Genomic DNA, 115,343 nt, shown 5'->3' with positions numbered 1-115,343 from the left:
TGACGAGCCGCTTCTTGAACAGCACCAAAGATACTTACATACATATGATCTTGCAATACATGGATCCCTTCAATCACGCTTGCATTTCCAACTGCAAACGCGATACGCCAGCCTGCCATATTATACGTTTTGGAGAATGTATAAATTTCAATTCCAACATCTTTTGCGCCCGGTGTTTGTAAGAAGCTAAGAGGTTTTTTACCTTCAAATCCAATTGCACCATATGCAAAATCATGACAAACCAAAATATCATGTTGTTCCGCAAATGCAACGGTTTCATCAAAGAATGCTGATGTTGCAATTGCGCCTGTAGGATTATTAGGATAGTTTAAAAACATCATTTTAGCTCGTTTTGCTACGTCTAGACTAATAGATGTGTAGTCAGGAAGAAATTGATTCTCCGGCAAGAGCGGCATCATTTCCATGTTTATACGTGCTAACGCTGCGCCGGACCAATAATCTGGATAACCTGGGTCTGGCACCAGAATACTATCACCGGGTTCTGTAAAGCAAATAGGTAGCTCTACAAGCCCGGCTTTACCTCCGAACAATATAGCAACTTCGGTTTCTGGATCTATTGTTACGCCATACTCTCTGGCATAAAAGTCAGCAACAGCTTGCTTCAAGGAAGATTGACCACGAAAAGGTGGATATTTATGATGAACAGGTTCTCCTACTGCCTGTTGTAATGCTTGAATAATATGATTTGGCGTTGGTCTATCAGGGTTTCCTTGTCCCAAATTAATTACATCATGACCCTGTGCTATCACTGCATTTACCTTCTGTACCAGCCCTGCAAAGAATTGCTTAGGTAGCGAAGTCAATGTCGTGGAGGGGTTGAAATGTTTCATGTATTTCACCTCTTCGGAAAATTGTTGCAATTCTAGTGAACAATCATATATTCTTGTTGGGAGTTTGTAAAGTAAAATGTAAACTATTCTTTCTATGTGGAGAAAAAGCAGTATGCATGAAGGAAGAGGAGTTTTAGAAGTATGGAAAGAAGTGTAGCTTGTGAAGATAACGAACTAGGGGGGAACTCGTGATGAAAGTAGCTTGTTTGCAAACCGATGTAATTTTTGGTGATGTTGAAAAAAATATAGAACTTGTAGAAGTGATGCTGAAGGAAGCAATGTTAGGTAAACCAGATGTAGTAGTGCTTCCAGAGTTGTGGACGACGGGCTATGATTTGCAGCGATTAGATGTATTAGCCGATGAGAATGGAAAAGCTGTGCAAGCCTTATTTCGTAAATGGGCAAGACAATTTGCTGTAACAATCGTCGGCGGATCGATTGCAAAGCGCATTGGAACTGATGTGACTAACACAATGTATGTCTATAATAAGCAAGGTGAATGCTTGATGGAGTACAGTAAAGCACACTTGTTCCAACTGATGGATGAACATAAATATTTAACAGCAGGGAGTACAACAGGGATGTTTTCTATTGAAGGCACGTTGTGTGCAGGTTTTATTTGTTATGATATCCGCTTTCCCGAATGGATGAGAACGCACACAGTGGCAGGTGCAGAAATTTTATTTGTTGTAGCTGAGTGGCCGCTACCTCGTTTAGCGCATTGGGAAACATTATTGCGTGCCCGTGCTATTGAAAATCAATGTTATGTGGTTGCTTGTAATCGGGCTGGCGCAGATCGAAATAATGTATTTGCTGGTAACAGTCTCATTATTGATCCGTGGGGAGAAGTTGTTGTACGATTGGGACAGGAAGAAGGAATTTTATATGGTGAACTTCATAGAGAGCTTGTGAAAGAAGTACGCAAAGGCATTCCGGTTTTTGCTGATCGCCGTAAAAATATTTATCAATAAGCTATTGACAAAATGGTTTTATTCTTGTTATGCTCGTTTTCGTAATCTTTAAACTTTCTAAAAACTAAAACTCTTATCTAGAGCAGGTGGAGGGACTTGGCCCAATGACACCCAGCAACCGACCGTAATACCATTGTGAAATGGGGCGATTTATTCGCCTGTAAGGCACGGTGCTAATTCCAGCAGAAAGAAAACTTTCTGACAGATAAGAGGGGAGAAGTTGCCTTCAAACCTCTTTCGTCGCGAAAGGGGTTTTTTTAAACCCCGCTATCATACATTTTGGGGGAATCTATATGACATATCAACCTTTGAACGAAGCACAAGCGGTTTCGTTAGCAAGGAAACTAGGATATTTTACAGATACTGAGACTATAACTTGTCGTGAAATCGGGGATGGAAATTTAAATCTGGTATTTCATATTATCGGAACGGATAAAAGTATTATTATTAAACAAGCGTTACCATATGCAAAGGTAGTTGGTGAAAGTTGGCCACTTTCCTTAAAACGAGCAACTATTGAGAGCCAAGCCTTGCAAATTCAGGCAAAATATGTACCTCACCTTGTTCCACAGGTGTATTATCACGATGAACAGTTAGCTGTTACAGTGATGGAAGATTTATCCCACCTAACGATTTCCAGAACAGGTTTCATTGAAGGTGAAACATACCCACTTTTATCTGAGCACATTGGCGAATTTTTAGCAAAGACCTTATTTTATACATCAGATTTTGGAATGGATACGCAGGAAAAACGAGTGCTGGATGGGAATTTTGTAAATCCGGACTTATGTAAAATTACCGAAGATCTCGTCTTTACAGATCCATTTGCCAATATTGATACAAATGCGTTTGAAGTTGCTTTACAACCGCGAGTGGAAGAGTTATGGGCAAACGAAGAATTGCGTTTACAAGTCGCGCAGGCTAAATATAAATTTTTAACCTGTAAAGAGGCTTTACTTCATGGCGATCTACATACGGGGAGCATTTTTGCTTCAAAGACGGAAACTAAAGTAATTGATCCAGAGTTTGCAACATATGGGCCAATGGGTTTTGATTTAGGGCAATTTTTTGCAAATTTATTACTAAATGCTATTTCTCGCCCGTATCATGAACGAACTATTTTATTTGAACATATAGAAAAAACATGGTTTGTTTTTGTTGAGACTTTTACAGATTTATGGAAACGGGAGGGGAAAGAAGCGTATACAACAAGTGAAAAGTGGCTGGAACACATTCTTCAAGGGGTTTTAAATGATACAGTTTTATTTGCAGGATGCGAAGTTATTCGCCGGACGATTGGATTGGCACATGTTGCAGACTTGGATGGTATAGAAAATGAGGTAAGCAGACTTCGTGCCAAGCAGCATGCACTTCGTTACGGAAGCGCGCTGTTATTGAGCAAATTTCCTGTACATATCGCCGTATTTAAAGAGGTGTTGCTACAAACAAGTGATGAGGTGACAGCATGACTGTAGGGTTAAATGTACCGCGCTCTGTTCAATGGACAGGGCAATCTATTATTTTATTAGATCAAACAAAGCTACCACTTGAGGTGTATTACAAAGAACTAAAAACAGTGACTGAGGTGTGGGATAGTATTGTAGCTTTAGAGGTTCGGGGAGCGCCGGCTATCGGTATTACAGCTGCATTCGGTCTGGTACTTGCCGCTCAAGCCACCAAAGCAGAGGAGATGGAAACATTTCTCCAAATCTTTGACTCGGCAAAATCTTATTTAGCTAGCTCAAGACCTACAGCAGTCAACTTATTTTGGGCACTGAACCGTGTAACTGCCGCAATTCAAGTGGCTTTATCAGTGGGCGAAGCAATCGCATTGGCAGAAGCTGAAGCAATTGCAATTCAGCAAGAAGATGAAGAAGTGTGCCGTGCAATTGGTGAGCATGCTTTAACACTTTTTAATGATGGAGATGCTGTACTAACAATTTGTAACGCTGGAAGTATTGCTACAGCTCGTTATGGAACGGCGTTGGCTCCTTTTTATGTGGCGAAGGAAAAGGGGTTGCATATAAAAGTCTATGCGAGTGAAACACGTCCAGTGTTGCAAGGGGCACGTTTAACCGCTTGGGAGTTGCAACAAGCAGATGTAGATGTAACTTTGATCACAGATAATATGGCCGCAAGTACAATTGCTAATAAGAGCATCGCAGCAATTATTGTCGGCGCAGATCGAATTGTCGCTAATGGTGATACTGCAAATAAAGTTGGTACTTTGGGTCTAGCTGTATTAGCCAAGTATTTTGAGATTCCGTTTTATGTAGCCGCTCCTTTATCTACATTTGATGTATCTTTGCAAACCGGTGCTGATATTGTCATTGAAGAGCGCTCAGCTGAAGAGGTCACACATATCCAAGGTATTCAAACAGCACCCGAAGGGGTTGCAGTATACAACCCGGCTTTTGATGTAACGCCTCATCATTTAATTACAGGCATTATTACAGAAAAGGGCATTATAAGAGGAGATTTTGAAACTGAAATAAAACATTTATTTTTATAATCAATTGCTTTTCCCTTTTTCTCTAGTAAAGAGTTATTTATATAGAGAAAGGAGGGAAAAGTCATGGAGGAATGGGTTCATTTAGTCGGCAATGTTGGCTTTCCAATTGTAGTTACTTTATACCTGCTTCATCGCGTTGAAACAAAGCTTGATGCAGTTGTGCTGGCAATTGAGAAGCTTCCTCAGCATATGCAAAGCATGAACAAAAGTTGAACTATAAGACAAAGGTTCTGTTAAAGTTCGTTGTTGATTTCCGTTACAGGGGTTGGCTTTTCGCGCCAGTCAGGGATCCTCCTCAGCGATATGCGCTTGCAGGGTCTTCCTTTGACTCGCTTTTCCTGCAGAAGTCTCACTCCCTTCACTCCAATCAACATGTGTCAATCAGCAACATCTGAATTCAACACAGCCAAGACAAAAAGGACCACTATCAGTCCTTTTTGTCTTATAGTATCACTTACGCAACAGAGGGCTATTAAGAGCGAGTTGAAGTTGGTTGGAGGTGAGTAGTGGCAACCTAGAACGTGTATGAAGAGGACCAGGAACAACCGCATGCATTAAATTAAAAGGATCTGGATGGTGAGGAGATCCGAGTGGGCAATCAGGGTCGGCATTTGTTAGACGTGCCTTTTCTTTACGTGTTAATAAAATATGCCCAATTTCATGGGGGAATGTATACATATTTGCGTATGATGCAGCTGCATTTGTTAAAATAACGAATCCTTTCCACGTATCATGGTAACGCTGTGAATAGGCGCAGCCAATGACGTGTGGCTCCATAAAGTAGTTTCCACCCACGTAGCAAATGTAAATCTCGGAATTTGGTGCGAGCTCCAGACAACTTTGGAGCATATTGTGAACTTTGGGTTGCTGAGCAAATGGCAATGTATAGCTAATTTCACGATCATGAAAAGTAAAGGGAAGGTGCTTCATCTCATCCAGTTGGAATGTAATTGGATGCCAAATGGAATTGGTTAGCATCACATCTCTTGCAAGTCGATTACTTCTTGTATAGGCGTGCTGAGTTGTGAAAATACTTATATTGATATAAGTCATATAACACCTCAAATATGTGATGTAACAATATATGTAGAAAGGGTGGATATGCCTGTATATTTGTCCTACTTTTGTATAAATAGAAGTGATTTGAAAAATATGAAAATGACGGGGGAAGCCGACATTTCATTATTTTAAATAAATTTTTTCAAAGTTTTTATATCGTTCATAGGTGTTTTTTGTGTACTATTAGATAAGAGAGGCGGAAGGGGCATATTCTCTTTGCCAAGTAATGCATTTAAATTGTTAAGCATATGCAAAAATTGTTCATCCGTAACCATTTTACTGGCATGTAAATAGCAAGCCATAGAATAGGCAATCGGACTTGTGTCTACGGTGACATTCATATTTACGTTAGAGTTTCCGCTGTTAGATACACTGGCGCGACTGCGCATGTCATCATCCTCCTTTAGTAAGAAGCAGACCACAACGAGTAGTCTGCTTTTTATAATCCAATTATAATGATTCGTTTTCTCTCACTAGTCTGTTTAGCAATGGTAACAGATTTGATAGCAATTCTTCGTTTGATACGCTATTTGTTGTTGGAGAAACAGCTGTCTGGCCGCCTTCCAAGTCCCCACGATTTTGAAGAGTAGACCCTAAATTTAAGTTAACATTGGAGTTACCACTCTCTTGTACATGAGCGTGCACGTGTGCTGTTTTTTGATTTTCAGCAGATCTTGTACCTGTGCCTAATACATCTTCTACCTCATCCGTAACACCTGCCACAAAATTTTGCCCTAAAATATTTGCCAAATTATTTCTGCTTCGTCTAGCCAAACTAACCTCTCCTTTATCTGTCGTTTCAATATGGTTACACCATACAATATGCGAATAGGGACAAATGGACCTGGACAAATGAACTAGTACAAACGTTGGTTTTTGTACTGGCATTTTTTTGTATAAAAGAGAAGCATCAACATATACATATTTTGGCGTTAGTGTATAGTCATGAAATAGCAGATAATAAACAAAAGGAGGCATTGTATGTTTATTGTTATTTGTATTACAGCTTGCTGTCTTTCTTTTTTGTTAACAAGTTTGTTTCACAACACAATCATTCCGTACATACCTTCCTTTGTATATGCGTTAGGAAGTATATATTTTTTATGGTTGCACTTTTATATAAGCGGTATAATAGGAAAAATGTTATGCGGCTGGGCGGTTTTATTTGGAATTACTGCGTTGCTCACTTTTTGTGTATCTGTATGGATAGAGGAAAGAAGAACGTATTGATTTAGTTTACAACTATAGAGTGACATGTTACCATGGGATTTGTAAATGATGGGAAAGGTGAATAGAAATGAAGCTTAAAATACACAAATCAACATTAACAATGACTCGCATCGGAGCAGCTGCAATAGATATGTTTTTAATTTCTTTTGTGTATGGAGTAATTGTAGCTATTGCAACAGGAAATTATAGTGCAGTAACTAATCGTTTTTATGTTAGTTTTGGAAATTACAAGTACGATCTAATATTCGCTTTAGTGTTGATGCTATTATATTTTGTATTTTTGCCATTGGTATGGAAGGGTCTTACGGTTGGGAAAAAAATTACACGTACACGTATTGTAATGGAAGATGGAGATCAAGTAGGATTAAACACATTACTTTTGCGTTTTATCACCATTGTTCTGCCTAACATTATTTTGCTTGGAATGCCCGCTATTGTGAATATATACATTATGCTGTTTCGAAAAGATAACAAAGGTTATCATGATATTGTAGCAAAAACAAAAATTGTATCCGTTTTGTAATAATTGATTTGTAAAAATAATTTAAATTTTGTGCAAAATTTTACAAAATTCGATATGGATAACAAGTATAATAGTTTTTATATAGGACTGGCATCTCCTATATAAGTACCCTCCATTGAGAGGCGCGCATCGATGAGCGTGCCCTTTTTTTGTGGGACAAATCGTTCAAAGGTTACTGTGGTCACATAATTGTTAGCGCTTTCATATCATGGTTAGTGTTATAACAAGATGTGATGGAGGTGACATAAATGGAGAATATGACAAAATTCTTCCTTGCAGCGTTTGTAGGATGGTTATGGACAATGGCTGCAGGAACAATCGATAGCTCTCTTACTTCTTTTTTCCACTTTTTTAATATCACTGCACTAGATGGGTTTATCGATTTTCTGAAATATATGGTGACTTTTATTGGTTGGTTTGCAGTTGCGTTCTTTGGATGGCGTGTACTCTTAGATGCGTGGAAACAAGACTAATCAATGCAAAAGAGAAGGAATTATTTCCTTCTCTTTTCTTGTTCTAAGAACATTTCTAATCGATCGCAACCTTCTTTTAACATTTCCATACTGTAAGCGTAGGAAAGACGAATGTAACCTTCACCGTATTCTGAAAAAGCACTGCCCGGTACAACTGCCAAACCAGCTTCTTTCACAAGACGCATTGCAAAGGAAAAGGAGGTTTCACCGAATTGACCAATATAAGGAAACAAATAAAAGGCGCCGCCAGGACGTTTAACATCAAGTCCCATTGCTGTTAAACGGTGGTATACATAATCGCGTCGTTTCTTATATTGATGGCGCATCATACGAGGCGCATCTTTTGCTACCGTCAAGGCTTCAATTGCTGCATACTGTGAAATAGAAGTAGCGCATGTTACGTTGTATTGATGAACCTTTAACATATGTTTGGCAATATAAGCAGGAGCAAACAAGAAGCCAATGCGCCAGCCTGTCATAGAATGAGACTTTGACAGACCGTTAATTACAATCGTTTTATTACGCATTGACGGAATTTGAGCGATAGAGTGATGTGATCCCTCGTATACCAGTTCGCTGTAAATTTCATCTGAAAGGACGAATATATCTTTATCTTGTAGAACGGATGCAATGTCTTGTAATTCCTCAAGTGTTAACGTAATCCCAGTTGGATTAGAAGGATAAGGGAGCACCACACAACGTGTTTTATCAGTAATAGCAGCTGCTAGTGTTTCAGCGGTTAAACGAAAACCCGTATCTCTTACATCTACAAAAACAGGAACTGCGCCGCATAAACGAATAATGGGTTCATAGCCAGGATAAATAGGTACGGGTAAAATAACCTCACAGCCCTCTTCTAAAATGGTACGAAATGCCGCATCAATGGCTTCGCTTGCGCCGACGGTTACAATCACCTCATCCGTTGGTTCATAGGTGAGAGAATACCTTTCCTTTAGAAAGTTAGATGCTGCTATGCGCAACTCAAGCATGCCGGCATTATGTGTATAACTGGTCACATTATCGGATATGGCACGTTTGCCTGCTTCTTTGACAAATGATGGTGTCGGAAAGTCAGGTTGTCCAATTGTTAAGGAGATAAGGTTATCATATTCTTGAATCATATTAAAAAAGCGCCGAATACCAGAAATCTCGATGTTTTGTACACGTGTATTTAATAAATGTTCCATGTTAAGCAATAGCCTCCGTCATTAAGGTCTTTTTATTGTAACACATTTTTTAGTTCGGTTATGTCTGAAATATTGTGTGTGTTATACTAAATTATTATGAATAGCGGGACTGGAGGTAGCATATGATTCAGGTTTTGGAGATATTGGAGGGTGGTTTTTCTTTCCAAAAAACAATCGAGGATGTAACTGGTTGTAACGGTACATGGTATTGGATTGATGTTTGTGCACCTACTAAAGAAGAATATGATACGATATTGGGGCAAAAATTTCAATTTCATAATAAAGCTATCAAGTCCTGTCAAATGGAAGGTCAAAGACCACAAGTCTTATTTTTTAAAGATTATCATTTCCTTGTGTTTAATGTCATAAATGAAGTTAATGATGAAGCTGTAGAAGTGAATGTATTTATAGGAAAGAATTATTTAGTTACAGTGCATAAGCATTCTAATGAGGTTATAGACCAAGTATGGCTTGAAGTCGTCAATGGTGTGGTAGAAGAGGAGGAAGAGATAGGGAAAGGACCATTGTACCTGCTGCATTACATATTAGATCAAATGGTAGGTTCGTATTTTCAACCAATCTATGATATCGAAGATACTCTAAATGAAATGGATGATTACATTAGCGTTAGTACCACAAAACATTCCTTAAAGGAGTTATTTCAAATTCGCTCCAAGTTGGCGAGGCTGCGTCGCTCTTTAGTACCAACAAGAGACGTATTATATCGATTAATTCATTCTCGGCGTTTTGAGCGATTTGAAAAAGAGGAGAACGATCGAGAAAAGCATTTTCAAGATATTTATGAACATGTCGAGAAACTGGTGGAAATGTTAGAAGCAAATCGAGAGCTTGTAGCAGATATAAGAGACAGCTATGTATCCATAACATCAGATTTCGCAAATGATATTATGAAAAAACTAACAATTATTTCAACAATTTTTATGCCCTTAACATTTATAGTAGGTGTCTATGGAATGAACTTTAAATTTATGCCTGAGCTTGAGTGGAAGCCTTCTTACTTTATTGTACTTGTTGTGATGGCCAATTTAGCATGGTGGATGTACATGTGGTTTAAGAAAAAAGGTTGGTTTGATAAATAAATACAATAGATATAGTATCTTTTCCCAAACGTTTTTCAAAAAAGTGAATATAATACCAAACCTATCATATGTATGTTGATAATCTTACGAAAACGGGTGGTGAAAGAATGCGGCAAACGTTTAAACAAGCATTCATATATGAGCCTTTGTATCGTTATGAAGTGACTGCACTTCCGCATGAACTCGAGCTATTTCAAAGCAAAACACTGAGAAGACTTAAATTTTTAACACATTATGGAACAGCTTCTCTTTTTTCATCTATAATGCATTCGAGGCTAGATCATACAGTCGGCGTATGGTCTATTATTTCTCGCTTTTTTCCACAAGAACAAGAGTTGCGATTAGCAGCACTTCTTCATGATATTGGACACTTACCGTTTTCACATGCAGTCGAGAAAACCTTGGGGTTTAATCATCATCAAAATACAGAAAAATTAATAGAAGAAGGAGAAATTGCAGGGATTTTAAGGAAGTATGGATTCAAACCAACAAATATCACCACGCTTTTAAATCAAGCTACACCTTTGACTAATACAACGTCATATTTGGGGGCAGATCATTTTGATAGTTTTTTAAGAGACGCATATTTTGAAGGTGGTGCGGTGCATAATCCATATGAGCTTGTAAATAAAATTCATTTTAATGGCAATATAATTGAAACAGATATAGAGACAGGATTGCACATTATGGACGCAATGGTTATTGATCATACTTCGTTTTTGAGTCCGTACGCATTAGCTATAGATGGATTATTGGCAAAAGCAATTGAGGCTTACAGTGAGTTTCATGGTATAAATACTTCATTTATTGAACCGTTGACTAATTATGAGCTGATATATCATCTGCAAACAAGTGAATCTCCGCTTGTTAAAGAATTGATGAATATTATATTATGGGAACCTTATCGTATTTCTGTTTCAGAGGAAATCGAAAAGGGAGCACTACAGGTGGAAGTAAAAAAAATTTACGATAAAGAAGTATTGGTAGATGGAAAACCGATTACGTTAATTTCTCAAGCAGCACGTGAGAAATTGCAACAAATTCGTGATCTACAAAAAACATACTATGTTACGTATGAAAAATAAAAGCTCTATATAGGCAGTGAGAAGAGTGTGTAGGGAAAAATATAAGGGTAGGTACTGTACCTTGCGCTTGACTAGATAAGTATAGAATACAAAAACACCCCGAGTCGGAGTGTTTTTAATAACCGTAATCCCAATCAATTTCATTTTCACACCATACCATTGTAGCATCAGATGGTATGGTGTAGGTTTCAAAAGTGTACTTCTCTACATCCTCTAGAATTGTAATACAATTATCTTGTAAAAAAACGGCTGTTCCCTTCATAAACCAATGTCCCCCTTTGATAGTACTACTAGTATAAATTGTATGTGAATGCATGAGTAGCAACTATAGGCAGGACAAGAGTGTCAAAAAGCTGTAACAACTTTTGTTTCATAATGTTCACTTTTTATTACGTCTTATGGGCGAGAAGGTGCTTTATCAGATTTAAAGCGTGTGAAAATATTACGAATGGATTTAAATACTGTTTGTTCCTTTGATGCGGCAATCATTCGTTTTGTTTCCTGCATTTCTCGAATGAGTTGCATAAGTTGTTCATCTCGTGTGGTTTCCTTTTTTTGCATGTGATTGAATAGCTTACCCATCTTTTCCTCTTGTTTGGCTTCTTTTTTATATAAGTGATTGAGCAAGTTGTTCAATTTTTCTTCTTGTTTATCTTCATTCTTGTGTACATGGTGTACCAAATCGTGAATCATTTCTTCTTGTTTAGATTCCTTTACATACACCTGTTGCATCAATTCATCTAACTTATCATCCTTTTGACGATTTTGCGAGATTAGCGTGGAGTTTTGATGAATGATGGCTTCATTGAGTTGCGCTAATGTATCAAGCTTACCCATGAACTCGTCAAATTTTTTATTTTGCCGTTGAATGGTAATACTTACATCTTCTACAGAAGTAATGGGCTTTACAGGAACAGATATCAATGTATCTTGATGTTTGTCTTGTAGTAATGAAACGACAGCACTATGTATATCTTCGTTGAGACCTTCAACCTTCTCATGTAAGGACTTAATCAAGTGCAAATCTTCATTTGTATATAAGCGTGTGTTGGAAACCGTATGAAACTCGAAGCCATATTGCTCCAAGATTTGACTGTATTTCCGTATCATGTTACCAGGAATGCCAATCTTATTGGAGGCATCCTTTGTTTTAAAAGTCCCGTTCATAAGCCAATTCCCCCTAAAAAATAATTCGTACTTACAAATTCCACCTCTTTATTTATTCTTCCTTTGAAAAAGAATGTCGGATGATTGTAAGTTTTCTACAAGACTCGCTTAAAAGAGTGAAAAGACGCCAAGAAAACAGAGAGAAATGTTGTAATTTGACATAGCATTAAAGCAGTATTGCTACATGAGGGGACAGAAGAGTGTAGCATGACATATTTTAAATGTTTACGAAGAAAGTGCAAGGGTTCCTACATATACATATTAAGTGAGGAAAATTCAAATCAATGTGGGTGGTGTCAGCATTGTGTTAGAAGTAGTTATTTTTGTACGCGGTGAAGAAGTGGGAGCTGCTTGGGGAAGCACAATAACGGTTAGGCCAGACCAACAAGTGCATGTTAAAATAGAAGTATGTAACAATGGCAGAGATGAAGTTAATCATTTTTCGTTAAGTCACATGCTTCGTGACAATATGGTCTTGATACCGGTTACGTTACACGCGCAAGAGGGTGAAGCGACGGTGCTTTTCCGCCTAATAAGATGGATTGTTCCATCTTTGCAGCCTGGACAATGTGCAATATTATATTTTGACGTAATGGTAGGAGATAATAATTCTCCCATTTTAACTGCGAGTTATACGTATCAGGTGTTAAATGTGCTAAAAGGTCCATATTTGGCTAAAAAAGCTGCATTTCAGAAAGATGGCATGTAATCATCCTATTAACCTCTTTTTAGATATATCTTACATTAAGATTATTTTAAAATAATGCTACAACGTTCTTTAAAAAATACCAAAATACGCATATAATGGATATTGTGTAGAATGGATGGTAAATTTAAATAGTTAGGAAATTACTGCAATAAAAGAACGGTCATAATGCACTTTGTTTACTCCTTTTTATTTAATTTAGACTAAATAGGCGATACTGTAGCTATCAAATAAACAACTATTATGCCTATGGAAGAGTTTTGTAGGCATTTGAGGTTAGCCTGATTTTTATACTTTATGCTATTTTATATCGAGATAGAATCCTAGTAAGCTAGTTTACAGGGAACGGAAAGGATCTGGTAACATGCTAACTGCCCTACATAAAAATAGAGGGTTATTTTTGACAGGATGTATCGCTATATTCATAATTATATTTTTGTCTGTAAAGTCTTTTTCAACTTTAGCAAATGCAGAGGAGCGTTATACCATACAGCTTGTAAGCGAACAGCCGACAGGAGATTTAAAAAGGGCAGAGCCTGAGAAATATAATGGAAAAATACGTAAAGTTGCTTATTTGACATTTGACGATGGCCCAAGTGTATATCAAAAGCCTATTTTAGATGTACTGGCTCAGCATGATATAAAAGCAACGTTCTTTTTGGTGGGACCTAATGTTGCCAATCATAAAGAGAGTATGAAGCGCCTTGTGAAAGAAGGACATTATCCGGGTTTGCATAGTATGACACATAACTACAAGAGGTTATATCAAGAAGGCCAAATCGCAGTTGAAATGAAACAGGTTCAAGCTATTATACAAGAAGTAACGGGCGTAAAAGCGCACTTGACACGTTGTCCTTATGGAAGTATGCCCGGGTTAACTAAGCCATTACGTGATCAACTGGTGGCAGATGGCTTTAAGGAATGGGATTGGACCATTGATTCATTAGATTGGAAATTCCCTGGAGATCCAAGTGCGGTCACACATGCAGTTCTTTCTAAAGTGTCGAAGAATGTGGAGGTAATTCTTCTACACGAAAAAGAGCAATCTCTACAAGCGTTACCAGCTATTATTGAAGGCTTACAAAACAAAGGATATGATTTTGAAGTATATAATGAGAATGCACATTTTTCATTAAACTTTTGGCATGATAATCGGATGTAAGGAACGGTGAACAGATTGTACAGATTAATCATCATGGTGACTATTATTACATTGTTAACTGGATGTGGGACGAAACCCGAAGACGAGCTGTATAAGGTGTTTGAGAGTGCAGCTAAGCAAGAAAAAAATATGTTTGAAACAACACAAAAATTACAGGCTCTTGAAGTAAAAAGCAAGCAATTGTATGAAGAAATTTTAATTACCGGTCAAGAGAATAGTGAACATGCAAAGGAATATCTTATAAGAGCAATAGAAAATACAAAAGAACGTGAGAAGATATTACAAGAAGAAAACAAAATGCTTGATACTGCTTATCAGCGTATGGAAGATGCAGCTAAAAGTATTCGAGATTTAGAAGAACCCCAATTAAAAAAGCAGGCTAAAGTTGTTTCAAAAGCCTATGCAGATCGTTATCAGGCGTTTCGTGCTATGCAAAATAGCTATCAGAAAATGTTAGAGGCTGAACTTGTTTTGTATGAAAAACTTCAAAGTAAAGATGAGAAGTTAAAACCGATTAATATACAAGTCAAGCATGTAAATGAACTGTATGTAGATGTGGAGACAAAAAAGGAATTCTTCAATACGTATACCAAACAATATAATGAAGCAAAAGCATCCTTTTATCGTATGGCTAAGTTTGAAATAGAGTCCAATGCATGAGCAGCGGACTCTATTTTTTTGTATATGCTCGCTTATACCAAGGTTCAGGTTCTAATAGCTTTTTTTCTTGTTCATATGCTTCAAGACCGATGTATTGTTGCAATATTTTTTTTGCTGTAGATAAGCCCATTTGCGCTTTAGGATTACGATATGTTTGATTGAGTGCACCAAGATGAGGAAGTGTACGGAAGTCTTCTTTAGAAGGTGGGATATGGAAATAGTAGTCACCTGCGTGTACCAATACATCAGATTGCTGTTGACTTAAGCGAGGATTACGTGAAAAATGCAATCCTTTTTTTACTGCCTTTCCTTCATGAATCAGTTTCTCAAGTGCACGTTTTTTAAGCCAATATAAGTATTTGGGATTTGTGGCGGCTTTAGCGTGGCGATTTACAACGAACACAGCCTGAGGAAGATGTGCAAATGATGCGGATGGGGTTTCGTTCATGCTTTTGCCTCCTAAGTGATGACATAAATTTTTGTTTTATCCATTTGTAAAATGAAATATGATAAGTACAAAGATATGGCATTTTTATGTATGCATACTACAGTTCACGAGATGTATATACATTATCATGGATTCCTATCCGTTTGCAATATCTGTTCTTTTTACTGTGCAATTGTTGGCTTCGCAAGCAATGCTCTTGTACAATAGTGAAAAGCTGCGATATAAGTACAATAAAATCTAGTTGTACTTATATCGTTATGATAAGAAAGGTGATACTGATTGATTGCAAAATATGGCATTATCGATATTGGATCAAATACAATCCGCTTAGTGATTTATGAAAAACAAAGTGAAGGAGTATATCGTGAAGTTGAGAATATAAAGGTAACAGCACGACTTCGGAAATACTTAGAAAGTGGCAAGTTAAGCACAGAAGGCATCGCGTTACTGTTGCATATCTTAAGACAATTTCAAGAAAGTACCCGCTTTCATCAGCTACAACATGTAATTTGTACTGCGACAGCCACAGTTCGACAAGCGAGTAATCAAGCTTACATACAAGCATTAGTTGAACAGCAAACAGATTTTACTTTAAAAGTCTTATCAGAATACGAAGAAGCATACTATGGATACTTGGCAGTTGTAAATACAACCTCGTATAAAGAGGGTATTACAGTTGATATTGGAGGAGGGAGCACCGAAGTTACTTATTTCCGAAACCGTGAACTGCTACATTATCATAGTTTTCCGTTCGGTGCGTTATCATTAAAGCAGCAATTTATTGCAGCGGATGTTCCAACATCAGCTGAATATATGCAATTGCAGCGGTTTTTGGCAGAGCAATTCCAAACCTTATCTTGGCTAAAACAAGATGTTCCTGTCATTGCAATTGGCGGAAGTGCACGAAACATGGTGAAGGTGTACCAAAACATAATTTCTTACCCTGTATATGGTCTTCATCAATTTGAAATGAGTCTGATAGACGTAGAAACAGTCTTGAATTATATGAGGGTCTTGTCAGTTCATGAATTGCAAAAGTTAGAGGGACTGGCAAAGGACAGGGCAGATACCATTCTTCCTGCTGTCACTGTATTTCAAAGTCTCTTAAAGTATACAGGAGCACCTTCATTCATATTAAGTAGAAATGGATTACGTGAAGGGCTGTTCTTTCAAGAGCTTACCGCACCTCTTGGTGTACCATATTATCCAAACGTTTTAGAAGAAAGCTTTTATTTGTTGGCTCGTGAATATGAAGTTGATATGGACCGAGTCTTAGAGCTTATGAAGCATGCAATCATGTTATGCGAAGAGTTACAAGCTTGTCACGCTGCTACGTTTTCTCAACAAGATTTGCAATATATGAGAATGGCGGTCAAAGTATATAATATTGGGAAATATATTGATGAAGAAGCGAGTAGTCAACATACGTTTTATTTACTTGCCAACAAAAGTATTAACGGTATGACACATAAAGATCGTGTGCGACTTGCTCTAACTGCATCCTATAAATCAAAGTTATCCTTTAAAACCTATATTCGTCCGTTTGAGACGTGGTTTACGAAAGAAGAGCAAAGAGCAATTCGACTTGCGGGGGCTATTTTACAACTTGCTGCTACGTTGCATGCGACGAAACGCCCGGTAGTACAGAGTCTAAAGGTTGAAGACCGTGGAGATTTGTGTCTCCACATTCAGTGTAGTCAAACAGTATTTGCGGAAAAAATTCAGGCTGAAAAGCAAAAAAAACAGTTGGAAAAAGTATTGAAGCGAAATATTGAACTACACTTTTATATGTAGATCGCACGAGTAATTTGTGTTGCCATATGAGTATGGTTTACAAAACTTTTACATTAGGTGTTACGATGATTTGCTATGATAACTATAGTAAAAAAGCTTAAAGGAAGTGCGTTTTTTATGGAAACTCTACATAATGATGCCATTAATCTTAATGATACTGCGTATTTTAATAATCGCGAACTTAGCTGGCTTGCGTTTAATGAACGGGTATTGGAAGAAGCGTTAGATGAACGAAATCCCTTATTGGAACGTTTGAAATTTACCAGTATTTTCAGCTCTAATCTAGATGAGTTTTTTATGGTTCGAGTCGCAGGCTTAAAAGATCAAGTGAAAGCGGGCTTTAACCAACCGGAGAATAAAGCAGGACTAACCCCTAAGCAACAGTTGAATGAAATTTCAAAGAAAACGCACTCTTTAGTAGAATTGCAATATGAAACCTATCAACATACTCTCTTGCCAGCACTAAAGCAAGAAGGGATTGAGCTGTTGTCATTTCAAAATTTAACAAAGGAACAACGCTTATTTATTGAAGAGCTTTTTGATGAACAGATCTTTCCTGTTTTAACACCTGTTGCTGTTGATGCATACAGGCCATTCCCTATGTTACTTAACAAAAGTTTGAATTTAGCTGTTATGCTATACGATGAAAAGCAAGCTATTGAGGAAAACAGAACGAAACTAGGAATTGTCCAAGTACCCTCTGTATTGGAGCGTTTTATTTTTGTACCTTGTAAGGAAGGAAAACAAAAATTTATTTTCCTAGAAGATGTAATCAGTAATTTTACTCATAAATTATTTACAGGCTACCGTGTGTTGTCTGTAACACATTTTCGTATTACAAGAAATGCAGATTTAACAATTCATGAAGAAGGCGCTCGTGACTTACTAAAGGTGATTGAAAAAGAGCTAAAAAGGCGTAAATGGGGTGCGGCAGTTCGACTGGAGATTGGGAAGCAAGGAATGGATGAGCGGGTATTATCTTTAATGCACGGTGTACTCGAGGTACATGATAAAGATTTATATATCATTGATGGTCCTCTTGATTTAACCTGTATGTTTTCGCTGTATCGAACACTTGCGCATACGTATGAGCATTTGATATACGAAGCGATGATACCGCAGGCGCCGCAAGATTTGGCGTCTCATGAGGATATATTTGAAAAAGCTTTAGAACAAGATATCTTATTGCATCATCCATTTGAATCCTTTCAGCCTGTAATTGATTTTGTACAAGAAGCCGCAGAAGATCCGGATGTATTGGCAATTAAACAAACATTATATCGTGTAAGCGGTGACTCAAAAGTAATTCAAGCATTGAAAACAGCTGCGGAAAACGGCAAGCAAGTAACCGTCCTAGTAGAATTGAAAGCAAGGTTTGATGAAGAAAATAATGTGCATTGGGCAAAAGAGCTGGAACAAGCAGGATGCCACGTTATTTACGGTGTGAGTCATTTAAAAACGCATAGTAAAATTACACTGGTTGTAAGAAGAAAACATGGCAAGGTTGAAAGGTTTGTTCATTTAGGGACAGGGAATTATAATGACGTTACAGCCAAGTTTTACACCGACATCGGATTTATTACCTCCCGAAAAGAATTTGGCATTGATGCAACTAATTTCTTTAACTATCTAAGTGGCTATACCATGAAACCGCAATTTCACAAAATTTCAGTAGCCCCTCTCGACATCAGAGATACATTTATTGAACATATTGAAGAGGAAATCCGTCTTCATCGACAATATGGGGATGGTTATATTATTGCAAAAATGAATTCCTTAACTGACAAAATGCTCATTCAAAAGCTGTATGAAGCATCAAGAGCAGGAGTGAAGGTAGATTTAATTGTTCGAGGTACATGCTGCTTGCGTCCTGGTATCCCGAAAGTAAGTGAGAACATTCGCGTCATTAGTATCGTGGGGCGCTATTTAGAGCATAGTCGTATATATTATTTCCGTCATCATGGTCAAGAGCAAGTATATTTATCATCTGCTGACTGGATGACAAGAAATATGGAAAAGCGTGTGGAAATTGCATTTCCAATCCTAGAAAGTGGTATGAAGCGTCGTGTTGTTGAGTTGTTGCTGCTACTACTTTCAGATAATGTAAAAGCTCGTGAACAAAACGTAGAAGGCGAATATCAGTATGTAAAACGAATGGATAAACAAGAAGTTGATAGTCAGCTCATTCTGTTTGAGATGGCCTATGATGAGACGGATGAAGAGTAAAAGACCACAATGGTGTGGTCTTTTATAATTTTTTGGTTTAATAAGGTCCGTATGGTACTGGAGCGCATGGATAAGGTCCGCATGGATAAGGTGCATAAGGATAAGGTGGATAGAAAGGTCTAGGTCCAGCCAACAAAGCTCCGCCCAGTAGTCCCCCCGCAATACCGGCTAAAAACGGAAACCCGAAAAATGGAACGAACCGTGCATCGCCCGGTGGAACGGGAGCAGAACGATAGGCAACCGGTTGATAGTGATATGGATACATCGTAATACCTCCTTCTTTAAGCTCTATGTATTGTATGGGAAATTGTCCTTTACGGAGCAAGTACAATCTATAAATAGGCAATTTATATCTTTATATTTATATGATTATAAGTAAAGAGTTTTAGACGAAAGAGAAGATAAAAAAGCCCACTTCTTTAGGGAGGACGTTCACAAATAGCAAAGCAGACTGCATCTAGTGTAACATGGTACGCTATTTCGCTAACCTTTTGATTGCGCCATCCTTTAAACAAAGAATTTTAACAAGTTTAATTTTTAGAAATTTTAAACAAAATCAACTATTTAGCTATAAGAAATGATAAAATGAATATGCATTCAGTTAAGGAGGTATAGGAGATGAAAGGAAAAGTAGCAATTGTTACAGGTGGGTCAAACGGAATGGGAAAAGCAATCGCCGCTCGTTTAGCAAAGGAAGGGGCATTTGTTGTCATTACCGGTCGTACACTTGAAAAGCTAACAGAAGCTAAGCAAGAAATAGAACAATTTGAAAACCAAGTATTGACTGTACAGATGGATGTTCGTCAGCCAGAGCATGTGGATCATATGGTTACAGAAACGCATAAAGCCTTTGGGCGCATTGATTACTTGGTAAATAACGCTGCCGGAAATTTTGTTTGTGCAGCAGAGGACTTGTCTGTGAACGGGTGGAATTCTGTAATCAATATCGTGTTAAATGGGACGTTTTACTGCAGTCGTGCAGTCGGAAGGTACTGGATTGAACATGGTATTAAAGGAAATATTATCAATATGATTGCGACGTATGCTTGGGATGCGGGGCCAGGCGTCATTCACTCTGCTTCTGCTAAAGCTGGTGTATTGGCAATGACACGTACGCTGGCGGTAGAATGGGGACGCAAATATGGAATACGTGCTAATGCGATTGCACCGGGACCAATTGAACGTACAGGAGGCGCAGAGAGGTTATGGATCTCGGAAGAAGCTGCAAAGCGTACGTTGACGAGCGTACCACTCGGCCGTTTAGGAACGCCAGAAGAAATTGCAGGTTTAGCTTATTATTTACTCAGTGATGAATCCGCTTACATAAATGGGGCGTGCATGACAATGGATGGTGGACAGCACCTTCACCAGTACCCATTCTAATTAATAAGAAAAGGGTGACCTTTAGGTCGCCCTTTTCTTATTTTGTTTTTGGTACAACAATTTCACCATTTATAATCTTTTGTTTATAAGCTTCAATTTGCATGAGTACCTCTTGCGTTAGATTATCAGTGCGTTCGGACAACTGAATGCCACCTTCTTTTAAGCCATATACAAGGTTTTGCCCATCGCTGTACGTTCCTTCTTTGGCTTGCTTAGCTACATCGTACACTGCGACATCCACTTTTTTTATCATAGACGTTAAGGTAACGTTTTCTGGCATACCTTCTTCATATTGGTCACGATCTACGCCAATTACCCAAACGAATTTTCCTTTCTTTTTAGCGTTTTTCGCTTCTGTAAATACGCCGCTGCCTGTGCCGCCGGCTGCTGTATAGATAATATCAACATTTTGTCCGTACATACTAGATGCTAATTGTGCTCCTTTTTCAGGGTTTTTAAAAGAACCCGCATAGCCTGTTATAATTTCAATATTGGGATTAACCGCTTTTACGCCAGCTTTAAACCCGTATTCAAATTTTTGAATTAAATCAATGTCCATGCCACCAATAAAACCTACTTTATTTGTTTTTGTACTAAGAGCGGCTGCTACACCTGCAAGGAATGAACCTTCTTCTTCCTTAAAGGTAACGCTTGTAACATTTTTTTGATTGACAACATTGTCGACGATAACAAAATGTTGATTAGGATACTGCTGTGCTGCACTGTTAATGGCTTTATCTAAAAAAGAACCAATTCCGAAAATAAGTGGATAATTTGCATCTGCAAACTTTGTTAAGTTTGGAACATAATCGCTATCAGAAGAAGATTGAATATACCGGTACCCATTATCTTTCATTAAATTCGCTTCTTTACCAAATTTAGACAAACCTTCCCAAGCAGACTGATTGAATGCTTTATCATCAATGCCGTTTAAATCAGTAACCATGCCCACTTTAAAGGAAGTATCGGCTGAATCTGTACTGTTGCATGCTGACAAGATTCCTGCAGAGAGGAGTGCTGAAGATAAAACGAATATTAGTTTTTTCATGTTGTTCTCTCCTTTACGTAATTGGAACCCCATAAAAAAAGTCATTGCTCCGGTTTCTTGAGAGAAGGAGAAATGACAAAAACAATCTCGTTCCCTCATAGTCCGACTGTTTACGGTAGTCGGGTAGAAACTTTTGGACCATATTACCAAATTTATATGAGGATCATATGAAATTGGTCTTATCGTATCAGTGATTTTAATTCCGGTCAATAAAAAGTATGATGTCTGACGACAAACCCTTTTGTATTTTTGACAAATTTGTGACTGTTTACACCTGTACGTTTACAAGAGTGGAAAAATACGTTACATTAAGAATCTCTTTTTTCTTCATAGTAGAAAATGCTAATTCCCCTTAGCATTTTACCCCTCTTTCTCTACACGTGGTGTAGGGATTTTTTTAATATAAGTATTTTTTTAAGTGTAGCAGTCAAACAAGAGCGCAAGACGTGTGCTATATTATATGTGATCTTACCTGAAGTGAGCTTTTCTTAGATAGGGAAGATAGCCCTTCAGCTCCTACCATTCTCTCCTGTTTAAAAAAGAGTGGTTGTTTGTTATCCGCATCTATTTATATGTGTTGCTCTTTTTATTCTCATGATATAATCGTTGAAAACGAGGAGGTGCTTGCGTGGATGCGTTAGACATTATGACGAACTTAGATAGCGTCTTGCCGCACTTTCAAGCGATTTTTAGTGCGGACGGACATACTGTTATTGGTTATGAAGTGATAGGAAGGGTTGAAACGCAGCAGAACATTGAGAGCTTGAGTTCGTTTTTTGGAGATGATTCTGTTCCTGATGAGTATAAAAGAGAAGTGGATGAAATTATCACGGCGAAAGCGTTGGATATGGCAACAAGCACAAATGAAGAATATTTGCTGTTTTTACATCGAGATGCCACGTTGCTATTACATGATGCTGATAACCAGTTCTTGTCCAGCTTGTTACATTATGAAGAACAAGGTTTAAAGCTGAGCAATATCGTATTAGAAATTACTGAGCATGATTTTAAAGGTGATCTTGATCAATTAAATCATTTGTTACTCTATTATCGTACATATGGTATTAAGCTTGCTCTTAACAAGGTGGGTGCTGGGAGAAGCAACTTAGAGCGAATTAGCTTATTGAATCCCGATATTTTAAAAATTAGTCTTAAGCAACTTGGGCAAAATTCACAATTTCAAGCACATCAAGACATCTTATACTCTTTATCGCTACTTGCAAGGCGCATTGGTGCCACTCTTTTATATGAAGATATTGATGCGTTTTATCAACTGCAATATGCGTGGCGGAACGGTGGACGCTATTATCAAGGCAATTATTTAAAGGAATCTCTTTCTCATTTTTTATCTGTTGATGTACTAAAAGACAGATTACGAAGAGAATGTCACGATTTCATTTTACATGAGAAACGTCACCTACAGCGTATATATGATGTGACGAATTACTTGCAAGCCTATATGGAGCAGATATTACTTAAGTATCCTCAAGGGAAAGATTTAAATAAATGGCTGCTTTATTGTGCTAACGAAATTGGAAATTACGGTTTTCGCCTTTACATTTGCGATGAAGATGGGTTTCAGCAGTGTGGTAACGTCATAAGAAAATCTGGAAAATGGAGTATATACCCAGAATATCACCAAAAAAATTGGAGCTGGCGACCATATTTTTTAGAAAATATCATGAAATTACGAACAGATAAAAAGGGAAGATTATCAGATGCTTATGCAGATATTGAAACAGGAGAAACTATTCGTACCTTCAGTTTTCCAATTGAAGATAATCGTTATCTGTTTGTCGATCTTACATATGAATTTCTATTTGAACAAGATATTATGAGATAAGGTGTGAACTATGGTTCGCACCTTTTTAAATTTTTTAGTCTACCCTCCAATAACTTGGAAATATTGATATATATCAACAATAAATGCTGTCTATTGCTGTAGTGATTTTGCGAATGAAAACAACGCAATCTATTAGAAGATATTGCTACAATATAGATATATAAAAGATTGTGCGTTGTAAAGGACAAGCTAAGGAGGTTGAAGAATGAGGAAATATGGTGCTTGGGTTGGTTTTTGTTTACTATTAGCGTTTATTATTGGACAAAGTGTAGCATCGGCAATCGGAAAGAATGAGCAAATTGATAAACAAGAAATTTACGAAACAATTGAAGCTGGTTATGCAGCACAGTACAAAATTCGTGGTAAACAGTGGGCACCAGAAAAAATGTACGATATATTAACACCATATTTCACAAATAATTTCTTGCAAGTGTTCACTGACGAAAATAGTGGTGATACAAAGGCAAGTGGTGGATACTTACTGGAGGAAAAAGCCCCTTTCTCTTTTGGGAGTACTACAAAGGTTACATATGATGATGAGCACAACCTGGTATATGTTTATGAAAAAATAGAAAAGAAGAAAGTATATGAAGTTGTAACGCTGGTAAAAGAACAGGGGAAGTGGAAAATAGGGGGATATAATGCATACGAAACTCTACCTAAGGAAATTGTCAAATAAGACGAGCCGCTTGTATAACGCAAGCGGCTTTTTGTGTGAGGATTTGTATGCTGCAGTTTCCTTGTTTATAAAGTCAGGAACTCTAGAATTAACAAACAATTGTATGAGAGACAAATGATGCTTCTGTGTAAGCTTCCAATGCTTTTTAATTATAATTGTAGTAGCTGTTCTAGACGCTCTATATTAAATCCAATAACAGCTTCTCCGTTAATAATAACGGTGGGTGTAGAATAAGCTTGATACTGTTCTGTAAGGCGTCTTGCAGCATCAGTGTCTACTTTAATATTATATTCTGTATAAGTTAATTGATGGTGCTGAAAAAATAACTTTACAATCTCACAAGGGGGACATTCTGGCTGTGTATATAATTCAATCTCTTTCATAGTATCTCCTATTTGTATAAGTTTGCTTCTAATTATAAAATAGTTTGGGGAAGAACGACAAGGATGAAGGTAGTTTTCACCATAGTAAAAAAGAGGTGAAAAAGTGAGGAATTACTGGTATGTGTTCTTAATTGCTTTTCGACTAGGTTGTACATCGTTTGGAGGGCCGGCAGCTCATATTGGTTACTTTCGTCAAGAGTATGTTGTAAAGCGAAAATGGTTAGATGAGCAGACATATGCAAGTTTAGTGGCTTTGGCAAATTTTTTACCAGGGCCGGCCAGCAGTCAGGTGGGAATTGCCATTGGTACGTTACGAGCAGGAATAGGGGGCGGCTTTTTTGCGTGGCTTGGATTTACACTTCCTTCTGTTTTCTTGTTAACAGTGTTTGCTTTTCTAATAAATCGGCACGGATTTGAACAAGCATCTTGGATTCAAAGTTTAAAATTAGTAGCAGTTGCGGTCGTGGCACAGGCTGTCTTTGACATGAGCAAAAAGCTAGCGCCTGATCGATTACGACAATCTATTGTATTAGCAGTTGCTGCATTCGTTCTTGTGTTGGAGCAGCCGTTCATACAAATAATTGCGTTGATAATCAGCGGTATGATTGGTTATTTTGCCTATCAAAAGGAGCACAATGATTTCGTGGCGGTTACATTTTCTCTTTCTAAAAGAACAGGAATCATCGCGTTCGGCTTATTTTTCATATTATTATTAATTTTACCTATTCTTAATGCAAGTACTTCATCAGAATTATTACATTTGTTTGATGGGATGTATCGAACAGGTTCATTGGTATTTGGAGGTGGCCATGTTGTCTTGCCGCTGCTTGAGCAAGAAGTAGCCATAAACAAAGATGTTTTTTTAGCAGGCTATGCACTTACGCAGGCTATGCCGGGACCTTTATTTACATTTGCAAGCTATGTTGGGACCGTGATGTATGGAATTGGAGGGGCGGTTATTGCTACCACTGGGATATTTTTACCTGCTTTTTTACTTATAATCGGCGGGTTGTCATTTTGGAATATTTTGCAACGTAAACATGCCGTTCGCATAGCATTGCTTGGTGTAAATGCAGGTGTGGTAGGAATATTACTTGCAGCATTATACGATCCTATTTTTACGGATACAATAAAAAGCGATGTAGATATCGTTTTGGTACTGTTTTACTTTATGTTATTTCAGGTCTGGAAGGTAGCACCGTGGAAGATTATATTATTAGCTTTGTTAATAGGGTTGTTTATTTTATAATTTTTTTCGACAAATTTATTGAGTTTCCTTGGGCAAACCGTTATTCTAGACATTGAGGCAATTTTTCTGTTACATACGGATAGAATCAATGCTAATGTAAAAGCTAGTTACAGGAAGAATATAGAAAGGAGAGATGGTTATGTCTCTACTCCAAGGAATTTTAACTCGCTTAATCAGTTTAAAAGAACAAGCTGCAAACGGTGAAGTGGCGCAGCGTTATTTTGAGGTTAACGGCGAACGTAAGTGCAGCGTGAAATATTTTGATAAAAGTGATACATATGAACTAGAAGTGTATCAACCAGGTGAGAAGCCACAAACATATCAATTTGATAACATTGATATGGTTGCTATTGAAATTTACGATATGATTTCATAAAAAAAGCAGTGTCCAATTTGGACACTGCTTTTTTTATGAAGGCTATGTGAAAGCTTGTTGTTAATTAGAGTCGAGGGGGCCTCTGACTAGGTGAATTCCTGCAGCGAACATTAACATGGACTTTAACAGAATATATACGAAAAGACATAGGGAGTTTTTTTCTATTAGAATATATATTCACTAAAAGTATGCAGGATTATAGTTTTTTTTCGTATAATGGTAAGCATGCCTGCATATATTGGAAAAAAGTCTGCCTCTAAAAAGGACGTGACATATATGCAAGGATATCGTTTTTATAATTTATCAGAACAAAGTATGGATTTTGATACGGTATTTTTACGTATATATGAATTCATGCGTGAAGACCCTCTTCATGTTTATCGTTTATCAATTGGCACAGACTCACAAACCCATCATGACAGTACAAGATTCATCACTGCAATTCATCTCCATCGAATAGGAAAGGGGGCATGGGGATGCTTACGTAATCAAACGGTACATAGAAAAATGGAAAGTCTACGAGAGAAAATTCATTTAGAAACTTATTTTAGTCAAGAGATAGCCTATCTATTTACCTCAGAGCATTTGGGACTATTAATGGAACTGTTACACCCCTATAAAGAAGCGAAATTTTCCATGGAGATTCATTTGGATATCGGGAACTATGGGTTAACAAAAGAGTTCATTTTAGACATGACAAATCGTGTGAAGGCGATGGGATTGGTTGCAAAAATTAAACCAGATGCTTACGCCGCATTCAGTTATGCAAATCGATATACAAAATAAAGCAAACTGTAGGACTACCAATATCGGTGGTCATTTTTTCTCTTGTTATGGTACAATAAAAGATGGAATTATATAATGTTCTTTTTAGATGAAAGGGAAGAATGATCGAGGTGCACCCAGGGGCAAGGCCTCAGAAATCTACGTGCTGAGTATACGGATAGAACGTGGCGTTCTTGTACTTTTGTTTTCTTGTAGCAAAGCTATTGGTACTTATATGAATAAGAATATACAATGTAGAATTTAAACGAAAAGAAATTAAAAGATGGGGGAACACAGCAATGAATAGTCTTCCTGCTGAAGGATTTAAAAACATATTTGTCAAGGATTTACTGATTTCCTCAGAGAAAGTGGCACATGTACAGATTGGGAATAGCTTAGAACATGCGCTTCTCCTACTGGTGAAATCCGGGTATTCCGCAATTCCTGTATTAGACCCCACCTATAAGTTAAAAGGCTTAATTAGTACAGCGATGATGCTCGACGGTATTATGGGGCTTGAGCGCATTGAATTTGAGAGATTAGAACATATGAAAGTAGAAGATGTTATGAACAGCGAAATTGTGAAGTTGCAGCTGGATGATACATTTACAGAGGCACTGCAAGCAGTTATTAATCATCCGTTTGTATGTGTGGAAAATGAAGAGGGTTATTTTGAAGGGATTTTAACCAGGCGGACCATCTTAAAACTTTTGAATAAACAAGTGCGTAAACAGAGTAAGTGACAGGCGTGCAGCTTCTATAAGGAGCTGCTCGTTTTCATGGAAAGGAGCTGTAGATTTGCAATTAGATGATTTTCGGATGATGGTTATACTAGCTGAAGAGCTAAATATGAGAAAAGCTGCTGAGCGGTTGTTTGTATCACAGCCTGCGTTAAGTCAAAGGTTGCAGTCCATGGAAAAACAGTGGAATATGAAATTTTTTATTCGTTCGCAAAAAGGGTTAACAATTACACCGGCTGGGGAAAAGGTAGCTACCTACGCAAAGGACATGCTTATGCAAGAGGAGAATATAAAAAACGAGTTGTCTTCTTTGCAAGAAAAAACGCACGGGACATTAAAAATTGCTGTTGCATCTATTATTGGTCAATATTGGCTACCGCGGGTATTGAAAAAGTTTGTAGAGGCATATCCGTATGTACAGATCTCTTTATTTACCGGATGGAGCAGTGAGGTGCAGAAGTACTTCTATGAAGGGGATGTACACCTTGCGATATTAAGAGGCTCTCAAGAGTTTCCAGGTAGAAAATGGCATTTGCTCACAGATGAATTGTATTTAGTTGATACAGAGATTGCGAACGCAAGAATGCTTCGTGAGACAAATAAACCGTTTATTCAATTCAAAAGCGATTCCACTTATTATTCACAAATACAGGGATGGTGGTATGGCTTGTTCTCACATCCCCCAAAACGTACCATTGTAGTGGATCAAATTGAAACATGTAAGCAAATGGTGCTGCATGGTATCGGATACGCTATTTTACCATCTAGTGTCTTGCAGGAAATGCCAGATCATGTGTATAAGATGCCTCTATCGGTGGATAATAAACGACTTACGCGAGAAACGTGGCTATTGGTCAATGATACGGCATTAGAACTAAAGCAAGTAGAGGCATTTGTGGAGCTGCTTATGCAATTTGTTTCAAAAAAGTGAATCTTTCAACTTGCTGTTATTGCCATGCTTTGATAGAGTAACAAGTATGAAACGTTTAGGAGGAATTCCGCTATGAAAATGATGGATGCAAATGAGATTATCACATTTATTCAAAAGAGTGAAAAGAAAACACCAGTTAAGGTGTATATAAAAGGTCAGTTGAAAGACATTGAATTTCCAGAAAGTCTACAGGCGTTTGTTTCTAAAAAGACAGGTGTCCTTTTTGGAGAATGGTCTGAAATTAAAGCAGTGCTGGCGCGATATGAAAACGAAATCGTCGATTATGTAGTGGAAAATGATCGTCGTAATTCGGCCATCCCTCTTTTGGATTTAAAAGGCATTAAGGCGCGTATCGAGCCGGGTGCAATTATCCGTGACCAGGTAGAAATTGGTGACAATGCTGTTATCATGATGGGAGCAGTTATTAACATCGGTGCTTCTATTGGTGAAGGTACAATGATTGATATGAATGCTGTACTTGGCGGTCGTGCTACAGTAGGGAAAAATGCTCACATCGGTGCAGGGGCGGTACTTGCTGGTGTTATTGAACCACCTTCAGCTAAACCTGTAATCGTAGAGGATGATGTGGTAGTAGGTGCTAATGCAGTTGTTTTAGAAGGTGTTACAGTTGGCAAAGGTGCGGTTGTAGCAGCGGGTGCGATTGTTACAGAGGATGTTCCTCCTTACACAGTGGTAGCGGGTGTGCCGGCACGTGTCATCAAAGAAATTGATGAGAAAACAAAATCTAAAACAGAAATTAAACAAGAGCTTCGTCAATTAAATCCGGAAAACTAAACAAATGTAAAAAGCGTAAGTACGTGAAGTGCTTGCGCTTTTTTGTAAACGGTGGTGGCATATATGGAGAATGTATTCATTCAGATACGAAGAGACTTGCATCAAATTCCTGAGCTTGGTTTCCAGGAAACGAGAACACAACAATATATATTGAACTATATTCATTCTTTACCTAAAGAACGCTATGAGGTACAAACGTGGAGAACGGGAGTGCTTGTAAAAGTATTAGGTCGTAACCCAATGAAAACCATTGGGTATCGCGCTGATATAGATGGTCTGCCAATTGAGGAAGAGACCGGATATTCTTTTGCTTCTTCACATCAAGGAATGATGCACGCTTGCGGACATGATTTGCATATGAGCATTGCACTTGGTGTGTTAACTGAAATTGTAAATCATCCTGTAGATGATGATGTAGTGTTTATTTTTCAACCGGCAGAGGAAGGCCCAGGTGGTGCGCAGCCAATGATCGAAAGTGAAGAATTTAAACGCTGGAAACCTGATTTGATTTGTGCATTGCATATTGCACCTGAGTATCCTGTTGGAACGATTGCTACAAAAAAGGGATTGCTATTTGCAAACACATCTGAATTGTTCATTGATTTGAAAGGAAAAGGCGGACATGCGGCATACCCACACCAAACCAATGATATGGTTGTTGCTGCTAGTTATTTGGTGACACAATTACAGTCTATTATAAGCAGAAACGTGGATCCTTTGGATGCGGCTGTTATTACAGTTGGGAAAATTACCAGCGGTACTGTACAAAATATTATTGCGGAAACAGCGCGTCTTGAAGGCACAATTCGTACACTTTCGGCCGAGTCTATGGAGAAAGTAAAGGAAAGAATTGAAGCGGTTGTACAGGGGATTCAGGCTTCCTTTCAATGCAAAGCAATTATTGATTACGGCTCAATGTACTATCAAGTTTTTAATCACGAAGAACTCACTGTGGAATTTATGGATTTTATAAGAAAAGAGACAGATGTACAGGTAATAGAATGCAAAGAAGCTATGACAGGAGAAGATTTCGGCTATATGCTTCGAGAAACACCTGGGTTTATGTTCTGGCTAGGAGTAGAGTCGAAATACGGATTGCATCATGCTAAGCTACAACCAAATGAAGCGGCTATTCCTGCAGCAATTTCGCTACTGACTAGATATATCTCTTTTAAAGGAACGCGTTAAAGGGATTGTATATAGGTGAATTTGACTCACATGATATAAAGTGTGTTAAAATGGTCAATAGTAAAATGGAATTCATAATTTGGAGGAGTTTTGTGTGGGTGTGAAGAAAAAAGAGTTTGCTGTTATTGGACTTGGACGTTTTGGTGGTAGCATTTGTCGTGAACTCGTACAATTGGGTATGGAAGTAATGGCAATTGATATGGATGAAGATCGTGTAAATGAATACTCTAGCATAGCTTCTCATGCTGTTATTGCAGATACAACTGATGAAATGGTTTTAAAAAGTCTAGGTATCCGTAACTTTGATCATGTTGTGGTAGCGATAGGTGATAATATTCAGGCGAGCATTCTTACAACATTAATTTTAAAAGAGCTTGGTGTAGAAAATATAACCGTAAAAGCACAAAATGACTATCATGAAAAGGTCCTTCGTAAAATTGGTGCTGATCAAATTGTTCACCCAGAACGTGATATGGGAGCGCGTATTGCTAATAATATTGCCTCAAGTAGTGTGTTGGATTATTTGCAATTATCGGATGAGCACAGCATTGTTGAAATTATTGCAAATGAAAGATTAAATGGTCAAAATTTACAAAATTTAGATATTCGTGCGAAGTTTGGTTTGAATATTGTAGCGATTAAACGAGAAAATCAAGTTATTGTTTCACCGCGAGCAACTGAAACGTTACGTAGTGGAGATGTATTGGTTATCATAGGAAGTGACAATGATGTGGATCGGTTCGAGGATTTCTTAACACCTTAATACAAAAATGCCCCGCCGTATTGGCGGGGCATTTTTAGTTATAAGTGGTTGAAAAACTATCAGAAATTCTCGTTAACTCCTGTGCTAGAAAGCATCCTCGCATAGAATCACGGGGTACTGTGTTTTTCTTGTTACACTTCCATGATAATTGGTAAAATCATTGGCTTACGCTTGGTTTTTTCATATAAAAACGGTGCCAAGGTGTCTGTAATTTCATTTTTAATTTCAGACCATTGCGTTGTTTTACGCTCCATGACTCTATTTAGATGTGCTGCAATTAATGTTTGCGCATCATTAATCAAATCGCTACTTTCTCGCATGTATACAAAACCACGTGAAATGATGTCGGGACCAGCTGCAATTTTAAATTCCTTCATGTCAATACTTACTACAACAATAACGAGGCCTTCTTCAGAAAGGATGCGTCGATCGCGCAAGACGATATTTCCAATATCACCTATACCATTACCGTCAATATATACAGAACCAGATGGAACTTTACCGGCAACTGTGGCTTCATCATCGCGAAGCGCCAATACGTCCCCGTTATCTAAAATAAAGCAGTTCTCTTCAGGCACGCCGCAATCGATAGCAAGCTGTGCGTGCATTCGTTGCATGCGGTATTCACCGTGAATAGGCATAAAGTATTTTGGCTTAATTAGGCGTAACATTAACTTTTGTTCCTGTTGACCGCCGTGACCGCTTGTGTGAATATCTGCTAAAGGCCCGTGAATAACTTCTGCGCCAGCACGGTACAATAGGTTAATCGTACGGCTCACACTAATTGTGTTTCCTGGGATAGGTGATGAGGAGAACACAACTGTATCACCAGGAATAATTTGAATTTGACGGTGTGTACCATTGGCTATGCGAGAAAGAGCAGCCATTGGTTCGCCTTGACTTCCTGTGCATAAAATAACAACTTGGTTAGCAGGAAGGCGATTGATTTGACCAGCGTCAACAAATGTTTCTTTTGGGCAACGAATATATCCTAACTGCTGACCAATATCGAGCGCCGCTTCCATACTGCGCCCAAATACTGCTATCTTACGGTTGTTGGCAACTGCTGCTTCCACAACTTGCTGAAGACGATGAATGTTAGAAGCAAATGTTGCAAAAATAATGCGTCCATCTACTTTGCGGAACATATCATTAATGCTGTCTCCTACTCGTCTTTCAGACATTGTAAAATTTGGAACTTCGCTGTTTGTGCTATCTGAAAGTAGACATAGCACGCCTTCTTTTCCAATCTCAGCCATTTTGGTTAGGTTAGCTGGCTCCCCAACTGGTGTGAAATCAAATTTAAAGTCTCCCGTATGAACAACTTGTCCTTGTGGAGTTTTTACCACAATACCGTAAGAGTCAGGGATGCTGTGTGTAGTACGGAAAAATGTCACAGCGGTATGTTGGAAGGAGATAATATCATCTTCCTTAATCTCAATCAGTTTTGCTTTGCGAAGCAAGCCATGTTCTTCGAGCTTATTTTTAATAAGACCAAGCGCTAGTTTGCCCCCATAAATCGGAATGTTCACTTGGCGAAGTAAATATGGAATTCCACCAATGTGGTCTTCATGTCCGTGCGTGATGAAAAGACCTTTAATTTTTTCTTCGTTTCTTACAAAGTAAGTGTAATCAGGTATTACATAATCAATTCCCAAAAGCTCGTCTTCCGGGAATTTAATGCCGGCATCGATAATAATAATTTCATCTTGATATTGAACCGCATATGTATTTTTACCGATTTCGCCTAGTCCGCCCAAGGCAAATACAGCGGTTTGATCTGATTTTAAGAATTTCATGCGTATTGCATCACTTTAAAGTTTTCGCTTTGTTTCTCGTATTCAAGATGAGCACCGGCAAGCTCTTGAATGAATTCGATATTATAATGAAAAGGTGATAATTTTGTACGAACGTCACGTTCAGATTCTCCTTCTACGTAAAGCACCTTTGTTTTTTCACGAACAGGCGCCTCCATAGCAGAATCTTGATAAAATACTTTGAAAATCATTGTAAAACCTCTCCTTGTCTCTATTTTTGCGCTACCTTTAACCTATTATAAAGGAAAAGGACTATATTTTCATGTTTTTTCGATAGAAAGAAGAGAAAAGCCTATTAGGCAAGGTTCCTCTTACGTATAAGACCGTTCCAGTAGCACTTTAGTTTTTCTTTTAGTTTTCTTTTCATTATTGACCTTCCTTTCAGGTTTTCAAACATAGGTTTTGTTTATAGTATGAGAAGAGAATTCAAAAATCATGTATGAAACAGTAACTTGACAATTCGTATATAATATATAGGTGCAGATAGAAAAACACCATCCCTTTTACATAGGAGCAAAGAGCTAACCCTGTGAGGAAAAATTCGGCACTTATAAAAATCTATTCTAAGCAACATATTCCAGCAAGAAAGATGTCCTGCTACGCTGCAAGTATTGCCTATGTTTATTTAATAAAGTGAAGGAAAGAGGGGACAGATTTGGGAAAGCTATATGGCGCATTGCTTACGCTGAGTGTAATTTGGGGTGCTTCATTTTTATTTATTAAAATATTGGTAGCTGATTTAGGGCCTTGGGGTGTAGTATTTTGGCGCTGTTTATTTGGTGCAATTACACTTCTTTGTGTGTTAGCGGCAAAGCGAGAAGCGGTTGCTTGGAAAGACTTACCGTTTGGGATGATTGTGTTAGTAGGGTTTGTGAATAATGTATTGCCCTTTGGATTTATTGCAATTGGTGAAACAAAGGTTTCTAGCGGTATGGCTTCCATTATCAACGCAATGACACCTATTTCAACTGTTATTGTCGGGTATGTATGCTTTAAGCTACACGTGAGACGAGCACAGTGGATGGGTATTCTTCTTGGTTTCTTCGGGATTTTACTAGTAATGCGGTTCGATGTGAAACAGTTTGTTAACGGTGATATGAACGGGGTATTGCTAGTGTTGCTCGCGACTTTATGTTATGCCGTCGGTACACAGCTCTCCAAACGTTTTTTACAGCATCTTTCTGTGTTAGTAATGTCGGCAACTACACTTCTATCCGCCTGTGTTATCAGCTTTTTTAGTATGGTATTAGTAAGTGATGAGGGCTTTCGTATGGTATCCTCCTCACAGACGTTTGTTTCATTAGTGGGACTGGGAACCTTCGGGTCTGGTTTTGCGTATTTGTTATTTTATTATATGGTAAAAGAAGGAAGTGCAGAGTTTGCTTCTTTTGTTACTTATATTGTTCCCTTATCCGCTTTGCTCTGGGGAAGTCTTCTATTGGGAGAAGACATTACATATCACATGCTGATTGGTTTAACACTTATCTTTGGAGGGATATACCTCTCAACGTTTCAAAAGAAGCAGTCAACAACAGGAAAGGACTATGGATATGAACAATAAAATTGTATTTTTTGATATTGATGGAACACTTCTTGACCATGACAAACGTATTCCTGCGTCTACAAAGAAAGCAGTTAAACAGCTACAGGAAAATGGTGTTCATGTAGCAATTGCTACAGGCAGAGCCCCATTTATGTTTGAAGATATTCGCAAAGAATTAAATATTCATAATTATGTTAGCTTTAACGGACAATATGTTGTATTTGAAGATGAAGTTATTTATAAAAATCCGCTTCCTGGAGATAAGTTGCATGAGTTTACGCAATTTGCCAATGAAATAAATATGCCGCTTGTATACTTGAATGAAAAAGAAATGAAGGCGAATGTTTCAAATCATCCGTTTGTTAGCGAAAGTATGGGAAGTTTGTTTTTTGACTACCCACTATACGAACCCAATTTTTATCAAAATCAAGAGATTTATCAAACTTTATTATTCTGCGAAGCTGGAGAAGAACAGCAATTTATACATGAGTATCCTCAATTCCACTTTATTCGTTGGCATGCTTATTCTATGGACATTATTCCAAACGGCGGTTCAAAAGCAAAAGGCATTGAGCGTTTTATTGAGAGACTTGGATTTAAACATGATCAGGTTTATGCATTTGGCGATGGTTTAAACGATATTGAAATGATTTGTGAGGTTGGAACAGGTATCGTAATGGGAAATGGACATGAGAAATTAAAACAAGTAGGCAAATACGTAACTAAAGATGTAGCGGAAGACGGTATTTTACACGGCTTGCAGTGGGCAGGGCTGCTATAAAATATGCGTACTTAAAGTTCTTTTTTGATTTTTACTGCAGCGCTCGTCTTCTGTGAGCGGTCAGGAAAGTTTTTGGCATCGTGTCTGCGGGGAATTCCCTTGGCTCGCTTCTTCTTATTACTGTCAATTCCAGTTATTAATAGTGAATTTTAATACAGCTATTAGAAATAAAAAAGCAGGCAATGCCTGCTTTTTTATCGTTCTAAAGGAGTTGCATTTTCTGGATGTGCGAATGGATTTTCCTCATTAATGTGATCGTAAAACATAACACCGTTTAAATGGTCGATTTCATGCTGGAATACAATAGCTGGCAATCCTTTTAGTCGTAATTGCACTTCTTGCCCGTTCAAATCCACACCTTTAACGGTAATGCGCGCATAACGAGGAACAAAACCAGGTACCGCTCGATCTACAGATAAGCATCCCTCTCCACCACTTAAGTAGATACGGTCTACAGAATGACTGATGATTTTAGGGTTAAATAAAGCATAGCTATACAAAGTACCATCCGTGTCTGTTACATGAACAGCGATATAACGTTTACTCACACCAATTTGTGGTGCTGCGATTCCGATGCCTGGACGAAGCTCGTATTTTGCGGCAAGTTCTGGATTTTGGCTATTTTTTACGAATTCTAACATACTTGTAAGGGTATGTATATCCTCTTGGGTGGGAGGTAATGTTACTTCGGAAGCTCTTTGTCTCAGCACTGGGGCACCTTCACGTACTACATCTTTCATAGTAAGCATATGGATCTCTCCTTTCTGTATCTGTAGTGTAACAAAGTCAGTGAATAAAGTCATTGCCTAAACGTAGACATTACAAATTATAATGAGGTATGAACAAGAATGATAAAAAAAGAAAGAGCCGCAGCTCTTCCTTTTTCATGTTTTTTTCTTTTACATTAATGGATGCAAGCAGCACCGACGATGATCAAAAGAATGAACAATACAACAATTAAAGCGAATCCGCGTCCGGCACCATAGCCGCAGCCACCATAGCCGTAAGCCGGCGCAGTGTAAGTTGGGTAACAATATGTGTATCCTTGCATGAAATTTACCTCCTTTTTCGTTTCCGCTTATATTGCGGTTAGTATAACGTATGAAAAAACGGAAAATGTGTGTAGATAAATGCCCAGTGACTAAGAAAATAAACAATTTTTATCATAAGTTGAATGAGATTTTTCTAGTGATAAGAAGTAAAGCTTCGTCTAGGTTAAGTTGCGTGTAAGTAAAGGTGTAATTATGTAAATGAATGTACGGGAGTAAAAACGTCAGAATTTAAAACGTTTACATATTATACTATGATAAGACATAAGGAGAAATGGGAATAATATAACAGAAGGCTGTTGTTGATTAATACAGGTATTGATAAAAGGGGTTTAAAGGAAATTGTAAGCTCTTTTATTTTTCGAGAAAAATTCAAAATCAAAGTGATTGACAGGCTTCGTGCAGAGTTGTAAACTAAAAAACGTGATTATTATTGTATTAATTATTTGTTGAAAAAGATTAGTACAGATGGTGGCATTTCCAAATACCTTTACACAGTCAGCATATAGACTGTGGAGGGAGCACGGCTCCTGCCGATAGTATGTTCATAAAACAGGAAGAGGTGAACGGAATGGGTACTGAAACGAAAAAGGCCCTGATAAATGTAGATGAGCAATTCAAAGCAATTGAATCCACATTTCAAACAATCCAAATTTTAAATGAAGAAGGCGTAGTAGTAAATGAAGATGCAATGCCTGATTTAACTGATGAGCAGCTTAGAGAACTAATGAGCCGTATGGTTTATACGCGTGTATTAGATCAACGCTCTATTTCTTTAAACCGTCAAGGTCGCTTAGGGTTCTACGCACCAACTGCAGGACAAGAAGCTTCTCAATTAGCAAGTCATTATGCACTTGAAAAAGAAGACTTCGTATTGCCTGGATATCGTGATGTGCCGCAAATGATTTGGCACGGTCTGCCACTTTACCAAGCGTTCTTATTCTCTCGTGGTCATTTCATGGGTAACCAAATCCCTGAGGGCGTAAACACAATTTCTCCGCAAATTATCATCGGTGCACAAATCATCCAAACTGCAGGTGTAGCACTAGGTATGAAATTCCGTGGTAAAAAGTCTGTTGCAGTAACGTATACAGGTGACGGTGGTGCATCTCAAGGTGATTTCTACGAAGGTATGAACTTTGCGGCAGCTTATAAAGCTCCTGCAATCTTTATCGTTCAAAACAACCGTTTTGCGATTTCAACACCTGTTGAAAAGCAATCTGCTGCAAAAACAATTGCACAAAAAGCAGTAGCTGTAGGAATTCCTGGTATTCAAGTAGATGGTATGGATCCACTTGCTGTATATGCGGCTACACGTTTTGCTCGTGAGCGTGCTGTAAACGGTGAAGGTCCAACGTTAATTGAAACACTAACATTCCGTTACGGCCCACATACAATGGCTGGTGATGACCCTACTCGTTACCGCACAAAAGATTTAGAAAACGAATGGGAAAAGAAAGATCCAATCGTACGCTTCCGTAAATTCTTAGAGAATAAAGGCATTTGGTCTCAAGAAGATGAAGAAAAAGTAATGGAGCAAGCAAAAGAAGATATTAAAGAAGCAATTGCTAAAGCTGACCAAGCTCCTAAACAAAAAGTAACTGATTTGATGAAAATCATGTACGAGAAAATGCCATATAACCTACAAGAGCAATTTGAAATTTACACAGAGAAGGAGTCGAAGTAAGCCATGGCGCAAATGACAATGATTCAAGCAATCACAGATGCGTTACGCGTCGAAATGAAAAACGACCCTAACGTATTGGTGTTCGGGGAAGACGTGGGCGTAAACGGCGGCGTATTCCGTGCAACGGAAGGACTGCAAGCTGAATTCGGTGAAGAGCGCGTATTTGATACACCACTTGCAGAGTCCGGTATCGGAGGTCTTGCAATCGGTCTTGCTTTAGAAGGCTATCGTCCGGTTCCTGAAATTCAATTCTTTGGTTTCGTATATGAAGTGATGGATTCTATCTCCGGTCAAATGGCGCGTATGCGTTACCGTTCCGGTGGTCGTTATACGTCTCCAATTACTGTTCGTTCACCATTTGGTGGCGGTGTTCATACACCAGAACTACATGCGGACAGCTTAGAAGGTCTTGTTGCGCAACAACCGGGTCTAAAAGTTGTTATTCCTTCAACACCTTACGATGCAAAAGGTCTTTTGATTTCTGCAATTCGTGACAACGACCCTGTTATTTACTTAGAGCATATGAAGTTATATCGTTCATTCCGTCAAGAAGTACCTGAAGGCGAATATACAATTGAAATTGGTAAAGCTGATGTAAAACGTGAAGGTACGGATGTATCTGTTATTGCTTACGGTGCAATGGTTCATACTGCACTTAAAGCTGCTGAAGAACTTGAAAAAGAAGGTGTTTCTGTAGAAGTGGTTGACCTTCGTACAGTACAGCCTTTAGACATTGATACAATTATGGCTTCTGTTGAAAAAACGGGTCGTGTTGTAGTAGTACAAGAAGCACAAAAACAAGCTGGTATTGCAGCAAATGTTGTAGCTGAGATCAATGACCGCGCTATCCTTAGCTTAGAGGCACCAGTTGTTCGTGTAACAGCTGCTGATACAATCTTCCCGTTCTCTCAAGCTGAGAGCGTATGGCTTCCAAATCATAAGGATGTTGTAGAAGCAATCCAAAAAGTAATGAACTTTTAATCTTGGCTGTAAAAGAAATCAGAACATCTGATTTCTTTTACTTGTATAAAATCGTGCGTTTCAAGCGACGATAAACACGACAAACAGTACAGGGAGATGAAATCCGTGGCATTTGAATTTAGACTACCAGATATTGGTGAAGGTATCCACGAAGGTGAAATTGTCAAGTGGTTTGTAAAACCTGGTGACGAAGTAAACGAAGACGATGTACTTTTAGAAGTACAAAATGACAAAGCAGTTGTAGAAATTCCTTCTCCTGTTAAAGGAAAGGTATTAGAAATCCTTGTTGGTGAAGGTACAGTTGCAGTAGTAGGAGACGTGTTGATTAAATTAGACGCTCCCGGCTATGAAAACTTAAAGTTTAAAGGACATGATGAAGAGGAAGCACCTAAAGCCGAAGAAGTGAAAGAAGAGGCGCCTCAAGCTGTAACAGCTCCAGCGGCTGAAGCTGAAGAGAATGTACGCGTAATTGCGATGCCTTCTGTGCGTAAATATGCTCGCGAAAAAGGTGTAGATATTCGTCTTGTACAAGGTTCCGGTAAAAACGGCCGTGTAGTAAAATCTGATATTGATGCATTTGCAAATGGTGGACAAGTAGCTGTGGCTGCAGTAGAAGCGCCAAAAGCAGCAGATCAACCGGTGGCAGAAGCAGCGCCAGTTGCAGAAGCGCCAAAAGCACAACCAATTCCAGCTGGCGAGTATCCTGAGACTCGTGAAAAAATGAGCGGTATCCGTAAAGCAATTGCCAAGGCAATGGTAAATTCTAAACAAACAGCACCGCACGTAACGCTAATGGACGAAGTTGATGTAACGGAGCTTGTTGCACATCGCAAAAAGTTCAAAGATGTTGCAGCTGAAAAAGGCATCAAGTTAACATACCTGCCTTATGTTGTAAAAGCATTAACATCTGCACTTCGTGAATATCCAATGCTAAACACATCTTTAGACGATGCTACGCAAGAAGTTGTTCACAAGCACTACTTTAACATCGGTATTGCAGCAGACACTGATAAAGGTCTTCTTGTACCGGTTGTAAAAGATGCAGATCGTAAATCCATTTTTGCTATCTCTTCTGAAATTAACGAGCTTGCAACAAAAGCGCGTGAAGGCCGCTTAGCTCCAAATGAAATGAAAGGTGCATCTTGCACAATTACAAACATTGGTTCTGCAGGCGGACAATGGTTCACACCAGTTATCAACCATCCTGAGGTTGCAATTCTTGGTATCGGCCGTATTGCTGAAAAACCTGTTGTGAAAAACGGTGAAATCGTAGCAGCTCCTGTATTGGCGTTGTCTTTAAGCTTTGACCACCGTCTAATTGACGGCGCAACTGCACAAAAAGCATTGAACCAAATTAAGCGTCTATTGAATGATCCACAATTACTTGTAATGGAGGCGTAATGTGACATGGTAGTAGGAGATTTCCCGATCGAACTAGATACAGTCGTTGTTGGTGCAGGCCCTGGTGGATACGTAGCTGCAATTCGTGCTGCGCAACTTGGTCAAAAAGTAGCGATTATTGAAAAAGGTAACCTTGGAGGCGTGTGCTTGAACGTAGGATGTATTCCTTCTAAAGCATTAATTTCTGCAGGTCACCGCTATGAGCATGCTAAGCATTCTGATGACATGGGTATCATGGCTGAAAATGTAACAGTAGACTTTTCTAAAGTACAAGCTTGGAAAGATAGCGTTGTTAAGAAGTTAACAGGTGGCGTAGCTGGACTTTTAAAAGGTAACAAGGTAGAAATCATTAGCGGGGAAGCGTATTTTGTAGATGCAAACACATTGCGAGTAATGACTGAGTCTGCTGCACAAACATACACATTCAAAAACGCAATTATCGCTACAGGCTCTACACCAATTGAAATTCCTGGCTTCAAGTTTTCTAAACGCGTTATTGACTCTACAGGTGCATTAAGCTTACCTGAAATCCCTAAAAAGTTGGTTGTAGTAGGCGGCGGTTACATCGGTATGGAGCTTGGGACTGCTTATGCAAACTTCGGCACAGAAATTATAATTTTGGAAGCTGGCGAAGAAATTTTAGCTGGTTTCGAAAAATCCATGAGCTCTATCGTTAAGCGGGGCTTAAAGAAAAAAGGCAACGTGGAAATCCACACAAAAGCGTTTGCTAAATCTGTACAAGAGACAGAAACAGGTGTAACTGTAAGCTTTGAAGTAAACGGTGAAATGAAGTCTGTTGATGCTGATTATGTTCTTGTTACAGTTGGTCGTCGTCCAAACACACAAGAGATTGGTCTTGAGCAAGTAGGCGTAAAAATGACTGACCGCGGCGTTATTGAAATTGACAAACAATGCCGTACAAGTGTATCTAACATTTATGCAATCGGTGATATCGTTCCTGGACCACCACTTGCACACAAAGCTTCTTATGAAGGTAAAATTGCTGCAGAAGCAATTAGCGGACATCCGGCAGAAATCGATTATATTGGTATTCCTGCGGTATGCTTCACTGATCCAGAATTGGCGTCTGTCGGTTATACAAAGAAGCAAGCTGATGAAGAAGGCATGCAAGTAGTTGTGTCTAAATTCCCGTTCGGTGCAAACGGTCGTGCATTATCTCTAAACAGCACTGATGGTTTTGTACAACTTGTAACTCGTAAGGAAGATGGCTTAATCGTAGGTGCTCAAGTAGTGGGTGCAGGCGCTTCTGACATTATCTCTGAGCTTGGCTTGGCAATTGAAGCTGGTATGACAGCTGAAGATATTGCGCAAACAATTCATGCTCATCCAACATTAGGTGAAATTACAATGGAAGCTGCAGAGGTAGCACTTGGCATGCCAATCCATATTGTAAAATAAAAAACAAAAAAGAAGCGTCTTTGGACGCTTCTTTTTTTTGTTCTCTACATGAAAAAAGCTCATATAGTAATAACAAATGCGGATGTACAAGGAGTCGGTTTCATGCGAAAAAACGGACTAGTTATGATGTACCATCTTGTGATTTGGATTGGATATTCAATCGTTATCATGCTGTCGCCGAGAGATAGATTACAATCTAAAATTATGTTGTTTGTTATTTTTTTCTATTTTGCGTATGTTGTGGCATGTTCACTTTTACAAAAAAAGGGTAGGGCATTTCGGATCTCAATTGGCAATTGTGTATTTTCATTTTTACTGAGTCGTGCTGCTCAAATTTTTTTCTAGCGCTTATAAAAATACATTATTCTTCCGTTAAACAGATGTAATTCCCCAGACCATTTTTTTGCGATGAACCGGCAAAATTCATTTGCTTTTCCTTTATCACCAAATGTAGCGTTTTTGGGTAATGAAACTTGGATAACAGATTGTTCCGTCCCTATAAAAATAGAACGATAGCGTTCATGGTTTGATGTTAAATGTAACGTAGATGCGGATGTTTCCACAACTTCATATGGAAATGCAGATTGTTCATAAGACCAGTTTAATTGTTGTCCCGTTTGTGAGGTAACCTTTTGATAAGTGTATAATAAATCCTTTACATCCTGAATAGAAACTGTTTGTTTAGCTGAATTTGGAACCAGTTTTACAAAAGCATGTTGCATAAAACTTCCCCCTTGTAACGTCAATATCTGTATTTTAACATTTTTAAAAAATTTAGAAAATAAATAAAACATAAGTAAATCTTATTTTGAAAGTATATTAATACAAATTTATTTGCACAAGCTTTAAAATGTAACATATTATGAACTATAAAATTTATTATTGTGTCACAATAAATGGTATTGACCGAAAGAGTATAACATATTAAAATAACAGTAAGAAAAATAAAAGCGGTTACAAAAACTCTTCGAACCTAGGGGGAATGGAACATGGGAACAATTGTATGCCAAATTTGTGAAAACACGATTGCTCATTTTGAAGATGAAAAAGTAACAGTATTGTACGGAAAGTGCTGCTCTGGTTGCAATAGCTCAGAAAAAAAAGGTGAATAGAAACAAGAGTCTGCATGTGCAGACTCTTGTTTTGCTTTTATACTACACTTGTAGTGTGTCCGATTGTAGCGATGATAGCATCTTCGCGAATTGGAACAACTTTTAGTGTTGTTTGTAGCTTTGTCGCATACTGGCTCATTTCCACACTATTAATACGTGTCGTAAGGTCTGAAAGATAAGCAGACAAAAAAGCTCCTGGAAAGCGCCTTGTATTAAGTGTAATAATAATATCTTCTTTTGTTTTTACACCAACACCATGGCCGTAAAATAAGTTGTCATTTAGGTATATGGTATTTTCTCCTTGCCACTCGATTGTAGCAGGATTAACCTGCGGATTTTTGAAGTACACAAGATCTCCAGGAAGAAGTTCTCCACCGTTTTTAGTCACTAGCTTCAAGTCTTTATCGTAATCCCATGTATAAAGCAACAAATCAGCAAAGAGCTCATTAAAGGCTTTTTCTGTGTATAAATCTAGCAGGGCTTTGTAAATGACAATAATCATGGCTGTTGCACATTCTGTTCCGTATTTGGAACCGTTTTTAAAAATATCACGTATTGCAAAAGCAGGTAATTTATCACGCTTTAGACGAAAGCCACCTTGAGGCGTTATTTCCCAAAACGTATTGTTGCAGTATGCATATTTAAAAGTTCTAAACTGTATCCCGCTATTAAAGAGATCAATACAAGCTAAAATAACACTTACACGAAATTGTACATCAAAAGCAAGCTGGTTAACCGTTTGATAAGCATATACTTCTTGATTACTGGTCATCCCATCTAATATCTTTTGTTTTTCGTCGAAAAAAGGCTCTGTGGAATCTTCTAGCAAAGGAAGCACAACAGAGCGACCAATGACAATCATAATCCACCTCACTTTACGTTTTCTGCAAGATTTTAAGGTATATGAACAAATAGAATGCTAAGATGAAAACAACAAAAAAACGTAAGACTGCTTTACTCAATTATGAGTATGATTTGGCGAGAACTTTTTGGACCCTGAAAATACCTACGTGCCCTCTGGTTCTTTTATCTAGGATGTGATAAAACTCGTTATTGATTTGCAGGACTCTTTTTAAACTGCTTTCCCTATAGGAGCTCTCATCTCCTCTATACCAATCAATAAGTACCTCTTATCGATATCAGACTTTAACACAATCTTTATCAAAAGAATGTTGTTTTTCGACCTGTTCATATACTTTTTTTGTTATCCTATGAGATATGGGCAAAATGGGTGAAAAAATAAGCCCATCAAGTGATGGGCTTATATTCCTTAATAACGCGTAATGTTTTTAATTCCATGTCTTCAGGCCCTTGAACAGGAAGACCTGCTTCCATATTTTTTTGAATGTAATCAAGGTTATCCTGTGTAATGATTTCACCCGGTGTAAAAATTGGGATGCCTGGTGGATATACCATTACAAATTCCGCAATAATTCGTCCTGCAGCTTCTTCAAACGGTACAATTTCTGTCTCTGAATAGAAGGCATCTCGCGGTGATAAAGCTAATACGGGAATATCAGGAACTTGTGCGGCAATTTCTACATTGCCATCTGTTTTTGATTGGAATGTAGCAGATAAATCACGAAGAGCAGCAATTAAAAGGGCTGCCTCTTCTTCGGTATCCCCTAAAGTGATGATACAGAGAATATTGTATAAATCTGACATTTCCACCTCTATATTGTGTTTTTCACGCAGCCAGCGCTCTGCATCGTGTCCTGTAATGCCAAGATCTTTTACTGATATGATGAGTTTAGTTGGATCAAAATCAAACGTAGCATCTGTACCCAGTCGCTCTTCTCCTGGACAATACAGCATATCAATATTATTAACAGCACGTCGAATTTCTTGTGCCAATGCAATTGTCTGGGTAAGTAAAGCTTTTCCTTCTGTTGCTAATCGTTTACGTGCTACATCAAGAGAAGCTAATAAAATATACGAAGTAGATGTAGTTGTAAGCATGCTAATGATAGATTGGACGTGCTTTACGTTTATAAGCCCTTCTTTGACATTTAAGATTGAGCTTTGAGTAAGTGAGCCTCCCAGTTTATGAACACTTGTTGCAGCCATATCTGCACCTGCCTGCATTGCAGATAGAGGCAAGTCTTCATGAAAGTGGATATGAACACCGTGTGCTTCATCTACAAGAACTGGTACGTTGTAAGCATGTGCAATATCAACGATTTGTTTTAAATCGGCGGCAAATCCAAAGTAGGTCGGATTGATTACTAATAATCCTTTAGCATCCGGATGAGCCTCTAATGCATGTTTAACCGAAGCAATCGTCATACCATGTGAAATCCCAAGCACGGGATCGATTTCTGGATGAATAAAAATAGGCTTTGCGCCTGAGAAGATAATCGCAGACATAACGGATTTATGCACATTTCGCGGTACTAGGATTTTGTCACCTGGTCCGCATACGCTCATAACCATCGTCATAATTGCACCGCTTGTACCTTGTACGGAGAAGAAAGTATAATCTGCTCCAAAAGCTTTAGCAGCCAATGCTTGTGCTTCTTTTATCATACCCTTTGGATGATGCAAATCATCTAAAGGTGCAATGTTAATTAAATCAATGGATAAAGCATTATGCCCAATAAATTCCCTGAATTCAGGATCCATTCCTTGTCCTTTTTTATGACCAGGAATATGGAATTGAACGGGATTTTTTTTGCTGTGTTCAACTAAGGCTGTGAACAACGGTGTTTCAAATTGGGACAATCTATACACCCCTTTACCTATAATAAATTTATCTGAACAGTAGCTGTCATTCGATACAAAACAAATGAATTATATCACTAATAAAACTGAATGTATAGGAAAACTATAGATTTTTCATTTAGTCAATTTGATTGCCTAAAATTGGCTTGTAAATTTAGACTTTGTAGTAAAGAAGTGCAAGGTGCAAATTAATTGCAATATGTTTGTTTTTTTACTTCCATTTGAAGTGAATAAGGTTGTAAAGCAATAGTGTAGAAAATGTTCATAGTGTGTAGAGTTCAGTTAAAAATCAATCATAATTGAAAAGAAAATATTTTCCCTAGTAGGAGAAAATATTTTCTGTCCCAAGAGCGTGAAAAATTACGTTTGATATACTAGCGTAAGCTTAGAACAGTCAGCGCAATAGTATGTATAATCATGCTAGAGACTCTTATTTCAAGGTATAAATGCGGGGATGCCTAATGAGATAAGAAACTTATGATGTTTAGGAAGCGAAGAAGGAGTGCTAAGCGTTAGTGAAGAAGTAGTGTAATAAAAAGGAGAGTGGTATAATGAACTGGAGCACACGTCTTACAAAGTTACTGAACATTGAATATCCAATTGTCCAAGGTGGCTTAGCGTATTTGGCATATGCGGATTTGGCAGCCGCTGTTAGCAATGCTGGTGGGCTTGGACAGATTACGGCGATGAGTCTGCCTTCTCCCGAGGCGCTTCGAGAGGAGATACATAAGGTACGCCGTATGACAAACAAACCGTTTGGTGTAAACTATGCAATTGGACAGCATGGTAGACCCTTTGAGCATATGCTAGAGGTTGCTGTTGAAGAGAATGTTCCTGTTGTGACAATGACAGGTGGGAACCCAGCTCCTATTATGAAGCAATTAGAAGGCACGGCTATCAAAAAGCTCGTGTTGGTTGCGGCGAGACGGCAGGCTATGAAAGCAGAAGAACTTGGTGCTGACGCTGTTATGGTGGTCGGACAAGAAGGCGGCGGACATCTGGGTCGCGAAGATGTAGGAACAATCGTATTAGTACCGCAGGTTGTTGATGCTGTATCCATTCCTGTTGTAGCTTCTGGGGGGATTGGTGACGGTAGGGGCTTAATGGCGGCCCTTAGCCTTGGTGCGGAAGGCATTGAGATGGGGACACGCTTTATTGCTACGCAGGAGTGTGTGCATGCTCATCAGGCTTATAAAGACGCTTTGATACAGGGGTCAGAAAGTGACACAGCAGTTATTAAAAGAACATTGGGAGCACCGGCCCGCGTAATCCGCAATGCTTGGACAGATCAAATTTTACAGCTAGAACAGCAAGGGAAAGGTTATGAAGAACTTCAAGATTATATTAGTGGAACAGCAAATAGGGCGTACATATATGAAGGTAACGAAGAGCAAGGATTCGCATGGGCGGGACAAGTGATGGGAAGAATTAAAGATATCCCTACTGTTCAAGAACTATTTGTCCGCATGTTAGATGAAGCTACTACAATTCGAACAAAATGGAAGTCATGAGGTGAAGGCATGGAATATCAATATCCTATGGACTATACTTGGTCCACGGACGAAATCATTGATGTAATTCATTTTTATGAGGGCGTTGAGAAAGCATATGAAGCAGGGCTACAAAAGGATGTATTTATGCGCTTATATCGCCGGTTTAAGGAAATTGTTCCAAGTAAAGCAGAAGAAAAAAAGCTATGTAATGAATTTGAAGAAATGAGTGGGTATTCCGCTTACCGTGTTGTACAAGCGGCAAAATTGCTAGGAGACAGCGACAAAATTAAGATGTGAAAATTGCATGTCATTGAAGTGTGAATCGTCCAAATCCTTTAGTTTGGACGATTTTTTGTTATTTTTACCAAAATTACTTTAAACAGCATAGCTTAGTAAATAAGTAGTAACTCAATGAAATGATAAGTGATATAACGGGATAAGGGTTTTAAATGTACTTTTCACAGCTTCTGTAAAATCATTTCCGTTCGCCAAAATAGGATCGTTAGCTGCAAAATGTCGTCCAATTAAAAATTCAGCTTTTTTAATGTCACGAAAACGTTCAAGAGCGTTTGTTAACTCAATTTCATTCATCGAAGTTACATCTTTCTTCATATGGTCTTGTGAAATAAGAAAGTTTTTTGGAACGGTTGCCTCAATCAAGTTCAAGTTGTTTAAAAATGCACGCGCAATTTCCGCCTTATTAGGCAATTCATAAATAAATGCTAGCCAAATAAAAACATGGTCATCAAACAAACCGATTTGAAAGTGCGGATGTTGTTTATAGCCCCGTTTGTTTGCAGCAATCGCTAACCAAGTATCTTTGGGCGGATTCACTGTACGGCGAGCATGTTTAGCTATATGTAAGAACATTTCTTGACCAAGATGTAGGGAAAGATCGTCTGTTACTATTTGACCGATAGTACGGAACTTTGGACGAATACGTTCTTCAATTGCTGCCATTCGTGCGTCAAGACCTTCTATATGAAAAGTATTAAAATCACTTTTTGTAAAACCTTCGAATTGTATCATCAACGATCTCCTTTGTGGCATTTATTTCTCTTTTTGAAGTCTTAAAAGATAAACTATAGCTGTCGTATTATCTGTAACAAAAGGTCAGGTTTCGCAAACCATCACTCGGTAAGTCTACAATGATGTATTAAGAGCGCGCGGGGAAAAGTAAATTGATATCTATTGTAGCATAGCTTGTACCATTCGAAAAAAATGGTGCTCAAAAAATTTTTTAGGTAAAAATACAAATTTGTTGCATAGAGGATTTATCCCACATAATATAGTATAAAACAAAATAACTGAAAATTAAGTAAATTAAGCTTAGGGGCAAACTACATGAAGGTGGGAGGCAAACAAATGAGACAGGTAATTAACGCACTGAAAAGAACAGATGCAGAAAAGCGGATTCCGGTATTGCGATTAGAGCTCGATTACGAATTAGCGGTATTATATGATGCGATGGTTGAAAATGACGAAACGAAAAAAGAAGAGTGCAAAAGAAAGTTAGAGACGCTCAGACTTGAAATGATTCGCCTAGAAGCGTAATAATAAGGTATGTATAAAACCAAAATTGGTGCGAACCTTATGCATAGGTTCGTTTTTTCTGTGAAAATGAGGTGTTGCAATGGATTGGAATGAGGTAGCGTTACATGCAAAACAGTGGATGCTTGAAGCGGGGGGGCTGCTCAGAGATTCTTTAGAGACGTCTCTCACAATTGAAACGAAATCAAATGCCTCTGATCTTGTAACCAATATGGATCGACATATTGAACAGTTTTTAATTGGAAAAATCTTAGAACAATATCCGCTTCATCGTATTCTTGGTGAAGAAGGGTACGGAAATGAAGAAGGGTCTTTACAAGGAACGTTATGGCTCATTGATCCGATAGATGGCACGATGAACTTTGTTCATCAAAAGCGCAATTTTGTAATCTCTATCGGTATCTATCATAATGGACAAGGAAAGATTGGCTTAGTATATGATCCGGTCCATGACGAAATGTACAGTGCTGTTCAAGGACAAGGTGCTTATTGTAATGATATTGAGATTCCGAAATTAAAGGCAGGGATAGTGGAAGAAAGTGTAATTGGTATTAATGCGACATGGCTGACAAGAAATCGTATGCTGGATTATGAACGTATGGGTGAATTGGTACGACGTTCTAGAGGATCTCGCTCCTATGGATGTGCTGCATTAGAGATGGTGTATGTAGCGACGGGAAGACTAGATGGATATATCACACCAAGACTATCTCCTTGGGACTTCGGCGGGGGAGCAGTTATTTTATCGGAAGTCGGAGGCATTGTTACAAACTTTAACGGGGCAGTTTTGAGTCCTATTGAAAAAGGACCTGTATTAGCAGCGAAACCTGGTGTTTATGAAGAACTTTTAACATATGTAAAGTAAAAACAGACAATGCGACGCACTCTTTCAGACGTCGCATTGTCTGTTTTTAAGCATGCTTACAATTAAAAGTGGCAATACTGAGATACATAAATGACTATGTATCAGGATTGTTTACGTAATTTTCGCTTTGTGACAAATCCGTAGCCGATAGAAACAATCGTTCCAATCACACATACAATGGCACCTGCAGAGCTTTTTTCTGCAATCATAATACCGATGCCTATCATAAAAATAACGGCAACAAGAGCAATCATCAACAACCGATATTGAATATGTTCCATGTTTTCACCTTCCGCAATAATCTCAATTCATGTAGTCTAAAGATAAAAGAACAAATCTTCAAACAGTTTATTCAGTATTTTTATTGTACTGTATGAAATGGTGAGAAAACAACTATATCAATAAAGAAAAACGATATTCTTTTAGATGAATGGGAAAAGTGAGACGTGCCATACTCAGTTCGGATTTGTAATGTATGCAGAGGAGGCGCAATACGGTAAATAGGGTATGTGAGTCAGATATATCATTATGAAAGCGGTTTAGTGAGTAATACGCTACATTAGAGATTGCAACCGGTAGGTTTCGCTCTTATAATAGAAAAGGATGAAAAAGAGACACTAGGAGTTGGATATATTGAAAAAACGAGAAGATTTACGTAATATCGCGATTATCGCCCACGTTGACCATGGTAAAACCACATTGGTTGACCAGTTGCTTCGTCAAGCGGGAACGTTCCGCACCAATGAGCAAGTAGATGAGCGCGCGATGGATTCTAATGACTTAGAGAGAGAACGTGGTATTACAATTTTGGCTAAAAACACAGCCATTAATTATAATAATACGCGCATTAATATTTTGGATACACCGGGCCATGCTGACTTTGGTGGAGAAGTAGAGCGCATTATGAAAATGGTAGATGGCGTACTACTTGTTGTTGATGCTTATGAAGGATGTATGCCACAAACACGCTTTGTATTAAAAAAAGCGTTGGAACAAAAGCTGACACCAATTGTTGTGGTTAACAAAATTGACCGTGACTTTGCTCGTCCAGAAGAAGTGGTTGATGAGGTATTAGACTTATTTATTGAGCTTGGTGCTGATGAAGAACAGTTAGAGTTCCCTGTTGTATTTGCTTCTGGTATTAACGGTACAGCAAGCTTAAGCCCAAATCCGGCTGATCAAGAAGAAAATATGAAATCTCTGTTTGATACAATTGTTGAACATATTCCGGCACCAATTGATAATCACGAGGAACCACTTCAATTCCAAGTTGCATTGCTTGACTATAATGACTATGTAGGGCGTATCGGAATTGGACGCGTCTTCCGCGGTACGATGAAGGTAGGACAACAAGTTGCTTTAATGAAGCTTGATGGTACTGTAAAGTCTTTCCGTGTAACAAAAATCTTTGGTTTCTTCGGTTTGAAGCGTGAAGAAATCCAAGAGGCAAAAGCGGGTGATTTAGTAGCAGTATCTGGTATGGAAGATATTAACGTCGGTGAAACAGTTTGTCCGGCTGAGCATCAAGAAGCGCTTCCTGTACTTCGTATTGATGAGCCGACATTGCAAATGACGTTCCTTGTAAACAATAGTCCGTTTGCAGGCCGTGAAGGTAAATTCGTTACAGCTCGTAAAATTGAAGAGCGTTTGCGCGCACAGTTGCAAACGGATGTAAGTTTGCGTGTTGAAAATACGGATTCTCCAGATGCTTGGATTGTATCTGGACGAGGAGAGCTTCACTTATCTATTCTAATTGAAAATATGCGCCGTGAAGGATATGAATTACAAGTATCCAAACCGGAAGTAATCATCAAAAATATTGATGGTGTACGCTGTGAGCCGGTTGAGCGCGTACAGGTAGATGTGCCGGAAGAGTATACAGGTTCCATTATTGAATCTATGGGCGCTCGTAAGGGTGAGATGCTTGATATGATTAACAATGGAAACGGTCAAGTGCGTCTTGTGTTCATGGTACCAGCACGCGGCTTGATTGGTTATACAACAGAGTTCTTAACGCTAACACGCGGATACGGCATTATCAACCACTCATTTGACAGCTACCAGCCGATGCAGCCAGGACAAGTCGGTGGACGTCGTCAAGGTGTGCTTGTTTCCATGGAAGCTGGAAAAGCGTCTACGTACGGTATTATGCAGGTAGAAGACCGGGGTATCATTTTCCTTGAGCCTGGTACAGAGGTATACGAAGGCATGATTGTCGGTGAACATACGCGTGAGAACGACTTAACAGTTAACATCGTAAAAGTAAAACAAGCGACAAATATTCGCTCTGCAAATAAAGACCAAACAACAACAATGAAAAAGCCTCGCATTATGACACTTGAGGAATCTTTAGAATACTTAAACGAAGATGAGTATTGTGAAGTAACACCTGAGTCTATCCGTTTGCGTAAAAAGATTTTGGATAAAAACGAACGAGAACGTATTGCTAAAAAGAAAAAGTATGCGGAAATGGAGCAATAAAATAAGAATCCCGACAAAATTGTCGGGATTTTTTTTGTAGACAGTTCAAATAAAGAGCGTTACTCTTATAGTAACATAAGCAAAAGGGGAGAAATAAAAGTGGATGTATTGGAGAGAATGTCATTTTTTGCAAGGCTTTACAATGTAGCCGAGAATCCGGAAATTGGCATGTGGTGGCTGTACGGTACAATCATTGTACTTAGTATATTGGTATATAATCTTGGGTTTGCTAGAAAGCTACCGATGTTGCAGAATGTCATTATATACATACTGCTTATTTTAGGTTGCTCTATTTTAACTTTTTTTGCAATCTTTTTACCTGTAGCGGAAGGATTAGTGGTAGCGGCTATCGTATTGGGAATTTATAAACTGCGTTTGCATCAAGCAAAGCAGGCTTAGGAGGGACCGATGCGTTCAATACAGGATGCTCTTTACAATTGGTTAACTATTAAAACTGTAGCAGAAGCTAGGCCGGATGACGAAGCAGCAAAGGAAACATATGCATTGTTTGCAGATATGCTTTTTCATGAACATGGCGTAACAGAAACAAAGCTCGAAAAATATGAGGAAATGTATATGGTATATTACACTGCTCATGGATTGGAGAAAACGGCGCGCTTTCCATCTGAATTAATCGATTGCTATGTGGAACAAATGGAGCGTGAGCCACAAAAGTTTCAAAACTATAAGTAAAAGGTGACCCGCTTGGGTCACCTTTTACTGTACGTGTAGGCAAGTGATATAGCATATAACATATGACCAATTATCCACAGACTAAAGGCAAACCAATCATTTGGCGCCGGTACATCTTTTATGGCCAGTACGGTAAGAGGAAAGTATAAAAAAATAGTTGGTAGCGTGAGGAGGTAGGCAGTTTGCCAAGGATGCCAACCGCGATTTGCCAGTATATGCAACACCATGCCGATGAGCAAAGAAATAATTAAGTGAAAAGAAAACTCAGTCGCTTCAGACCATTGTTGATTCATATAGGGAATAAAATCGACGTTGAGGAGCAGGGTGTATACCTTGCTTCCTGTTAGAGCTTGCATGAATTTTAGAGATAAACCTAATACAATCCCCGCAATTGTACCTGCAAAAAGCCCTTTTTGCACCTCACCACTCCTCTTCAGTCTTTTTATCGCGATAGAGATGGAAATTTCCTGTTGCTAACCGTGCCTTTGTTCGCACGGTAATTCTATCCTGACAGCTTTCGCACATATATGTATGAATAGGGCGATTGCGCAACCGTTTTGCAATAGGGTTTTCATCATCCAATTTTTCAATGGTTTCACATAATACACATTTGACTCTCATATTTTCACCTCTATTCAAAATCCATTACTTTTAGTATAGCACGTTTCAAACAGTAGAAAAAAATATTTTAATTATTCAGAATTAAGTGTATCATGAAAGAAAGGGAGGTGTGACAATGGCAAATGCAGTAGAATCTACATTAAATGACGAATTGCTTTATGCTTTACGTGAGGAACGAATTGTAACTGTTGCAACAATTGATTTTGAAAAGGCTGCTCCAAATGTTAGTGCAATTTCTTGGGTATATGCTATGGACATGGCAACCGTTCGTTTTGCAGTAGATCAACGCTCTCGCATTGTAGAAAACATCCGCCATAACCCGAGCATTGTATTAAATATAATGGCAAATGAGTCGGTCTATTCTGTAGCAGGAAGTACTCGTATCATAACAGATCGTATGGAAGGGGTGCCTCTGAAATTAGCATTACTCGAGGTACATATTGAAGAGGTGCGCGATGTCATGTTTTATGGGTCTAAACTATCTACAGAACCAAAATATGAAAAAACATATGATTTACGTGCAGCTACTAAGCTGGATAATCAGGTGCTGATAGCAATTAAACAAATATAAAATATGCTTCTATACGATGTTACATGGGATTTACACAGATGTTTTTCTTGTAACACATTCTATCTCTGCTTGGTGTGACATATATTGATAGCAAACGGTTCGTCCTATCGGATAGAATCTTGTTCAGTGGAGTCGGGGGGTAGCAGATTGAGCAAAATATATGTGCTTGACACGAATGTGCTTTTACAGGATCCATTGTCAATTTTTTCTTTTGCGGACAACGAGGTAGTAATCCCTGCAGTTGTGCTGGAGGAAGTGGATTCTAAAAAACGTTACATGGATGAAGTTGGGCGAAATGCTCGCCATGTATCTAAACTTATTGATAAATTTCGTGAAATTGGTAAGTTGCACGAAAGCATTCCGCTTGAAAATGGCGGCACATTTCGTATTGAATTAAACCACCGTTCGTTTGTGCAATTGCAAGAAATTTTTGTGGAAAAAACCAATGATAATCGTATTTTAGCAGTCGCGAAAAATCTGTATTTAGAAGAACAGAGCAAACCGGATGGCAGACCTGTTATTCTTGTGAGTAAGGATGTTTTGGTGCGAGTCAAAGCTGATGCACTGGGATTGCAAGCAGAAGATTATTTGAGTGATCGTGTAATTGAAATGGATAATATATATACAGGCTTCTTAGAGTGTTACATACAAAAAGAGATTTTAAATAAATTTTATGAAAAAGGGGAACTAACAGTCACGGATTTGGCTAATCATCCATTTTATCCCAATCAATTTGTTTTAATGAAAGATGTAGTTGGTGGGTCCGGATCAGCTGTTGGTATTGTGGATCAGACCGGTAAAAAGGTTAAGAAACTTGTATTTCAAAATGAACAAGTTTGGGGTGTGCGTCCGCGAAATGTGCAGCAGATTATGGGAATGGAAATGCTGCTGCGGGATGATATTCCTCTCGTAACGCTAATCGGGAAAGCAGGTACTGGTAAAACATTGTTGGCGCTTGCCACCGGATTGATGCAAACGGAAGACTTAGGATTATACAAGAAGCTACTTGTGGCACGCCCGATTGTCCCAGTTGGAAAAGATATCGGCTACTTACCGGGAGAAAAAGAAGAAAAACTTCGCCCGTGGATGCAACCAATTTACGATAATTTGGAGTACTTATTCAATACAAAAAAACCAGGAGAGCTGGACGCAATTTTAGCAGGGATGGGTTCCATCGAAGTAGAGGCCCTCACCTACATTCGTGGGCGAAGTATTCCAGAGCAATTCATTATTATTGATGAAGCACAAAACTTAACAAAGCATGAAGTCAAAACGATTTTAACACGTGTGGGAGAGCGGAGTAAAATTGTGTTGATGGGAGATCCGCAGCAAATTGATCATCCGTATTTAGATGAATACAATAATGGTTTAACATATGTGGTAGAGAGATTCAAAGAACAAAAAATTAGCGGGCATGTCAAGTTTGTCAAAGGTGAGCGTTCGAACTTGGCACAACTTGCTGCTGATTTATTGTAAAAAAAGGGGCGCTACAACAAGCGCCCCTTTTTATATAAAACAAAATATAACCATTAACAACAGTCGTTAGTTTTTAAACTTTATATAACAGTAAGCTGTCTAATGTGCGTAATTGGAGCGGTTTTGTTGCGTCCATCGCCAAAATAAAAGTGTGCAGGCCCATCTTTTAGGGGCTTGCCCTCTTTTGAAAAGCCAAGAATAGCTTCCATGGCTTCTTCCATAGTAAGGGTATATGTATTCATTTCTGTTTTGAGCAAAACCTTTTGCGCATCAGTACCCGGCATGGCGTGCTCTAAAAATGGCCGTAAGGGTATACCGAATGTGCCTTTAATAATTTTTTCTTTCTCAAATCTAGAGATACTTTTATTAACCGGCGGGAATACCGCCCCTTCACGAATCTCTCTATCCCAATGAGCAGAAACCGCTTTTTTGTAAGCTTCTAATTCATCAGAATTGGAACGTTCTTCTTCAAAATAGGTAAGCAAATCTACTTTTCGATCATCAAAAATCCATACTCCAGGATCTAGTGTGATGGAGTAAGATACATTGCCGTTGATGAATATAATATCACTCATTGTGACTTCCCCCTCTGCATATACAATTCCCATACACCTAACAATGTTTATACGAGCTAAATAAAGTAATGAATGCACTTGGAAATAAGCCATTCTTGTCCTCTGGCTATGTTAAAGCGCTTATCTAAGTATAATCTGGTTATGAAGCGTTGTCATCTGTAATGGAGTAGAGAAATATTTCTATTGCATTTTCCTGTAACTATCTTTAATATTAAAAGATAGTTAGGAGAGTTGGACGGAAACGGAGGGAATGAATTTGGCGTCTGAGACAGTAACAAATCATCAGGAAAAGGCACTAGCCCTTCTAAAAGCTGATGCAGAAAAGATTTTAAAACTCATTCAAGTACAGATGGACCATCTGACTATGCCCCAATGTCCGTTGTATGAAGAGGTGCTGGATACGCAAATGTTTGGATTGTCCAGAGAAGTTGATTTTGCCGTTCGGCTCGGGCTCATTGAAGAAGTGCAGGGGAAAGAAATTCTTGGGGAATTAGAACGAGAATTGTCCGCTTTGCACGATGCTTTTACAAAGAGACAATAGCGGGTTCAAATAGAGAGCTCAAACTCATGTTTGAGCTTTTTTATCATTCATGCTATACATGGCAGGATGAATGCGCAGATACATAGAATAAAGGAATTATCACGCAAGAAAGAGGAATGAATATGAAAAAGTCATGGAAGTCATTGGATTACTCTTTAATACTTCCGCTTATTTTGTTGTGTGCGTTCGGTCTGATTATGGTATATAGTGCAAGTTCAATTGTGCCTTTAGTAAAGGGGAGTTTGAAAAAAGTCGGTTTGAAAAGTGATTATTTTTTCCTTTCACAGTTGAAAATCATGATACCAGGTCTTTTATTGGTGTTACTCATCTATCGTTTGCGTTTATCTGTGTTTAAAACGCGGCTAGTTACATTAATGATTTATACATTTGTACCTATAATATTACTGCTGACGGTTATTAAAGGTGATGTAGTAAACGGTGCGAAAGGTTGGATTTTTGGTGTGCAGCCTGCGGAATTTACTAAGCTTGCAGTCATCATTGCACTTTCCCGTTTCTTGGCAAAAAAGCATGAACAGCCGATATCATATATGCAAGGGATTGGCAGTATAGCGTTTTTTTTAATAATGGTACTTGGATTAATTTTAATGCAAAAAGATTTAGGGACAGATTTGTTAATTGCTGCTATTATTGGCGCCATGCTCTTGTGTTCAGGTGTTTCTATCAAATTACTTGTAAAGCGTTTTACAGTTACCGGGATTGTATGGGCCCCAATGCTTTATATTGCCTACAACTATGTTTTGAATGCCGAGCAAAAGTCTCGTTTCACAGCTGCCGCAAATCCATTTGCAGATGCTAAGGGAGACGGCTTTCATCTCATCAACTCCCTTATTGCTATTTCGGAAGGTGGCGTAGGAGGGGCGGGACTCGGAAACAGTATTCAAAAGCTTGGATTCTTACCAGAACCTCATACAGATTTCATTATGGCAATCATTGCAGAAGAGTTAGGGATTATGGGTGTTCTTATCGTGCTGGTAAGCTTGCTCACTATTATACTTCGTTCGTTTCAATTGGCACGTCAAAGTAAAGATCCGTTTGCGAGTTTCTTGGCAATTGGTATAGGCAGTATGTTGGCTATACAGACTTTTGTAAATATAGGTGGTGTAACAGGTTTGTTGCCTCTTACAGGTGTGCCTGTTCCGTTTATTAGCTCTGGTGGTAGTTCCTTGCTTGTCAATCTCATGTCGGTAGGACTGCTGTTAAATATATCAGCTCAGGTTCGAGCACAAGAAACAAAACCAGATTTATCACCAAAGCCTCATCTTGTGGTGATAAAGTAAGGTTAGATACAGAGGGTAGCTGTTTCATTTTCATATAGTATTCTAGAACAATAAAAAGCTGTCGATTTCATTCGGTAGCTTTTTGTTACGTTTATTTAAAGAAGCAATGTCAGAATACAATATGTATGAATTTGATAACAGTGAGAAGAATAGCTATATATTGTAGTAGTAAGCAAAGAAAATGTCGATAAAATGGCTTAAGATGACTAATTGTTAATAAAAACATAAAAAATAAACAAATTAGTATGTTATATTAAATGTATGTGACATACTTTTTGTGTGGTGATTGTTTTTTGTGTGGTATAATAAATTTGTGTAACAGATAGTACAGAATACTTATCATTTTCTTCAAAATAAGGTATGATGATTAAAATAGTTTTCATACCTGCCGTCGCAGCAAAGTAGAGGGGGATTTATATGGAAAAGTTGCAGAATATTCAAAAAGTGCTAGTTGCTAACCGTGGCGAAATTGCGATTCGTGTGTTTCGGGCGTGCACAGAGCTAGGACTTCGTACAGTAGCTATTTATTCGAAGGAAGATACTGGTTCCTATCACCGTTACAAGGCGGATGAAGCTTACTTAGTAGGAGCCGGAAAAAAGCCAATTGATGCGTATTTGGATATTGAAGGCATTATTGAGATTGCAAAAAGTAATCAGGTTGATGCTATTCACCCTGGCTACGGGTTCCTATCGGAAAATATTCATTTTGCAAAGCGTTGTGAAGAAGAAGGCATCATTTTCATAGGTCCTAAAAGTGAACATTTAGATATGTTTGGCGATAAGGTAAAAGCAAGAGCGCAGGCACAGGCAGCCGATATTCCGGTAATCCCAGGCAGTGATGGCCCTGTAGGAAGCCTGCAAGAAGTCGTTGCGTTTGGAGAAGAGCATGGATACCCAATCATTATTAAAGCCTCGCTAGGTGGGGGCGGAAGAGGAATGCGTATTGTTCGCAACGCTTCTGGTGTTGAAGAGGCATATCATCGTGCAAAATCAGAGGCAAAGGCTGCGTTTGGAAACGATGAAGTGTATGTAGAAAAGTTTGTGGAAAATCCAAAGCATATTGAAGTGCAGATCCTGGCAGATAAAAGTGGTAATATAGTTCACTTATACGAGCGCGATTGCTCTGTACAACGCCGCCATCAAAAGGTAGTTGAGGTAGCGCCGAGTGTTTCTTTACCGGAAGGTCTTAGGATGGCGATTTGCGAGGCAGCTGTACAGCTTTGTAAAAATGTAAACTATTTAAATGCCGGTACAGTAGAATTTCTTGTAAAGGAAGATAAATTTTACTTTATTGAAGTAAATCCTCGTGTACAAGTAGAGCATACTATCACCGAAATGATAACAGGTGTTGATATTGTTCAAACACAAATTTTAATTGCAGATGGGTTTCTGCTTCACAGCAACAGAGTTGGCATTCCCGCGCAGGAGGAAATCCGAACAAATGGTTATGCCATTCAATCACGTGTGACAACGGAAGATCCGTTAAATAACTTTATGCCAGACACAGGTAAAATTATGGCATATCGTTCGGGCGGCGGGTTCGGCGTTCGTTTAGATACTGGTAACAGCTTTCAAGGAGCCGTTATTACGCCGTACTATGATTCCTTACTCGTTAAGGTAACCACGTGGGCGCTCACATTTGAGCAAGCTGCGGCAAAAATGGAGAGAAACTTAAAAGAATTTCGAATTCGTGGCATTAAAACAAATATTCCATTTTTAGAAAATGTGGTCAAACATCCAAACTTTATGTCGGGTGAATATGATACCTCTTTCATTGATTCATCACCTGAATTATTTGTGTTTCCAAAGAGAAAAGACCGCGGAACCAAAATGCTTTCTTACATAGGTTCTGTTACAGTTAATGGTTTTCCAGGTATTGGTAAGAAAGAAAAGCCAATTTTTGCTGAGCCGCGTATGCCGAAAGTCAAATATTCTGAACCAATCTCGTCCGGTACAAAACAAATTTTAGAAGAGCGCGGCGCAGATGGACTTGTCAAGTGGGTGCAGGAGCAAAAGCGTGTACTTTTAACTGACACAACGTTCCGTGACGGTCATCAATCACTTCTTGCAACACGTGTTCGTACGCAAGATTTAAAGCGAATTGCTGAGCCAACAGCACGTTTATTGCCAAATCTATTCTCTGCAGAAATGTGGGGCGGTGCCACATTTGATGTTGCCTATCGTTTCTTAAAAGAAGATCCATGGGAACGTTTGTTGCACCTGCGCGAGCGTATGCCAAATGTATTATTTCAAATGCTGCTCCGTGCTTCTAATGCAGTAGGTTATAAAAATTATCCCGATAATGTTATTCGTAAGTTTGTTGAGTCTTCCGCACAAGGCGGGATTGATGTGTTCCGTATATTTGATAGCTTAAACTGGGCGGAAGGCATGAAAGTAGCTATTGATGCAGTTCGGCAAAATGGTAAGCTGGCGGAAGCAGCCATTTGTTATACAGGTGACATCCATGATTCGTCACGCAGTAAATATGATTTGAAATACTATACAAATTTGGCGAAAGAATTGGAGAATGCGGGAGCGCATATATTGGGAATCAAAGATATGGCTGGTTTATTGAAGCCTGCAGCTGCGTATGACCTAGTATCTAGTCTAAAAGAAACAGTTTCTATTCCAATTCATTTGCATACGCATGATACGAGTGGAAACGGCATTTTCACTTATGTAAAGGCAATTGAAGCTGGGGTAGATATTGTTGATGTTGCAGTGAGCTCTATGGCTGGCTTAACGTCACAGCCAAGCGCGAGTACGTTATATTATGCACTTGAAGGAGACGAAAGATGTCCGGATATAGATATTAAAGCTCTAGAGGAGCTTTCACATTATTGGGAAGATGTTCGTAAATATTATGTAAGCTTTGAAAGTGGCATGAATGCGCCTCATACGGAAGTGTATATGCACGAAATGCCAGGTGGACAGTACAGTAATCTGCAGCAACAAGCGAAAGCGGTTGGTTTAGCAGATCGTTTTGATGAAGTAAAAACCATGTATCGTCGTGTCAATGATATGTTTGGTGACATTGTCAAAGTTACACCGTCTTCTAAAGTTGTGGGTGACATGGCGTTGTTTATGGTGCAAAACAACTTAACAGAAGATGCGGTATATGAGCGTGGTGAAACACTGGATTTTCCTGATTCTGTCGTTGAGTTATTCGAGGGATATTTAGGACAACCACACGGTGGTTTCCCGAAAGAGCTGCAGCGCATTATTTTAAAAGGAAAAGAGCCTATTACCGTACGCCCGGGTGAATTGCTGGAGCCTGTGGATTTTCAGGATTTACAGGAAACATTATTCCATAAGTTGAAGCGTCAAGTAACAATGTTTGATTTATTGTCGTTTGCCTTATATCCAAAGGTGTTCATGGAATATCAAACGATATTTGATAAGTTCGGCAATGTTTCCGTTTTGGACACACCGACATTTTTCTATGGGATGCGTTTAGGAGAAGAAGTAGAGATGGAAATTGAAAGAGGGAAAACACTAAATGTTAAACTTGTTTCCATCAGTGAGCCGCAAGCCGATGGCACGCGTGTTGTATACTTTGAATTGAACGGTCAACCTCGTGAAGTAATTATTAAGGATGAAAGCATTAAATCAGCGATTGCACAGCGTATTAAAGGGGACAAAGACAACCCACAGCATATTAGCGCGACAATGCCAGGTACGGTTATTAAAGTACTAGTAAAGCCAGGTGACACGATTAAAAAAGGAGAATCCTTGGCAATTACAGAAGCTATGAAAATGGAAACGACTGTACAAGCACCGTTTGCTGGTGTCATTAAAGAGCTGTTTGTAAAAGATGGCGATGCTATCCAAACAGGTGATTTGCTAATCGAACTTGTAAAATAAAAAAATCCTATCCCCATTGGGGATAGGATTTTTTAACGTGTTTTACTTCTTCTTGCAAGCATGCACAGATAGCACAGTACAGCAAACAAGCAAGAAATAAACAACGCATGTAACAATGCAACGTATAGATTTAGTTCTGTATACACAACAAGCATACCGGAAACTGCTTGCAAGGACACAAGAATGAGTGCAACTAGCCAGCCCCAATAGATAACACGCTCATGCTTATACTGACGAACGGCTAAAACAGCCGCGTATAAAATCCAGAAGAAGATAAGCATCGCAGCAAAGCGATGACCCATCTGTACCCACTCGTGAAATTGAGTAGGAAGAGCGCTGTTTTTGCTACAAAGCGGGAAGCTTGGGCATGCTAAGCTCGCTCGCTCATGTCGTACAAGAGCCCCTGTGTATACAACGATGTAGCTATACAATGTAATACCGTAAATGTGAAACTTCATTTTTTTATCAACAATAAGGGCTTGCGCATTAAACTTCTTGTCCACTTCAAAGATCAGCAGTGTCAGCAAAATAACAGATGCGAACGAAATTAAAGAAATACCGAAGTGAAGTGCCAATACAGCAGCTGATTGTCCCCAAACAACAGCGGCAGCTCCAAGAAGGGCCTGTGCAATTAGAAATAAGAAAGAAACGACAGCAAGTGGTCTTGCTTCACGTGCTTTTAAGAAAAACCAAGATAACACACATAATAAAAGCACTAGAATCCCCGCAGAACCTGAAACAATTCGATGGCTTAATTCGATGACCGTTTCTAAAGTCAAAGGATCGGGTATGATTTTTCCGTGGCAAAGCGGCCAAGATTTACCGCAGCCTTGTCCGGAGCCTGTTTTTGTCACAAGAGCTCCCCCAAGTAAAACAAATAATAAAACAAAGCTTGTTATAACGCCTAGAATTTTTAACAAACGTTGCAAACGGTTCACTCTCTTTCTCTATGAAGTTATAGTGGTACATATAAATACAAGTAGAAAACGATGCAGCACCGGATGGGGCATCAGGGTTAACTCATAACTGTAACATATAAATTTAGGCTATGGTTTCCTGAATAACTTTTTCATTGTGTCTACCGCATTACAATAATATCCGCGGTAAAAGCAAGAAAACAAATTTCAAAATGAAAACGCTATTCCTACAGATTGCTATTATACACGATAGCTCATAGGACAGAGCAAGTGATATATGACAAAAAAAGTACAATTTTAGAAAGTATAGCGAGATACATTTATGAGTATAAACAATTGTGTGAGAAATTTGACAAAATGGTTTATCATAATAAGGTATTTCATGTTATGATTATAGTAGAAAGCGCAATGTTGTGAAAAGACACAAAAATTTTAAGTTTCTTTCACAAATTCTTCATGAAATATGTTTTAATATAGTCGAGTAAGTTTATAGACTAAGTGATAGGGCTGCCGTTCTTAGATGAGGGCAGGATAAGTACGGTTTCTATTTTTCTATAAAACAATATTTCTACTGTAATAATATTGTTATATAGGTCTGAACTGAAAATGTACGTGGTTTTAAAAGAACGGTATTTGTGGTCTTGAAAATGATTTGTTATTCATGTATAAGATCACGGCCATGTAACGTACATCAAAATTTGTACGCGCTTTCTCTCTCAACGAGACAAATAAATAGTGGAGTTACATAGGTAATGCCGAGTCGTTGCCATTTTGATATGTATGCATAAAAAACGGACTTGTCATGCGGCAAGTGAATGGGGGGCGAAGGGCTTTTCGTTCGCGGTTTTTTATGTACTTCTTCATGAAATACGCTTGCATAGCTGTTGAAGAAGAAGGGGGAATTTTTACATGGGGTTTACTTTAATTTTTATAAAGTACAATCTAATCAACAAAGAAAGTGGGGTTTATGAATGATGAAACAGTGGCGACTGGTTTCGCTCGTTTCCTTGCTGGCTTTACTGTTAGGGGGATGCGGTAAAGACTTTCAATCTACCTTGATTCCGCAAGGTGAAGTGGCGAAGATGCAATATGATTTATTGCTATTATCAACTGCAATCATGGTACTCGTTGTATTGGTGGTTACGGCGATCTTTATTTATGTAGTCGTGAAGTTCCGTCAAAAGAAAGGGCAGGAGAACTATATTCCAAAACAGGTGGAGGGCAATCATAAGCTTGAAATCATTTGGACTGTAATTCCGATTCTTCTCTTGTTGGTGTTGGCTGTTCCAACTGTTACATACACCTTCAAGTTAGCAGATGTAAAGCCTGCGCAAAAGCAAAAGCTTGATAAAGATACGATTGTTATTGATGTAAGTGCACGCTTGTACTGGTGGGAATTTGCTTATAAAAATGAGAAGATTGTGACTTCTCAGGATATGGTGATTCCGACAGGGAAGAAAGTGTACTTAAACCTGAAGGGAGCAGATATTAAGCACGCATTCTGGGTACCTTCATTAGCAGGAAAAATTGATACCAATCCGGACAATGTGAACATGATGTGGTTGAAAGCTGATAATCCTGGCACTTATAACGGATTTTGTACAGAGCTTTGCGGACCTTCCCATGCTTTAATGCAGTTTAAGGTAAAAGCGGTTAGTCCGGAAGAATATGAGGCTTGGACAGCATCCATGAACAAGCTTGATGGTAAGCAAACAACAGCATCCGCACAAGCAGAAGAAGGACAAGAGATTTTCCAAAAGAGTTGTATTGGTTGCCATGCGGTAGATGCAAATGACGCACGACCAGCGGCTGCACGTATCGCGCCAAACTTAGCTAACTTTGGCGATCGTGAGTTGGTAGCTGGTATTGTAGAAAACAATGAAGAAAATGTAAAACAATGGTTAAAGGATCCTGAAGGCATGAAGCCGGGGAACTTAATGACTGGTAAATACGGCAATTTAACCGATGAGCAAGTGGATGCATTAACTGCGTATCTGCTAGGTTTAAAGGTTGAGAAGTAAGGGGAAGAGGGGGTAAAGACGTGAGTTCTGTAGCAAAGAAAAAAAGTGTTCTTTGGGACTACTTAACAACGGTTGACCATAAGAAGATTGCCATTCTCTACTTGATGGCAGGTGGCATATTCTTTTTAGCCGGCGGCTTAGAAGCGTTGTTTATTCGTTATCAGTTGGCGATTCCCAACAATGATTTTCTTGTAGGGGATGCATACAACCAGGTTCTGACGATGCACGGCACAACGATGATTTTTTTGGCAGCCATGCCGCTTGTGTTTGCATTTTTGAACGCGGTTATACCGCTTCAAATCGGGGCACGAGACGTAGCGTTTCCGTATATTAACGCACTAGGCTTTTGGTTATTCTTTTTTGGTGGCGTTTTCTTAAATGCAAGTTGGCTTTTAGGGGGCGCACCTGATGCAGGGTGGACATCTTACGCATCACTAACAATGGCTGCAAAAACACATGGTGTGGATTTTTACATACTGGGGCTTCAAATTTCCGGTATCGGAACATTAATTGGTGGTATTAATTTCTTGGTAACGATTATTAATATGCGTGCACCAGGTATGACATATATGCGTATGCCTTTGTTTACTTGGACTGGGTTTGTAGTATCTGCTTTAATTTTGTTTGCGTTTCCTCCGTTAACGGTAGGTTTAGCTCTATTAGGACTTGATCGTTTATTCGGAACACAGTTTTTTAATCCGGCTCTTGGTGGCAACACAGTAATTTGGGAGCATTTATTCTGGATTTTCGGTCACCCGGAAGTATATATCTTGATTTTGCCGGCATTTGGTATTTTCTCCGAGATTCTTGCAACGTTTTCTAAAAAGCGTTTGTTTGGATATTCTTCCATGGTATTTGCAACGGTATTGATTGGATTTTTAGGATTCATGGTATGGGCGCATCATATGTTTACAACGGGTCTTGGTCCAATTGCAAACTCCATTTTTGCAGTAGCAACCATGGCGATTGCGGTACCGACTGGTATTAAAATTTTTAACTGGCTCTTTACGATTTGGGGCGGAAATATTCGTTTTACAGTAGCGATGCTGTACGCAGTTTCTTTTATTCCAACGTTCGTAATGGGCGGTGTTACAGGTATTCAGCTAGCATCAGCTCCAGCTGACTATCAGTTCCACGACTCTTATTTCGTAGTAGCGCACTTTCACTATGTTATCGTGGGCGGTGTTGTATTAGGTCTATTAGCAGGTGTGCATTATTGGTGGCCTCTTATGTTTGGTAAGATTTTGGATGAAGGTCTTGGTAAGGTATCGTTTTGGTTGTTCTTTAGTGGCTTCCACTTAACGTTCTTCATTCAGCATTTCTTAGGCTTAATGGGAATGCCGCGTCGCTACTTTACTTTCTTACCAAATCAGGGTCTAGAAACAGGGAACTTAATCAGTTCTATCGGCGCAATCTTTATGGCATTGGGCGTAATTGTGCTATTGTACAATATCGTGAAAACAACAGCTTCTGGTAAACCTGCCGGCCGTGATCCTTGGGGAGACGGACGTACACTTGAGTGGGCATTGCCGAGTCCGACACCAGAATACAACTTTAAGCAATTACCGTTTGTACGTGGTTTAGATGCATTCTGGATTGAGAAAATGGAAGGTAAAAAAGAAATGACGCCGGCTGAGCCTGTTGGTGATATTCACATGCCAAACTCATCCTTCTTACCGTTCGTGACGTCGTTCGGATTGTTTGTTGCAGCGTTTGGGGCCATGTATATGGAAGGTGGAAAAGACAAGCTGTGGCTTGCAGTAGCGTTAATTGGTTTACTGATTACACTCGGTGCGATGTTCCTTCGCTCTGTAATTGATGATCACGGCTATCATATCCATAAAGAAGACCTAGAGGATGACAAGGGGGGGAAGGCATAATGCATGCAGAAGAGAAATTCACAGCTGAAACATTCCCTGCTGATGCAGAAAGAGCGACCCTTGAAGGGAAAAATAAGTTTTTAGGATTTTGGTTGTTCCTTGGGGGAGAGACGGTACTGTTTGCCTCTCTCTTCGCCACATATCTATCTTTAAAAAATTCAACAAATGGTGGTCCGTCAACACAAGAAATGTTTGATATGACACTTGTGTTTGTTGCGACAATGCTCCTGTTAACAAGTAGTTTAACAAGTGTGTATGCTATGTATCATATGAAGAACTTTAACTTCAAGCAAATGCAATTTTGGTTAATTATTACTGTATTGCTTGGTGCAGGGTTTTTAGGTCTTGAAATTTATGAGTTCAATCACTATATACATGAGTATAAGTTGACGATGAAAAGCAGTGCGTTTGGTTCAGCATTCTATACGCTAGTTGGTACGCACGGTGCCCACGTATTCTTCGGCTTGCTATGGATAACAACGTTGGTAGTTAGAAATGCGAAGCGCGGATTAAATTTATATAATGCACCAAAGTATTATGTTGCTTCTTTATATTGGCATTTTATTGACGTAGTTTGGGTGTTTATTTTCACTGTAGTATATTTGATGGGGATGGTGGGATAAACAATGGCGACAAAACAAACTGGAAATCCGAATGTAGATCTTGCCTATCGTAGAAAGAAAAATGCAGAGGAAATGAAACATCAGATCATTACTTTTGCATTGATGATTTTCTTAACGGTTGTAGCATTCGTTGCAGTTGCATATCCAAAAACGTTCACTCCACTTTTTGCGGTACCGTTTATTTTGGTGTTGGCTGTTGTGCAAGTTATTTTTCAGTTGTATTATTTTATGCACATGAGTCACAAAGGACATGAGGCTCCTTCATTGTTCTTATACTCCGGTATTTTGGTTGCGTTTTTAACTGTGCTGGCATTTGTAACGATTGTTTGGCTGTAAGATGACAAAAAGGGATTGATGTACATCAATCCCTTTTTTATCAATAATATAAAGAGGAGCGTTGCAACATGAGTAATTTATGGATTTTCGGCTTTGAGGCATTATGGAGTCCTGTGTTCTTCATTTTTACAGCTGCGATTATAGTTGCTTATTTTCTAATTATTGGGAGATACCGTTCTCGTTTTCCTAATGCTGAGAAAGTAAGCAAACGACAGCAAGTATACTTTGTAAGTGGAATGATATTATTGTATATGGTTAAGGGCGGACCACTTGATTTGCTTGGTCATATCAGTTTTAGTGCCCATATGACGGAAATGGCTATCTTGTTTATCGCGGTGCCACCATTGCTCATTTTAGGCATGCCTCAATGGCTTCTTGTATATGCGCTTAGCTACCAGTCTGTGCGGGCTACAGTAAACATATTTGCAAAGCCACTTATTGCTTTGTTTGTATTTAATGGATTATTCTCCTTGTATCATCTGCCGTTTGTTTTTGATGTGGTAAAGCAAAGTCAGCTGTTGCACCCTATCACATTGGCAATTTTATTTTTTATGGCCATTATGATGTGGTGGCCTGTACTAAATCCATTATCGCAGATGCAAACATTAAGTGAAATTCAAAAAATAGGTTATATCTTTGCCAACGGCATGTTGTTAACACCCGCCTGCGCACTTATTATTTTTGCAAGCAAACCGTTGTTTTTAACATATACCGATCCGCAAGCCTGGCTAAAGGCAATGGAGCTGTGTGTTCCCCCGGATACGCTCTCGTCTTTACATTTAAGCGGTCCTGAATTTTTAAATTGGCTACCTCCTCTAGAGGATCAACGTACGGGCGGAATTGTTATGAAAATTGTACAAGAGCTTGTATATGGTACTTTAATTGGCTATGTGTTTTTTAGGTGGGTGAGACAAGAAAGAGAAAAGGAAAAAAGCGGTGTGTATGATGTGCCGCCATATATGCGCTCCGAATAAGATTATTTGCCGTCCGAACCGCCTTTGCTGTATGTGCATAGAATGAAAGAAAAAGCAAAGCGGGGGCCGATGATGGGGCTTGAACGGATAGATGCAATGGAGACTTTGCATAAAGCAGATCAAACATTGAAGGAGCTCATACATGTGCTTGTGTGCGAAGTGAATGGTGTGGTTCACACTGTTTCAAACATAAGGGAAACTTTGCTTGGAATCACTTGTAGTAAGCGTGAAGAAAAAGGGATTACTTTGTCGTACGAAGAAAAAGGGATTGTGATTAGAATAAAAGTCGCTTTGTCTTTGTATTTTCCTATACTTGAAACGTCTTGTTTTGTACAGAAGCATGTCAAAAAAGAAGTAGAAACAATAATAGGAGTGCCTGTTCAGGCTGTTCACGTGCATGTCGTACGAGTAATGAAGAAAAAATAAAAAGCAGCAAACATGCTGCTTTTTATTTTTAATCCGTAGGCAATGCTTTTAAGGCTGCGCTTACATTATGTAAAAGCTGTTTGCTTTTTTGTACTACGTTGTTTGGAAATTGTTCTTTTTCACCATACTCTACACCATGTGGATAATAATGCTTGCCAAGTAACGGTGTCAGAAGTTTTACACGAGCGTGACGTCCCCCTAAGTCACCCTCAATTGCATAAGCTTGTACACGTAAATAATATACATCTTTCAATAATTCGAATTTATAGTCATATGTTGCACGTTCATAGTCCCATTGACCAGCTAAAACGAATCCGTAGTCATTCATAATTTCAGTTAGGCGAGAGAAATCAACAATTTGCTCATCTAACTCTGTCCCATTCAACTTCATGGTATGTCCCCCTTTGTATGAAAATGCTGTCTAGATTTATAATAGTACGAATAGTAAGAAAGCGCAATTAATTATGGAAATAAACTCATTATGAAATCTTAATGAATATGTCCTGCATCGTAAAATATGATATATTGAGAATACATAACATGTACGTTTATATATACAAGTAAAAAAGATAGTACTTTTGAGATGGGAGAGAAGAAGGGTTGATGAGTAGCAGTCAGTATTTAAGAAGACAGCAAGCTCGTTAACTCATATACCTTCAAAAATGGTTTTTCTACTTTTGATATATATTACGTTGAAACAAATACTTGTATATATGTTAGTGCGAGTGTGAGGTAGTTGAAATACAGGAGGCATCTTGATTGAAAACACTTCTTAGAATTATTGCTGTAACAATTGTTCTATTAGTAGGGAATCTATACGGCAAACTGCTGATAAATGAATATATAACAACAAAACCCCAACAACAATCTAAGCCGCATACACCTGAAAATCTCACCAAACATGCAGAACCATCGGTTTCCCGATTGCTGGGTAGAGAGTTAGAAAGTTTGCTTGCAGAATACGGGGAGCCAGACCGCGTTGAACCATCTGCTTACGGATATGAATGGTGGATTTACAATCAAAACTTGCAAAGCTACGTGCAATTCGGAGTTCAAAATCATAAGGTAGTAACTATCTATGCTGCAGGCATAAGTGCAAACGTATTTCCTTTTCGTATTCAGCAAACACATGCTGAAATTTACGAACAGTTTCCATTTTCATATGAGATTGCATTAAAGCATGAAAATAGCAGCTATCAGTTTGAGTTATCGGAAGAACAATTTAATGAACAACCTCTTGTTGCATTGCAAAACGGATGGGCGCAGTTATATTTTGATAAGTTTACACGTGAACTAGTAGGTGTTCGCTTCATGGATGAAGAGGTGCTTTTAAAGCAACGACCATATCAGCTTGTGTACAGTGGAGAACTCTTGGAGCCGCCAAATTTATCCTATAGCAATCTTATGCAAGTTGAACAGGGCAATGCCAAGCAAATTTTAGATTTGACGAATGTGATTCGAGTACAACATGAATTGCCGCTTTTGAGCTGGGATGAATCAGCAGCGCAAGTAGCATACTTACACAGTAAGGACATGAAAGAAGAGAATTATTTTGCGCATGAATCTCCTAAATATGGTACACTCGGTGACCGGTTAAATAAAGGAGCGGTACAATTCAAAGCGGCTGGTGAAAATATTGCTGCGCATTATCCAGATGCTATTGCAGTTGTGCAAGGGTGGTTGAACAGTGAAGGACACAGAAAGAATGTGCTGAATGAACAATTTACAAATTTAGGTGTAGGGGTACACCAAACATTTTATACAGAGAATTTTTTGCAGAAATAAGGCATATGGTACGCCTAAAAATAGGCGCACCATATGCCTTATTTGATCTTACAATAGTAGAAAGGAGAGGTGATTACGATGACAACGGCAAACAAACAATCGCACCCATCCGTTCAGAAGTTCAAAGAATTTGTAAGAAATCATCCAAAAATGATTTATGAGGTGCGAAACGGATCAAAAACATGGCAACAATTTTATGAAGAATGGTATTTACTCGGAGAGAATGATCCAATTTGGAAGGTATATAAGCAAGATGGTGAGCAAGAACCTGTTGCAGCGGCACAGGAAAGCGTTGCTGCAGCTGGTGTCATGGGGCAAGTGATGTCATTCATTAAAAATATCAATATGGATCAGGTGCAATATCATTTAAACAATGTAACAAATACGATAGGTAGTGTACAGCAAGTTATTCAGCAATTTAAAGGAAGCACTGGTGACCAAAGTAGTACACCCCAACAAAACAATCCGTTTTTCTTTCAAAAAGATTAGGAGGAAAATCTGTGCGCAAAGAAATTATGGATTATGTACAGTCTCAAGAGGATTTGCAAAAATTTATTCGAGAACAGCCATATTGGTATCGTAAGCTATCGCGAAGTCCTGATGAGCGAGAGAATTTTGAATTAGCTGCATTGCAATATTATCAAAAAACAATTCCAGATCGAGTTGCTAAATTTCAAAATCAATTGGCAATGGCATCCATTATGGTTGATATGTTCCAATATATGAAGCAACAAAACGGTTTGTAAAACTATCCGTCATGTAAAAGTTCTGATACAATGGAAGGTGAGTATAAAAAAAGGAGCTGTTTGCATGACGGAAATTTGTTTGGTCCGACATGGACAAACTGATTGGAATTTTAAACAAATTATTCAAGGGAGAGAAGATATCCCATTAAATACAGTTGGAAAAAAACAAGCTGAGCAAAGTGCGTCTTTTTTGAGCCAAGAGAAATGGGATGTAATTGTAAGCAGTCCATTGCGTCGTGCGAAAGAAACAGCAAGTTTCATTCAAAACGCAGCAGGGATTCCAGAGTTGCATCTGGATGAACGCTTTATTGAACGGGATTTCGGTAGTGCTTCTGGGCGACCTGTTGCTGAAGTTCGGGAACAAATTGCAAAGGGACAAGTTGCGGATATGGAAAGTGACGAGCAACTGGTAGAACGATGTTTTTCTGCTCTATGTGATGTCGCCCAGCAACACAAGGGAAAAAGAATTATTATTGTTGCCCATTCCCATACCATCAAAGCTATTCTTCATGCCATTCATCCCCAAGAAATTCATTTTCAGACGTCTCTTCAAAATGCATGTGTAAATTACGTAGCTTTGCAGGACGAGGCATGGCATGTTCGTCGGTATAATGTGGCTGAGCATATTGTGTAAGGTGTTAGGACTTCTCTGAAACATATGCTATCATAAAAAATCGGAGGTGTCTTATATGATTATTGCTACGCTAGAAAGCGTATTAATATTAGAAGAAGCCGAGCAGCTTGCTCGGATGATTATAGATTCTGAGGAAGCGGCGGTGTATCGTGCTGCTTATCATGATTTACAACAAGATGAAGAAGCACAGCGTTTAATTCGGGAGTTTGTCAAGAAGAAAGAGCTGTATGAAGAAGTGCAGCGCTTTGGCAAGTACCACCCAGACTATAAAAAGGTTATGCAAGAGATTCGAGACATTAAGCGGGAAGTTGATTTACACGAACGTATTTCTGCTTTTAAAAAGGCTGAGACTGCGATACAAAAACTATTAGATGAAGTTAGTGTTTGTATCGGCACTGAAATTTCACCGTATATTAAGGTTCCTACGGGAAATCCGTTTTTTGATTCTGCAGGAGGTTGTAGCGGTGGTTGCGGTACGGGAGGGAGTTGCGGTTGCCGCAAGACGGGTTGACCTGAAAAGGTCCCCGTTACGTTTAAAATAGGATGAGTTAAAGAAGAGATAAATCCTTCTACACAGATTAAATCTCAAGTTATGCGGTGTTAATACGTATATAAATTTAGACGAACAAAGGAGATTAATATGTTCGGACAACGACAGAGTATTATTGTATATCTACACTCGTTAAAGCATGCTAAGCTGCTTCGTAAATACGGCAACATCCACTACATATCAAGGCGATTAAAGTACGTTGTACTGTACTGCGATATGAATCAATCCGATGCTCTACAGGAGAAGTTAAATGCTTTCCCGTTTGTGAAACGTGTAGAACCATCTTATCGTCCATTCTTAAAAACGGAGTTTGAGAACTCTAAACCAGATCGTGCGAAAGAATATGACTATAAGATTGATTAATATAAAGAAAAGCTCTGTGCAACCGCACAGAGCTTTTCTTTATATTAATGTAGTGTTCAGTGCCTAAACGGTCCGCTCCGCTTTTTTATTTCATAGGTGGGATGAGGTGGTTTAGGCGTAGTATGGCGATAAGGTGGTTGTAGTATAACGTTGTTTCTGCGAATGTGTCAGATGGTTTTACCGATATTGTAATGATTGGTTTGTCCAGTTGTTGTGCAGTTTCTTCAAATAACTGTATACGTTTGCTTGTTCTATCAGGTAAGACAGGTATACCTTCACGACATATGTAAAGGGGTTGAAAGTCACCCGGGGTGGTAGGATGAAGAACGACAGCAAGTGAACATACATCACGATTCTGTTTTTTTGTAGTAAACATAAGCATATGTGCCAGGCGTGATTCGTTGGCTCTGGCAATTGCAAGAAGTTCGTATAAATCTGAATAGCCTTCTCCGAGCTCGATAAAGCGTTGAATCATAGTAACAATCCTCCTCTAAGTAACAACTTTTATTTTACTGTAAAAGTGAAAATAAAAAAACCCTGCCTAAGCAGGGTCCTTCTCAATCTAGTGCAACACTAGCAAGAAGGCAAAGGGAGAGGAGAAACCGGAGGAAGAACTTATGGGGAACGTAAGTCTTCTCCGCGGTTGGCAACAACATCGCAAGTGATGTTGTTACGTCTATTTTTATCCATTACATAGAAAGATATACACAACGTACCAAATTTTCTACCTCGTTGTTTTGATTTGCTTGTTTTTATGTTAGGATGAAGTAGGATTACAAGAAAAAGGTAGTGAATGCAAATGAGAGTAGTTTCAGGAATATGCAAAGGTCATCCATTAAAGGCTGTTCCCGGTAATACAACGAGGCCAACAACTGACAAGGTAAAAGAATCGATATTTAATATAATTGGTCCTTATTTTGATGGAGGTCTGGTGCTGGATTTGTTTGGTGGTAGTGGTGGTTTAGGAATTGAAGCATTGAGCAGAGGGATGGATCGGGCAGTGTTTGTAGATCGCGATACAAAGGCGGTGCAAATTATCAAGCAAAATTTGCAAAGCTGCCGTTTAACGGAAAAAGCAGAAGTGTATCGAAATGATGCCGAACGAGCCTTAAAAGCTTTAATTAAACGAGAAGTAGCTTTTGATCTTATTTTGCTCGATCCACCTTATAAAAATCAGAAGATTGTTTCTCTTATTAGTGTAATTGAGCAGCATTCTCTTCTCACCCAAACAGGTATCATTATGGCTGAGCATGATATAAGCGTGGAACTTCCAAGTGAAATTGGGGCTCTTTCTTTAGTGAGAAGCGAAGACTATGGCATTACAGCTATTTCGATTTATAAGTTAAAGGATGGGGAGCATGAATGAAAAAAATCGCGATTTGTCCTGGAAGTTTTGATCCCATTACCTTAGGACATCTAGATATTATTAAGCGCGGTGCCAAAGTGTTTGATGAAATATACGTTGTTGTAATGAACAACTCTTCTAAGAGTCCGCTTTTTACGGCAGAAGAGCGAGTAGCGCTTATTGAAGAGGTTACGAAGGATATGAACAATGTAAAAGCAGATGTTCATAGCGGTTTATTGGTGGAATATGCTCGTGAAAAAAGAGCGAGTGCTATTTTAAGAGGGTTACGTGCGGTTTCTGACTTTGAATATGAAATGCAAATTACCGCTATGAATCGGAAGCTTGAAGAAGAAATTGAAACATTTTTTATTATGACGAATAACCAGTATTCTTTCTTAAGTTCCAGTATTGTTAAAGAAGTAGCAAAATATGGTGCTAGTGTAGTGGATTTAGTGCCTCCTGCTGTTGAACAAGCGTTGGCAGCAAAATTTAAAACCCCGTAAACACGGGGTTTTAAATTTTGCGAACTAGTAACAACACATATACATATAAACAGAACAAGGTCATGGCAGGACCGTATGTATATAAAACATGCCAAGTGTCTGCGGCCGGCTGTGCGACGACCGGAATGGCCCCTATATGGGTAGATTGCTTTTCATAAAGAGGTTTCCATAAAATAAGTGTTAATATAGGCGCGATAAGGCTTTGGACAACTCGAGCAATAAAATATGGCTTAAAGCGAATGTCTGTCTCTGCTAAAATACTGGCAACCTGTGCTTGAACGGATAAGCCGCTAAAGGCCAAAATAAAGCTAGCAATCATTGCTTGATGCAGAAGTGGTGCTTGTGCCTGACTTGTAAGCTGGTTGCCAAGTGTAATTTCAAAGATGCCGGCAAGAATGGGTGCGCTTAAAGAAGTTGAGACATGAAGCGTGTGAAGAATATACTCAATACCGTAGCTAAATAGTGTTGTAAATTGGATAATACTGAGCATTTTATTAAGTACAGAAAATAAAATGATAAACCCACCGATCATTAACAAAGTTTGGACAGAAGAAGAAATCGCATCGCCAATCATTTTTCCGATGGGACGCGTATCTTCTAAACGCTTGCGGTGTAAGGCACTAAAAGCTTTTTGTAAAGAAGCTGTTTGTTTTTTATCTCGGCTTGCTTCTTCTTTGTGACCATGAAAACGCATCATCAGTCCTACAAGTAAGTTGCTGATGTAGTGGGCTGCTGCTAATAAAATGCCCAGCTTGGCATTAGCAAAAAAACCTACGGAGACTGCGCCAAAGATAAAGAGAGGATTGGATGAGTTTGTAAAGGAAACAAGGCGCTCTGCTTCAATTTGTGTCATTTGTTTAGTCTGTCTTAATCTCGCACTCAGTTTCGCACCTGAAGGAAATCCTGAGGCCATCCCCATAGCCCAGACAAACCCTCCTGTACCTGGCACACGAAAAAGGGGTCGCATAAATGGCTCGAGCAATACGCCGATAAAGTTTACAACGCCCAGTCCAATCAATAACTCTGATGCAATAAAAAAAGGCAGTAAAGAAGGAAAAACCACTTTCCACCACATATCAAGACCGCGTACAGAAGCTTCTAAACACGCCTGCGGATTTGTGATGAGTGAAGCGGTCAAAAGTGAAATGGTGCCGGCCATAAGCACCGTTTGTATTTTAGAACGCATGAAACTCCCCCCGTTTTGTCCAAGCTCTCATTATTAGTATACGAGGATAGGGGCAAGCTTTAGACCATAAGATAGAATATATACAGGAAAAGGGTGAGTGCAGTGAGAGAGCCAAAAATTGGTCTTGCTTTAGGCTCAGGGGGCGCAAAAGGGTTTGCCCATGTTGGAGTAATTAAGGTTTTAAAGGAAGCCGGTATTGCAATTGATATGATAGCGGGAAGTAGTATGGGTGCACTGGTGGCTACGTTTTATGCAGCTGGCTGTGATGTTGAGCGATTATATCGAATCGCTCAATTGTTTAAACGAAAGTATTATTTGGATTTTACCGTTCCTAAAATGGGTTTTGTAGCAGGTAAGAGAGTAAAAGATATGATAGCCATGTTCACATATAATAAAAGGCTGGAAGAATTGGACATTCCGACGGCTGTCGTCGCCACTGATATATTAAGCGGCGAAAAAGTGGTTTTTACAGAAGGTCCGATTGCCCCAGCTGTTCGTGCCAGTATTTCGATTCCTGGCATTTTTGTGCCGGAGAAGATAGATAATCGCTTGCTTGTCGATGGCGGGGTGATTGATCGTATCCCTGTATCAGTTGCCAAAAGTCTAGGAGCAGATATAATTATTGCTGTAGATGTTTCTTCAGGAAAGGTGAACGGCGAGGTAACTTCTATTTTTGATGTGATTATGCAAAGCATTGAAATTATGCAGCATGAACTTGTGCATCATCGTAAAGTTGCTTCAGACTTAATGATGTGCCCTGCTGTTGAGAATTTCAGTTCGCGCGCCTTTACAAACATTGAAGATATCATTCGTGCAGGAGAAGAAGAGGCGATGAAACATATCCATGAGATTCAACAACGAATTGAAAAGTGGAAGGAGAACCATCATGTTTAAGCGACTGCGTTATGTTACTGTTTTTATGTTTGCTGTTATATTGGCGTTTGCTGTTATGTATGTACCGCTTCCTTACTACATTACAAAGCCTGGTTTGGCAGAAGATCTAAAACCGTATGTGAAGGTAGAGGGAGGCTATAAAGAGGAAGGTGACTTTATGTTAGTCACGGTTTCCATGTCTCGTGCTAGTATTACGAGTTACATAGCAGCTAAACTAGACCGCTATCAGGAGATTTATCCAAAGGAAGCAATCCTGGGGAAAGAGGAAAACGATGCGGAGTATCAGTTTCGTCAACTGCACTTAATGCAAGAGTCACAAACAGCAGCTATATATAATGCTTATCAATATGCTGGAAAATCGGTTGAATTTGAAAATCGTGGCGTGTTGGTTGTTTCTGTTGCTGACAATATGCCGGCCAAGGGAAAACTTGAAATTGGAGACCGTCTAACTGCAATAGATGGTAAAGAGCTTCATACAGCAGATGAATTTATCGCTTATGTCAAAGGAAAAAGAAGTGGAGAGAAAGTAAAGATTGAATTTGAAAGACAGGGAAAAAAGGAGTATGCCACACTGGGGCTCGCACCTATACAAGGAGAGGCTAATCGAGTAGGAGTGGGTGTGCAAATTACAACAGATCAAAAACTAAAAGTAAGTCCCGATGTTAAAATAGATGCTCATCGCATTGGTGGACCTTCAGCAGGTATGATGTTCACGTTGGAGATTTATAATCAATTAACCGAAGCTGATTTAACAAAAGGATACGAAGTAGCAGGAACAGGAACAATCAATGCAAAAGGTGAAGTAGGACCAATTGGTGGAATTTCACAAAAAGTAATTGCGGCAGACACAGCAGGAGCAGACATTTTTTTTGCACCAAATGAAAAGGGAAATAAGAGTTCTAATTATCAAGAAGCAGTTAAAACTGCAAAAGATATAGGAAGTAAAATGAAGATTGTACCTGTAGATGTGCTAGATGATGCATTAACTTACTTGAATCAATTACCACCGGAACAAGCGGACTAACTCTAAGAAATATGCTTTCTTATATTTGGAACAAAGGGTGTCCTCAAATGATAGGACACCCTAGTAATTTTCTCGGCTATAGTAAAAATGGACGTGAAAGCTTAACCAAGTTTCATGTAAACAAATAAGATGTCACATGGTGGCTTTCCATATCATGTGATTCTCTCCTTACCTAAACAGAAATCATTATAGGCAAATTGGTAGCCTTATATATTCCATCGAATAGGGTGTTGTACATATTCTTGTTTTAATGCGTGAGAACGGAACGGTTCGGGTAAAATAGCATAATACACGGCGCTTGCTCGTATATCCAAGTTAAGTAAAGGATGAGAGTGCTTGCTATGGGACAAAAGAGGAATTGGAATATTTTTTTTAATACTTGATATATAAGCTTGTCCGGTCTTTGACATGCCTAGGAGACGGATATAGGGAGCTGTATCCGCGAGATTCATTTCATCTTTTGTCGCATGTGTTAACGTATGTAAGCATAGCCGCTGCAATCTGGTCCATGTATAACGCTTTGTTTTAATGGTTTGCATCAAATTTTCAAAAGACGTTGCTTGCTGAATGGCATGCAACAAGCGATTTTCCAGCCCTTCCTCAGCTTCGTAGATGCCACGTAATTGCTCTGCGGACATAATGAGCAGTTTGTATTTTAACAGATGGAAGTAGTGCTCCCACATATGAAGCAATCCGTAGGTTTGTTGGTATGCCTGTAATTCCATTTTTGTTGCAAGAGGCATGACCCCGCTCGCGTCTTCAATTGGAGACGTTTGCAGATGCTTACGGATGCTTGTTGCACTCGCTATAGAAGAGGAGGAAAATGTTGTATCATGGTATTGTGCGTTTAAACGTTCGACGGTGTGCGCTTGTATGCTACTTCCTTGCTCTTGTATTTGTTCAATATAATGAAAACCGAGAATGTTATTAGGTTTGGAAAGATCCAAGCTGTCAATGCCGATATTCTTATAAGCGTCAGAGAGGGCTTTGGGATAGCTAACGCCTGTTTCGACTTTTTGCTGCAGTGCTTGATTGAGAGCCTCTATACGAGTTCTTCTTTCTTGCAAAGCTTGATAAAAAGGAGCGATGTTACCAATTTCGCTGCCGAAGCAAATTTCCTTTACCTGTAGCGCGTCTAGTATAGAAATGGCGCCTCTTGCGAACGTTTGTGCATGCTGTGTGGAAAAAGCATAAGGTATTTCAACAACAACATCAGCACCGCCCGCCAATGCCATCTTGGTTCTCGTCCATTTTGAAACAAGAGCAGGTTCACCGCGTTGTAAAAATGAACCGCTCATGGCTGCTATGACAACATCAGCATTAGTAATCTTTTTGGTTTGATCCAGATGATAGGCGTGGCCGTTATGAAACGGGTTATATTCAACAATTACACCTGCGGCTTTCAAAGCATTCTCTCCTTTCTGTTGAGTTTTTATTTGTAATCATGTTATTGTATATATTGCCTGATAATAACTACATTATAGTGTAAAGAAAAAATATTGACAAATACATAATTGCTCGATATAATTTTCTTTGTTGCCTTAGGGGTGATTTTATGAAATGGTCAATCCATCAATTAAACAAATACCGAAGCAAAGGGCTTACGTTTGACGAAACAGTGCAGTTTGATGATTTGCAAGACTGGCCGGAAGTACGCGACTTATCACCTGTTAAGGTGAGCGGGAAAGCGGACCTCGGAGCGAGTAAGTACACATTTCATTTGCGCATTCAAGGTACGATGATATTACCTTGTTCTAGAACGTTAGTAGATGTACCGCTCCCTTTTGACATTCAAACAACCGAGGTGTTCTTAGCTTCACAAGAAGCATATGAAGCTGATGCAAACATTCATTATTTACAAGGAGAAGTACTTGACTTACTACCTGTAATTAAGGAAAATATACTTCTGGAAATACCTATGCAGATTTTCAGTGAGACAGCATCAGACGGAGCACCGACACAAGGTCAAGGCTGGCAAGTAATTTCAGAAGATGAGAAGACAGAGAAAATTGATCCTCGTTTGGAAGGACTTGCAAAGTTTTTTGACAAGAAGTAGAAGACCGGTCGAGGCCTTCAATGATACTAACTCTCTCTTTTAAGGAGGTGGGAATAATGGCTGTACCTTTTAGAAGAACTTCTAAAACAGTAAAAAGAAAGCGTCGCACGCACTTCAAATTGGCAGTGCCAGGTATGGTAGAATGCCCAAACTGCGGTGAAATGAAATTAAGTCACCGTGTATGCAAAGCATGCGGAACTTACAAAGGTAAAGAAGTAATCAGCAACTAATGCTGGTAAGCGCAGAGGATTATTTCCTCTGCGCTTTTTATTTATTGCTGCCTTTATAAGAAACAATTATATATCTCTCCTCTTATAAGAACGCTATAATTCATATAAGGGGTGATAGGATGAAAAAGGTAATTGTACAACGTAAAAATGGCTTTTTATGGGTAAGATTAAACCGGCCCGCGTGTAGAAATGCAATCGATTATGATGTGATGCATGTACTTGAGGAAATATTGGAGACGGAAAGGAACGGGGAAGAGCGTGCACTTATTATTACTGGTAGTGAGTCCTCTTTTTGTGCAGGTGGCGACCTGCGTGTATTCCATGCTTTAAAGACAGAAGCGCAGGCATATGAAATGCTGGCAAAAATGGGACGTGTGTTATATAAACTTATGACGTTTCCAAAACCTACTATTGCATTCATAAACGGCATTGCTATCGGAGGTGGCTGTGAAATTGCGACGGCTTGTGATTATCGCTTTGCCGTTCCGGAAGCGAAGCTTGGATTTGTGCAAGGTGATTTAGCAATCACGACCGGATGGGGCGGTGCTTCTATGCTACTTGAAAAGCTTCCGTATGATAAAGCAATGCAAATGCTTTGGTCTGCACGGCGCTATACGGCGAAAGAAGCAGAAACAATCGGTTTTCTAAATGGTGTCTTTCAGAGCGAATCTTCGTTTTGTACAGAATGGCTACAAGATGCATTTGTACAACATGCAGAGGTACTAACAGCGTATAAACGTGTTGCTATCCGGAAATGGCAAGCGAGTAATCTTGCAGAACGGATGCAACAGGAAATACGTGAGTGCGCTGTTTTGTGGGAAGGAGAATCGCATCATTGTGCTGTAGCAACTTTTTTGAAAAAGTAACGCCATCTACAGGCACTTGGGCAATTGATAGTGTTTTGCTAGCAAGAAAATTGTTCAAAAGTGCAACCCTTTTTTAGGTATAGAAGACATGGAAAGATAGTGTTAGAAATCTAGAGGGTATCTTACGTGCGTGTATATGTAAAAAGTGTTTAAACATTAAAGAAATAGCGAAGCAAGGGTGCAAGGAGGCTTCGCGTAACACACATGACTGCCACTTTGATTGTAACCATATACACTCTGTTCTTCTCTTCTATCTAAAAATATCAGTAATGTATATTCTATCTCTTCTAGCAGTTGCATATGTTGTAAGTAAAAATGTGCTGGGAGGGATAGAATTGGCTACGACGCGTCAGGATGCTTGGACAGAAGATGAAGATTTGCTGTTGGCTGAAGTTGTATTGCGCCATATACGTGAAAATGGAACACAGCTCTCCGCCTTTAAGGAAGTGGGACGCAGTTTATCTAGAACGCCGGCTGCCTGCGGATTTCGATGGAACTCAACGGTTCGAAAACAGTATAAAGAGCAAATCGATGAGGCAAAAAGCCAACGTAAAGGTACTGCAGCTGAGGAAGTGATTGTAACAGAACGACGGTCATTAACTTTGGCTGATGTCATTGCGTTTTTACAAAATTATCAACCGGAGCAAGAGTTGTCTTCCGGACTATTTCAGCGTATCCAGCAGTTAGAAGCGAAAGCGGAGCGGTTGGAAAAAGAAAAGCAAGAACTGTCTAAACAGCTTTCCGTATATGAACAAGAATATAAAACGCTATTTGCCTATCTAGATCAACGACGAAGTGTAGTATCGCCTGATAAAAGTGAAAGTATACAACTATTGCGGAGCAGAGACACTCTTGAGAAGGTCGAAAAATAAAGAACAGCCCACATTGGGCTGTTCTTTTTTTGCTTAAGCACTCTCGCCGCTTACTGCATCAACGTTTGGCTGGGGACGCCATATATAAAACGGTGCATCTTTGATGACGACCTTTTCAAATCCTTGCTTTTCCCAAAACAGTTCAGATTGTACACGGGCAATTGTTTTAATAGGTTGTCGTAAGCTCTTTGCATAGTCTACGAGAGCGCTTCCAAACCCTTTGCGCTGAAGAGTAGGCAAAACTTCCAATTTGTATAGCTCTATATAATCTTCTGTTTCATAGAGGCTCATGCGCGCTACAAGTGATTCTCCGAAATATATGCCGTAGAAGGGTGATTCACTATTATCTTCAATAATATTTGCTTGTAAATCTTCAAGCATAGAAAGCTCTTGTTCCCCGTAGCGTTTAAACTTTTTAAACTCTTCAAGTGTTTTATAATTGACGAGCAGGCGCTCTACCTTTGGAATGTACATATTGTCACGTCCTTTTGTCTTAAAATATAGAAAAATAAAAATATTTATATTTATATTATAGCGTATGTCGCATAAATTTTCACGTATATTTCAGAATTTTAGGCATGTTAAAATGAATGCAGATGAATGTGAGTTTTAATACAATATGAGGTGGTCAGATGAAGATTGGTATTGTTGGAGCTGGAGCTGTAGGGCTATTGTTTGGATTTTATTTAGGGAAACATGCGCAAGTTACTATGTATACTCGTACGTTAAAACAAGCGGACTTAATACAAGAACAAGGTATTGTTTGTTATACGTCAGGAAAGGCAGAAACAACAGCAGTAAAAGCAAAAGTGTTGGGAGAAGAGTTACCCGCTGATGAGTTTTTACTGGTTGCTACAAAGCAGTATCATATAACAGATTTATTACCTTTGCTGTCTGAGTGTGAAAGCAAACGAATTATTTTTGCGCAAAATGGCATGGGACACCTTAGTGCAATGCAAACTATACAAAAGAGCATAGCGGTTGCCATTGTGGAGCATGGGGCAAAAAAGGTGAGCGGAAATGAAGTGGAGCATACCGGACAAGGAGTAACGAAGTTTGGTATTGTACAAGGGGACTCTATGGATTTCACTTCGTTTTTAGCTTGTTTTACATCCGCTTTCACCGTGTTAGAAGAGCTTGACTGGAAACAGGTCATGCAACATAAGTTAATTGTAAATGCTTGCATTAATCCTCTTACAGCTTTATATAGGGTATCAAATGGAGAACTTATTTATAACGCTTACTTCTATCAAACGATGCGGCAACTATTTATCGAAGTCCTACAGCTTCTGGATGTACAAGAAAGTGAATTTCATTGGAAACGAGTATGTGAGGTGTGTGAACAAACAGCTTCAAATAAATCATCTATGCTGACGGATGTGACAAGCAACCGACCGACCGAGATAGATGCAATTTTAGGCTATTTGCTTCAGTTGCCAAAAGCACGTGAGGTGAAAGCCCCGCTCGTATCCTTTTTACATAAATCTATAAAAGGATTAGAAATGTAAGTTAAAATTTTTGCTTTTACTTGTTACTTTGCATACAATTTGGTTGGTGAGCAATGTCTCGAGATGAAAGGAAGACGTTTTATGGAACTATATGAAATTCCTGTGGACGTGCTTGGTGGTGCCGCAGGAGACTATATAAAAAATAAGAGCACAATTACGTCCTTTTTTGATTATGTGCCGTACGGAGTGGAATTTGCGAAGCGTGCGAAACATTTAGAAGGGCGTACGTACCCAAGAGAACAACTGGCAGCTTATTTTGCTCGATACAATGAAGAGTTAGGAGCAGGCGCTAGAACGTTAGAAAATATTCGTGCGTTTCGTGAGGAAGATGCGCTAGTTGTGGTTGGGGGGCAACAGGCTGGTATATTAACAGGCCCGTTATACACAATTCATAAGATTGTTTCTCTTTTACAACTTGCAAAAGAGCAAGAACAGCAATTGGGAAAACGAGTTGTACCTGTTTTTTGGATTGCGGGAGAAGATCATGATATGGATGAAATCAACCATGTTTACGTAACGAGCAAAGGAAAGTTAAAAAAATCGGTGTTGCCGCAAATGTATGAAAAAAAGGCAAGTGCATCGCAGGTAGAGTTGCCACAAGACGTGGCATTAGCCTGGGTGGAAAGTATTTTTAAAACATTTAGAGAAACAAAGTATACGAATGAGCTATTAGAGCTTGTGAAAGTATGCTTACATCGTTCGCGCACATATACAGATTTCTTTGGGCGTCTCATTACGGAGCTCTTTAAAGAAGAAGGCTTAATTTTAATGGACTCCGGTGCACCTGAGCTTCGCCGTATTGAAATCCCTCTTTTTCAGACGTTGATTCAAGGAGAAGTGCAAATTCGAACGGCCTTACAGCAAACGCAACAGCGTATTGTGGAAAATGGGTATAAACCTCTTATTACAACAAAGCCGGAAGCTTGTCATCTGTTTTTGGATATAGAGGGAGAAAGATGGTTGTTAGAGCGCAGAGATGACGTATTTGTTTGTAAAGACGGGGAGTATGTATTTACCGAGGTAGAACTGTTAGAATTGCTGAAAAAAGAACCGCAGCGCTTTAGCAACAATGTTGTAACACGACCGCTTATGCAGGAGTATGTATTACCTACATTAGCATTTGTAGGGGGACCAGGAGAAGTCGCCTATTGGGCTGAATTGCAGGGGGTTTTTCACGAAGTAGGATGGATGATGCCACCTGTTGTGCCTCGTTTCATGTTGTCGTACCTTGAAGGGCATATTGCTTCAGATATGGCTGACTTGGGGCTTGATGTAGCTGAATTGTTTTCGAAAAAGCTTGGAGAAGCACGAGAAGCGTGGCTTTCTGCACAGGTACAAGAGCCTGTAGAGGAAATCTTCGCTCGGGTGCATGAAGAAATGATGCGTTCCCATGAGGCAGCTCGTGAGTTAGTTGAACGGATAAATCCGAGTTTGCGGTCTTATGCGCATAAAAATCAAAGGAAAATCGAAGAGCAATTACAGCTTTTAGAACGGATGCTCCGAAAAAATATTGAACAAAAGCATGATGTGAGTCTGAATAAGTTCCGCCGTGTCGAGTTGTCCTTGCAACCTGCAGGTGGGCTACAAGAGCGAACTTGGAATGTGTTGTATTACTTGAATGAGTACGGACTAGATTGGATTCATCATATCATGCAATTATCCTTTACATGGGACGGTACCCATAAGGTAATTAAATTATAAAATCCTGCACATGTGTGCAGGATTTTTTTGAAAGTATGTGGAATTAACTGTAAATGGTAAGCCGTTCGTAAAAAACGTAATCAATATGAGAAGGTATATATATAGCTGTTATACGAATAACACTATGTCATAAAAGTAAGGGAATTATCTTCATAAATCGACAGGATTTTTGTTAACATTTTCGCAAAAGATGATAAAATTTAGTATATAATAAGAAAATGCGTGTAGTTTCAACAGCATGAATTCATAGAAGTAGGTGCAATGATGTTCAATCATACAACAGTTTTATTAAAAGAAACGGTAGATGGCTTACATATTAAGCATGATGGTATATATGTAGATTGTACGCTTGGAGGAGGCGGTCACAGTGCATATTTGCTTTCACAACTTTCCGAAGCCGGCAGATTAATTGCTTTTGACCAAGATGATATAGCGCTGGCTCATGCAAGAGAGAAATTTGCGGCATACGGCAATCGTTTTATGGCAGTAAAAAGCAATTTTCGTTACTTAAAAGAGGTATTACAAGAGATTGGGATTGCACAAGTAGATGGTGTACTCTTTGATTTAGGTGTATCTTCTCCGCAGCTGGACACGCCAGAGCGCGGGTTTAGCTATCATCACGATGCCCCGCTTGATATGCGCATGGATCAAGATGCGTCTGTTAGCGCTTATGATGTCGTCAATACATGGCCGTATGAAAAGCTTGTAAAAATCTTTTTTCAATACGGGGAAGAAAAATTTTCTAAACAAATTGCGAGGAAAATTGAAGCTTATCGTGAAAAGCAGCCAATTGAAACAACTGGTCAATTAGTTGAGTTAATTAAAGAGGGTATTCCTGCAGCTGCAAGACGGACAGGCGGACATCCCGCAAAACGTGTGTTTCAAGCAATACGGATTGCTGTGAATGATGAGCTAGGCGTATTTGAAGAAGCAATTGAAGCTGCGATCGAAGTGACAAAATCGGGCGGTAGAATCAGTGTCATCACCTTTCATTCTCTTGAAGACCGAATTTGTAAAACAACGTTTAAAACACATAGCAGCTTACCGCCTTTACCACCGGGCCTGCCGATGATTCCTGATGAGTTCAAACCGAAGCTGAAATTAATTACCAGAAAGCCGATTTTGCCGTCTGAACAAGAGTTGGAAGAAAATAACCGAGCGCGGTCTGCAAAGCTGCGCATCGCTGAAAAATTATAGGAGGGATATGCATGAGCAATTTAGCCGTAAAGTACAAAAAACAACCATCCGGCATTGAAGCTACACAAAATGCATCCACATCTGTTCAGTCAGCGAAAGTCACAGTAATTGAAAAAGTATTGTATACTGCGTTTGTTGCTTTTTTATTGTATGTTGCTATCATATTTATTGGAAACAAGGCTGCTTTATACGAGGTGAATACGGAGGTTTCGCAGCTACAGAAGCAGATTGATAAGCAGCTGCAGACAAACAGCGATTTAAAAGCAGAAGTAGAACTGTTAAGTCGTTATGAGCGAATCGCTGAAGTAGCAGGGCGACTGGGCATGACAATTGATGCAAACAATGTTAAAGGGATTGGGCAATAACATGAATACGCAGGCAAGAAAATTCCATATGAATACAGGAGCAGGATGCTTAGCCGCAATTTTTTGCCTGCTCTTTTTTATATTGGTGGTTCGGTTTTTGTATATTCAAATTGGTAAAGAGGCATATGGGCAGTCACTGGAGGCTTTAGCTGCTGCTAAACATAACCAGGAAGGCTCAATTACAGGTGTGCGCGGGAAAATTTATGATCAGCACGGTGAAGTACTTGCACAAGATGCATCATCCTATAAGCTAATTGCTATGTTAAAAGGTGACGAACCGATTAAAGATAAAGAGGAAACGGCGGAGAAACTTGCTACCGTTCTTTCGTTACGCAAAGAGGAGATTCTTGATTACTTGAACAAGCCCTTATATCAAGTGGAGTTTGGATCGGCTGCTAATAATTTGACGGCTGAACAAAAAGAGCAGATTGAAAGTATGAAGCTACAGGGCTTACTGTTTACAGAAGGAAAAACACGTGTGTATCCAAATGGCGATTTTGCTTCATATGTTATTGGATATGCAAAAGCAGAAGAGAACAAAAAACTGAAAGGCCAATTTGGACTTGAACAAGCCTTGGATAAGGAATTGCAAGCTGAAAACGGTAAAGTTGCCTATAAAGGGGATTCCAGAGGATTGGCATACGGTAAAGAAGATGTAATACCTGCCAAAAACGGAAATGATGTGTACTTAACATTAGACCAGCGTATCCAAAGTTTTCTCGAAGAAGCGATGAACAAGGCTGCTAAGCAATATGAACCAAGCATGCTTTTAGGAATTGTTGCAGACCCCAAAACGGGCAAAATTCTAGCTATGTCTAGTAAACCAAGTTATGATCCAAATAAGCGCAATATCTCCTATTTCTTAAATGACCCAGTTTCATATGCATACGAACCAGGTTCTACAATGAAGATTTTCACACTGGCAGCCGCTGTTAATGAGGGTGTATATAATGGACAAGCATTCTATCAATCGGGGCGCTATTATGTTGGAAAGACTCCAATTAGAGATCATAATGGCGGTGACGGTTGGGGAAGCATTACCTTTGATGAAGGTGTACAACGCTCTTCCAATGTTGCATTTGCCATCTTGGCACAAAACAGTCTGGGCTTTGATAAGTACAATCAATATTTACATAAATTTCATTTGTATGAGAAAACGGGTATTGATTTGCCTGGTGAAGCAAAAAACACGATTTTATTTGATAAGGATATCCAAAAGATTACTACAGCATTTGGACAAGGATCCACGGTTACTCCAATTCAACAGATTCAAGCAGCTACTGCGATTGCAAACAATGGAAAAATGATGAAGCCCTATGTGATTGATAAGATTGTGGAGCCGGGCACAAATAAGGTTCTTCGTCAAACAACGCCGGAAGAAGTAGGACAACCGATTACAGCTGAAAGTGCACTTAAAGTGCGACAATTACTTGAAACAGTTGTTACTTCCCCAAAAGGAACAGGGACATTATATAAAATAGACGGCTATCCGGTTGCTGGAAAGACTGGTACGGCCCAAATACCTGGAAAAGATGGAAAATACATGTCCGGGCGTGAAAATTATATCTTTTCTTTCCTCGGAATGGCCCCTGTTGAAAAGCCGGAGCTTCTTGTTTACGTGGCGATTAAGCAGCCGAAGCTAAAGGATACGGAATTTGGTGCCACACCGCTTTCGGACATCTTTAAATCGGTGACAAAAAATAGCTTGCAGTATTTACAAATTAAGCCATCACAGGTTAAGGATGTAAAGAAACTAGCCCAGCGTGAAAATGTACGGGTGCCTGGCGTACAAGGACAAGCAATGGAAGCAGCAAAATTATTACTTGAAAAAGAAGGGCTTCGTCCCATTGTTCTAGGCAAGGATAAGGTTGTTTCTCAATCTTCTGCAGGTCGCGACGTATTAAAAGGAGATAAAGTATTCTTATTAGGGACTGAGAATAAGATGCCGAATATGGGCGGCTGGTCGATACGCGATGTGATGAGTTTAGGTGATTTATTAGGTGTGCAAGTAAAGATAAGTGGAAGCGGTTATGTTACAGAGCAAAGTATTGCTGAAGGAACTGTCGTTCAAAATGGCGCGGTATTAGAGGTTAAACTTGCGCCTCCTATTGAGCCGCAAGCAACTGAGGAAGCACCGCCAGCAGGGACTTGACGTCACCCGCTTACCATGTTCTAATCAAAAAGGTACAAGCATATATTGGAACGAGCGATAAGGAGGTTCTGATATATGCGCGTATCAAATGTAACTGTTCGTAAGCGATTGATTTTTGTGTTGGTTTTTGGGCTGCTCATCTTTACAATCATAGATATTCGCCTTGGCTATGTGCAGTTCGCACTTGGTAAGTTCTTGACGGACCGAGCCAAAGATTCTTGGAGTCGCAATATTCCCTTTCAGCCCGAACGAGGCAAAATTTTGGATCGAAACGATGTAGAGCTTGCTACAAATAAAAGTGCGCCATCTATTTTGGTCGTGCCCAGACAAATTCAAGACCCTGCCGAAACGGCAGAAAAGCTGTCTGCGGTGCTTGGGGTGCCGAAAGAACCTGTTTATAAGCACGTCACAGCTAAGGCATCTGTAGAGTGGTTAAAGCCGGAAGGGCGTAAAATTTCACATGAAAAAGCAAAAGAAATTCGGGCGCTCGGTTTGAAGGGTGTATATATTGCAGAAGATTCTATTCGATATTATCCATTCGGTACTTATTTATCGCATGTACTTGGGTTTGCTGGAATTGATAACCAAGGATTGCTGGGTCTTGAATTGTCTTATAACAAAGAGTTAACCGGGGATAAAGGGTATGTTCGTTTTTATGCAGATGCCAAAGGGAAACGCATGCCAAATGTTGGTGATGACTATCAGGCACCGGAAAGTGGCTTAGATTTAAGGCTAACAATTGACTCACGTGTACAGACCATTATGGAGCGGGAATTGGATGTAGCACAGGCTACCTATAATCCAGATAGCATGATTGCCATTGCCATGAATCCAAATACAGGTGAGATATTAGGAATGTCCAGCAGACCAAACTTCGATCCTGCAAACTATAAAAATGTTGCCCCTGAGGTATACAATCGTAACTTGCCGGTTTGGAGTACATACGAGCCTGGCTCGACTTTTAAAATTATTACCTTGGCTGCGGCAGTAAATGAAAACTTGATTGATCTTCATAAAGACACCTTTAATGACGATGGCGCTGCAGAGGTAGGTGGTGCTACATTGCGCTGTTGGAAACGAAGCGGTCATGGTCATCAAACCTTTTTGGAAGTGGTACAAAACTCATGTAACCCTGGCTTTGTAAAAATGGGAGATTTGCTCGGGAAAGAGAAACTCTTTAAGTATATCCATGATTTTGGTTTCGGACAAAAAACGGGCATTGACTTACAAGGAGAAGGTAAGGGAATTTTATTCAACTTAAAGCGAGTCGGACCTGTCGAGCAGGCAACAACAGCTTTCGGACAAGGTGTTTCTGTCACGCCAATTCAGCAAGTAGCTGCTGTTGCAGCTGCTGTAAATGGTGGCACTCTATATCAGCCATATATCGCAAAGGAATTTATCGACCCAAAAACAAAACAAGTCGTAAACCGGAAAACCCCTGTAGCAAAACGCAAGGTTATTTCCGAGGAAACGTCAAAGCAGGTTCGAGAAGCACTAGAGAACGTTGTTGCAAAGGGTTCAGGTAAAGGTGCGTATATTGATGGATATAGGGTTGGGGGGAAGACTGGAACGGCACAGAAGGTAAAGGATGGACGCTATATGGAAGGAAACTATATCGTGTCTTTTATTGGCTTTGCACCTGCTGATGACCCACAGGTTGTTGTATATGTAGCAGTCGACAATCCAAAGGGCACCATTCAATTCGGTGGTGTCGTAGCTGCTCCTATCGTTGGGAATATGCTGCGGGATATTTTGCCAACTCTTGGTGTAGAACCGCGCAAAGGCGGTATTGAGAAGGAGCTTACTTGGTTGGATACTCCAACAATTGAAGTACCGGACTTGGTGGGAATGAAAACAGAAGAGCTGCAAGAACAGTTGGTTGACCTTAAGCTTGAAGCAAGCGGTAGTGGAGAAAAAATTATTGATCAATCTCCTAAGCCAGGGGTAAAAGTAAAACAAGGTTCTAAGATCCGTATCTACTTAGGAGATTAATGGTATATATTTTATGATAAACTATATCAGTACAACCAGCAAAACAGACATGTTTTTTGGACGGCAGAGAAGAACGTGCGATGTATGGTTATGGATAGGGACTAGAAGATACATGTGCCGTGTAACACCAAGCGGTTCTCATACTTTGTTTTTCTGTTATGTTGAATAAATAGTTGGTATCTATATAGTGTGAACATTACAGCTTTAAAATATATAACAAAGCACGCATCTTACTTTTGTATGAAGATGCGTGCAATACATTTCAAGAACAGAAAGGATATTATACAATGGAGTTGCATACACTTTTAGCATGCTTGCATGATTTTCCTGTATTACCTGCGGAAAACCCAGAAATAACATCCATTGAAATGGATTCCAGACAAGTAAAGGAGAACAGTTTATTTGTTTGTATAAGCGGCTTTACTGTGGATGGCCATGATTATGCTGAGCAAGCAGTCGCCAAGGGGGCGGCTGCTATTGTAGCGGAACGACCAGTGGCAGTTGCTGTTCCGGTTATTCTTGTGAAGGATTCAGCACGGGCACTAGCCGCACTAGCAGATGCATTTTACGGACATCCCACACAGCATTTGCATCTAATCGGCATCACGGGAACAAACGGGAAAACAACCACATCTCATATTATCGATAGTATTTTACGAGAGTATGGGCGTAAAACGGGACTTATCGGTACGATTCATATGAAGGTTGATGATGAAGTAATAGAGGTGAAGAATACGACACCTGATGCTCTTACGTTACAAAAAACGTTTGGATATATGTTGGAGAAGGGAATTGATCATGCGGTTATGGAAGTTTCATCGCATGCCCTTCATTTAGGTCGTGTACACGGCTGTGAATATGATGTAGCGGTATTTACAAATTTAACACAAGATCATCTAGATTATCATAAAACAATGGACGCCTATAAGCATGCCAAGGGTTTGTTATTTGCACAGCTTGGCAATAGTTATCGTTATCCAAGATACGCCGTTTTAAACGAAGATGACCCGGCTTCGGCAGACTATAAAATTGCAACGCAAGCTACTATCCTTACATACGGTATTCACGCTGAAAGCGATATTATGGCAAAACATATTGAGATGACTAGTAGCGGCACGAAGTTTTTGCTAGTTACACCTCGTGAGTCTATGCCTGTTACAATGAAGTTAATTGGTATGTTCAATGTCTATAATGTTCTTGCTGCTATAGGAGCGACCCTTGCTTCGGGAGTTCCACTTGCAACGATTGTGCGTGCAATTGAAGCGATAAGTGGTGTGTCAGGGCGTTTTGAGATTGTAGATGCTGGACAGCCGTATGCGGTTGTTGTGGATTATTCCCATACGCCCGACAGCCTTGAAAACGCCCTTCGTACCGTTGCAGAAATTGCACATGGAAAAATCTATTGCGTTGTTGGGTGCGGGGGAGACCGCGATCGTACTAAGCGACCGCTCATGGCACAAATCGCTGTAGAATACGCGGATTATGCTGTTTTGACATCTGATAACCCACGCAGTGAAGACCCACAGGCTATTTTAGATGAGATGACTGCTGGCATAAACGATGCAAAACCTTATGAAGTTATTGTAGATCGTCGCCAAGCGATTGAACATGCAGTAAAATCGGCAAGTGCCGGAGACGTAATATTAATCGCTGGTAAAGGGCATGAGACGTATCAAATTATTGGAACAGAAGTATTTCACTTCGATGATCGTGCTGTTGCGCGCGAGGCAATTGAGAAACGCTCAGGTATGAGCAACTAGTGGAAGGAGATTTTATATGCTTGAGCAAGGCCTGTTTATTACAATCGGTTTAGCATTTTTAATAGCGGTTGCGTTATCGCCCATTTTCATTCCGTTTCTACGTCGTTTGAAGTTTGGACAAAGCATCCGTGAAGAAGGACCGAAATCACATCAAAAAAAGACTGGTACACCCACAATGGGTGGTATCGTCATCTTTTTATCACTCATGATTACCACCATATTAATGGTTGCCAAGTTTGGTAAGTTAAACACAGAAACGTATTTGTTATTATTTGTTACATTTGGGTATGGCTTAATCGGATTTTTAGATGACTTTATCAAGGTTGTAATGAAACGAAACCTAGGGTTAACGTCTAAACAAAAGCTTGTCGGGCAAATCTCGATTGCTATTGTATTTTTCCTATTTTATCAGATGTACGGATTTGCAACTGATTTACGAATACCAGGTACCGATTTAAGCATAGAATTAAGCTGGGGCTATTTTATTTTCATACTATTTCTGCTTGTCGGCTCATCTAATGCAGTAAATCTGACAGATGGACTAGATGGTTTGCTAGCTGGTACGTCCGCAATTGCTTTTGGAGCATTTGCGATGCTGGCGTATTATCTAGGGCATTATGAAGTAGCTATCTTTTGTATGGCTGTAGTAGGTGCTGTTCTTGGCTTTCTTGTTTTTAATGCGCATCCTGCCAAAGTGTTTATGGGAGACACAGGCTCTTTGGCGCTTGGAGGTGCGATTGCGGCTGTTGCCATTTTAACGAAGCTTGAGCTTCTTTTGGCTATTATTGGTGGTGTATTTGCACTAGAAACACTTTCGGTTATCATACAAGTTATTTCATTTAAAACAACAGGCAAGCGCGTATTTAAAATGAGCCCGCTTCATCACCATTATGAATTGAGCGGCTGGTCTGAATGGCGAGTGGTTGTTACGTTTTGGTTTGTTGGTTTGTTATTTGCAATGTTAGGAATCTATATTGAGGTGTGGATGTAATTGAAAAAGATTAGTGGATATAATGGAAAAAACGTATTGGTATTAGGGATAGCAAAAAGCGGATATGCGGCTGCAACGCTGTTGCATAAGCTAGGCGCTCATGTAATAGTCAATGATTATAAGCCATTGGAAGAAAATCCGATGGCGCAGGCGTTAAGTCGTTTAGGAATGAAGGTAGTGTGCGGTCATCATCCTCTTTCGTTGCTTGACGGAACAGATTTAATCGTGAAAAATCCAGGTATTCCGTATACAAATGTCTTGCTCCAAGCAGCATTACAAAAGGATATTCCGATTATTACAGAAGTAGAATTAGCTTATGAAATTTCAGAAGCACCTTTTATCGCTATTACAGGTTCTAACGGAAAAACAACAACTACTACACTTATTTTTGAAATGCTGAGAGAAGGACGGAAAAAACCAATTATTGCTGGCAATATCGGCACAGTCGCTTGTGAGGTTACGCAAGAAGCAAAACCTGATGAGCATGTGGTCATTGAATTATCTTCATTCCAATTAATGGGAACTAGAGTTTTTCGTCCAAAAATTGCTTTGTTTTTAAATTTATTTGAAGCCCATCTGGATTATCATGGCACAAAAGAAGAGTATGGTCGAGCAAAAGCAAACATTTTTAAAAATCAAAACGAAAACGATTATAGTGTGATTAATGCTGAGGACCCAGAAGTGATGAAGCTTGCAGCTTCTACAAAAGGGAAAAGAATATATTTTTCAACCAAGCAATCGCTACCTGATGGCGCTTGCATACAAGATAGTCAACTTATCTTCTGTGGTGAACCTATCATGCCCATTCAAGACATTGCACTTCCGGGGGAGCATAACTTAGAAAATATTTTAGCTGCAGTAAGTGCAGCGAAGCTTGCTGGTGTAAGTAACGAAGCTATTCAGCAAGTATTAAAAACCTTTACCGGTGTAAAGCATCGTTTGCAGTATGTAGCGACTGTAAATAATCGTAAATTTTATAATGACTCAAAGGCGACGAACATATTGGCCACACAAAAGGCTTTATCTGCTTTTGTACAGCCCGTTGTTTTACTTGCTGGTGGATTAGATCGAGGCAACGAGTTCGACGAACTCATTCCGTATTTACAACATACAAAAGCGATGGTGCTATTTGGGCAAACAGCTGATAAATTAGCTAAAGCAGCGGATGCTGCCGGTATAAAAGCGGTTAAAATCGTCAATAATCTCGAACAAGCTGTACAGGAGGCATATACGCTATCCAAAGAAGGAGATGTTGTCCTGTTGTCGCCTGCATGCGCCAGCTGGGATCAATTTAAGACTTTTGAAGACAGAGGAGACATGTTCATACAAGCCGTGCATAAGCTAGTATAAATGAGCGGTTGTGAGGTGTTGTGTATTGCCGACGAAAAAAGCCCCGGATTTCATTATTGTGGTGGCAACGTTGCTTTTGTTGACGGTAGGCATGATTATGGTATACAGTGCCAGTGCCGTATGGGCGACGTATAAGTTTCACGATTCCTTTTTCTTTGTAAAACGCCAGTTGCTTTTTGCTGGCGTTGGAATTATTGCAATGGGTTTTATTATGAGGGTTGATTATTGGTTTTGGAGGCAACATGCGAAAACCATTTTACTTGTTTGCTTTGCGCTCTTAGTACTTGTATTAATCCCTGGGATAGGGATGGTGCGCGGTGGTGCGCGGAGCTGGATCGGTATAGGCGCGTTCTCAATTCAGCCGTCAGAGTTTATGAAGTTTGCTATGATTATCTTTTTGGCAAAATTTTTATCCGAACGGCAAAAAGTAATTACAACTTTTAAGCGTGGGTTGGCTCCATCTTTAGGAATTGTGTTTACTGCATTTGGAATGATTATGTTGCAGCCGGATTTAGGAACAGGAACTGTTATGGTTGGAACTTGTGTTGTGATGATTTTTGTGGCGGGCGCCAGAATTATGCATTTTGCAGTGCTGGGGATGATGGGGATAGGTGGTTTTGTAGCGCTCATCGCTTCAGCTCCTTATCGTATGAAGCGAATTACATCCTACTTAGACCCATGGTCTGATCCGCTCGGAAGCGGATTTCAAATTATTCAATCGTTATACGCAATAGGTCCAGGTGGTTTGTTCGGTCTAGGTCTTGGACAAAGCAGGCAAAAATTTTATTATTTACCTGAACCGCAAACAGACTTCATTTTTGCTATTTTAGCAGAAGAGCTTGGATTCATAGGAGGTTCATTTTTATTGTTGCTGTTCAGTTTGTTACTATGGAGAGGGATTCGGGTGGCTTTAGGAGCCCCCGATCTGTACGGAACATTTTTAGCAGTTGGCATTGTAGCAATGATTGCCATACAAGTTATGATTAATATTGGGGTTGTTACCGGGCTGATGCCGGTAACAGGTATTACTTTGCCATTTTTAAGCTATGGTGGTTCGAGCTTGACATTAATGCTCATGGGTGTAGGTGTGCTTTTAAATATAAGCAGACATTCTCGTTATTAAGCCCTGCTTGCAAAGCAGGGCTCTTCTTAATAGAGAGGTTTATTTGTAGTCATGATAAAGTATAATGTTAATTATAAGTCTCTATTAGTTGAAGTCGAAGTCATTATCTCTTCATCTAAGTAACAACATTGACAGTCAAGCATAAACAAAGTATCTTAATTGCATTGACAATAATATATGTTATAAACAAATTAACTTTTACAAGATGAGCATCTTGTTGTCGTATAAACACTAGGTGAATATCATGCATAGTATATTGAAGAACTCGTATGGGGGAGAGCAGCATGGAACAATTGGTAAAGGAATTGCATGAAAGAAATGTCGGGAAGGTATTAGTAAATGAGCCTTTGGCGCGTCATACAACGATGAAGATTGGCGGACCGGCGGACATTATGGTTATTCCTAACAGTACAGAAGGTGTACTAAATACATTAGAGCTTGTAAAACAGCACGGTACAAAATGGACAGCGATTGGACGTGGTTCTAACCTCCTTGTGTCTGATAAAGGAATTGAGGGTGTTGTTATTAAACTAGGAGAAGGGTTGGATCACTTAGAAGTAGAGGGAACGAAGGTAAGCGTAGAGGGGGGGTATCCCCTTATTAAATTGGCGACTTTGCTGAGCCGTCAAGGGTTGGCTGGTTTAGAGTTTGCTGGCGGTATTCCTGGTAGTGTCGGGGGGGCTGTATATATGAACGCAGGGGCCCACAAGTCGGATATGTCTGAGATTGTGACACGTGCATTGGTTATGTTTGAAAATGGAGATGTAGAATGGTTAAGTAATAAGGAATTGGAGTTCTCTTATCGTACATCTGTCCTTCAAAAGAAACGTCCTGGTATTGTGCTGAAAGCAGAGTTGCAGCTACAGGAAGGAAATCGTGATGAAGTGTTTGCACGTATTCAACAAAACAAAGATTATCGACGTGACACACAGCCTTGGAATTATCCATGTGCAGGAAGTATTTTCCGTAACCCTCTTCCGCACTATGCCGGCAATTTAGTGGAAAAAGCAGGATTAAAGGGCTATAAAATTGGAGGAGCGCAGATTTCTTCTATGCACGGCAATTTTATTGTAAATACAGGAAATGCAACAGCCCAGGATGTGTTGGACTTAATTGCATTCATTCAGCGCGAGATTAAAGAAAAGTTTCATGTAGAAATGCATACAGAAGTTGAAATCATTGGAAGACAGTAGGTTCATATGGATAAAGATATGATATAATAAAAAGAAAAGAACGGCATGTATCTACATGCCGTTCTTTATGTACATCGGTTAGGGGAGGAACCAGTATGAAAGATGGGAAAATAATTCAATTAGAAGACCGCGTTCCGAAGCTGAAGCTTCAAAAGCGCAAAAAAAGCAATCGCCGACTGATTTTATATATATCAATTTTGTTTCTGCTGGTGCTATTTTTGGTTTACTTTCGCTCCCCTTTTAGCAACATAGGTAGTATAACAGTCAAAGGGAACCACTATATGACGAAACAACAAGTATTAAAGACGGCAGGAATAACCTTGCAATCCAGCTATTTTCGAGTAGTACCGGAGCAGGCAGAAAAGAAATTGAAGGAGAAAGCTGAAGTAAAGCATGCTGCTGTAAACAAAATATTGCCTAATAAGATTGACATTGAGATTACAGAATATAAAACAATTGGCTTCTTACAAACGGAAAAGGGGACCATACCTCTCTTGGAAAACGGACAAACCATGCCTGCTTTACAAAATAACAAATTACCTGTGGCTGCTCCTCTGATTATAGATTTTTCAGAAAAAGAAAAATTAGTTCAGTTATCAGAAGAACTAAAGTTATTATCTGATAGTGTATTTCGGTCAATATCAGAAATTAAATATACGCCTAAAGGGGCAGATGCCTTACATGTTACGCTATATATGAATGAAGGCTATGAAGTCAGTACGACGATACAAGACTTTGCAAAGCGCATGGAGGCATATCCACTGATTGTGAAACAAGTCAAATCTGGTTCAAAAGCCCGCATTCATTTAGATGTAGCGGCTTATATTGAGTACATAAATGAAGGAGGAGCAACGCCGTGAAAATAAAAGGTTATTATGCGTTGCTGTCGCTTGTATGTCTTGTTCTTGGTTTTATGATTTCTTATTCTTACGCCCTTACCGCTAAAAGAGAACCACAGCAACAACGTGATAAGCAATGGGATCGTGAATATGAACTTCGTTCGGGTTTGATTCGGCAGGAAAAGGCGAACGCAGCGCTTGAAAAAAAAGTAGCGGATTTACAGAAAAAAGTTCGAGCTGAGGAGAAGAAGCTAGGAGATCAACAGAAACAATTCTCTGATGCGGTAAAAGAAGTGGAAGAATTGCGTATGTATTTAGGGAGAGCAAAAGTGAAAGGAGCCGGGATAGAACTTACCTTAGCAGATGCGACAAAAATACCCGGCGATAAAAATATAAATAATTACCTTGTCCACGATGGTCATATCCAAATGGTGTTGAATGAATTGTATGCATCCGGGGCAAATGCAATAGCAATTAATGGTCAGCGGTTGACAGCACATTCATTTGTTACCTGTATTGGCCCTGTAGTAAATGTGAATGGGACTGAGCATCCGGCTCCTTTTATCATTACAGCAATGGGAAATAGTGATGTATTATCAAAAGCGCTCAATATAAAAGGTGGCGTAATAGATAGATTGCTACGCGATAATATTTCAGTAAAACTACAAACAAAATCAGACCTTACTTTTGAACGATATTATGAAAAATAGAGTTGGTGAAAAGAATGAATAGAAAAGTTGGTAGCTTTACGCTCATCGCTTTTATCGTAGGGCTTATGTTAGCTGTTCAATATAAGGCTATTCAACAACCAGATAAACAAGACACAAGAAGTGAATGGCAGCTCAAAGAAAGCTTAAAAACAGAGCAAGAATTACAAGTAGAACTGTTAAAGGAAGTACGTCGGCAGGAAGAGAGATTATCTGCTTATGAAACAAAAATTGCTGGTAGTAAAGAACAAGCCTTGCAGCAAACGTTAGCTGATTTACGAGAGCAAGCCGGTTTAACGGATGTAACAGGGGACGGTATTGTGTTAGAGCTTAGACCACTTTTCACAGAAGAGCCTGCCGTAGTTTCGCCGCAGTTGCTGCAAAGATTAATCAATGAACTAAATACATATGGAGCAAGTGCAATACAAGTTGCGAATGAGCGCCTTGTCGTGACGAGTGCAGTTCGAGATGTAAACGGTAGGGTGTCAGTAAATAATACACCACTTCCATCCTTACCATTTGAAATTCGTGTGATTTCTGAAAATGGACAAAGGTTATATGACAGAATGAAGGTTTCATCTTCATTTGACCATTTTGCAATTGATAATATTGAGATGACTATGTCAAAATCTCCAGAAGTAACGGTGAAAAAATATGATCATACAATTCGAACAAATTTTATGAAAGCAGAAAGTGAGGAGAAGTAGGATGTGGCTTCCAATACTTGCTCTTATTATCGGTGCCGCGTTGGGACTTAGTTCTAACATAATCATTCCTGAGCAATATGCTAGTTATTTATCCATTGCTCTCTTAGCGGCGCTGGATACTCTTTTTGGCGGGATACGAGCACACTTGCAAAATATGTACGATGAAGCGGTTTTCATTTCAGGATTCTTTTTTAATATAATCTTGGCTGCAAGTTTAGCTTTTCTGGGAGTACATCTTGGTGTAGACTTATATTTAGCGGCAATCTTCGCTTTTGGAGTGAGATTGTTCCAAAACATCGCTGTGATTCGTAGATTAGCTCTAGCGAAATGGATGGGAACCAAGCAAAAATAAGAAAAATATTGTTGCAAAAAAAGGGAAATGTACGGCAACGTGGAATATTTTTCTTATAAATAGAAAGCGATAATTGTTGTTCAATAGATGTGTTCGTATGTTATAAATAAAAAAGGAGGTGCCACAGTATGAACAGCAATGAAATGTATGTTAGTCTTGACATCGGTACGTCCCATGTTAAAGTTATCATTGGTGAGATGGTTAATGATACCTTAAACATTATAGGCGTTGGAAATGTAAAATCAAACGGTTTGAAAAAAGGCTCCATCGTTGACATAGATGAAACTGTACAGTCTATTAAAAAAGCAATTGAGCAAGCTGAGCGCATGGTAGGTATACCGATTGAGCGCGTTGTGGTTGGAGTAGGCGCTAATCAAGTTCAACTGCATTCTTGTCACGGAGTTGTCGCTGTATCGAGTGAAAATCGGGAGATTGGAAATGAAGATGTGCAACGTGTGCTTGAAGCTGCACAAGTTGTTTCCATTGCACCAGAGCGTGAAATCGTAGATGTCATTCCAAAGCAATTTATTGTGGACGGTTTAGAAGAAATTAATGATCCGCGTGGTATGATTGGGGTACGCCTTGAGATGCAGGGCACATTGGTAACGGGTACAAAAACAATGCTACATAATTTACTTCGCTGTGTAGAAAGAGCCGGATTAGAGATTTCTGATATCTGTTTACAGCCTTTAGCTGCTGCAAACCTTGCCCTTTCCAAGGATGATAAAAGCATGGGAGCGGCGCTCATTGATATTGGCGGCGGCTCAACGACGTTTGCTGTGTTTCAAGAAGGAGAGCTAACAGCAGCCAGCGTTGTGCCTGTAGGCGGCGACCATATTACAAAAGATATTGCAATTGGTTTAAAAACGTCTACTGAGAATGCAGAACAAATTAAGTTAAAACATGGACATGCTTATTACGATACAGCTTCTGAAGAAGAAGTGTTTACTGTAATTGGCATGAATGAGCAGCGAGAACAGCATTCACAGGTGGAATTAGCTGATATTATCGAGGCACGTCTTGAAGAAATACTACTATTAGTGAGACAAGAGTTATATCGTCTAGGTATCAAGCACTTGTCAAACGGTTACATTATCACAGGCGGTGTTGCTTCTTTGCCAGGGATTGTTGAATTGGCGCAAGAGGTTCTTGAAAATAATGTCCGCATCGCAACTCCTGATCATATCGGAGTACGTGAACCACAGTACACAACAGGTGTCGGTTTAATTAGAAGCGCACATCAAAAAGCAAAGCTACGCGGAAAAGTCCAGGAGATTCCAGAGGTTTTTGAGAGACGTTCGCCGGTTCCTGTTCCGCAACCCAAGGCCAAGCCAAAACCTCGCGAAGAAGAACGGATGGTTTCTAAGGTTAAGAAAGTCTTCCGCTATCTGTGGGATTAAATATTGAATGAAAAATGAGGTTCTAGGGGGATTTTAATTATGTTAGATTTTGATATTACTCATGACCAGTTAGCCAACATCAAAGTAATAGGTGTAGGTGGTGGTGGAAACAACGCTGTAAATCGAATGATTGAGCACGGTGTGCAAGGTGTTGATTTTATCGCAGTGAATACGGACGCACAAGCTCTTAATTTATCTAAAGCAGAAATTAAAATGCAAATTGGTGGTAAGCTTACACGAGGTCTTGGTGCCGGTGCAAATCCAGAGGTAGGAAAAAAAGCAGCTGAAGAAAGCCGAGAGCAAATTCAAGAAGCTTTGCGCGGTGCTGATATGGTATTTGTAACAGCAGGTATGGGAGGAGGCACAGGTACCGGAGCAGCGCCTGTTATTGCACAAATCGCAAAAGAGCTGGGTGCTTTGACTGTAGGTGTTGTAACACGTCCCTTCACATTTGAAGGGCGTAAGCGTGCGAACCAGGCGCAATCAGGTATTACAGCCTTTAAAGAAAATGTGGATACTTTGATCGTAATTCCAAATGACAGATTGCTTGAAATTGTAGATAAAAATACACCTATGTTAGAAGCTTTCCGTGAAGCTGATAATGTACTGCGCCAAGGTGTACAAGGCATTTCCGACTTGATTGCAGTACCGGGACTTATCAACCTCGATTTTGCGGATGTAAAAACAATTATGTCTAATCGCGGTTCTGCTTTAATGGGAATTGGTATTGGAACTGGAGAAAATCGGGCTGCCGAGGCTGCAAAACGTGCAATTTCCAGCCCGCTATTAGAAACATCTATTGACGGGGCACAAGGTGTATTAATGAACATTACCGGTGGTGCTAACTTAAGCTTGTACGAGGTACAAGAAGCGGCTGATATTGTGGCATCTGCATCAGATTTAGAAGTGAACATGATTTTTGGTTCTGTTATTAATGAGAGCTTAAAAGATGAGATTGTTGTTACTGTAATCGCAACTGGATTTGATGACAGTGTGACGGTACAACCTCCAAAACCACTTGTAAGACCGACAGTTGCCGCTACAACACAAGCTGTACCACAACCAAAGCCACGCGAGGTAAAGCGTGAGGAGCCTGTAGTAGATCGCAATCCACAAGTAGAAGATATTGATATTCCTGCTTTCTTGCGTAATCGTCGCAGAAGATAAGATAAAGAAAAGCGAGTCCTTAAGGGCTCGTTTTTTTTTATTTTATCTTTTTGACATAATCTCTCTCAAAACAGCAAAATAACAAAAAACTTATAGCACGAATTGACAGACTTTCCTATGGCTTGTGTTTTATACTGGTTTCAACCGACACCGAAAAGAGGTGAACGTTTGATTGTATACGCGGATATTATTTGGCTACTAAACGTATGTATTGATTTTCTTCTACTGTTTCTTACATCTATTATTCTAAAACGCAAGGTGAAAAAAAGGCGTCTGCTTTTCGGAGCGCTGTTGGCTTCTACTATTGTGATTTTTGCTTTTACTCCATTTGCTACTATCATGACACATCCATTTACCAAGCTTTTATACTCTATATGTATTATTTATGTCACCTTTGGCTTTACACGTATTCGAACTTTTTTCCAAACGTTACTCATGTTTTATTTTGCTACATTTATGGTAGGAGGAGGATTGCTGGGAATGCACTTTTTTGTGCAAACATCAGCTTTGCGAGATATTACATCAATTCAAACTTCCTCCTTTGGTGACCCTGTAAGCTGGTTATTTGTTGTAGTTGGTTTTCCTGTCATGTATTACTTTTCAAAAGCTAGATTGGAAGAGCTTGAGATGACCAAGATTAGATACGATCAAATTATTCAGGTTGAAATTGAGATTGGTAACAAGCGTATTGCCTGCAGTGGATTAATTGATAGCGGCAATCAATTGTATGATCCTCTTACCAAAACGCCGGTTATGATTGTTGAAGTACAAAAAATGGGAGATTTATTTCCGGATTGGTTGAAAGAGCAAGCGAAACATGCAACGCTTTTCACGGAGACGAGGCATTATGATGAAAGCTGGCTTAATCGTATCCGAATTATTCCCTATCGAGCGATTGGACACAATCATCAATTTTTATTGGCTGTAAAGCCTGACAGTGTGCGCTTGTATGCTGAGGAAAAGGAAATTACGGTTCATCATGTGCTAATTGGACTTAGTCATACAACATTATCTTCAGATCAAGAGTATACATGTATTGTGCATCCTAAAATGCTGCTATCCACTACGGCTTAAACGAGATTTACAAGAAATGTAATGACAAAGGAGGAGAAAGAATGGGAAAACTGAAGTTGTATTTTACATATCTACTGTATAAAGTATTAAGAAAGCTAGGAATTAAGACCGATGAAATTTATTATATTGGAGGAAGTGAAGCATTGCCGCCTCCCCTTACAAAAGAAGAGGAGGAAATGCTGCTAAATAAGCTTCCTAATGGTGATGAAACTGCTCGTGCTTTATTGATTGAGCGTAATTTACGCTTAGTAGTGTATATTGCCCGTAAGTTTGAAAACACAGGTATTAATATTGAAGATTTAATTAGCATTGGAACGATTGGTTTAATTAAGGCTGTAAACACATTCAATCCGGAGAAAAAAATTAAATTGGCTACATACGCCTCTAGATGTATTGAAAATGAAATTTTAATGCATTTGCGCCGAAACAACAAAAATCGTTCTGAGGTGTCATTTGATGAACCACTTAATATTGATTGGGACGGTAATGAGTTGTTGTTATCCGATGTCCTTGGAACGGAAGAAGACATTATTACAAAAGATTTAGAGGCAAATGTAAATCGGCATTTGCTAGTTAAGGCGCTTCATCAGCTTAATGACCGTGAAAAGCAAATCATGGAATTACGATTCGGGCTTGACGGAAATGAAGAAAAAACACAGAAGGATGTTGCCGATATGCTAGGCATATCACAGTCCTATATTTCTAGGCTCGAGAAGCGCATTATTAAGCGCCTTCGTAAAGAGTTTAACAAGATGGTGTGACAAGTTCGTGCATAAAATTCCCTCCACAGGAGATACTTTACACTGTACAGCAACTCCCAGTAGGAGGGAAGACATTGACACGAAACAAGGTAGAAATCTGTGGTGTAGACACATCAAAACTTCCAGTACTGAAAAATGATGAAATGCGAAAATTGTTTCAACAAATGCAATCCGGTGAAACAAGCGCGAGAGAAAAGCTTGTAAATGGAAATTTAAGGCTTGTTTTAAGCGTCATTCAGCGATTCAACAATAGAGGGGAATTTGTTGATGATTTGTTTCAGGTTGGATGCATAGGATTAATGAAATCCATTGATAATTTTGATCTAAGTCAAAATGTTAAATTCTCAACATATGCTGTACCCATGATCATTGGAGAGATTCGCAGATATTTACGGGATAACAATCCCATTCGTGTATCTCGCTCTTTGCGAGACATTGCATACAAAGCGTTACAAGTAAGAGAAAAATTAATTGCTGAACATTCAAAAGAACCGACAGCAGCTGATATTGCCAAGGTGCTTGGTGTAACCCATGAAGAGATTGTCTTTGCTCTTGATGCAATTCAAGACCCAGTATCGCTGTTTGAACCCATTTACAATGATGGCGGCGATCCTATTTTTGTTATGGATCAATTAAGTGATGATAGACAGCGAGATGAGCAGTGGGTAGAGGAATTAGCATTGAAAGAAGGCATGAAGCGATTGAATGATCGAGAAAAGATGATTATTCGCAAGCGATTCTTTCAAGGTAAAACCCAGATGGAAGTGGCTGAGGAGATTGGAATTTCTCAAGCGCAGGTTTCTAGGCTGGAAAAATCCGCAATTAAGCAAATGAATAAAACGATTCAAGGATGAAAACCTTACCGGTCTCGGTAAGGTTTTCTTATTTCATAGGGTGTGAATACAGGACATATAATGTGATATGGATGTAGTATGATAAACTTATTTTTAATAATTTTATCGCAATGGCTGTCCTCTTTTGTATTTTGTATTACCTGCGTTATTAAGACCTATAAAAAGGAGTTGCTATTATGATTCGTATTTCAGAGTTTCAAGTTAAAGATGTGGTAAACGTGGCAGATGGAAGAAGACTTGGTCATATTGGGGACATCGATATTGATGTTGCGACTGGAAAGATTCAGGCTGTTATCATTATGAAGCAAGGACGTATGCTGGGGTTATTTGGGAAAGAGGAGGAACTCATCGTTCCGTGGAAGCAAATTGTGAAAATTGGGGAAGATGTTATTTTAGTTCGGGTACAGCAGGCAGAATTTTCACAGGAAGAAATACAAACTACGACATTTTCATAAAAAATATTACAATTTCTTTTAACTTTTGTATTGCCATCATGAAAAAATAAAAGTATGGTAAAATAGACAAGAAGTACCACAACATTTGAGGTGAGCTGTAATATGAGTCAAGATCCTTTTCAGTATAAAGCTGGTGTTTTGTATGTAGCTGAGTGGGAAGCCGTTACAGCAGGGTTTACAACGAGAGAGAAAGGTGTCAGTACTATTCCATATGCCTCTCTTAACTTAGGACTACATGTTGAAGATCGACAAGAAGACGTGCATGAAAATCGCCGTCTTCTTGCACGCAAACTTCACTTTCCAATGCGTACATGGATTTGTTCTGAACAAACGCATGAAAACGTTGTACAAAAGGTTACAAAACAGGATTGTGGAAAAGGTGTGTATGAATACAGAGAAAGTATTGCGGGTACGGATGGAATATACACGAACGAGTCGGACGTTCTTTTGACGTCTTGTTATGCAGATTGTGTACCGCTTTATTTTTATGCTCCTTCTTATCATTTAATTGGTTTGGCGCATGCAGGATGGAAGGGAACTGTAAAAGAGATTGCGTGTAACATGATTCATAAGTGGACGCAAGAAGAAGGTGTCCCACTGACTGATATTCACGTTGCCATTGGCCCGTCTATTGGTAATTGCTGTTATGTTGTAGATAATCGGGTAATGGATGCAGTGAAAAAAGTGGTAACTTATGAACCAAAGCAAGTGGAGAAGGGACAGTACCAAATAGACTTAAAAACCATTAATAGATTACTTTGCTTACAGTGTGGTATACCCGAAGAAAATATCATCACTTCGTCTTATTGTACAAGCTGCGAGGAAAAATTGTTTTTTTCACATCGACGCGATCGAGGAAAGACAGGAAGAATGATGAGCTTTATTGGATTTAGGGAGGGAATTTCCAGTTGACGGTTGTAACGAATCTAGCGTATGTAAAGCAAGAATTAGAACAAACATGTTCTCGTATTGGAAGACGGGCGCAAGAAGTAACATTGATTGCTGTAACAAAAAGTGTGACAACGGAAAAAGCACTGGAGGTGCTAGACGCCGGTGTGCTACACCTAGGTGAAAATCGCAATGAAGGCTTGCTTGCAAAACATGAAGAAATTGGAGAGAGAGCTATTTGGCATTTTATCGGCTCACTGCAAACTCGCAAGGTAAAAGACATTATTAACATAGTCGACTATATCCATTCGCTTGACAGACTTTCACTGGCGGCTGAAATTCAAAAGCGTGCAACAAAACGGATACGGTGTTTTGTGCAAGTAAAGACTTCAGCCGAGGAAGCTAAGCAAGGAATTTCTCCAAGTGAAACGCTTGATTTTATTAAACAGCTCGCAATATACGATAAAATTGAAGTAGTTGGACTTATGACAATGGCGCCTTATACGGAGAACACAAATGAAATTCGCCATTGCTTTAGACAATTAAAAGAATTGCAATTGCAGGTGCAAGCTCAAGAGTTACCTCATGCGCCATGCCGCGAGCTATCAATGGGGATGTCAAACGATTTTTCCATAGCTGTGGAAGAGGGGGCAACGTTCATTCGCTTAGGGACTATTTTAGTGAAGTAAGGAGGAGACAGATATGAGTTGGTCAAAGGTGAAATATTTTTTCTTTGACACACCAGAAGAGAGACAGCAGATGGATTACGGAATGGAGATGGAAGAAAAAATGGATGAAGAAATTCCGTTTACAAAAACGTTGCAAAAACAAAATGTAATTAGTATTGATAAAGGAAAAAGCGGTGCAAAAGTTGTGTTATTAGAGCCGCGTACATATTCTGAAGCTCAAGGCGTAGCTGATCATTTAAAAAGTAAACGTGCTGTTGTAATTAATTTGCAGCGTATGCCAACGGACCAAGCACTTCGCATTGTTGATTTCTTAAGTGGCACTGTATATGCTATTGGTGGCGATATTCAAAAGCTAGGTATTAAAACATTCATCTGCACACCTGAAAATGTGGATATTGTCGGTGCAATATCAGAACTGCTTGGTGATGAAGAACATTCTAATATAAAAAGGTGGTAAGGTTAGATGGGATTGCTTTCGTCTGTACTTCTCACGATATTTCAAGTGTATTACTATGCACTAATCGTGTACATTTTACTTTCTTGGCTGCCAGGAGCACGTGATTCGGCATTTGGGCATTTTCTAGCTCGTATTTGTGAGCCGTATCTAGAGCCGTTTCGTCGTTTTATTCCGCCGCTTGGTGTAATTGATATTTCTCCAATTGTTGCTATTATTGTGCTTGGCTTTGCTCGAGATGGCCTTAGACGATTGTTGTATATGATTTCGTAGGGGATAAGAGATGAGTATTTATGATCATTTTCGACCGGAGGAAGCTGTATTTGTTGATCGCGTAATAGAATGGAGAAACAGTGCAGAGCAGTATTATAAAATGAAGTTAACTGACTTCTTAGATCCGCGTGAGCAGCAGATAATCGACGCCTTAATGCCGGACGAAGCAGTCCGGTTTTACGGCGGTGCCAATGGGACAGAGAGAAGGCGAGCGCTCATATTACCTCCGTATTACGAACCAAACGTAGCAGATTTTCAAATAGAAGTGTTGCGTATTCAATATGCTACTAAATTTTTCTCCATTGAGCATCGCCAAATGCTTGGGGCACTGATGTCGCTTGGACTGAAGCGAGAAAAGTACGGTGATATCTTCATCGGTACAGATGAAATATATTTATTTGTTGCGAAAGAGATTGCGGATTATATTATCATGAATTTGCAATCTGTTGGAAAGGCGAAGGTTAGTGTTTCATCTGCGGAAGGGCAACGCATTATTTTACCTGCAGAGGAATGGACAGAAAAAAACGGCACCGTTTCGTCGTTACGTGTTGATGCTCTTCTTGCTGAAATGTTCAACATATCTCGTCAAAAGACGCAGCTATTGATTAAAGGCGGTCTCGTAAAAGTAAACTGGAAGGTGGTAGAACAACCATCATACGAATGCTTTAATGGTGACGTTTTGTCAGCAAGAGGACACGGGAGAGCAAAAATTTTATCGATTGATGGCAAATCAAAACGAGATAAATGGAAAATTATGTACGGTTTATTAAAATAACCAGGGAATAAGCAGGAATACGGCTGGTTTTGTCGAAGTATACATTAACTTATATAAAACAAACAACTGGAGGTGGCGTCTGTGCCTTTGACACCATTGGATATTCATAATAAAGAATTTAGTCGTGGTTTTCGCGGCTATGATGAAGACGAAGTAAACGAGTTTTTAGATCAAGTAATTAAGGATTATGAATTGGCGCTTCGCGAGAAAAAAGCGCTAGAGGAGCAAGTAGCGGAACTTGAACAAAAGTTAGGTCATTTTTCCAGCATTGAAGCCACTCTTAATAAATCCATTGTAATTGCACAAGAAGCGGCAGAAGAAGTGAAGCGCAATGCACAAAAAGAAGCGAAGTTGATTGTGAGAGAAGCAGAAAAAAATGCTGATCGTATTATTAATGAAGCATTAATGAAATCCCGTAAAGTTTCATTTGATATTGAAGAATTAAAAAAACAGTCCAAAGTATTCCGTAGCCGCTTCCGCATGCTGTTAGAAGCGCAACTTGATATGCTGAGCAATGATGACTGGGACAAACTTCTTGAGCTTGAGGATGAAACAGCGTTTTTAAAACAAGAGGAAACGTTGTAAGCTTGACGTTTTCATCAGAATTACATATAATTCAATAACAAATATGTTTTGATAAAAACGAGGATAGGGACAAGTACTTCTTTGTATCTTATAAAGCGAATCGAGGATAGTGAAAGCTCGAGATAAGAAAAAGAAGGAATATCACCCTGGAGTTCCCCGCTGAAATGCAGTAAGCGGAAGGCGTTCATTCACGTTACGAATACAAGGTGGACTGCTTGCAGTCTATTAGGGTGGTACCGCGGGAGACCTTCTCGTCCCTTTTTAGGGATGAGAAGGTCTTTTTATTTTGTCAAAACGCTAGGAGGAACATTGCATGGAGTATAAAGACACATTATTAATGCCGAAAACAGAATTTCCGATGCGCGGCAATTTGCCAAAGCGTGAGCCGGATATACAAGCAAATTGGGCAGAGATGGACATTTATGAGAAAGTACAGGAGCGCACAAAGGATCGTCCATTATTTGTATTGCACGACGGACCACCGTACGCAAATGGCGACATTCACATGGGACATGCACTAAATAAAGTACTAAAAGACTTTATCGTTCGCTATAAATCCATGAATGGTTTTTGTGCCCCTTACGTCCCAGGTTGGGACACACACGGGTTACCAATTGAACAAGCGCTCACGAACAAAGGGGTAAAGCGCAAAGAAATGACAGTTGCAGAGTTTCGCAAGTTGTGCGAAGAGTATGCTTATGAGCAAGTAGACCGTCAACGTGAACAGTTTATGCGCCTTGGTGTGCGCGGGGACTGGTACAATCCGTATATTACATTGAAGCCAGAATATGAAGCGCAGCAAATTAAAGTATTCGGTGATATGGCGAAAAAGGGTTATATTTATAAAGGTTTGAAACCTGTATATTGGTCTCCGACAAGTGAATCTGCATTGGCGGAAGCTGAAATTGAGTACAAAGACAAAAAATCTCCATCTATTTATGTAGCATTCGATGTAAAGGATGGTAAAGGTGTACTAGAAGGTGACGAAAAGTTTATTATTTGGACAACAACACCTTGGACTATTCCTGCAAACTTAGGTATCTCTTTACATCCTGACTTAGAGTACAGCATTGTCAAAGCAAATGACAGCAAGTATATTGTTGCATCTGCACTACTTGAGGAAGTTACAAAAACAATGGGCTGGGAAGAAACGTCTGTTGTGAAAACAGTTAAAGGTATTGAACTTGAGCATGTAGTGGCGAAGCATCCACTATACGGTCGGGATTCGCTTGTTATGGTTGGCGAGCACGTAACAACAGATGCCGGAACGGGCTGTGTACATACAGCACCTGGACACGGGGAAGACGACTTCCAAGTGGGGCAGAAATACGGTTTGGATGTGCTTTGTCCAGTTGATGATAAGGGCTACTTAACAAATGAAGCGCCGGGCTTTGAAGGATTATTCTACGATGAAGCAAATAAACCAATTACGCAAAAATTAGAGGAAGTGGGCGCTCTATTAAAGCTGACTTTTATCACGCATTCGTATCCGCATGACTGGAGAACAAAACAGCCAATTATTTTCCGTGCCACTGCACAGTGGTTTGCATCTATTGATTCATTCCGTAAAGAGTTGATGGAAGCAGTGCAAGAAACAAAATGGGTACCTGCATGGGGAGAAACACGTTTATTCAACATGGTACGTGATCGTGGTGACTGGTGTATTTCCCGTCAGCGTGCATGGGGTGTTCCGATTCCTGTGTTTTATGCGGAAAACAATGACCCGATTATTACAGATGAAACGATTAATCATGTAGCGGCATTGTTCCGTGAGCATGGTTCTAACATTTGGTTTGAACGTGATGCAAAAGATCTTCTGCCTGAAGGTTTTACACATCCATCAAGCCCGAACGGTCAATTCCGTAAAGAAACGGATATTATGGATGTATGGTTTGACTCCGGTTCTTCCCATCAAGCAGTATTGGAAGAACGTGATGATTTACAGCGTCCTGCTGATTTATATTTGGAAGGATCTGACCAGTATCGCGGCTGGTTTAACTCTTCTTTGTCAACGGCGGTTGCTGTGACAGGAAAGGCACCATATAAGGGTGTGCTGAGTCATGGATTTGTGTTGGACGGAGAAGGTCGCAAAATGAGTAAGTCACTTGGTAACGTTGTTGTACCAAAGAAGATTTTAGACCAGCTTGGCGGCGATATTTTACGTCTATGGGTAGCATCTGTTGATTATCAAGCTGACGTTCGTATTTCTGATGATATTTTAAAACAGGTGGCTGAAGTATACCGCAAAATCCGTAACACATTCCGTTTCTTGCTTGGGAACTTAGACGGCTTTGATCCAAGCATTCATACGATGGAAGTATACGAATTGCGTGAAGTAGATCGCTATATGCTTGTAAAGTTAAACGATTTAATTCGTAAAACAAAAGAAGCGTACGACACATATGAGTTCGCTGCAATTTATCATGCCGTTCATAATTTCTGTACGATTGATTTAAGTTCGTTTTATTTAGATTTTGCTAAAGATATTTTATATATCGAGGGAGCAGATAACCGCGATCGCCGTGCCATCCAAAATGTGTTATATCAAGTCCTTGTAGCACTGACAAAGCTCGTTTCACCAATTCTGCCTCATACAGCTGACGAAGTATGGGTGTATGTACCAGGTGCAACAGAAGAAAGCGTGCAGCTGACAGATATGCCAGAGCCTGTAGAAATAGAAGGCAGTGCTGCAATTAAGCAAAAATGGGATGCGTTCTTAATGCTGCGCGATGATGTGTTAAAAGCATTGGAAGAAGCGCGTAACGAAAAAGTTATTGGTAAATCCCTAAATGCAAGCTTGACATTGTATCCAACAAATGAAATGAAAGCATTGCTCTCCTCTATTACGGAAGACGTTAAGCAACTCTTCATTGTATCTGGATTTGCAGTAGCAGGTGTGAAGGAAGAAGCACCTGCTGAGGCGAAAACATATGAGCATGCCGCAGTGGTTGTAAAACCTGCTGAAGGAGAAACATGTGAACGTTGTTGGATTGTTTCCCCAACGGTTGGTCAAGATGCAGAGCATCCTACATTATGTACACGCTGTGCGTCTGTTGTAAAAGAACATTATGTAAAATAAAAACAAAGAGGTTGTCCTGTTATTCGGGACAGCCTCTTTGTTTTTTTGGCTGTATTAAAGCCACGAGTTTATTTTTTTAGATGTATGGTTGAACTTTTAAGATAGATTTTTTAACTTAGTGATAAAGGAGGCTTTTCTAAATAGGAAAAAAGTGTGTTAGCTAAGGAGATTCTTTTCGGACAAACTATAGCTACAACTTCAGAAGACGGAGGGATTTCAACGTGAATGCAGCTTATGATGACATCAGAAAAGAGTTGGAATTAATACGCGAAGAATTACAGTCGCGCCTGCAAAAAGAGAAGGCCTCCTATTATACAGAAATGAGTGAAGAGCTATTTGGTGTTGTAAGGGAAGAGGAGCGTAAGAAAAAGACCGTTCTTCATCATATACAAGCGGATTTGAAGGATGTAGAACACGCCCTAGCAAAAATCGATTTGGGTATATATGGTATATGTGAGGATACGCATGATGTAATTCCTATTGAGCAACTTCGTATTATGCCGACAGCACGTACTATATATGAGTTTTCTTACGAACGCTTAACGGTATGATGTATTGGATACAAATAGAGATACTAACGTTTTTGGGATTGAGATAAAAATGGGTGCTTCGACTATGACCATATGTAAAAAGAAAAGCGATTTCGTACAAATAGGTTTTACACGTAGTTGATATGTTTAAGAAAGCTACTTTTACTTATTTATATTATATCTTTTCTTGCAATTTATACGCTGTTTTCTCCCCTTCATTGTGAAAACATCGCAGCTGTGCTAAAATTTTGAGGTACACTGTCCATGTGGGGGAGAAAATATGATTTATTATGCGATTGCGTTAATTGTAATTTTTATCGACCAAGTATCAAAGTGGATTGTCTTAAAAAACATGGAACTGGGCGAGAGTATTCCCATTATTCATGATGTTTTGTACATAACGTCGCATCGAAATCGTGGAGCTGCTTGGGGTATTTTGCAAAATCAAATGTGGTTTTTTTACGTAATTACAGTTGTGTTTATCATTGCGGTAATTTACTATATGCAAAAATACACAAAAACAGACAAGTTGTTGGGTGTGGCGTTAGGTCTTATTTTAGGCGGAGCCATTGGTAATTTTATTGATCGGGTAATACATAAAGAAGTTGTGGATTTTATTCATACGTATATCTTCTCTTATAACTTCCCGGTCTTTAATGTCGCAGATTCCGCATTGTGTATTGGTGTAGCGCTTTTATTTATTCAAACGCTACTGGAAGGGAAGAAAAAGGAGTAGGTTGTATGGAGCATATTGTATTGCAGGTAACAGAAGAACAAAAAGGCGGACGTTTAGATAAAGTTCTTGCTGAAGTAAACAACGAATGGTCTCGTTCGCAAGTTCAACAGTGGATTAAAGACGGAGCTGTCACAGTTAATGGTCAGGGTGTAAAAGGGAATTATAAGGCTAAGGCAGGAGATGAAATCACAGTTGTGATACCGGAAGCTGAGCCTCTAGATGTCGTGCCTGAAGAAATGGATTTAGATATCTATTACGAGGATCAAGATGTGCTTGTTGTAAATAAGCCAAGTGGTATGGTGGTGCATCCGGCACCGGGCCACACAACAGGAACGCTTGTGAACGGTTTGATGGCGCATTGTACGGATTTATCAGGTATTAATGGTGTGATGCGTCCTGGTATTGTCCACCGAATTGATAAAGATACGTCAGGTCTTCTTATGGTGGCTAAAAATGATATGGCGCATGAATCACTTGTAAATCAGCTTGTTGCCAAAACGGTAACAAGACGGTATAAAGCAATTGTGCACGGAGTTATCCCGCACGATACAGGTACAATTGATGCACCAATTGGTCGCGATAAACACGATCGTCAAAGCATGACTGTAGAGGAAAACGGAAAGCATGCGGTCACGCATTTTCATGTGTTAGAGCGTTTCAAAGATTTCACATTTGTGGAATGTCAACTTGAGACGGGACGTACCCATCAAATTCGTGTTCACATGAAGTATATTGGTTATCCATTAGCTGGTGACCCTAAATATGGTCCTAAGAAAACACTCGATCTTAATGGTCAAGCATTACATGCAGGAATTCTTGGTTTTATTCATCCAAGAACAGAACAATATTTAGAGTTTGAAGCACCATTACCGCAAGAATTTGAAGAAACTTTGGATAAATTACGTAGACAGTCTTGACTTATAAGGAAAACTCTGCAATAATAACAACAGTTAAATAAGATCCTTTAACACAGCCCTGTGAGGTTGAGAAGGAAACGGTTTGGAAAATAGGGGGTTTTTATGCCCATTTCCCAAAAAGTCCTCTCGCGCATGGCGGGAGGACTTTTTCTGTGTTAAGGCTTTGGAGGTGGACAATATGGAAGCAAAAGCAATTGTGTTGGATGAACAAATGATTCGTCGTGCACTCACACGAGTTAGCCATGAGATTGTAGAGCGAAACAAAGGTGTAGAAAATTGTGTGCTCGTTGGTATTAAAACAAGAGGACTTTTTGTGGCACAGCGCTTGGCAGAGCGAATTCAACAAATTGAAGGAACTACGATGCCGGTGGGAGAGCTGGATATTACATTGTATCGAGACGACCTAACGTTAAAGGATTCTGATCCACTTGTAAAAGGATCAGATATACCAGTGGATATTACCAATAAAAAAGTAATTCTGGTTGATGATGTACTATATACAGGTAGAACAGTACGAGCTGCGATGGATGCACTCGTTGATATTGGTCGACCGTCACAAATTCAACTTGCTGTACTGGTGGATCGTGGGCACCGCGAATTGCCAATTCGTGCAGACTATGTCGGAAAAAACATCCCAACGTCAAGTGATGAACGGATTGTGGTGGCATTAACTGAAGTAGATCAAGAAGATAAAGTAAGTA

The 115,343-nt window shown here is 39.3% G+C and carries 124 protein-coding genes, 1 pseudogene, 2 riboswitches and 1 other annotated feature (2 of these 128 cut by a window edge); of the genes and pseudogenes, 96 read left to right on the top strand and 29 right to left on the bottom strand.

Going from position 1 to position 115,343, the window contains the following annotated elements; translation table 11 throughout:
• Positions 1-851: the 5' portion of a pyridoxal phosphate-dependent aminotransferase gene (locus MUG87_RS06840; RefSeq protein WP_247086752.1), read on the bottom strand. Its footprint begins 340 nt before the window's first position; only the first 851 of its 1,191 coding nucleotides appear in the window; it begins with the start codon at positions 849-851; its stop codon lies beyond the left edge, outside the window.
• A 191-nt stretch (positions 852-1,042) separates the two neighbouring features.
• Between MUG87_RS06840 and MUG87_RS06835 the strand changes: the two genes are divergently transcribed.
• From MUG87_RS06835 to MUG87_RS06820, 4 genes and pseudogenes are all read left to right on the top strand, one after another.
• Positions 1,043-1,822 (top strand): carbon-nitrogen family hydrolase, encoded by a 780-nt coding sequence (locus MUG87_RS06835; RefSeq protein WP_247087550.1) that lies wholly within the window; start codon positions 1,043-1,045, stop codon positions 1,820-1,822.
• A 70-nt stretch (positions 1,823-1,892) separates the two neighbouring features.
• Positions 1,893-2,034, top strand: a riboswitch (SAM riboswitch).
• 81 nt (positions 2,035-2,115) lie between these two features.
• A pseudogene (mtnK, locus tag MUG87_RS06830) lies at positions 2,116-3,219 on the top strand (S-methyl-5-thioribose kinase); the annotation flags it as partial.
• 68 nt (positions 3,220-3,287) lie between these two features.
• Positions 3,288-4,334, top strand: coding sequence for an S-methyl-5-thioribose-1-phosphate isomerase (mtnA, locus tag MUG87_RS06825; RefSeq protein ID WP_247086750.1), 1,047 nt, complete (start codon positions 3,288-3,290; stop codon positions 4,332-4,334).
• A 63-nt stretch (positions 4,335-4,397) separates the two neighbouring features.
• Positions 4,398-4,547, top strand: coding sequence for a YvrJ family protein (locus MUG87_RS06820; RefSeq protein WP_247086748.1), 150 nt, complete (start codon positions 4,398-4,400; stop codon positions 4,545-4,547).
• Between the two features lie 237 nt (positions 4,548-4,784).
• Here MUG87_RS06820 and MUG87_RS06815 read toward each other — a convergent pair whose 3' ends face one another.
• The 3 genes from MUG87_RS06815 to MUG87_RS06805 all read right to left on the bottom strand — a co-directional run bounded on the left by MUG87_RS06815 (position 4,785) and on the right by MUG87_RS06805 (position 6,167).
• Positions 4,785-5,387, bottom strand: a complete 603-nt coding sequence (locus tag MUG87_RS06815) for a DUF955 domain-containing protein (protein WP_247086746.1) — start codon at positions 5,385-5,387, stop codon at positions 4,785-4,787.
• 134 nt (positions 5,388-5,521) lie between these two features.
• Entirely contained in the window at positions 5,522-5,782 is a 261-nt protein-coding gene (locus MUG87_RS06810) for a hypothetical protein (protein ID WP_247086744.1), read from the bottom strand.
• A gap of 61 nt (positions 5,783-5,843) precedes the next feature.
• A complete protein-coding gene (locus MUG87_RS06805; RefSeq protein ID WP_247086742.1) occupies positions 5,844-6,167 on the bottom strand; it encodes a hypothetical protein in 324 nt (107 codons plus the stop codon).
• 207 nt (positions 6,168-6,374) lie between these two features.
• On the opposite strand from MUG87_RS06805, the gene MUG87_RS06800 reads away from it, so the two are divergent.
• From MUG87_RS06800 to MUG87_RS06790, 3 genes are all read left to right on the top strand, one after another.
• Complete coding sequence (locus MUG87_RS06800) at positions 6,375-6,623, top strand: hypothetical protein (protein WP_247086740.1); 249 nt, start codon at positions 6,375-6,377, stop codon at positions 6,621-6,623.
• Between the two features lie 67 nt (positions 6,624-6,690).
• Positions 6,691-7,146, top strand: coding sequence for an RDD family protein (locus MUG87_RS06795; RefSeq protein ID WP_247086738.1), 456 nt, complete (start codon positions 6,691-6,693; stop codon positions 7,144-7,146).
• 248 nt (positions 7,147-7,394) lie between these two features.
• On the top strand, positions 7,395-7,619 hold the full coding sequence (locus MUG87_RS06790; protein ID WP_247086736.1) for a hypothetical protein: 225 nt from the start codon (positions 7,395-7,397) through the stop codon (positions 7,617-7,619).
• 20 nt (positions 7,620-7,639) lie between these two features.
• On the opposite strand, the gene MUG87_RS06785 is transcribed toward MUG87_RS06790, so the two are convergent.
• A complete protein-coding gene (locus tag MUG87_RS06785; RefSeq protein ID WP_247086734.1) occupies positions 7,640-8,806 on the bottom strand; it encodes an aminotransferase A in 1,167 nt (388 codons plus the stop codon).
• A 122-nt stretch (positions 8,807-8,928) separates the two neighbouring features.
• On the opposite strand from MUG87_RS06785, the gene corA reads away from it, so the two are divergent.
• A complete protein-coding gene (corA, locus tag MUG87_RS06780; RefSeq protein WP_247086732.1) occupies positions 8,929-9,906 on the top strand; it encodes a magnesium/cobalt transporter CorA in 978 nt (325 codons plus the stop codon).
• Between the two features lie 107 nt (positions 9,907-10,013).
• Positions 10,014-10,991: an HD domain-containing protein gene (locus MUG87_RS06775; RefSeq protein ID WP_247086730.1), complete on the top strand. Its 978-nt coding sequence runs from the start codon at positions 10,014-10,016 to the stop codon at positions 10,989-10,991.
• Positions 10,992-11,106: 115 nt separating this feature from the next.
• Here MUG87_RS06775 and MUG87_RS06770 read toward each other — a convergent pair whose 3' ends face one another.
• Positions 11,107-11,253 (bottom strand): hypothetical protein, encoded by a 147-nt coding sequence (locus tag MUG87_RS06770; protein WP_247086728.1) that lies wholly within the window; start codon positions 11,251-11,253, stop codon positions 11,107-11,109.
• A gap of 134 nt (positions 11,254-11,387) precedes the next feature.
• Positions 11,388-12,158, bottom strand: coding sequence for a DUF3967 domain-containing protein (locus MUG87_RS06765; RefSeq protein ID WP_247086725.1), 771 nt, complete (start codon positions 12,156-12,158; stop codon positions 11,388-11,390).
• A 304-nt stretch (positions 12,159-12,462) separates the two neighbouring features.
• Between MUG87_RS06765 and MUG87_RS06760 the strand changes: the two genes are divergently transcribed.
• From MUG87_RS06760 to MUG87_RS06750, 3 genes are all read left to right on the top strand, one after another.
• A complete protein-coding gene (locus tag MUG87_RS06760; RefSeq protein ID WP_247086723.1) occupies positions 12,463-12,867 on the top strand; it encodes a hypothetical protein in 405 nt (134 codons plus the stop codon).
• 397 nt (positions 12,868-13,264) lie between these two features.
• The gene (locus MUG87_RS06755) at positions 13,265-14,026 is read left to right on the top strand and encodes a polysaccharide deacetylase family protein (protein ID WP_247086721.1); all 762 of its coding nucleotides are present in this window, start codon (positions 13,265-13,267) and stop codon (positions 14,024-14,026) included.
• Positions 14,027-14,032: 6 nt separating this feature from the next.
• Positions 14,033-14,686 carry a YkyA family protein gene (locus MUG87_RS06750; RefSeq protein ID WP_247086719.1) on the top strand — a complete coding sequence of 218 codons (654 nt, stop codon included), beginning with the start codon at positions 14,033-14,035 and terminating at the stop codon, positions 14,684-14,686.
• Between the two features lie 10 nt (positions 14,687-14,696).
• Here the strand turns inward: MUG87_RS06750 and MUG87_RS06745 are convergent, their stop codons facing one another.
• Positions 14,697-15,134, bottom strand: a complete 438-nt coding sequence (locus MUG87_RS06745; protein ID WP_247086717.1) for a YkyB family protein — start codon at positions 15,132-15,134, stop codon at positions 14,697-14,699.
• Between the two features lie 279 nt (positions 15,135-15,413).
• On the opposite strand from MUG87_RS06745, the gene MUG87_RS06740 reads away from it, so the two are divergent.
• Both MUG87_RS06740 and MUG87_RS06735 read left to right on the top strand, forming a co-directional pair.
• On the top strand, positions 15,414-16,928 hold the full coding sequence (locus MUG87_RS06740) for a Ppx/GppA family phosphatase (protein WP_247086715.1): 1,515 nt from the start codon (positions 15,414-15,416) through the stop codon (positions 16,926-16,928).
• A gap of 117 nt (positions 16,929-17,045) precedes the next feature.
• The gene (locus MUG87_RS06735; RefSeq protein WP_247086713.1) at positions 17,046-19,154 is read left to right on the top strand and encodes an RNA degradosome polyphosphate kinase; all 2,109 of its coding nucleotides are present in this window, start codon (positions 17,046-17,048) and stop codon (positions 19,152-19,154) included.
• Positions 19,155-19,191: 37 nt separating this feature from the next.
• Here the strand turns inward: MUG87_RS06735 and MUG87_RS06730 are convergent, their stop codons facing one another.
• Positions 19,192-19,419, bottom strand: a complete 228-nt coding sequence (locus tag MUG87_RS06730) for a hypothetical protein (RefSeq protein WP_247086711.1) — start codon at positions 19,417-19,419, stop codon at positions 19,192-19,194.
• A 353-nt stretch (positions 19,420-19,772) separates the two neighbouring features.
• Here MUG87_RS06730 and fadH point away from each other — a divergent pair, with 353 nt between their 5' ends.
• On the top strand, positions 19,773-20,537 hold the full coding sequence (gene fadH, locus MUG87_RS06725) for a 2,4-dienoyl-CoA reductase (RefSeq protein WP_247086709.1): 765 nt from the start codon (positions 19,773-19,775) through the stop codon (positions 20,535-20,537).
• 37 nt (positions 20,538-20,574) lie between these two features.
• Here fadH and MUG87_RS06720 read toward each other — a convergent pair whose 3' ends face one another.
• On the bottom strand, positions 20,575-21,585 hold the full coding sequence (locus tag MUG87_RS06720; protein WP_247086706.1) for a BMP family lipoprotein: 1,011 nt from the start codon (positions 21,583-21,585) through the stop codon (positions 20,575-20,577).
• A 78-nt stretch (positions 21,586-21,663) separates the two neighbouring features.
• Positions 21,664-21,765, bottom strand: a riboswitch (purine riboswitch).
• 466 nt (positions 21,766-22,231) lie between these two features.
• Between MUG87_RS06720 and MUG87_RS06715 the strand changes: the two genes are divergently transcribed.
• Together MUG87_RS06715 and MUG87_RS06710 are read left to right on the top strand one after the other, a co-directional pair.
• The gene (locus tag MUG87_RS06715) at positions 22,232-23,428 is read left to right on the top strand and encodes an EAL domain-containing protein (RefSeq protein ID WP_247087548.1); all 1,197 of its coding nucleotides are present in this window, start codon (positions 22,232-22,234) and stop codon (positions 23,426-23,428) included.
• Positions 23,429-23,633: 205 nt separating this feature from the next.
• A complete protein-coding gene (locus tag MUG87_RS06710; protein ID WP_247086704.1) occupies positions 23,634-24,107 on the top strand; it encodes a DUF3993 domain-containing protein in 474 nt (157 codons plus the stop codon).
• Between the two features lie 149 nt (positions 24,108-24,256).
• On the opposite strand, the gene MUG87_RS06705 is transcribed toward MUG87_RS06710, so the two are convergent.
• Positions 24,257-24,490, bottom strand: a complete 234-nt coding sequence (locus tag MUG87_RS06705; RefSeq protein ID WP_247086702.1) for a glutaredoxin domain-containing protein — start codon at positions 24,488-24,490, stop codon at positions 24,257-24,259.
• A gap of 103 nt (positions 24,491-24,593) precedes the next feature.
• On the opposite strand from MUG87_RS06705, the gene chrA reads away from it, so the two are divergent.
• The 8 genes from chrA (at position 24,594) to MUG87_RS06665 (ending at position 31,297) form a co-directional block, all read left to right on the top strand.
• Positions 24,594-25,739 carry a chromate efflux transporter gene (chrA, locus tag MUG87_RS06700; protein ID WP_247086700.1) on the top strand — a complete coding sequence of 382 codons (1,146 nt, stop codon included), beginning with the start codon at positions 24,594-24,596 and terminating at the stop codon, positions 25,737-25,739.
• Positions 25,740-25,878: 139 nt separating this feature from the next.
• Positions 25,879-26,115, top strand: a complete 237-nt coding sequence (locus MUG87_RS06695) for a YkuJ family protein (RefSeq protein WP_124564877.1) — start codon at positions 25,879-25,881, stop codon at positions 26,113-26,115.
• A 276-nt stretch (positions 26,116-26,391) separates the two neighbouring features.
• Complete coding sequence (locus MUG87_RS06690; RefSeq protein ID WP_247086698.1) at positions 26,392-26,901, top strand: ribonuclease H-like YkuK family protein; 510 nt, start codon at positions 26,392-26,394, stop codon at positions 26,899-26,901.
• Positions 26,902-27,179: 278 nt separating this feature from the next.
• On the top strand, positions 27,180-27,623 hold the full coding sequence (cbpB, locus tag MUG87_RS06685; protein WP_247086696.1) for a cyclic-di-AMP-binding protein CbpB: 444 nt from the start codon (positions 27,180-27,182) through the stop codon (positions 27,621-27,623).
• Positions 27,624-27,678: 55 nt separating this feature from the next.
• On the top strand, positions 27,679-28,551 hold the full coding sequence (locus MUG87_RS06680) for a transcriptional regulator CcpC (protein WP_247086694.1): 873 nt from the start codon (positions 27,679-27,681) through the stop codon (positions 28,549-28,551).
• 72 nt (positions 28,552-28,623) lie between these two features.
• Positions 28,624-29,346: a 2,3,4,5-tetrahydropyridine-2,6-dicarboxylate N-acetyltransferase gene (gene dapD / locus MUG87_RS06675; RefSeq protein ID WP_247086692.1), complete on the top strand. Its 723-nt coding sequence runs from the start codon at positions 28,624-28,626 to the stop codon at positions 29,344-29,346.
• A gap of 63 nt (positions 29,347-29,409) precedes the next feature.
• On the top strand, positions 29,410-30,534 hold the full coding sequence (locus tag MUG87_RS06670) for an N-acetyldiaminopimelate deacetylase (protein WP_247086687.1): 1,125 nt from the start codon (positions 29,410-29,412) through the stop codon (positions 30,532-30,534).
• Positions 30,535-30,628: 94 nt separating this feature from the next.
• Positions 30,629-31,297, top strand: coding sequence for a potassium channel family protein (locus tag MUG87_RS06665; RefSeq protein WP_247086685.1), 669 nt, complete (start codon positions 30,629-30,631; stop codon positions 31,295-31,297).
• Between the two features lie 131 nt (positions 31,298-31,428).
• Here MUG87_RS06665 and rnjA read toward each other — a convergent pair whose 3' ends face one another.
• Positions 31,429-33,096, bottom strand: a complete 1,668-nt coding sequence (rnjA, locus tag MUG87_RS06660) for a ribonuclease J1 (RefSeq protein WP_247086683.1) — start codon at positions 33,094-33,096, stop codon at positions 31,429-31,431.
• The gene (locus MUG87_RS06655) at positions 33,093-33,305 is read right to left on the bottom strand and encodes a DNA-dependent RNA polymerase subunit epsilon (protein ID WP_247086681.1); all 213 of its coding nucleotides are present in this window, start codon (positions 33,303-33,305) and stop codon (positions 33,093-33,095) included. The genes rnjA and MUG87_RS06655 overlap by 4 nt, the downstream gene beginning before the upstream one ends.
• Before the next feature lie 464 nt (positions 33,306-33,769).
• Between MUG87_RS06655 and MUG87_RS06650 the strand changes: the two genes are divergently transcribed.
• Both MUG87_RS06650 and MUG87_RS06645 read left to right on the top strand, forming a co-directional pair.
• On the top strand, positions 33,770-34,675 hold the full coding sequence (locus tag MUG87_RS06650; protein ID WP_247086679.1) for a DMT family transporter: 906 nt from the start codon (positions 33,770-33,772) through the stop codon (positions 34,673-34,675).
• Positions 34,665-35,438, top strand: a complete 774-nt coding sequence (locus MUG87_RS06645; protein WP_247086677.1) for a Cof-type HAD-IIB family hydrolase — start codon at positions 34,665-34,667, stop codon at positions 35,436-35,438. The genes MUG87_RS06650 and MUG87_RS06645 overlap by 11 nt, the downstream gene beginning before the upstream one ends.
• 194 nt (positions 35,439-35,632) lie before the next feature.
• On the opposite strand, the gene def is transcribed toward MUG87_RS06645, so the two are convergent.
• Positions 35,633-36,187, bottom strand: coding sequence for a peptide deformylase (gene def, locus MUG87_RS06640; protein ID WP_247086675.1), 555 nt, complete (start codon positions 36,185-36,187; stop codon positions 35,633-35,635).
• A gap of 155 nt (positions 36,188-36,342) precedes the next feature.
• On the bottom strand, positions 36,343-36,489 hold the full coding sequence (locus MUG87_RS06635) for a YjcZ family sporulation protein (protein WP_124564889.1): 147 nt from the start codon (positions 36,487-36,489) through the stop codon (positions 36,343-36,345).
• 569 nt (positions 36,490-37,058) lie between these two features.
• Here MUG87_RS06635 and pdhA point away from each other — a divergent pair.
• The 4 genes from pdhA to lpdA all read left to right on the top strand — a co-directional run bounded on the left by pdhA (position 37,059) and on the right by lpdA (position 41,975).
• A complete protein-coding gene (gene pdhA, locus MUG87_RS06630; protein ID WP_247086673.1) occupies positions 37,059-38,174 on the top strand; it encodes a pyruvate dehydrogenase (acetyl-transferring) E1 component subunit alpha in 1,116 nt (371 codons plus the stop codon).
• A gap of 3 nt (positions 38,175-38,177) precedes the next feature.
• A complete protein-coding gene (locus MUG87_RS06625; RefSeq protein ID WP_247086671.1) occupies positions 38,178-39,155 on the top strand; it encodes an alpha-ketoacid dehydrogenase subunit beta in 978 nt (325 codons plus the stop codon).
• Between the two features lie 105 nt (positions 39,156-39,260).
• A complete protein-coding gene (locus MUG87_RS06620) occupies positions 39,261-40,556 on the top strand; it encodes a dihydrolipoamide acetyltransferase family protein (protein ID WP_247086669.1) in 1,296 nt (431 codons plus the stop codon).
• A 6-nt stretch (positions 40,557-40,562) separates the two neighbouring features.
• The gene (lpdA, locus tag MUG87_RS06615) at positions 40,563-41,975 is read left to right on the top strand and encodes a dihydrolipoyl dehydrogenase (protein WP_247086667.1); all 1,413 of its coding nucleotides are present in this window, start codon (positions 40,563-40,565) and stop codon (positions 41,973-41,975) included.
• 341 nt (positions 41,976-42,316) lie between these two features.
• Here the strand turns inward: lpdA and MUG87_RS06610 are convergent, their stop codons facing one another.
• A complete protein-coding gene (locus MUG87_RS06610) occupies positions 42,317-42,697 on the bottom strand; it encodes a DUF1885 family protein (RefSeq protein WP_247086665.1) in 381 nt (126 codons plus the stop codon).
• 267 nt (positions 42,698-42,964) lie between these two features.
• On the opposite strand from MUG87_RS06610, the gene MUG87_RS06605 reads away from it, so the two are divergent.
• Positions 42,965-43,087, top strand: coding sequence for a GapA-binding peptide SR1P (locus MUG87_RS06605; RefSeq protein WP_247086663.1), 123 nt, complete (start codon positions 42,965-42,967; stop codon positions 43,085-43,087).
• Between the two features lie 37 nt (positions 43,088-43,124).
• Here MUG87_RS06605 and MUG87_RS06600 read toward each other — a convergent pair whose 3' ends face one another.
• Together MUG87_RS06600 and MUG87_RS06595 are read right to left on the bottom strand one after the other, a co-directional pair.
• A complete protein-coding gene (locus MUG87_RS06600) occupies positions 43,125-43,949 on the bottom strand; it encodes a protein-glutamine gamma-glutamyltransferase (protein WP_247086662.1) in 825 nt (274 codons plus the stop codon).
• A gap of 386 nt (positions 43,950-44,335) precedes the next feature.
• On the bottom strand, positions 44,336-45,808 hold the full coding sequence (locus MUG87_RS06595) for an aminotransferase class I/II-fold pyridoxal phosphate-dependent enzyme (protein WP_247086661.1): 1,473 nt from the start codon (positions 45,806-45,808) through the stop codon (positions 44,336-44,338).
• 551 nt (positions 45,809-46,359) lie between these two features.
• On the opposite strand from MUG87_RS06595, the gene MUG87_RS06590 reads away from it, so the two are divergent.
• Together MUG87_RS06590 and MUG87_RS06585 are read left to right on the top strand one after the other, a co-directional pair.
• The gene (locus MUG87_RS06590; protein WP_247086660.1) at positions 46,360-47,319 is read left to right on the top strand and encodes an NAD(P)H-dependent flavin oxidoreductase; all 960 of its coding nucleotides are present in this window, start codon (positions 46,360-46,362) and stop codon (positions 47,317-47,319) included.
• 9 nt (positions 47,320-47,328) lie between these two features.
• Positions 47,329-47,598: a UPF0223 family protein gene (locus MUG87_RS06585; protein ID WP_247086659.1), complete on the top strand. Its 270-nt coding sequence runs from the start codon at positions 47,329-47,331 to the stop codon at positions 47,596-47,598.
• Between the two features lie 111 nt (positions 47,599-47,709).
• Here MUG87_RS06585 and MUG87_RS06580 read toward each other — a convergent pair whose 3' ends face one another.
• Positions 47,710-48,327 carry a YktB family protein gene (locus MUG87_RS06580; protein WP_247087546.1) on the bottom strand — a complete coding sequence of 206 codons (618 nt, stop codon included), beginning with the start codon at positions 48,325-48,327 and terminating at the stop codon, positions 47,710-47,712.
• Positions 48,328-48,666: 339 nt separating this feature from the next.
• Between MUG87_RS06580 and MUG87_RS06575 the strand changes: the two genes are divergently transcribed.
• Together MUG87_RS06575 and MUG87_RS06570 are read left to right on the top strand one after the other, a co-directional pair.
• Entirely contained in the window at positions 48,667-48,855 is a 189-nt protein-coding gene (locus MUG87_RS06575) for a hypothetical protein (protein WP_124564900.1), read from the top strand.
• A 79-nt stretch (positions 48,856-48,934) separates the two neighbouring features.
• On the top strand, positions 48,935-49,717 hold the full coding sequence (locus MUG87_RS06570; protein WP_247086658.1) for an inositol monophosphatase family protein: 783 nt from the start codon (positions 48,935-48,937) through the stop codon (positions 49,715-49,717).
• 101 nt (positions 49,718-49,818) lie between these two features.
• On the opposite strand, the gene MUG87_RS06565 is transcribed toward MUG87_RS06570, so the two are convergent.
• A complete protein-coding gene (locus MUG87_RS06565; RefSeq protein ID WP_247086657.1) occupies positions 49,819-49,998 on the bottom strand; it encodes a DUF5325 family protein in 180 nt (59 codons plus the stop codon).
• A gap of 349 nt (positions 49,999-50,347) precedes the next feature.
• On the opposite strand from MUG87_RS06565, the gene typA reads away from it, so the two are divergent.
• The 3 genes from typA to MUG87_RS06550 all read left to right on the top strand — a co-directional run bounded on the left by typA (position 50,348) and on the right by MUG87_RS06550 (position 52,891).
• Positions 50,348-52,198 (top strand): translational GTPase TypA, encoded by a 1,851-nt coding sequence (typA, locus tag MUG87_RS06560; RefSeq protein WP_290429022.1) that lies wholly within the window; start codon positions 50,348-50,350, stop codon positions 52,196-52,198.
• Between the two features lie 117 nt (positions 52,199-52,315).
• The gene (locus tag MUG87_RS06555; RefSeq protein WP_247087544.1) at positions 52,316-52,597 is read left to right on the top strand and encodes a YlaH-like family protein; all 282 of its coding nucleotides are present in this window, start codon (positions 52,316-52,318) and stop codon (positions 52,595-52,597) included.
• A 9-nt stretch (positions 52,598-52,606) separates the two neighbouring features.
• A complete protein-coding gene (locus MUG87_RS06550; protein WP_247086655.1) occupies positions 52,607-52,891 on the top strand; it encodes a hypothetical protein in 285 nt (94 codons plus the stop codon).
• Between the two features lie 17 nt (positions 52,892-52,908).
• On the opposite strand, the gene MUG87_RS06545 is transcribed toward MUG87_RS06550, so the two are convergent.
• Together MUG87_RS06545 and MUG87_RS06540 are read right to left on the bottom strand one after the other, a co-directional pair.
• The gene (locus MUG87_RS06545; protein WP_247086654.1) at positions 52,909-53,310 is read right to left on the bottom strand and encodes a hypothetical protein; all 402 of its coding nucleotides are present in this window, start codon (positions 53,308-53,310) and stop codon (positions 52,909-52,911) included.
• A gap of 1 nt (position 53,311) precedes the next feature.
• The gene (locus MUG87_RS06540) at positions 53,312-53,512 is read right to left on the bottom strand and encodes a YlaI family protein (RefSeq protein ID WP_247086653.1); all 201 of its coding nucleotides are present in this window, start codon (positions 53,510-53,512) and stop codon (positions 53,312-53,314) included.
• Positions 53,513-53,627: 115 nt separating this feature from the next.
• Here MUG87_RS06540 and MUG87_RS06535 point away from each other — a divergent pair, with 115 nt between their 5' ends.
• The gene (locus MUG87_RS06535) at positions 53,628-54,083 is read left to right on the top strand and encodes a pyridoxamine 5'-phosphate oxidase family protein (RefSeq protein ID WP_247086652.1); all 456 of its coding nucleotides are present in this window, start codon (positions 53,628-53,630) and stop codon (positions 54,081-54,083) included.
• Between the two features lie 147 nt (positions 54,084-54,230).
• Positions 54,231-55,559 carry a PhoH family protein gene (locus MUG87_RS06530; RefSeq protein WP_247086650.1) on the top strand — a complete coding sequence of 443 codons (1,329 nt, stop codon included), beginning with the start codon at positions 54,231-54,233 and terminating at the stop codon, positions 55,557-55,559.
• 80 nt (positions 55,560-55,639) lie between these two features.
• Here MUG87_RS06530 and MUG87_RS06525 read toward each other — a convergent pair whose 3' ends face one another.
• On the bottom strand, positions 55,640-56,134 hold the full coding sequence (locus MUG87_RS06525; RefSeq protein WP_247086648.1) for a peptidyl-prolyl cis-trans isomerase: 495 nt from the start codon (positions 56,132-56,134) through the stop codon (positions 55,640-55,642).
• Between the two features lie 256 nt (positions 56,135-56,390).
• On the opposite strand from MUG87_RS06525, the gene MUG87_RS06520 reads away from it, so the two are divergent.
• The 3 genes from MUG87_RS06520 to pyc all read left to right on the top strand — a co-directional run bounded on the left by MUG87_RS06520 (position 56,391) and on the right by pyc (position 61,837).
• Positions 56,391-56,675, top strand: a complete 285-nt coding sequence (locus MUG87_RS06520; RefSeq protein WP_124564909.1) for an Fpa/YlaN family protein — start codon at positions 56,391-56,393, stop codon at positions 56,673-56,675.
• A 122-nt stretch (positions 56,676-56,797) separates the two neighbouring features.
• Positions 56,798-57,973 carry an FtsW/RodA/SpoVE family cell cycle protein gene (locus tag MUG87_RS06515; RefSeq protein ID WP_247086645.1) on the top strand — a complete coding sequence of 392 codons (1,176 nt, stop codon included), beginning with the start codon at positions 56,798-56,800 and terminating at the stop codon, positions 57,971-57,973.
• A 417-nt stretch (positions 57,974-58,390) separates the two neighbouring features.
• Positions 58,391-61,837, top strand: coding sequence for a pyruvate carboxylase (gene pyc / locus MUG87_RS06510; protein ID WP_247086643.1), 3,447 nt, complete (start codon positions 58,391-58,393; stop codon positions 61,835-61,837).
• A 32-nt stretch (positions 61,838-61,869) separates the two neighbouring features.
• On the opposite strand, the gene MUG87_RS06505 is transcribed toward pyc, so the two are convergent.
• Complete coding sequence (locus MUG87_RS06505; RefSeq protein WP_247086641.1) at positions 61,870-62,766, bottom strand: COX15/CtaA family protein; 897 nt, start codon at positions 62,764-62,766, stop codon at positions 61,870-61,872.
• 959 nt (positions 62,767-63,725) lie between these two features.
• On the opposite strand from MUG87_RS06505, the gene coxB reads away from it, so the two are divergent.
• The 6 genes from coxB to MUG87_RS06475 all read left to right on the top strand — a co-directional run bounded on the left by coxB (position 63,726) and on the right by MUG87_RS06475 (position 69,014).
• Positions 63,726-64,775 carry a cytochrome c oxidase subunit II gene (gene coxB, locus MUG87_RS06500; RefSeq protein ID WP_247086639.1) on the top strand — a complete coding sequence of 350 codons (1,050 nt, stop codon included), beginning with the start codon at positions 63,726-63,728 and terminating at the stop codon, positions 64,773-64,775.
• Between the two features lie 20 nt (positions 64,776-64,795).
• Positions 64,796-66,655 carry a cytochrome c oxidase subunit I gene (gene ctaD, locus MUG87_RS06495; RefSeq protein ID WP_247086637.1) on the top strand — a complete coding sequence of 620 codons (1,860 nt, stop codon included), beginning with the start codon at positions 64,796-64,798 and terminating at the stop codon, positions 66,653-66,655.
• On the top strand, positions 66,655-67,278 hold the full coding sequence (gene ctaE, locus MUG87_RS06490; RefSeq protein ID WP_247086635.1) for a cytochrome c oxidase subunit III: 624 nt from the start codon (positions 66,655-66,657) through the stop codon (positions 67,276-67,278). Before ctaD ends, ctaE begins: the two co-directional genes overlap by 1 nt.
• Before the next feature lie 3 nt (positions 67,279-67,281).
• On the top strand, positions 67,282-67,614 hold the full coding sequence (gene ctaF, locus MUG87_RS06485; RefSeq protein ID WP_247086633.1) for a cytochrome c oxidase subunit IVB: 333 nt from the start codon (positions 67,282-67,284) through the stop codon (positions 67,612-67,614).
• A 68-nt stretch (positions 67,615-67,682) separates the two neighbouring features.
• The gene (ctaG, locus tag MUG87_RS06480) at positions 67,683-68,588 is read left to right on the top strand and encodes a cytochrome c oxidase assembly factor CtaG (RefSeq protein ID WP_247086631.1); all 906 of its coding nucleotides are present in this window, start codon (positions 67,683-67,685) and stop codon (positions 68,586-68,588) included.
• A 42-nt stretch (positions 68,589-68,630) separates the two neighbouring features.
• Complete coding sequence (locus MUG87_RS06475) at positions 68,631-69,014, top strand: Asp23/Gls24 family envelope stress response protein (RefSeq protein WP_247086629.1); 384 nt, start codon at positions 68,631-68,633, stop codon at positions 69,012-69,014.
• 28 nt (positions 69,015-69,042) lie between these two features.
• Here the strand turns inward: MUG87_RS06475 and MUG87_RS06470 are convergent, their stop codons facing one another.
• A complete protein-coding gene (locus MUG87_RS06470) occupies positions 69,043-69,405 on the bottom strand; it encodes a YugN family protein (RefSeq protein ID WP_247086627.1) in 363 nt (120 codons plus the stop codon).
• Positions 69,406-69,773: 368 nt separating this feature from the next.
• Here MUG87_RS06470 and MUG87_RS06465 point away from each other — a divergent pair, with 368 nt between their 5' ends.
• From MUG87_RS06465 to MUG87_RS06440, 6 genes are all read left to right on the top strand, one after another.
• The gene (locus tag MUG87_RS06465; protein WP_247086625.1) at positions 69,774-70,799 is read left to right on the top strand and encodes a CAP domain-containing protein; all 1,026 of its coding nucleotides are present in this window, start codon (positions 69,774-69,776) and stop codon (positions 70,797-70,799) included.
• Positions 70,800-70,877: 78 nt separating this feature from the next.
• On the top strand, positions 70,878-71,288 hold the full coding sequence (locus MUG87_RS06460; RefSeq protein ID WP_247086623.1) for a YlbD family protein: 411 nt from the start codon (positions 70,878-70,880) through the stop codon (positions 71,286-71,288).
• An 11-nt stretch (positions 71,289-71,299) separates the two neighbouring features.
• A complete protein-coding gene (locus MUG87_RS06455; RefSeq protein WP_247086621.1) occupies positions 71,300-71,545 on the top strand; it encodes a YlbE-like family protein in 246 nt (81 codons plus the stop codon).
• A 64-nt stretch (positions 71,546-71,609) separates the two neighbouring features.
• Entirely contained in the window at positions 71,610-72,179 is a 570-nt protein-coding gene (locus MUG87_RS06450; RefSeq protein ID WP_247086619.1) for a histidine phosphatase family protein, read from the top strand.
• 55 nt (positions 72,180-72,234) lie between these two features.
• Positions 72,235-72,690 (top strand): YlbF/YmcA family competence regulator, encoded by a 456-nt coding sequence (locus tag MUG87_RS06445; protein ID WP_247086617.1) that lies wholly within the window; start codon positions 72,235-72,237, stop codon positions 72,688-72,690.
• Between the two features lie 129 nt (positions 72,691-72,819).
• Positions 72,820-73,092 (top strand): YlbG family protein, encoded by a 273-nt coding sequence (locus MUG87_RS06440; protein WP_124564924.1) that lies wholly within the window; start codon positions 72,820-72,822, stop codon positions 73,090-73,092.
• A gap of 85 nt (positions 73,093-73,177) precedes the next feature.
• On the opposite strand, the gene MUG87_RS06435 is transcribed toward MUG87_RS06440, so the two are convergent.
• Positions 73,178-73,567, bottom strand: a complete 390-nt coding sequence (locus MUG87_RS06435) for a DUF7147 family protein (RefSeq protein ID WP_247086615.1) — start codon at positions 73,565-73,567, stop codon at positions 73,178-73,180.
• Between the two features lie 324 nt (positions 73,568-73,891).
• On the opposite strand from MUG87_RS06435, the gene rsmD reads away from it, so the two are divergent.
• Together rsmD and coaD are read left to right on the top strand one after the other, a co-directional pair.
• Positions 73,892-74,458: a 16S rRNA (guanine(966)-N(2))-methyltransferase RsmD gene (rsmD, locus tag MUG87_RS06430; RefSeq protein WP_247086613.1), complete on the top strand. Its 567-nt coding sequence runs from the start codon at positions 73,892-73,894 to the stop codon at positions 74,456-74,458.
• Positions 74,455-74,940, top strand: coding sequence for a pantetheine-phosphate adenylyltransferase (coaD, locus tag MUG87_RS06425; RefSeq protein ID WP_247086611.1), 486 nt, complete (start codon positions 74,455-74,457; stop codon positions 74,938-74,940). Before rsmD ends, coaD begins: the two co-directional genes overlap by 4 nt.
• 10 nt (positions 74,941-74,950) lie before the next feature.
• On the opposite strand, the gene ylbJ is transcribed toward coaD, so the two are convergent.
• The gene (ylbJ, locus tag MUG87_RS06420; protein WP_247086609.1) at positions 74,951-76,126 is read right to left on the bottom strand and encodes a sporulation integral membrane protein YlbJ; all 1,176 of its coding nucleotides are present in this window, start codon (positions 76,124-76,126) and stop codon (positions 74,951-74,953) included.
• 102 nt (positions 76,127-76,228) lie between these two features.
• Between ylbJ and MUG87_RS06415 the strand changes: the two genes are divergently transcribed.
• Positions 76,229-77,020 (top strand): patatin-like phospholipase family protein, encoded by a 792-nt coding sequence (locus tag MUG87_RS06415; protein WP_247086607.1) that lies wholly within the window; start codon positions 76,229-76,231, stop codon positions 77,018-77,020.
• Complete coding sequence (locus tag MUG87_RS06410) at positions 77,013-78,044, top strand: SepM family pheromone-processing serine protease (protein ID WP_247086605.1); 1,032 nt, start codon at positions 77,013-77,015, stop codon at positions 78,042-78,044. Before MUG87_RS06415 ends, MUG87_RS06410 begins: the two co-directional genes overlap by 8 nt.
• Positions 78,045-78,250: 206 nt before the next feature.
• Here the strand turns inward: MUG87_RS06410 and MUG87_RS06405 are convergent, their stop codons facing one another.
• Complete coding sequence (locus tag MUG87_RS06405) at positions 78,251-79,450, bottom strand: nucleotidyltransferase (protein ID WP_247086603.1); 1,200 nt, start codon at positions 79,448-79,450, stop codon at positions 78,251-78,253.
• Positions 79,451-79,599: 149 nt separating this feature from the next.
• Between MUG87_RS06405 and MUG87_RS06400 the strand changes: the two genes are divergently transcribed.
• From MUG87_RS06400 to MUG87_RS06385, 4 genes are all read left to right on the top strand, one after another.
• The gene (locus tag MUG87_RS06400; RefSeq protein WP_247086601.1) at positions 79,600-80,100 is read left to right on the top strand and encodes a YceD family protein; all 501 of its coding nucleotides are present in this window, start codon (positions 79,600-79,602) and stop codon (positions 80,098-80,100) included.
• 56 nt (positions 80,101-80,156) lie between these two features.
• On the top strand, positions 80,157-80,330 hold the full coding sequence (gene rpmF / locus MUG87_RS06395; RefSeq protein WP_124563571.1) for a 50S ribosomal protein L32: 174 nt from the start codon (positions 80,157-80,159) through the stop codon (positions 80,328-80,330).
• Positions 80,331-80,449: 119 nt separating this feature from the next.
• Positions 80,450-81,196 carry an enoyl-CoA hydratase/isomerase family protein gene (locus MUG87_RS06390; protein WP_247086599.1) on the top strand — a complete coding sequence of 249 codons (747 nt, stop codon included), beginning with the start codon at positions 80,450-80,452 and terminating at the stop codon, positions 81,194-81,196.
• Between the two features lie 335 nt (positions 81,197-81,531).
• Positions 81,532-82,068 carry an RsfA family transcriptional regulator gene (locus MUG87_RS06385; protein WP_247086597.1) on the top strand — a complete coding sequence of 179 codons (537 nt, stop codon included), beginning with the start codon at positions 81,532-81,534 and terminating at the stop codon, positions 82,066-82,068.
• Positions 82,069-82,101: 33 nt separating this feature from the next.
• Here MUG87_RS06385 and MUG87_RS06380 read toward each other — a convergent pair whose 3' ends face one another.
• Complete coding sequence (locus tag MUG87_RS06380) at positions 82,102-82,542, bottom strand: N-acetyltransferase (RefSeq protein WP_247086595.1); 441 nt, start codon at positions 82,540-82,542, stop codon at positions 82,102-82,104.
• Between the two features lie 158 nt (positions 82,543-82,700).
• Here MUG87_RS06380 and MUG87_RS06375 point away from each other — a divergent pair, with 158 nt between their 5' ends.
• From MUG87_RS06375 to pyrR, 32 genes are all read left to right on the top strand, one after another.
• The gene (locus tag MUG87_RS06375; protein WP_247086593.1) at positions 82,701-83,576 is read left to right on the top strand and encodes a 2-dehydropantoate 2-reductase; all 876 of its coding nucleotides are present in this window, start codon (positions 82,701-82,703) and stop codon (positions 83,574-83,576) included.
• An 81-nt stretch (positions 83,577-83,657) separates the two neighbouring features.
• Positions 83,658-85,277, top strand: coding sequence for a bacillithiol biosynthesis cysteine-adding enzyme BshC (bshC, locus tag MUG87_RS06370; RefSeq protein WP_247086591.1), 1,620 nt, complete (start codon positions 83,658-83,660; stop codon positions 85,275-85,277).
• 264 nt (positions 85,278-85,541) lie between these two features.
• Entirely contained in the window at positions 85,542-86,474 is a 933-nt protein-coding gene (gene rsmH / locus MUG87_RS06365; protein WP_247087542.1) for a 16S rRNA (cytosine(1402)-N(4))-methyltransferase RsmH, read from the top strand.
• 11 nt (positions 86,475-86,485) lie between these two features.
• Entirely contained in the window at positions 86,486-86,839 is a 354-nt protein-coding gene (ftsL, locus tag MUG87_RS06360) for a cell division protein FtsL (RefSeq protein WP_247086589.1), read from the top strand.
• 1 nt (position 86,840) lies between these two features.
• The gene (locus tag MUG87_RS06355; protein ID WP_247087540.1) at positions 86,841-88,991 is read left to right on the top strand and encodes a penicillin-binding transpeptidase domain-containing protein; all 2,151 of its coding nucleotides are present in this window, start codon (positions 86,841-86,843) and stop codon (positions 88,989-88,991) included.
• A 75-nt stretch (positions 88,992-89,066) separates the two neighbouring features.
• Entirely contained in the window at positions 89,067-90,983 is a 1,917-nt protein-coding gene (locus MUG87_RS06350) for a stage V sporulation protein D (RefSeq protein ID WP_247086587.1), read from the top strand.
• A gap of 287 nt (positions 90,984-91,270) precedes the next feature.
• Positions 91,271-92,743 carry a UDP-N-acetylmuramoyl-L-alanyl-D-glutamate--2,6-diaminopimelate ligase gene (locus MUG87_RS06345; protein WP_247086585.1) on the top strand — a complete coding sequence of 491 codons (1,473 nt, stop codon included), beginning with the start codon at positions 91,271-91,273 and terminating at the stop codon, positions 92,741-92,743.
• 16 nt (positions 92,744-92,759) lie between these two features.
• Positions 92,760-93,734, top strand: coding sequence for a phospho-N-acetylmuramoyl-pentapeptide-transferase (gene mraY, locus MUG87_RS06340; RefSeq protein ID WP_247086583.1), 975 nt, complete (start codon positions 92,760-92,762; stop codon positions 93,732-93,734).
• Positions 93,735-95,084: a UDP-N-acetylmuramoyl-L-alanine--D-glutamate ligase gene (gene murD, locus MUG87_RS06335; RefSeq protein WP_247086581.1), complete on the top strand. Its 1,350-nt coding sequence runs from the start codon at positions 93,735-93,737 to the stop codon at positions 95,082-95,084.
• A 25-nt stretch (positions 95,085-95,109) separates the two neighbouring features.
• On the top strand, positions 95,110-96,207 hold the full coding sequence (gene spoVE / locus MUG87_RS06330) for a stage V sporulation protein E (RefSeq protein WP_247086579.1): 1,098 nt from the start codon (positions 95,110-95,112) through the stop codon (positions 96,205-96,207).
• Positions 96,208-96,491: 284 nt separating this feature from the next.
• Positions 96,492-97,400: a UDP-N-acetylmuramate dehydrogenase gene (gene murB / locus MUG87_RS06325; RefSeq protein ID WP_247086577.1), complete on the top strand. Its 909-nt coding sequence runs from the start codon at positions 96,492-96,494 to the stop codon at positions 97,398-97,400.
• 95 nt (positions 97,401-97,495) lie between these two features.
• Positions 97,496-98,260 carry a cell division protein FtsQ/DivIB gene (locus tag MUG87_RS06320; protein ID WP_247086575.1) on the top strand — a complete coding sequence of 255 codons (765 nt, stop codon included), beginning with the start codon at positions 97,496-97,498 and terminating at the stop codon, positions 98,258-98,260.
• The gene (locus tag MUG87_RS06315) at positions 98,257-98,949 is read left to right on the top strand and encodes a DUF881 domain-containing protein (RefSeq protein WP_247086573.1); all 693 of its coding nucleotides are present in this window, start codon (positions 98,257-98,259) and stop codon (positions 98,947-98,949) included. The genes MUG87_RS06320 and MUG87_RS06315 overlap by 4 nt, the downstream gene beginning before the upstream one ends.
• A gap of 14 nt (positions 98,950-98,963) precedes the next feature.
• Positions 98,964-99,653 (top strand): DUF881 domain-containing protein, encoded by a 690-nt coding sequence (locus tag MUG87_RS06310; RefSeq protein WP_247086571.1) that lies wholly within the window; start codon positions 98,964-98,966, stop codon positions 99,651-99,653.
• 1 nt (position 99,654) lies between these two features.
• Positions 99,655-100,005 carry a small basic family protein gene (locus tag MUG87_RS06305; protein ID WP_247086569.1) on the top strand — a complete coding sequence of 117 codons (351 nt, stop codon included), beginning with the start codon at positions 99,655-99,657 and terminating at the stop codon, positions 100,003-100,005.
• A gap of 128 nt (positions 100,006-100,133) precedes the next feature.
• On the top strand, positions 100,134-101,405 hold the full coding sequence (gene ftsA / locus MUG87_RS06300) for a cell division protein FtsA (RefSeq protein ID WP_247086567.1): 1,272 nt from the start codon (positions 100,134-100,136) through the stop codon (positions 101,403-101,405).
• A gap of 39 nt (positions 101,406-101,444) precedes the next feature.
• A complete protein-coding gene (gene ftsZ, locus MUG87_RS06295) occupies positions 101,445-102,572 on the top strand; it encodes a cell division protein FtsZ (protein ID WP_247086565.1) in 1,128 nt (375 codons plus the stop codon).
• A gap of 168 nt (positions 102,573-102,740) precedes the next feature.
• Entirely contained in the window at positions 102,741-103,646 is a 906-nt protein-coding gene (spoIIGA, locus tag MUG87_RS06290) for a sigma-E processing peptidase SpoIIGA (protein ID WP_247086563.1), read from the top strand.
• A 41-nt stretch (positions 103,647-103,687) separates the two neighbouring features.
• Positions 103,688-104,407 carry an RNA polymerase sporulation sigma factor SigE gene (gene sigE / locus MUG87_RS06285; protein WP_124563590.1) on the top strand — a complete coding sequence of 240 codons (720 nt, stop codon included), beginning with the start codon at positions 103,688-103,690 and terminating at the stop codon, positions 104,405-104,407.
• 74 nt (positions 104,408-104,481) lie between these two features.
• Positions 104,482-105,261: an RNA polymerase sporulation sigma factor SigG gene (gene sigG / locus MUG87_RS06280; protein ID WP_247086561.1), complete on the top strand. Its 780-nt coding sequence runs from the start codon at positions 104,482-104,484 to the stop codon at positions 105,259-105,261.
• A 176-nt stretch (positions 105,262-105,437) separates the two neighbouring features.
• Positions 105,438-105,716 carry a YlmC/YmxH family sporulation protein gene (locus MUG87_RS06275; protein ID WP_247086559.1) on the top strand — a complete coding sequence of 93 codons (279 nt, stop codon included), beginning with the start codon at positions 105,438-105,440 and terminating at the stop codon, positions 105,714-105,716.
• A 102-nt stretch (positions 105,717-105,818) separates the two neighbouring features.
• Positions 105,819-106,628 carry a peptidoglycan editing factor PgeF gene (gene pgeF / locus MUG87_RS06270; RefSeq protein ID WP_247086557.1) on the top strand — a complete coding sequence of 270 codons (810 nt, stop codon included), beginning with the start codon at positions 105,819-105,821 and terminating at the stop codon, positions 106,626-106,628.
• A complete protein-coding gene (locus MUG87_RS06265) occupies positions 106,625-107,293 on the top strand; it encodes a YggS family pyridoxal phosphate-dependent enzyme (RefSeq protein WP_247086555.1) in 669 nt (222 codons plus the stop codon). The genes pgeF and MUG87_RS06265 overlap by 4 nt, the downstream gene beginning before the upstream one ends.
• 13 nt (positions 107,294-107,306) lie before the next feature.
• The gene (locus MUG87_RS06260) at positions 107,307-107,750 is read left to right on the top strand and encodes a cell division protein SepF (RefSeq protein WP_124563594.1); all 444 of its coding nucleotides are present in this window, start codon (positions 107,307-107,309) and stop codon (positions 107,748-107,750) included.
• Positions 107,751-107,756: 6 nt separating this feature from the next.
• Positions 107,757-108,020: a YggT family protein gene (locus tag MUG87_RS06255; protein WP_247086553.1), complete on the top strand. Its 264-nt coding sequence runs from the start codon at positions 107,757-107,759 to the stop codon at positions 108,018-108,020.
• Positions 108,021-108,030: 10 nt separating this feature from the next.
• Entirely contained in the window at positions 108,031-108,795 is a 765-nt protein-coding gene (locus tag MUG87_RS06250) for a YlmH family RNA-binding protein (RefSeq protein ID WP_247086551.1), read from the top strand.
• Positions 108,796-108,876: 81 nt separating this feature from the next.
• Positions 108,877-109,380, top strand: coding sequence for a DivIVA domain-containing protein (locus MUG87_RS06245; protein WP_124563597.1), 504 nt, complete (start codon positions 108,877-108,879; stop codon positions 109,378-109,380).
• A gap of 51 nt (positions 109,381-109,431) precedes the next feature.
• Positions 109,432-109,642 (top strand) — a binding site (T-box leader).
• A gap of 51 nt (positions 109,643-109,693) precedes the next feature.
• On the top strand, positions 109,694-112,459 hold the full coding sequence (ileS, locus tag MUG87_RS06240) for an isoleucine--tRNA ligase (protein ID WP_247086549.1): 2,766 nt from the start codon (positions 109,694-109,696) through the stop codon (positions 112,457-112,459).
• A 221-nt stretch (positions 112,460-112,680) separates the two neighbouring features.
• A complete protein-coding gene (locus MUG87_RS06235) occupies positions 112,681-113,010 on the top strand; it encodes a TraR/DksA family transcriptional regulator (RefSeq protein ID WP_247086547.1) in 330 nt (109 codons plus the stop codon).
• 259 nt (positions 113,011-113,269) lie between these two features.
• A complete protein-coding gene (gene lspA / locus MUG87_RS06230) occupies positions 113,270-113,725 on the top strand; it encodes a signal peptidase II (protein ID WP_247086545.1) in 456 nt (151 codons plus the stop codon).
• A gap of 5 nt (positions 113,726-113,730) precedes the next feature.
• A complete protein-coding gene (locus MUG87_RS06225; RefSeq protein ID WP_247086543.1) occupies positions 113,731-114,642 on the top strand; it encodes an RluA family pseudouridine synthase in 912 nt (303 codons plus the stop codon).
• Between the two features lie 178 nt (positions 114,643-114,820).
• A protein-coding gene (pyrR, locus tag MUG87_RS06220; RefSeq protein WP_247086541.1) for a bifunctional pyr operon transcriptional regulator/uracil phosphoribosyltransferase PyrR crosses the window boundary here: on the top strand, positions 114,821-115,343 show its 5' portion. It continues 14 nt past the right edge of the window; 523 of the gene's 537 nt are visible here — the first part of the coding sequence; its start codon is at positions 114,821-114,823; its stop codon lies beyond the right edge, outside the window.

The sequence above is a fragment of the Ectobacillus sp. JY-23 genome, from assembly GCF_023022965.1.
Taxonomy (GTDB): domain Bacteria; phylum Bacillota; class Bacilli; order Bacillales; family Bacillaceae_G; genus Ectobacillus.
Note: the sequence above shows the minus strand (reverse complement) of the source record. Positions and strands in the feature narration are given on the sequence as shown.

Bases quoted from the DNA above. Each gene is read 5' to 3' on its own strand.
- ftsL (WP_247086589.1), top strand. From the start codon at position 86,486: ATGAGCAATTTAGCCGTAAAGTACAAAAAACAACCATCCGGCATTGAA.
- MUG87_RS06810 (WP_247086744.1), bottom strand. From the start codon at position 5,782: ATGCGCAGTCGCGCCAGTGTATCTAACAGCGGAAACTCTAACGTAAAT.
- MUG87_RS06775 (WP_247086730.1), top strand. From the start codon at position 10,014: ATGCGGCAAACGTTTAAACAAGCATTCATATATGAGCCTTTGTATCGT.
- ftsA (WP_247086567.1), top strand. From the start codon at position 100,134: ATGAACAGCAATGAAATGTATGTTAGTCTTGACATCGGTACGTCCCAT.
- MUG87_RS06310 (WP_247086571.1), top strand. From the start codon at position 98,964: ATGAATAGAAAAGTTGGTAGCTTTACGCTCATCGCTTTTATCGTAGGG.
- MUG87_RS06585 (WP_247086659.1), top strand. From the start codon at position 47,329: ATGGAATATCAATATCCTATGGACTATACTTGGTCCACGGACGAAATC.
- MUG87_RS06570 (WP_247086658.1), top strand. From the start codon at position 48,935: ATGGATTGGAATGAGGTAGCGTTACATGCAAAACAGTGGATGCTTGAA.
- MUG87_RS06690 (WP_247086698.1), top strand. From the start codon at position 26,392: ATGCAAGGATATCGTTTTTATAATTTATCAGAACAAAGTATGGATTTT.
- MUG87_RS06785 (WP_247086734.1), bottom strand. From the start codon at position 8,806: ATGGAACATTTATTAAATACACGTGTACAAAACATCGAGATTTCTGGT.
- MUG87_RS06645 (WP_247086677.1), top strand. From the start codon at position 34,665: ATGAACAATAAAATTGTATTTTTTGATATTGATGGAACACTTCTTGAC.
- MUG87_RS06250 (WP_247086551.1), top strand. From the start codon at position 108,031: ATGAGTATTTATGATCATTTTCGACCGGAGGAAGCTGTATTTGTTGAT.
- cbpB (WP_247086696.1), top strand. From the start codon at position 27,180: ATGAATAGTCTTCCTGCTGAAGGATTTAAAAACATATTTGTCAAGGAT.
- MUG87_RS06460 (WP_247086623.1), top strand. From the start codon at position 70,878: ATGACAACGGCAAACAAACAATCGCACCCATCCGTTCAGAAGTTCAAA.
- MUG87_RS06735 (WP_247086713.1), top strand. From the start codon at position 17,046: ATGGAAACTCTACATAATGATGCCATTAATCTTAATGATACTGCGTAT.
- rnjA (WP_247086683.1), bottom strand. From the start codon at position 33,096: ATGAAATTCTTAAAATCAGATCAAACCGCTGTATTTGCCTTGGGCGGA.
- MUG87_RS06655 (WP_247086681.1), bottom strand. From the start codon at position 33,305: ATGATTTTCAAAGTATTTTATCAAGATTCTGCTATGGAGGCGCCTGTT.
- lpdA (WP_247086667.1), top strand. From the start codon at position 40,563: ATGGTAGTAGGAGATTTCCCGATCGAACTAGATACAGTCGTTGTTGGT.
- MUG87_RS06715 (WP_247087548.1), top strand. From the start codon at position 22,232: ATGACGAACTTAGATAGCGTCTTGCCGCACTTTCAAGCGATTTTTAGT.
- MUG87_RS06815 (WP_247086746.1), bottom strand. From the start codon at position 5,387: ATGACTTATATCAATATAAGTATTTTCACAACTCAGCACGCCTATACA.
- MUG87_RS06355 (WP_247087540.1), top strand. From the start codon at position 86,841: ATGAATACGCAGGCAAGAAAATTCCATATGAATACAGGAGCAGGATGC.
- MUG87_RS06565 (WP_247086657.1), bottom strand. From the start codon at position 49,998: ATGGAACATATTCAATATCGGTTGTTGATGATTGCTCTTGTTGCCGTT.
- MUG87_RS06770 (WP_247086728.1), bottom strand. From the start codon at position 11,253: ATGAAGGGAACAGCCGTTTTTTTACAAGATAATTGTATTACAATTCTA.
- sigE (WP_124563590.1), top strand. From the start codon at position 103,688: ATGGGAAAACTGAAGTTGTATTTTACATATCTACTGTATAAAGTATTA.
- MUG87_RS06670 (WP_247086687.1), top strand. From the start codon at position 29,410: ATGGAGAATGTATTCATTCAGATACGAAGAGACTTGCATCAAATTCCT.
- MUG87_RS06225 (WP_247086543.1), top strand. From the start codon at position 113,731: ATGGAGCATATTGTATTGCAGGTAACAGAAGAACAAAAAGGCGGACGT.
- MUG87_RS06695 (WP_124564877.1), top strand. From the start codon at position 25,879: ATGTCTCTACTCCAAGGAATTTTAACTCGCTTAATCAGTTTAAAAGAA.
- MUG87_RS06705 (WP_247086702.1), bottom strand. From the start codon at position 24,490: ATGAAAGAGATTGAATTATATACACAGCCAGAATGTCCCCCTTGTGAG.
- pdhA (WP_247086673.1), top strand. From the start codon at position 37,059: ATGGGTACTGAAACGAAAAAGGCCCTGATAAATGTAGATGAGCAATTC.
- MUG87_RS06525 (WP_247086648.1), bottom strand. From the start codon at position 56,134: ATGAGTGATATTATATTCATCAACGGCAATGTATCTTACTCCATCACA.
- lspA (WP_247086545.1), top strand. From the start codon at position 113,270: ATGATTTATTATGCGATTGCGTTAATTGTAATTTTTATCGACCAAGTA.
- mtnA (WP_247086750.1), top strand. From the start codon at position 3,288: ATGACTGTAGGGTTAAATGTACCGCGCTCTGTTCAATGGACAGGGCAA.
- MUG87_RS06575 (WP_124564900.1), top strand. From the start codon at position 48,667: ATGAGACAGGTAATTAACGCACTGAAAAGAACAGATGCAGAAAAGCGG.
- ylbJ (WP_247086609.1), bottom strand. From the start codon at position 76,126: ATGCGTTCTAAAATACAAACGGTGCTTATGGCCGGCACCATTTCACTT.
- MUG87_RS06730 (WP_247086711.1), bottom strand. From the start codon at position 19,419: ATGTATCCATATCACTATCAACCGGTTGCCTATCGTTCTGCTCCCGTT.
- MUG87_RS06445 (WP_247086617.1), top strand. From the start codon at position 72,235: ATGATTATTGCTACGCTAGAAAGCGTATTAATATTAGAAGAAGCCGAG.
- MUG87_RS06375 (WP_247086593.1), top strand. From the start codon at position 82,701: ATGAAGATTGGTATTGTTGGAGCTGGAGCTGTAGGGCTATTGTTTGGA.
- rpmF (WP_124563571.1), top strand. From the start codon at position 80,157: ATGGCTGTACCTTTTAGAAGAACTTCTAAAACAGTAAAAAGAAAGCGT.
- ftsZ (WP_247086565.1), top strand. From the start codon at position 101,445: ATGTTAGATTTTGATATTACTCATGACCAGTTAGCCAACATCAAAGTA.
- MUG87_RS06440 (WP_124564924.1), top strand. From the start codon at position 72,820: ATGTTCGGACAACGACAGAGTATTATTGTATATCTACACTCGTTAAAG.
- MUG87_RS06610 (WP_247086665.1), bottom strand. From the start codon at position 42,697: ATGCAACATGCTTTTGTAAAACTGGTTCCAAATTCAGCTAAACAAACA.
- bshC (WP_247086591.1), top strand. From the start codon at position 83,658: ATGGAACTATATGAAATTCCTGTGGACGTGCTTGGTGGTGCCGCAGGA.
- MUG87_RS06820 (WP_247086748.1), top strand. From the start codon at position 4,398: ATGGAGGAATGGGTTCATTTAGTCGGCAATGTTGGCTTTCCAATTGTA.
- MUG87_RS06260 (WP_124563594.1), top strand. From the start codon at position 107,307: ATGAGTTGGTCAAAGGTGAAATATTTTTTCTTTGACACACCAGAAGAG.
- MUG87_RS06435 (WP_247086615.1), bottom strand. From the start codon at position 73,567: ATGATTCAACGCTTTATCGAGCTCGGAGAAGGCTATTCAGATTTATAC.
- MUG87_RS06590 (WP_247086660.1), top strand. From the start codon at position 46,360: ATGAACTGGAGCACACGTCTTACAAAGTTACTGAACATTGAATATCCA.
- MUG87_RS06275 (WP_247086559.1), top strand. From the start codon at position 105,438: ATGATTCGTATTTCAGAGTTTCAAGTTAAAGATGTGGTAAACGTGGCA.
- MUG87_RS06410 (WP_247086605.1), top strand. From the start codon at position 77,013: ATGTTTAAGCGACTGCGTTATGTTACTGTTTTTATGTTTGCTGTTATA.
- MUG87_RS06600 (WP_247086662.1), bottom strand. From the start codon at position 43,949: ATGATTGTCATTGGTCGCTCTGTTGTGCTTCCTTTGCTAGAAGATTCC.
- pyc (WP_247086643.1), top strand. From the start codon at position 58,391: ATGGAAAAGTTGCAGAATATTCAAAAAGTGCTAGTTGCTAACCGTGGC.
- MUG87_RS06835 (WP_247087550.1), top strand. From the start codon at position 1,043: ATGAAAGTAGCTTGTTTGCAAACCGATGTAATTTTTGGTGATGTTGAA.
- MUG87_RS06800 (WP_247086740.1), top strand. From the start codon at position 6,375: ATGTTTATTGTTATTTGTATTACAGCTTGCTGTCTTTCTTTTTTGTTA.
- MUG87_RS06765 (WP_247086725.1), bottom strand. From the start codon at position 12,158: ATGAACGGGACTTTTAAAACAAAGGATGCCTCCAATAAGATTGGCATT.
- MUG87_RS06790 (WP_247086736.1), top strand. From the start codon at position 7,395: ATGGAGAATATGACAAAATTCTTCCTTGCAGCGTTTGTAGGATGGTTA.
- MUG87_RS06390 (WP_247086599.1), top strand. From the start codon at position 80,450: ATGAAAAAGGTAATTGTACAACGTAAAAATGGCTTTTTATGGGTAAGA.
- MUG87_RS06605 (WP_247086663.1), top strand. From the start codon at position 42,965: ATGGGAACAATTGTATGCCAAATTTGTGAAAACACGATTGCTCATTTT.
- coaD (WP_247086611.1), top strand. From the start codon at position 74,455: ATGAAAAAAATCGCGATTTGTCCTGGAAGTTTTGATCCCATTACCTTA.
- MUG87_RS06320 (WP_247086575.1), top strand. From the start codon at position 97,496: ATGAAAGATGGGAAAATAATTCAATTAGAAGACCGCGTTCCGAAGCTG.
- MUG87_RS06555 (WP_247087544.1), top strand. From the start codon at position 52,316: ATGTCATTTTTTGCAAGGCTTTACAATGTAGCCGAGAATCCGGAAATT.
- rsmD (WP_247086613.1), top strand. From the start codon at position 73,892: ATGAGAGTAGTTTCAGGAATATGCAAAGGTCATCCATTAAAGGCTGTT.
- fadH (WP_247086709.1), top strand. From the start codon at position 19,773: ATGAAAGGAAAAGTAGCAATTGTTACAGGTGGGTCAAACGGAATGGGA.
- MUG87_RS06515 (WP_247086645.1), top strand. From the start codon at position 56,798: ATGAAAAAGTCATGGAAGTCATTGGATTACTCTTTAATACTTCCGCTT.
- coxB (WP_247086639.1), top strand. From the start codon at position 63,726: ATGATGAAACAGTGGCGACTGGTTTCGCTCGTTTCCTTGCTGGCTTTA.
- MUG87_RS06625 (WP_247086671.1), top strand. From the start codon at position 38,178: ATGGCGCAAATGACAATGATTCAAGCAATCACAGATGCGTTACGCGTC.
- MUG87_RS06380 (WP_247086595.1), bottom strand. From the start codon at position 82,542: ATGTACATTCCAAAGGTAGAGCGCCTGCTCGTCAATTATAAAACACTT.
- MUG87_RS06710 (WP_247086704.1), top strand. From the start codon at position 23,634: ATGAGGAAATATGGTGCTTGGGTTGGTTTTTGTTTACTATTAGCGTTT.
- ctaE (WP_247086635.1), top strand. From the start codon at position 66,655: ATGCATGCAGAAGAGAAATTCACAGCTGAAACATTCCCTGCTGATGCA.
- ctaF (WP_247086633.1), top strand. From the start codon at position 67,282: ATGGCGACAAAACAAACTGGAAATCCGAATGTAGATCTTGCCTATCGT.
- MUG87_RS06475 (WP_247086629.1), top strand. From the start codon at position 68,631: ATGAAAGAAAAAGCAAAGCGGGGGCCGATGATGGGGCTTGAACGGATA.
- MUG87_RS06550 (WP_247086655.1), top strand. From the start codon at position 52,607: ATGCGTTCAATACAGGATGCTCTTTACAATTGGTTAACTATTAAAACT.
- MUG87_RS06535 (WP_247086652.1), top strand. From the start codon at position 53,628: ATGGCAAATGCAGTAGAATCTACATTAAATGACGAATTGCTTTATGCT.
- ileS (WP_247086549.1), top strand. From the start codon at position 109,694: ATGGAGTATAAAGACACATTATTAATGCCGAAAACAGAATTTCCGATG.
- MUG87_RS06795 (WP_247086738.1), top strand. From the start codon at position 6,691: ATGAAGCTTAAAATACACAAATCAACATTAACAATGACTCGCATCGGA.
- MUG87_RS06305 (WP_247086569.1), top strand. From the start codon at position 99,655: ATGTGGCTTCCAATACTTGCTCTTATTATCGGTGCCGCGTTGGGACTT.
- MUG87_RS06720 (WP_247086706.1), bottom strand. From the start codon at position 21,585: ATGAAAAAACTAATATTCGTTTTATCTTCAGCACTCCTCTCTGCAGGA.
- murB (WP_247086577.1), top strand. From the start codon at position 96,492: ATGGAACAATTGGTAAAGGAATTGCATGAAAGAAATGTCGGGAAGGTA.
- MUG87_RS06745 (WP_247086717.1), bottom strand. From the start codon at position 15,134: ATGAACGAAACCCCATCCGCATCATTTGCACATCTTCCTCAGGCTGTG.
- ctaG (WP_247086631.1), top strand. From the start codon at position 67,683: ATGAGTAATTTATGGATTTTCGGCTTTGAGGCATTATGGAGTCCTGTG.
- def (WP_247086675.1), bottom strand. From the start codon at position 36,187: ATGCTTACTATGAAAGATGTAGTACGTGAAGGTGCCCCAGTGCTGAGA.
- MUG87_RS06635 (WP_124564889.1), bottom strand. From the start codon at position 36,489: ATGCAAGGATACACATATTGTTACCCAACTTACACTGCGCCGGCTTAC.
- MUG87_RS06400 (WP_247086601.1), top strand. From the start codon at position 79,600: ATGAAATGGTCAATCCATCAATTAAACAAATACCGAAGCAAAGGGCTT.
- pgeF (WP_247086557.1), top strand. From the start codon at position 105,819: ATGAGTCAAGATCCTTTTCAGTATAAAGCTGGTGTTTTGTATGTAGCT.
- MUG87_RS06255 (WP_247086553.1), top strand. From the start codon at position 107,757: ATGGGATTGCTTTCGTCTGTACTTCTCACGATATTTCAAGTGTATTAC.
- dapD (WP_247086692.1), top strand. From the start codon at position 28,624: ATGAAAATGATGGATGCAAATGAGATTATCACATTTATTCAAAAGAGT.
- MUG87_RS06540 (WP_247086653.1), bottom strand. From the start codon at position 53,512: ATGAGAGTCAAATGTGTATTATGTGAAACCATTGAAAAATTGGATGAT.
- rsmH (WP_247087542.1), top strand. From the start codon at position 85,542: ATGTTCAATCATACAACAGTTTTATTAAAAGAAACGGTAGATGGCTTA.
- MUG87_RS06470 (WP_247086627.1), bottom strand. From the start codon at position 69,405: ATGAAGTTGAATGGGACAGAGTTAGATGAGCAAATTGTTGATTTCTCT.
- MUG87_RS06450 (WP_247086619.1), top strand. From the start codon at position 71,610: ATGACGGAAATTTGTTTGGTCCGACATGGACAAACTGATTGGAATTTT.
- corA (WP_247086732.1), top strand. From the start codon at position 8,929: ATGATTCAGGTTTTGGAGATATTGGAGGGTGGTTTTTCTTTCCAAAAA.
- mraY (WP_247086583.1), top strand. From the start codon at position 92,760: ATGCTTGAGCAAGGCCTGTTTATTACAATCGGTTTAGCATTTTTAATA.
- MUG87_RS06345 (WP_247086585.1), top strand. From the start codon at position 91,271: ATGGAGTTGCATACACTTTTAGCATGCTTGCATGATTTTCCTGTATTA.
- MUG87_RS06350 (WP_247086587.1), top strand. From the start codon at position 89,067: ATGCGCGTATCAAATGTAACTGTTCGTAAGCGATTGATTTTTGTGTTG.